Below are 115,343 nucleotides of genomic sequence, written 5' to 3'. Positions count from 1 at the left end.
CCGTCGCGTGGTCGCGATGACCTTCTCGTTCGAGGCGGCTCCGCAGCGCGGGGAGCTCACGGTCCAGAGCCGTCGATGCGGCCTTCCGGTCGGCCGGTGACAGCGCATCGATGGCGGCGACCAGTCCTTCGAGGTCCCGGGGTGCCCGCAGGAAGGAGTCGAATCGTTCTCGGCCCCACGAGATGTCCGTCATTGCTGCTCCTGATCGTTTCGGGTGCTCGATGCCACAACATCTCCATGTTTGCTCGTGATTCCAGTGGTGTGCATCGGGGCGGCGCCGAGGGGAGTCGATCGGATCCGGGGATCCCGCAGAGATCGGGGGGGCGTGAAATTCGTGGGCACAGGGGACGGGGGTTCATCCGGTACCGGATGAACCCCCGACTTATGCATGGTTGACCTGAGCAGAACACGAGCCAGGAAGCTGAGGATGGCAGATGTCCTACCACCTGTCAGTGTAGTGGGCCGGCGATGCCGGGCAACATCGCTCGGCGTTTCGCCCCCCGACCGGGAACGACCGCGGCGGGAATGGGCTGCGCCCGATCGTTGTGGTATCCGTTGAATCCTGCTGAACCATCCGGGAGGTCCGATGAGAATCTGGTCGTTGCATCCGGAATACCTCGACAGGCAGGGGCTTGTCGCCTGCTGGCGGGAGTCGTTGCTGGCGCAGAAGGTCCTCGCCGGGAAGACCGTCGGTTACACCCGGCACCCGCAGCTCGCCAGGTTCCGGGCCCTCGACGACCCGCTGGCCGGGATCGGCTGCTACCTGCGGGGACTCGCGGACGAGGCCGCGCGGCGGGGATACCGATTCGACGTCACCCGGATCACGGAACCCGACCGTGCGCTCACGCTCACCGTCACCCGAGGACAGCTCGACGTCGAGGCCTCCCACCTGCTTGCCAAGCTGAAGGGGCGCTCACCCGACCGGGTCCCGGGATTCCCCGCGTTCGCGGACCTGCGTGCGCACCCGCTGTTCACCGTCGTCCCGGGACCGATGGCCGATTGGGAGCGTGCCCGGCCGTGACTTCCTCCGGGTCACAGGGCCTGCACGATCAGTTGCGCGATCTTCACGGCCTTGAGTGAAACCGTCCGGGTTGCCAGGGCGGTGGCGTTCGGCAGGTCGACGGTGACTCCAGCGGCCTGCACCTCGGGTAGGTGGTGCAGCACCGCTTCCAGGACCGTCGAGTCCGGCGCCGGGATCACGTCCTGGCCCGCGATCTCCTCCGCGATGCCGGTCAGCAGCGGCCACACGAGCGCCAGGCCACCCGCGTCGGCGATGCGTCCCAGCGTCGTGGTGATCCGCGGGACCGAGATCTTCCAGGACCTCCGCCACGGGCTGTTCCAGGCCGCGACGAGGTCGTCGGGGGTGAGGCGTTCCTCGTCCCAGGCGGTCAGTATCAGGGCGGCGGTGCGGTCGCGTTCCTTCTCCGTCGCGTCAGAGGCCAGGATCAGGGAGACGAAGGATGCGACCGGCCCGAACCGGGGGGCCGTGGCCACGAGGTGCTCGAAGATGTTGAGGGCGAACGTTCCCGAGGCCTGGAGCGCCAGTCCGGCGGGTCGGGTCGGATGCTCGGGCAGCGTCACCAACACCCACGGATCCTCCTGACACGGGTGAACCGGCCGGTAGGGGAGCGCCCAGTGGCTGCGGATACCCAGCAACTCGTGGACGGTGGGCTCGTCGCCGTCGACCTCCACGCGCATGGCGGACGCGACCCCGTTCTTTTTCTCGGGGGCGGGCAGGAACCGCAGTTCACCGGGTCGTGCCGGGTTGTTGCGCCAGTGGTCGATCACCGTCGCGAGGTCGGCCGTCACGCCGTGGATGGGTTGCTCGAAAGCGGACAGGTCCTCGGGTGTTGTGGAGCGGTCGAGTCGCGCGAGGGCCACCGCGATGTCCGTGGGAAGCACCTTCACCCCGGTGTGCCGGTAGTGCCGCGCTCGCCCGGCGAACACGTTCCAGGCGATGTGGAAGTCGGTGTGGGTGGGGGTGGACAGCAGGCAGGGCAGCTCACCGAGCCGGCTGAGGACGTCGATGGCCCGCTGCACGGGCAGGAAGGTCAGGGGTTTCGACTCCGACGTCACCGGTCGTCTCGGCTCTCCCTCGGCGCGTCTGCCCAGCCTCTGCAGAAGCCGGGCCAGGAGCGATCTGTGGGAATTGATGTACCTGATGCTCGTGCGGATCGCGTGTCTGACCCGGTTCGGGCCGCGAACGTGTGCCGTGGCCACGAGAGCGGCCAGGGCGTGTTCCTGAAGGCCGGGATTGCCGCGTCGATCGGCGTCGAGTTTCACGATCAGCGTCTCCAGGTCGGGGTCGTTGAGGACCAGGGTGGTGCCGGAGAGGCTGCGCAGCGGCTGCGGGCAGCGACCTGCGGGTGTACGCCACAGGCCGGGTTTCCTCGTTCTCGTTTCCGAGTGGTCGGCGATGGAGGAGGTGGAGCCGGGGGGTGGTTCCTCCGGGGTCCCGTCGGCACTGCGGTCCCAGTGTTCCAGGAGCTGTTTCGCCAGCGCGGCGCTGGTGGTGTCCTGCTGCGTCGCGATCAGCCGGACCGCGTCGAGAAGATCCTGCGATGGAGTGATGAGTCGGGAGACGGCCTTCATCATGGCGCGTCTGAGGGCTTTCTGCGGGTGCGGCAGGACGGTGAGTGCCAGATCGGTGAGCTCGGTGTCGGTGAGGTCGGTGGAGAGCAGCTGTTTGACGGCCAGCCTCACGAAGGAGCCCCCGGCCCTGGGCATGGCCTTGAACACGTGGTTTCGCTCGGTCGGGAGCAGGGGGATCAGGCCGAGTCCTTTCAGCCACAGCATTGCGACTCGTTGGGCGTTGTCCCGGTCGCCGCGGGCGAAGATCTGGAGCAGGGCACGCAGCAGGGCCGGATCGTCGGTGGGTTCGATGGCGCGCAGGTCGTGGATGTCGCGGGTGATCCGGTTCAGGTAGGTGGTTCTGTCGCCGCGACGCACCACGAAGGCGTTGGGCGCGGAGCATGCGGCGATGAACCTTTTCTCCCAGCGGCAGTGAGGGGTGGGTGCCGAATGGTTTCGCATCCAGCCCGACCAGTAGCGGGAATCCGTGGGCAGGGGCAGGTCGAAGGTGTTGATGAGCGGATCCAGCAGTGGGGGGAGGTGCTCGGCCAGACTGGTTTTCTTGAGGGTGGCCGCGACGAACCTGCGTGCCCACTTCTCGTCGTGGGCGGCGACTCGTTCCACCACGTAGTCGTGCGCAGGCCTGTCGTTTGCCAGCTGCCGGATGGACCACTCGGTCAAGGTGGCGACCATCTGTGTGGGCGTGGTGTTCAGGAAAGCGGCCAACACGACGCAGCGGTACTCCAAACCGAAGGGTGCCCTGCTGCGCAGCACCGGTAGTGATTTCTTGGCCAGGGCGCGTTGCTCCGGTGAGAGCCGGCCCAGTTCGTCGAGCAGGTCCCCGGTTGTCCTGCTCCGGTTGACGATGCGCTCAAGCGCCAGTTCCTCCGGGGTGAGTGACCTCTCTGCCATGTTCCTGGTTCCCGATCAATCAGCGGTGTTCGGTGGGCACCCTGCTCAGTTCGGCGGCCAGGAGATGTTTGCACACCCCCCGTGATCCCGCATTGCCCTGCCACCATGGGCAGGTGCAGCTCGGTGGTGCGGTGCGGACCACGTAATCGCCGTGGTCACCCCGCACCCGGAAGGTCCCGGGGTGTCCCTCGAAGGGCCGCACCGCGCCGGTGGCGACGAGGCGTTTCGCGTGCCTCAGCCGCGGGTTGTCCCTGACGACCCGGTCGGTGTCGCTGGGCAGTTCCCGGTGGAAGTAGGCCTGTTCGTACAGGTCGAAACCCACCCTGCCGTCGCCGGCCAGCACCGCCAGGCCCTGCCCCACACGTTCCCCGCTCAACCCGGTCTCCGCGGTCAGCGAGGTGGCCTCGATGCGGGGTTCGAACGCCAGGCAAGCCGAGATCAGCGCGGAATCGTCGACGGCGGTGGGAGCGGCCAGTTTCGTCAGCAACGCGCCCTCGCCCGAGAAACCCCGGTAGTGCTCGGCGGTGAGGGTGAACGTCAGCCGCCCGTGGGGCAGCGAGAACTCCCACACCGACGCCGCCATGGGGGCCTGCGGCAGACCGTAGACCCGCATCCCGGTGATCTGGGGACTGAGGCGGCGAGCCGCCCGCAACCGGTTGAGGCCCTCCGCGTACACGGTGTCTCTCCCGGGGCGCAGCGCCGGTTTCACCCCCACCCGCGAGACGCTCCAGTGCCCCCGGCGGCCCGTCCCCGAGGGCAGCGCCGCCAGGAACTGCCGGGCCTGCACGGTCGGCGCCTCGCCGATCAGCTCCAGATCCCGCGTCAGCTCCTGCGACGACCCGAGCGCCTTCACCCAGCGATCCGGTAACTCCACCTTCTGCTCCACGTGCGTGGCATCGAGGATGGAGACCCGCAGCTCCTCGTTGCCGACGGCCAGGTGCATCAGTTCCGACGGCGAAACCTGCCCGAGGGCCTCCCGCAGCGGCTGGTTGATGTCGACGTTGGTGGTGCCGTGACGGATCTCGCCCCCGTCGAAGGCGGCCGCCAGGAGATCCAACCGCACCCCGACGGTGTTGCAGGCCGAGAACGCCTCGAACCGCATGCGGTCCCCGTTGGCGGTGCAGATCGGGTCCCGCATGCCCGAGGGCGCCGGCTGGAAGTACCGGGTGCGGGCCACGTCGGCCAGCACGAGCAGGCCACGGGCCAGCACGAGCGGCTGGGCGGCGAATCCCGAGAAGAACTCGGGCGCCTCGGTGAGGCCTCTGGGTGTGAGGGCAGGAGCCAGTTCCAGGGTCAGGCCGGTGTCATCGAGAACCGATGCCGAGGGGAACGATCTCATGTTGGAACCGTACCGGGGAACACCGGCAAATACTGAGGAAAAGCCAAACAAGTGGAGGGCGCGGATGTTGTTCATGCTCCGGGTGCACGTCCCGCGGTGGTGACGTTCATGCCGCCCCGGATGCCGGGAAGGTCCTGGTCTCCCGTGTGTTTGACATGCGTTGCGCGCATGTCAAACACACGGCTGGTCTCTGTGGTGGTCCACACGGGCGGTAACCTCACCGAGGATGCGGCGTACGCGATGCGACCCCTCGGATGGGTGCCCGTGGAAGTGGAGGAAAGTTCGTCGAGCGAAGCCTGATTCCCGAGATCGGGTTGACGATCTGCGTCCTTGCCGTTCAGGTGGTCGGTGTGCTCGTGCTGGGATGGCCGGCCGGCAACATACTTCTGCTGCTGTGGCTCGAGAACCTGCTGCTGACGCTCATGGCCATTCCCCGGATGGTGGTCTTCCGCCGTTTACCGGAAGGTGGCTGGGGTCAGTTCATCGGAACGGCTTTCGGGATGCTGTTCTTCTGCGCGGGCCACTTGGTGTTCTCCGCCCTCCTCGCCTTCATGTGGCGGGTCGAGATCACATGGGTGGCGCTCGGGGTGCCTGCCGTTCTGCTCGTGATCCGTTGACCAGACCACCATCCGCGGGACGAGCGTGGTGGTGTTCCTGGTCCTCAAGGCCGGTGCGGAGATCTACACAACCCTGCGGCCCTCGGGAAGAAACCCTGGTTGAGGGATCTGCGGGTGCCGGCGGGGTCGAAACCGGGTGGTGGGTTTCCCGGCGCGTGCGCTGGGGCTTGTTTGTCGGTGGAAGTCGCGGGTGTCAAAATGAGCCGTCACGTTCGGGCGCGGAGAGGAAGACCCATGGATCATGAGACCGCGCGGCGCGGAGTGCTGGACGCAATCCCGCTGCTGGCCTCGAAACGATCCGAGAAGAAGGTGATCACCGCGCTGTGGGAGAGGGGATACGACCGCGCGGCAGCCGAGCAACTGACCCTCCTGGTGCCCTCCGCGCTGGCCTGGCCGCTGTGCCGGCAGGCCGGGCTCAGGAACTTTCCCGACCATTTCGTCGTCGCCGACGACCGCGGCCGCGAGATCCGGGTTCCCGTTGCCGACCTGCACTACTTCACCGCCGCGCTGCGGCTGGGGGTCGACACCTTCGAGAACGGGTGGCTGGAGGAGGTGCCCCGCCGGGTCTACGAACGGGTGGTCAGGAGGAGCGCGGAACTGGACGCGGTCGGCAAAACCCTCGAACAGGGGGGCGATCTGTCGGGGAGCACGATGCAGGCGCTGATGATCTACGTCAAGGACGCCGAGGCCTTCGTCAGGGCCGACTCAGTCGGCTGAACCCCGTTCCATCAGGTCGGGAAGCCAGCGGCCGCATCTGTGTACTGTATGCGGGAGAACGGATCGGGGTCACCCGCGACGGGAAACTGGCTGCCGTGGCGGTCGGTGTCGAAGACCTCGAAGCCCTGGAGGCGTATGAGACGGATCAAGACATCGCTGCGTATCGCAGGTCCAAGGAGGAAGACGACGGTACGAGGATCTCTCTCGCCGAGTTTCGGGCTGAATTGCCATCGTGACCTATGAAATCGTGTGACCACCGGGCGCCGGGGATGTGGTCTCGGCCAGTTCGTCGCGGACCGTCATGAGGGCGAACCCCAGCAGGTTGAGGCCGTGCCACGAGTGCGGATCGGCGATGCGGTCGTCGTCGGCGGCCAGGCCGACCCCCCAGATGCGGTCCACGGGGCTCGCCTCCACCAGCACCCGTTCCCCCGTGCCGAGCAGGAACTCCCGCAGGTCGGGATGCTGGGAGAACTTGGCCCGGTTGCCCTCCACCACGAGATCGAAGCGGCGCTCGTCCCAGCGGTCCTGGTCGAAGCCGCGGACCTCGCGACCCAGCCTTTTCGCGCAGTCCGGGTGGGAGGCGGCGACGATGCGCTCCACGGCCCCGTCGTCACCGAAGAGCCGCGCCTTTCCCGCCATCATCCAGTGCTCGGCGGTGGCGTAGCGCACCCCGTCGACCTCGAAGGGTGAGGCCCACCACTGGCTGAGGCAGCTTCCCGAGAGGCTACCGTTCGCCGTGGGCCGGTGTCCCCAGAAGTACAGGTATGTCGTCTTCTGTTTCCTGGCCGTGCGGGCCAGCAACCAGTCCAGGTCGTACATGACCCCTCCAGTGACTGCTCTTTGCGGGATGACAAGCCCTGATCCTAGTGCTCGCGGAGCGATTCCCGGTTTTTGTCGGCGGCGTGTGGAAAGCTTGTTCCGTGACGATCCTGGAGCTCCCCTTCCCGAACATGGACCCCGTGGCGATCGCCATCGGGCCCGTGAGGATCCACTGGTACGCCATCATGTACCTGCTGGCGTTCGCCATGGCCTACGGGCTGATGCGGCTGAGGCTTCGCCACCAGCCCTTCGTGTCGATCACGAAACCGTCCCCATGGGTTCCCGCCGACATCGAGGACCTGCTGCTCTACGGCATCGCGGGCGTGATCCTGGGAGGGCGGCTCGGCTACGTGCTGTTCTACCAGCTCGGCTACTACGTGGGCCATCCGCTCGACGTCCTCAAGGTCTGGGACGGGGGCATGAGCTTCCACGGCGGTGCCATCGGCGTGATCCTGGGGATGGTGTTCTTCGCCCGGCGGCGCTCCCGCCCGTTCCTGCAGGTCGCCGACTTCCTCGTCCCTTCCGTTCCCATCGGGCTCGCGGCCGGGCGGATCGGGAACTTCATCAACGGGGAACTGTGGGGTCGCGCGGCCCCCGCGGACCTTCCCTGGGCGATGCGATTCCCCACCGGCGGCAACGTGCTGCGCCACCCGTCGCAGCTCTACCAGGCCCTCCTCGAAGGGGTGCTGCTGTTCGTGTTGCTGTGGTTCTACGCCCGCAAACCGCGGTTCCGCGGCCAGGTGGCCGCCGCCTTCCTGGTCGGCTACGGCTTCTTCCGGTTCATCGCGGAGTACTGGCGCGAACCCGACTCCCAGCTCGGGTTCCTGTCGCTCGGGTTGTCGATGGGACAGTGGCTGTCGGTGCCGATGATCCTCGCCGGCGCGGCCTTGTGGCTGTGGGCCCGGCGCGGTGGCGTCTCCGACGTGCAGGAATCCACCGACGAATCCGGGGAGGAAACCGCCGACGAGGATCCTGAGGAGAAGACGGGCGGGGACGCCGGCGAGAAATCCACCGGGGCTGTGGAAGAATCCCCGGAAACTGTGGACGAGGCGGGGGAAACTCCCGCCGAGGGGGACGAAACCCCAAGCCAGAGCTGAGATCCCCAACCACAGGTGGGTTTTCCACAGGGTTGTGAACACTGTGGAAACCATCGTTGAGGCTCGTTCACAGGATGCTCGCTGGCGCTCGCGGGTCGGCTCAACCGGCTTTGATGGGGGTGCTCGCGGGTCGGCTCAATCGGCCTTGGTCTCGATCACCAGGGCGCCCGGGCCGGTTACGGTGTGGCCCCCCGGGACGGGGCCGTATTCGCCCCACGCCACCAGGACCTCACCCTCGACGGGGATCTCCACCAGCCGGTCCCGGGCCCGGGTGGCGGCCACCGTGGTGGCGCCCCGTCGCATCAGGACCGTGTCCTCGTCCAGCACCTCCACCGACACCTCCGCCAGCGACCCCGAGGCCAGCTCCGGGCGGTCGCGTCGCAGCCGCAGCAGCTCCTGGTACCAGGCCAGCATCCTGGCGTGGTCGGGTTCGGTGATCTCGTCCCACTGCAGCGCCGCCGACCCGCGGGTCGCGGGCGACTGCGGGTCCGGGATCTCCGCGTCCCAGCCCATGCGCTCGAACTCGCGGGCGCGACCCTCGGTCACCAGCGGACCCAGTTCCGGGCCGAGGTGGCTGAAGAACGGGAACGGCGTGGAGGCGGCCCACTCCTCGCCCATGAAGATCAGCGGCGTGAACGGCGACAGCAGGTACAGCGCGGCCGCAGCGGCCTGGCAGCCGAGTGGGGTCGAGTGCGAGATCCGGTCGCCGACGGCCCGGTTGCCCACCTGGTCGTGGTTCTGCAGCGAGACCACGAACGAGTGCCCGTCGTACAGCCCCGAGGCGGGATCGACGGGAGCACCCCAGTCCTGGCCGCGGAACGTCGAGAACCCGCCCTCGTGGATGAACACCCGCGTGAGGGCCTGTTGCAGCACCTCGGCGGTGCCGAAGTCGATGTAGTAGCCGTCGCGTTCCCCCGTGAAGAAGGAGTGCAGCGCGTGGTGGACGTCATCGGCCCACTGCCCGTCCATGCCCAGCGCCCCCGGCACCGAGCCGACCGGTGAGACCGTGACGGGCTGGTTGCGATCCGACTCCGCGAACAGCGTGAACTCCCGGCCGGTCTCCCGCTCCCAGGCGTGCACCTCGCCGCTCAGCTCGGCCAGGTAGTGGCGCGGGGAGTCGTCCTGGAACTCGTGGACGGCGTCCAGCCGCAGCCCGTCCACCTGGTATTTCACCAGCCACTGCCGGCACGCACCCAGCAGGAAGTCGCGCACCTCGCTGCTGCCCGGCTGGTCCAGGTTGATGGCGTCCCCCCACGGGGTGTGGTGGGCACTGGTGAAGTACGGCCCGAACTGCGCCAGGTAGTTGCCCTCCGGGCCCTGGTGGTTGTGGACGACGTCCAGGATCACGCCGAGCCCGCGCGCATGGCAGGCGTCGATGAAGGCGACGAAACCCTCCGGCCCCCCGTAGGCCGCGTGCACCGCGTACTGGCCGACGCCGTCGTAACCCCAACCCTGCTCGCCGGGAAAATCCGCGACGGGCATCACCTCGACGGCCCGCACCCCGAGATCCACCAGGTGATCCAGGTGCGTGATGGCCGCCTCGAAGGTGCCCTCCGGGGTGAAGGTGCCGATGTGCAGCTCGTAGCCGACCGCGCCCCGCAGGTCCGCGCTGAACGTGGCGGGACGGTCGAACAGTGCCGGATCGACGATGCGGCTCGGCCCGTGCGGGCCGTCGGGTTGGCTGAGGCTCCGGGGGTCGGGGAGCAGCATCCCGCCGTCGATCCGGAACTGGTACAGCGTGCCGGGCGGCAGCGGTTCCGACCACCACCAGCCGCCGTCGCCGCGAGCCATGATCGTCTCGGTGCCATCGACGACGACCTCCACCGTGTCGGCGTCGGGGGCCCACACCTCGGGACGGGTGATGTCTCGCATGAATGCTCCTCGGATCAGGATTCGGGGTGTCTGCTGGCGCTCACACGCTGGTCGTGTCGAAATCATGGTGAGGGTGGTCGGGGACCTGGGGGCGGGTTCTGGCCACCGGGTGCCAGTGGTGGTTTCGACTCAGCCGTTCGCTGGCGCTCACGTGCTGGCTCAACCGGCTGCCTCTGCTGGCTTCGCATCAGTCGACCTGGTGGACGAGCAGGGCGACCGGCAGGCGGTCGAGGATGTCGGCCAGTGATGTGGAGCCTCCCGGGTACTCGCGCCCGGTCAGGACGTCGCGGAACCGCAGGCTGGGCAGCACCAGTTCGGCATCGCCCCAGCCCTCCTCGTTCAGTCCCGACTGCACCCGCGTGGCCACCGTGATGGCCACCGGGGTCTCCGAGTCCCGGTATCCGCGTTCGAACACCACCGCGTGGCCGGTGTTCAGCGACACCGACCGGTAGTCGGCGTCCGGGCCGCGGAACGCCTCCGGGTGGTCGCGGCGCAGCAGCAGCGCCCGCGACGTCACGAGGAGTTTCTCCGCGTCCAGGTCGGCGGGCGGGTTCATGCCCAGCGCCGTCAGCACCCCGGAGCGGCGGTAGTAGTCGACGGGGCGGCGGTTGTCCGGATCCACCAGCGACAGGTCCACCACCTCGCAGCCCTGGTACAGGTCCGGGACCCCGGGCATGGTGAGCTGGATCAGTTTCTGCCCCAGGATGTTGGCGCGCACCGACGGGAAGGTCAGCTCCGTGAACGCATCCAGTGCGGCCCCCACCTCCGGGGTGGTGAGGCATGCGGTCGCGAACTCGATGACGGCCGACTCGTAGTCCTCGTCGGGGGAGGTCCAGCTGGTGTGGAGTTTCGATTCCCGCATGGCCTTGGTCAGGTACCTCGTGAGGCGGTCGGCGGAGATCGCCTCGGCGCCCGCCGCCGTGCTGGGCAGTGTCCAGGTGGCCGCGAGGGTCTGCCACAGGAACAGTTCCGTGCCGCCGTCGAGCAGGGCGGGACGCAACTCGGAGGTGGCGGCCCGCAACTCACTGACGCAGTGCTCCCACTCGCGTGGGTACTCGGTGAGGACCGCCAGCCGGGCACGCACGTCCTCGCTGCGTTTCGTGTCGTGGGTGGACAGGGTTGTCATGCTGGTGGACCAGTCGGCGGCCAGGGTGCGGCAGAAACCGTGGAAGTCGTCCTGGTTGATGCCGATGATGTTCGGGTCGGAACCGACCTCGTTGACGCCGATGAACCGGTTCCACCGGTAGAAAGCCGTGTCCTCTTTCGACTTGGCCATCACCGGTCCGCAAGTCTGGGCGAAACGGACCATGAACTCGGCCCGCAGGTCCGACGGGTTGTGGGCGCGGCCCGGCAGCTGGTTGAGGATCTTCGACGGCGCGGGCAGCGTCACCGCGCCACCCATGTCGGTCTCCCCGGTTTCACCGAGGGCCAGCGCCACGACGAAGTCGAGGGCGTCCAGTTCGTCGATCGTTAGGTACTCCCTGGCCTTCGTCGCGGCCTCGACGATGATCTCCCGCTCCGATTCCGGGGTAGCCCTGCCCGGTTCGACGTAGGCGCGGTAGCGGCTGAACTGGTACAGCAGCTCGCGGATGGCGTGGTTGAGCTGGCGGCGGGTGTGGTCGCGCAGCCGGATGTCGCCGTCGCAGATGGCCATCGCGATGTTGACCAGGCGGTTCAACTCCGTGAACAACGACTCCTTGACGACGGTGCGCTTGGCGTTGAGCACGGTGGATGCGAACCCCTCGCCGGACCCGGACATGCGCTCCCACAGGTCGGTGAGCCTCGGAACGCTGCCGGGGACGTGGAACAGGCCCGCGACCCGCAGCAGCGAGTCGTAGCCGGTGGTTCCCGCGCACTCGAAATCGGCGGGGAGGACCTCGTCGTATTCGAGGATCTTCTCCGCCACCACCCAGCAGCCGCCCGTGGCGCGCTGCAGATCCGCGAGGTACTGGCGGGGATTGGCCAGGCCGTCGATGTGGTCGATGCGGAAACCGTCGATTAGCCCCTCGGCGTGGAGTTGGATCAGTTTGCGGTGGGTGGCCTCGAAGATGGCCGGGTCCTCGACGCGGATGGCCGCCAGGGTGTCGACGTCGAAGAAGCGGCGGTAATTCAACTCCTCGCTGCCGATCCGCCAGTAGGCCAGGCGGTACCACTGCCTTTCCAGCAGCTCGTCGAGGGGAAGGTCCTCGGTGCCGGGGCGGATGGGGAAGACCTGGTCGTAGTAGGCGACCACGGGCTGCTCCTCGCCGTTGATGACGTCCGTGGTGAAGCTGATGTGTTCCAACTCCCGGCCGATCCGGTTGCCGAGCACCGGCATCAGGATGGCCTGGGAGTCGGTCATGTCGAGATCGAACCATTCCGCGTATGCCGATTCGGGGCCGCGCCGCAGCACGTCCCACAGCGCGTGGTTGTGCCAGATCGGGGTGGGGACCGCCATGTGGTTGGGCACCACGTCGACGACGACGCCGATGCCCTGCTCGTGCGCGGCCTGCGACAGCCGCCGGAAGGCCTCCTCCCCACCGCACTCCTCGGAGATGCGGGAGTGATCCACGACGTCGTAGCCGTGGGTGGAGCCGGGGGAGGCCTGCAGAATCGGGGAGCAGAACAGGTGCGTGACGCCTAGGGAATGCAGGTAGGGCATCCACGCCGCGGCGTCGTCGAAGGTGAAACCGCCGTGCAGCTGCATCCGGTAGGTCGAGTTCGGTACGGTCCTGTTGGTCTCCACCCCTTCACTCTACGCAAGGCCTACGACACGGTACCGGCCCGCCGGGCTCTTCGGGTCCGGTCCGTGCCCGCGAGGAGGCGTGCAGGGCATCGTCGGCTGCCTTCAAGCGGTTGTCGTCCGGTCCGTGCCCGCGAGGAGGCGTGACCGTGGAGCCGGTTGAGCCGGGAGGCGGCGAATGGGCGGTCAGGTCCAGGCGGCCTATGAGGTCTTCCCCGGCTGACCTTTTGGCCCGTTGGTCGTCTACAGGTCGGCACGGTGCACCTGGCCCTGGTCAGGTTATTGGCGTCCAGCGTAGCGCCAGCTACCACCGGCGGAGATCTTGTCAAGTTTCTTGATGTTCATGTGGAGCAGCTCGCGGAGGCGTGCAGCGCTCCAGTTAGTTGATAGCGATGCTGAGGGTTAAGATCAAGTTTGTTTCTGGGTGGTTTTCGCATCGCTCGTCTGCTGCTGAGATGTATAGTTTTATTCTTTCTTTGCGTGCCCATCTGGTGGTTGCTGGCTTGGGGGTTGGTTTGGTTTCTGTCCAGTTTTCTTGCTCGGCGGTTGTCATGATTCTTTGTACTGCTTCTTCTGGGGGGAGTGTTGTTGTGAAGCAGCGGGTGATGGATGGTGGGGGTGGTTTCCAGGTTCCGTCCGCGGATTCTTCGGTGCCCAGGAATTCGATACCGTCCCAGGTTGCTGTGTAGAGGGGGTCTTGCCGGAGTCTGTTCTTTTGCAAGGCCTCGGCTGAGCATCCGGTGAGGAGGAGGCATGCGATCAGGATGAGGGTGACGGCGGTGGTTTTGGTTCGGTGGTGCATGGGTGTCCCCGAGGATTCGCGGGATTGAGGAACGGGGTCATTGTGTGGTGCCCGACCCGCGGTCGGGCACCACACAATGAGGATTTCAGCTACCGGTCTTGGGCAGTCCGGGGCGTAGCGGTGGGGTGGTGCTCCGGCTGGGTGGCTGGGTGGGTGTTGGTTGTTTGGTCGGGTTGGGAGGTGTCGGTGCCGTGGTCGGAGCCGGTGGAGGTTCCTGCGTCGGATGTTGAGTTGGTTCTCCGGTTGGGCTCTGTGTCCCCAGCGGTGGGTATGGTGCGGCCAGGTCGATTCTAGTGGGAGCCAGGGAGGGATTCCAGTCAGGGCCAGTGTCGGCCACCGATGAGGTTGGGATTACTGAACCGTGCGGAGTTGGAGGGATCACCATCAGGTTTGCCGTCAGTTATTGCGGGGTGGGTGGTGGCCTCGAAGACGCCGGGTTGGCGTTCTGTTGGGATTCGGGGTGTCGTCGCAGGCGTCGCCGATGCCGTCGCCGTCGTAGTCGGTTTGGCCGTAGTTGTAGACGGTGGGGCAGTTGTCGGTGTCGTCGGGGACACCGTCGCCGTCGATGCTGACATCGAGTTTGATGGTGGCCATGGAGGTGGCGCCGGTTGAATCAGTTATCCGTAGTCCTACCAGGCCGGAATATGCTTCATGCCAGGTGTATTCAAAGGTTGGGGAGCTGGATGAAACCTCGAAATCACCGTCTCCGTTGAGGTCCCACTCGTAGCCGGTGATGTCGCCGTTCTTCGAGTAGGAACCACGGGCGTCCAAGCTCAGAGGCGCGCCGATGGCGCGGTTGTAGGGGCCGTCGAGCCAGGCGAAGGGTTTGTTGTTGGCCTTCTCCACGGCGGCGGCGATCGCCTCGGGGGCTGTTTGGGGGTTGTTGACCTTCACGATCTGCCCGCCGGTGCGTTTGGCGAGGTCGGCGAGTTCCGGGGTTTCGAGCCAGCCGTTGGTGTCGAACGCGTAGACCTCCACCGGATCCAGCTCGTAGGACTTCTTCTCCACATCGGCTTTCGTGTAGCCGGTGCGTTGTTCAGGATCGACGGGAGGGGCGTCTGCTATCAGGACTGTTCTCTTCTGGGCTCCCGGTCGCCAGTCAAGTCTCGTGAATGCTTCCATCATGGCGGAGTACACTCCTTCCTCATTGTCGCCCCCTGGAGTGGGTATGATTTCGCCGAGGGTGGTCTGGATGGCAGAAGGGTCGGAAGTGAATTTCGATCTTACGACCGGCATGTCGCCTCCGTACCAGACCTGAAAACCGGAAACCGGGAAGCCTGAATAGGTGACCAGTGCAAAACGTGTGTTGCTGTTGTATTTGGTGAAGGAATCCATGGCGTCCTTCACTTTTTGTCGGGTGGCCTGTGGGTTGTCGAGCATCTCTCCTGAGGTATCAAGAATTATGGCCACGTCCACTGGGGCTTGTGACGTGTTTGCCTCGCGTGTGAAACTGGCCGGGTCCACGGTGTTGTTCAGGGCCTCGCTCATTTTCTGATGGCCGATCTTGTTCGGGTGATACCATTCCATGACGTCGGATGAGAAGGTGGCTTCGGTTTTCCCAGACTCTCCGAGGTGGCCCTCGGTTTCCCAGAACTCATTGAGCCACCGGTAATCATTCTTGAGCATGGTGCTGGGATGTGTTTCGTGCCCCTCGAAGTCGGAGCGGAGAGAAGAAACGTAGTGCACCGTGTGGCGGCTGCCGTTATTGTTCGCGTTCCAGTCATGAACCAACTGCTCCTGAACTGCGGTCAGTTTATTCACAAGTTCGCGAACCCTATTGGCCGTGGGGTAACTGTAGAATTCGTTGCACCTCCCTGATGCTGAAGAATCCCATTCGATGCATTCAGACAGCAGGAAATTCTGGTGCTCGATACTGAGATGTGGGTATCCCATGAGGACAATCTGAGCATGCTTGTCCGGCAGGCGGGCCTCTAGTCGGTTCAGGACGCTCTCGGTGTTTGCTCTCAGCTCCCCACTCTGAACAAAAGCCTCGGCAGCCTCCACACTCTCTTTGCATTTCTCCGGGCTCTGGGTGAAGAGCACGAAGCAATTTATTGCAATATTCCCGAAGGAATTCTTGTCATTTCCGCCCATGCTGAGCATGACCAGATCGCTGTCGATAGGAATGTTGTCTATTTGACCTGATTTGATCGCATCGGTTGTTGCTCCGGAGAAGGCCAGATTGTGGAAGACCGTGGCGATGCCTCTGTCCCGCAGCGAGTTGACGTAGTGATGAGCCCAGTTGTTCCGGCTCCGGTAAGTTTTTTCGGGGCCTTTGTCGTAGTAGTCGCCTGCGCCATTCCCTGCCGAGAAGGAATCCCCCAGCAGGGTCACCACAGCAACCTTTCCATCGTTGGCTGGTGGATCCGCGCTGACCGGGTGCGCACTCATGAAGTTGACACACAAAGCGAGTGCCATGGCCAGCAGTAAGATTTTCTTCTTGGTGGTTGTTTTCTTCACGATTTTCTCCTGACTTACCCGAATGTGAGGGTTAGGGTGAAGTTTGCGGTCGGGTATTGTTCGCATCTGGCAAGTGCTGTTGACAGAATAATCTTCATCCCTCCCTCTGAGGTGTCTTTGCTTGTGATCCGGACTTTAGGGCCATTGGCGTATCCCCTTCTCCAGCCATTGCGTTTGGCAGTTGTGAGTATGCGGTCGAATGCTTCTTCAAGGGGAAGGTCTGTTGCGAAGCAACGGGTCATCGATGTGGGGGGTGGTTTGGGGCCGTCGTCCTCGCTTTCCTTGAAGCCCAGGAATTCGATGCCATCCCAGGTGGCAGAGGCCATGGGGTCCCTGCGTATGAGGTCGCGCTGCCTGGCGCGTGCTGAGCAGCCGCTCAGGAGCAGGCAGGCACACAGGATCAAGGTAGTGGCCGTCGCCGTGGCTCGGTGGTGCATCATTGCCTCCCGGGTGTGGTGATGCTGACACTACCTGGGAGGACCCTCCGGGTGGAGGAGTTCGGGAAAAATTTCTCCCGAGAGCGGGGATGGGGTTTCGACTCGGGTCGCTCGTTCCTCGTGCTCCGGCTCAACCGGTTTCGGGAAGGGGTGCGATCGGCTTTCAGCCCTGTGACTGCTGGTCCTTCCACCAGTTCAGCAGCAGGTCGCGGGCCTCGTCCTCGGGGAGGGGGCCGTGGTCCATGCGGTGGTTCAGGAGGAACTTGTACGCCTTCCCGACATCCGGGCCCGGTTTGATGCCCAGGATCTCCATGATCTGCGCTCCGTCGAGGTCCGGGCGGATGGCCTTGATCTCCTCCTGCGCGGCCAGCTCGTCGATGCGCCACTCCAGTTCCTCGTAGTTGCGGCGCAGCCGGGTGGCCTTGTTGCGGTTGCGGGTGGTGCAGTCGGCACGGGTGAGGATGTGGAGGCGTTCCAGTTCGTCGCCGGCGTCACGCACGTAACGGCGCACCGCCGAGTCGCTCCAGGAGGCATCACCGTAGCCGTGGAACCGCAGGTGCAACTCCACGAGCTTCGCCACCGACTTCACCGTCGCCGTCGGGTACTTCAATGCTTTGAGGCGCTTGGTCACCAACTTCGCGCCCACCACATCGTGGTGGTGGAAGGTCACCTTCGAACCCTCGAAACGACGGGTGGCGGGTTTGCCGATGTCGTGCAGCAGGGCGGCCAGCCGGTTGACGATGTCGGGTTGGTGGCCGCGGGCCTTCTCCAGGTCGATGGCCTGCTCCAGCACGGTCAGCGAGTGCGCGTAGACGTCCTTGTGGCGCATGTGTTCATCGCGTTCCAGGCGCAGCGCCGGCAGCTCCGGCAGGAAATGCCCGGCCAGGCCGGTGCGCACCAGGAGATCCAGGCCTTCGCGGGGGGAATCGGTGAGCAACAGCCCCGTCAACTCGGCCTGAACACGTTCCGCGGAGACGATGGTGATGCGCTCGGCCATCTCCCTCATCGCCTCCTGGACCTCCGGCGCCACCCGGAAACCCAGCCTTGACGCGAACCGCGCGGCCCGCATCATGCGCAACGGATCGTCGCCAAAGGACACCTCCGCCGGGGCGGGGGTGCGCAGCACGCCGTCGGCGAGGTCACGCAACCCACCCCACGGGTCGACGAACTCACCCGCCACGACGTCCACGGCCATGGCGTTGACGGTGAAGTCACGGCGGACGAGGTCCTCCTCGATCCGTTCCCCGAAGGCGACCACCGGTTTGCGGGAACCGGGCTCGTAGGCGTCGGCGCGGAAAGTGGTGACCTCGAGCTGCCACTCCTTGCCGCCCTCCTTCTTCATGGCGCCGATGGTCCCGAAGTCACGGCCGATGTCCCAGGTGGCGGGGGTGAAGTCGCGGAGGATGGCGTGGGTCTCGTCGGGGCGCGCCGAGGTGGTGAAATCCAGGTCGTGCCCGAGCCTGCCCAGCATCGCGTCGCGCACCGAACCGCCGACGAGGTACAGCTGGTGCCCCGTCGCGTCGAAACGGGAACCGAGGTCGCCTATCACCTGCGAGATGCGGAGCAGCTCAGAGACGGCGTTGCGCTGGGCTTGGGTGAGGTCTGGCACGGGCGAAAAGTCTACGCGGAACCCCCGGGGTCGTGTGCGCGATGGGGCAGCGGCGATCCCGGTGGGGGCGAGGCGGCGCTTCCCCGACGACATGTCCGGGAAACCCCTTGCCACAGGCCGTGCAGGATCCATGGTCGACCCTGTTCTGTTGACCCGGCGGGACGGTAGGGTGACGACGAAAGTTAACTATTGCATTAGCAAATAGCTGGTGTGGTGACCGAGGAACGTGGAGAACCGCATGGATGGTATGAACATCGTTGCAGGCGACCTCGAGAGTCTGGCGCAGTCGTCGGCCAGTGTGGCCGAGGACATCGTTGCGAAGAAGGTGGAAGCCGCTTTTGGGGATGCCTCTTCTGCGATGCCTGGATCCGAGTCGTCAAAGCTGATTTCCGAGACGGGCGACACAGTTGACAAGCGGATCAGGGATCTCTCTGAGAGGTATACGGACTTCACTGAGAAGGTCAAGGCGAGTCTGCATGAATATCAGCAGAACGAGGGGTCCATCCAGGGTGCCATGAACTCCGTGGGGAGTTCGTCCGCCGGCATGGGCGGAGTTGGTGCGGCTGCCTCTGCCGGTGCTGCCGCCGCCGGTGCCGCCGCTGGAAAGATCGCGAACAGAATGGGCGGCGGTGCTGACAAAGCTGGCGATGGTGTGGTGGAACCTGAGGCCAGCCTTGGCGGTCATTCCTACGGGAAGATCACCGGGGGATCGTCCCTGGGCGGTCATTCCTACGGCACCGTGGGAGAGGGGTCGGCCGAGGGGTTCCTCGGGTACGGGTCGCCCGGGACCGAGCGGCAGGACGCGCATTCCTATGGGAGTGCGGGGGAAACTTCCGCCGATGGGGACCTCGGGTACGGGTCGCCCGGGACCGAGCGGCAGGACGCGCATTCCTATGGGAGTGCGGGGGAAACTCCCGCCGATGGGTACCTCGGGTACGGGTCACCCGGGAGTGGCGATTCCGGGCTCCTCGGTGGTTCGGACGGTCCGGTCGTCGAACCGATTCCCACGAGCCCGGGGGACTACTCCATCGATCCGATTCCCAAGGCTGATACTTCGGGGCCGACCATTGAGAACCTCAGCGCAACGAGTGAAGGGATGGCGTGAGCATGGCAATCACCTGGGGTGACATCCAGAACTGGAAGCACGGTAATTTGAGCACGGCCATGCAGGATCTCGCGACCCTGCGCAAAGGACTGGCGGAGGGCAAGTCCGCTGCCTCGAAGGCCAAGGGGCAGATCCAGTCGACGGGGGCCTCTGCCGACGCGGCGAAGGCATCCTTGCAGAAGCTGGTCGAAGAGCTCGGTGAACGTGTGGATGATGCCTCCGAGCTGGGGTTGGCCACCTCCGAGGCCTCGGATGGCGTCTGGGACGTGGAGACGAAGGTTCACGAGTGCACCTCGTTCGTGGCGCAGTACCCCTACCTGAGCATCGACGACGACGGGGGCGTTCACTGGGACATGGATCTCGTCCCCAGCAGTCCGGGCGAATTTCTGAACACCGTCTCGCCCGTGAATTTCTCCGAAGCCGCGAAGTCAACGAGTACTACCGAACGAGTGATCAACTCGCTCAACCCGCTGGCAATTGCCAGTCCCGGATTGGCCATGGGGAAAGCGCTGTTCGATGCCAGCCCTGCCGGCCTCGTCATGGACAACGTTGAGCGGAAGCAGAAGGCGGAGGAGCTGAAGAAGCTCATCGATGCGGCGGTCAACCGGGCCGCTGAGGTCGACGAGGCCTACGTCAACCGGCTGGTCGGTGTGCGCGACGGTACCTACGACCACTCGAAGCTGAAAGGAAAAGCGCCCCGGTTGAACGTGCCGGGGCTGGGGAGCCTGCCGATTCCCGGCCAGGAGGACAAGCCTTGGCCGCCTGAGGGCGTGGACAGCCCCACAGAGGTCAGCAACTGGTGGAACTCCCTGACCGAGGAGGAGCGTCGGGAGTTCATGGATAAGAACCCTGACGCCATCAGGAACCTCGACGGCATGCCTGGGAAGGTTCGCGATGAGTTGAACAGAAAGGCTCTTCCGGGGGAAATCGAAAAGGCCGAGCAAGAGATGAAAAATGCTCCCGCTGACAGTGAAGAGGCCAAGGAAGCCAAGCGCAGGTACGATGATTTGACAAAGATCAAAGAAATCACGGATAAGCCGGACCCCACGGGAAAGCCCTACCAGCTGCTGGGCCTCGACGCATCCGGCGATGGGGACGTCCGGGCGATCGTCGCAAGTGGGGACGTCGACACGGCCAAGAACGTCGGCACCGTGGTTCCCGGGATCAGCACCACGGCGCGCGACAGCATGGGCGGCCTGGTGAATGAGGCCAACACGCTCCGCAAGGCCTCCGGTACCGATCACACCGCGACCGTGGCGTATCTCGGCTACGACGCGCCGCCCGCCGCCGAGCCTTTCAAGGAGCAGAACGGCAGCCTCACCGACATCGTCAGCTCGGAGACCGCCAACAAGGCGGCACCTGACCTCAACAGGTTCAACGAGGGCATCCAGACCTGGCAGGAAACCCAGGGAAGGGATCCGCGGATCACCAACCACGGCCACTCCTACGGTTCCCTCTTGACGGGCACCGCCGCGCGTGACGCGAAGATCGGCCTTCTCGACGCCGTCGAGCTGCATGGCTCCCCGGGCGGTGGAGTCAATGATGTGCACGAGTACAACGTTCCTGACGGTCAGGTGTACGCCTCGGCCAACAAAGAGGACAAGGTTTCTGGTCTCGGTCTTGACGGGTCTTTCGGGAAGGATCCGAACACGCTCGACGGCGTCAATCAGATCGCGTCCAACGACGGCGGGCACAGCGACTACTGGAACAATCCGGAGTTCGCCGAGGACAACGCCCAGATCCTCAACGGCGAAGATCCGTCCGTCGACCGTGCCGACAACAAGGCGGAAGCCGCGTCGAAGGGGCACTGACAGCCCGTCGGTGACGCGCCGCGTAACAGCTGGTGCGGGGTGATCCGCGGTACGACCATCGGTTGTGCCGCGGATCCCTCGCGTTCGCAACAATAACAGCACACCCCCCTTTCGGAAATGGGTGGGTGTGGGTTACGCTCATCGCTCGTGCCCGAGGCGTCTGAGAGGTGAGCATGAGCACGGAATCGACACAGGCGGGGGTCAAGGGCGAACGCTCCGGTCCGGAGGCCGGACGGATGCAGGGCCACTGGCTCCTGGCGAAGCTCGGCAAACGCATCCTCAGACCCGGCGGGCGCGCCCTCACCGCGAAGCTGCTGGAACAGGCGAAACCCACCGGCGACGACGACATCGTGGAACTCGGCCCCGGCGTCGGCGCCACCGCCGAGGTGTTGCTGCGCGCCAACCCGAGGTCCTATCGGGGCGTCGACCCCAACCCGGAGGGACGCGACGCCGTCAAGAACATCCTCGGGAAACACCCCCGGGCCGACTACGTCGTCGCCGATGCCCGCGAGACGGGACTCGACGACGGCTGCGCCGACCTCGTCGTCGGCGAGGCGATGCTCACCATCCAGGACGACGCGGGCAAGAACGCGATCGTCGCGGAGGCCGCGCGCCTGCTGCGCCCCGGGGGTCGCTACGCCATCCACGAGATGGCCTGGCTGCCCGACCACACCGACGAGGAACGCGAAACCGCCCGCCGGGAACTCTCCCGCGTCATCAAGGTCGGTGCCCGCCCCCTGACCCTGGAGGGCTGGACGGAACTGCTCGCATCCCACGGGCTGATCGCCGAATGGCACGACCGCGCACCCCTCCACCTCCTCGAACCCCGGCGCATCGTCTCCGACGAGGGCCTGTGGGGTGCGCTGCGGTTCTGGAACAACGCCCGCCGGCTCCCCGGCGCCCGCGACCGGCTCAAGGCGATGCGGCAGGGATTCCAGCTCCAGGGACGGCTGATGGGCGGAATCGCCGTCCTCGCCCGCAAACCCGGCGCGGCGGGCACCCGATGACCACCGACCTCATCCTCGACGACGTCACCCTCGTGCGCGGCGGCAACACCCTCGTCGACGGCCTCGACGTGGTGGTCGCGCCCGGGCAGACCCTCGCCGTCACGGGGGCCTCCGGGGCGGGCAAGACCACGCTGCTGAAGGCCATCTCGGGTCTCAGCCCCTGCGACCGCGGGTCGGTGACGCGCCCCGAGGGGCGGCTTGCGCAGGTGTTCCAGGAACCCCGGCTGCTGCCCTGGTACAACGCCCACCGCAACGTCGCCCTGGTCGTCGGCGGCGAAACCCCCGACCTGATCGCCCAGCAGTGGCTGGCCCGCGTCGACCTCCAGCAGGCCACCCACCTGTACCCCCGGCAGCTGTCGGGCGGCATGCGGCAGCGGGTCGCGATCGCGCGGGCCCTGGCCACCAGCCCCACCCTGCTGCTCGTCGACGAACCCTTCTCCGCGCTCGACAAACCCCTCGCCACGGCCCTGCGCGCCGACCTCGTGCAGCTGCTCGCGGAACAGGAGGTCGTGACGGTGTGGGTCACCCACGACCCAAAGGAGGCCGACGACGTCTCCCACCTGCACCTGCACCTCGACGGGCCGCCCGGAACCTGGCGGCTCACCACCGATCCCGACGAAACCGAAGAACCCACCCCTGACGAGGAGACATCATGAAGCGTCGATCCCTGTTCACCCTCACCGGACTCGGCCTGCTCGGCACCGCGGGCCTGGCCGCCTGCTCCGGCGGCCAGCCGGCGGGGGAGGGCTCAACGTCCGCCTCGAAACTGGAAACCCTGCGCGTCCACGTCCCCACCACCCTCGCGTTCATGGCCCCCATGGCCTCCTTCGGGACGCTCGGCAAACTCGACGGCCTCGTCGGGAGGACCGACGTGCAGAACTGGGCCACCGTCGACGTGATGAGGTCGCTGATCGTCGGCGGCGAGACCGACCTGGTGGCCACCCCGTCCTACGCCTCGGCGAACCTGTTCAACAAGGGCCTGCCCGTCCGGCTGGTCGCGATCACCGTGTGGGGGATGCTCTACATCCTCGGCCCGGAGGGGTCCTCGGCGCAGGGCATCGAGGGGTTGAAGGGCAAGAAAGTGGGCGTCCCGCTGCCCAACAACATGCCCGACCTGGTCTTCCGCTACCTGATGACCCAGAAGGGCATCCCCCTCGAAGGCGGGGCCGACGGCATCGAGATCGCCCCCTACGACCAGGCCCCGGAGCTCGTGAAGGCCCTGATGGCCGGGCAGGTGGAGTACGCGGTGCTGCCCGAACACGTCGCCACCGTGGCCCAGAACCAGGCCAAACAGGCCGGGAAGAACCTGGACCGCACCGTCAACCTGCAGGAGGCGTGGGCCGAGGTCACCGGCGGCCAGGGGCGCTTCCCGATGGCCGGTGTGGTGATGCCCCAGAAACTCGCCGACTCCAACCAGGCGCTCGTCGCCGGTGTGCTCAACGAACTGGAGGAGGCGGTCACCAAGGTCAACGCCCTCGACGAGACGGCCGTGGCGGCGATCACCGCGAAGACCGAGGTGCCGGAGGCCGTCGTCAAGAACGTGATCCCGCGGCTCCAGCTGGAGATGGTCCCGGCGCAGAAGGCCAAGGCCGAGCTGGAGGACTTCTACACGCGCCTGACCACCCTCAGCCCCGACATCGTCGGGGGCAAGATGCCCGCCGACGACTTCTACCTGGCCGATCCCAGGTGAACCCAGCCGAGAACGAGGCGCCGCGCTGGCGGGTCGTGCTGCTGTGGTGGGTGGGGCTCGCCCTGGTGCTGCTGGCCTGGGAGGTCGCCTCGCGGAGCCAGCCCAGCTACGTCCTCCCCGGGCCCGGCGCCACCTGGGAGGCACTGCTGGGGCTGATCCGCGACGAGGAACTCGGCACCGGCGTGCTGCTCACCCTCCAGCGGGCGTTGGGCGGGTTGGGGATCGCCTGCCTGATCGGGCTGCCCTGGGGCTGGGCGGCCGGCACCTGGCGGCCCGTCGAGGAACTGACCGCGTCCTGGACGCAGCTGCTGATGGCCATCCCACCGATCGTGATCGTCGTGGTCGGGATGCTGTGGCTGGGACCCAGCCCGTCGGTGGTGCTGCTGGTGGTCGCGCTGGTGACGATGCCGCTGCTCGTCACCAGCCTGCGTGACGCCGTCACCAACGTCGACCCCGACCTGCTGGAGATGGCCAGGCTGTTCCGCTTCGGCCTGTGGGGCACGGTGCGGCGGGTGATCATCCCGGCCGTGGTGCCGCCGGTGCTGTCGGCCGTGACCGTCGCGGTGGGGCAGTCGATCCGGTTGACGGTGATGGCCGAGCTGCTCAGCACCACCACCGGCATGGGCGCGGAGGTGCAGCAGGCCCGCACCAACCTGGAGACCGCCGACGTGTTCGCCCTGTCGGCGGTGATGGCGGTCCTCACCCTGGGGCTGGAGCTGCTGTTCCTGCGTCCCCTGAGGAAACGCCTGAACCGGTACCGGTGACCCGGTACCGGTTCACAGGAAGTTGCACGACCCCGTCGAACCCAGCCGCGACTCGGTGCCGTCGATGTAACGCAGCCTCGGGACGGGAACCAGCGGCACCTGCTGCCCGTCCCGGGGCACCAGCACCCCCGCTACCCGGGAGAAGATGATCAGGTCCGCGGCCAGGGCGGCGTCGGTTTCGCTGGCCAGCTCGATGGCCCTCGCGACCGCCGGATGCTCCCGGCGGGTCAGCCAGCCGTCGCGGTAGCTGCGGTCGAGCATCTGGAAGCGTTGCTCGTCGAGACCCTGGATGCCCCGCACCAGCAGGTCGAGGGCCTGCTCGCGTTCGGAGTCGGGAAGCAGCTGGCCCAGCGTGACGCGCGCCTGCGCCAGCCACTGCTCGGTGCCCTCCAGGAACTTCAGGCGCGCCAGGGCGCGGCGCAGCAGCCGCTCGGCGGCCTCGCGGTGGCCGGGCCCGCTCTCGGCCAGGAGGGATCCCGCCTCCAGGAGCAGCAGCGCCTCGTCGCGTTCGAGGCCCGGGCGGCCCGCCAGCGAGTCCAGGAGCCGGGAAACCACTGCCGCGTGTTCCGCTTCCCGCCGTGGGAGCGTGGCCAGGTCCCGCAGCAGCGCCGCCACCGCCTGCGGGTCGGTACCCGGTGCCGTCCCGGGGCGTGGTTGGTCGCCCAGCCAGCGGGTCGCGTCCCGCGCATCCCGATCCCGGGCGGTGCGCGGCGTGGTCGCCGCGATGTCCAGGTGGGCGGGGAGGGGCAGTGTCCCGGCCTTGGTGCGGAGCCGGTCCGCCTCATCGGGCTGGCACCAGTCGGCGAGGCAGCCGGCGCGGAGGGTGAGGAGTTGGCGACGCAGCACGCCGAGCCCGGAGGTTCCCCCGAGCCTGGTCTCCGCGACCTCCAGGCTCCTCAGGGCCTCGCCGATGCGACCCGCCCGGTGCTCATGCTCCGCCCGGGCCAGCAGGAAACGGACCCCCGGCAGCCCCGTCGGCGCATCCGCGGGTGTGCCGTGGCGGAGCGCGAGCCGGTCGGCGTCCTCCAGGTGACCGGCCCGGCTGAAGGCCAGCAGCAGGAGGACGCGGGTGCCCGCCTCGTGGTGGTGGTCCTTGCCGCGTTGGTTCTCGGCGACGGCGTTCAGCAGGGCGGCCACCGCCTCGAAGGGGCGTTCGGCCAGCAGGGCGGCCTCCCCGAGCAGCCGCCACGCCCAGCCCGCGATCCCGGCGTCGGGATGGTCCCTGAACCCGGCGATGGTCTCCGCGCCCGCCGGGTCGCCGCGTCCGATCAGGCAGGCCGCCAGTTCCAGGCGTGCTGGGATCGCGACTTCCCGCGACGCGGCGGGCAGCCGGCTCAGCAGCACGGCCTGCCCCGCCGCGTCGCAGGCCCGGGCCAGGGAGACGGCGTCGCCGCGGTGCCGCTGGATGCGCGCCTCGGCGCGGAACGCCTCGACGATCTCGTCCAGCGACCCGCCGCGGTCCAGCAGGCCGCTCTGGTGGTGCCGGACGGCCTCGACGGCCTCGTCGTTCCTGCCCGCGCGGTCGAGGTCGAGTGCTGTGGAGATGGTCATCACTGCCCCTGTCCTTCCCACCCGGAGCCTATCGGGAGAGGGACCGGGTGGGCGGCGGGGCCGGGAAATCCGCTCCGGAAGCCCTCAGGACAGCTTGTCGCGTCCCGGCAGGTCCGCGGGCATTTCGAGGTGCGTCGACACGTCGGAGGCCGGGGCCAGGCCGTGCTTCTCGAAGGCCTTGCGCAGGTACTCGGCGGCGTCGATGTTGATGGGGCTCTCGGTCCACATGGCGTAGGGCAGGTTGACGAAACGCTCCTCCTTCACCGCGGTGAGGTCCTTGGTGGCCGGGTGCGACTTCAGCGCGTCGATCTTCTCCTGGTACGACTGGCCGGGGTACTCCACCAGCGCGATGACGTCGGGGTTGGCGGTGGCCAGGCGTTCCCAGTTCACGTTGGTCCAGGTGTCCTCGATGTCGGCGGTTGCGTTCACCCCGCCCGCGGCCTCGATGATCGCCTGCGGGGCGCCGTATTTGCCGCTGGTGAACACGTTGTCCTTGGCGGAGTCGAAGAGGAACACCACGGGCTTCTTCTCGGGCTGCGCCGCCCCCTGGACGGTCTTCAGACGGGCGTCCATGTCGTCGACGGCAGCCTTGGCGACGTCGCTGTGCCCGGTGATGGTGCCGAGGTTGGTGATGTCGGTGCGGACCGCCTCCCACGGGTCGACGACGCCGCGTTTGGTGGTGCCCTCCTGGCGGCACGACTCGGTCAGCAGGTAGGAGGGGATGCCCTTCTCGGACAGGATGTCGGGGGTCAGGTTCTTGCCCTCGGAGAAACCGTAGTCCCAGCCCGCGACCACCAGGTCGGGGGTGTTGGCGAGGATCGACTCGAGGGTGGGGTACTCCTTGGAGACGTCGTTGAGGCCGTCGACGGTCTCGGCCCCGTACTTGGCCTTCAGGATCGGGACGTCGCGGCCCATGCTGCTGACCGCGGTGATCTCCTTCGCGCCCCCGGCAGCCAGCGCCAGGGCGATGATGTTGCCGTCGTTGACGTACATCTTCTTGGCCTGGGAGGGGAGGGTCAGTTCCTTGCCACAGTTGGTGACGGTGACCTGCCCGGAACCCCCGGATGCCTCGGTGGAAGCGGCCGGCTGGGTGGGGGAGGAGCATGCGCCGAGGGCGAGGACGGGCAGGGTCAGCCAGGCGACGGTCCGGGTGCGGCGAATGGTCATGGGGTCTCCTCGGTTTCTATTCCTGGGTTGATTGGTTCAAGCGGCACGAGGCCGTCGACGACGAGGTGCTGCACCCCGTCGTTGACCGCCGGGACCTGCCGGGCCCGCACCTTGAAGGCGGACTCCAGGTTCACGGCGGTCATGACTTCTCCGGGCGTCCCGGCGGCGTGGATCCGCCCGTCGGCGAGCATCACGATCCGGTCGAACCAGCCCATGGCCAGGTCGAGGTCGTGGATCGAGGCGACGATGGTGCGGCCGGTGGCGCGCATGGTCTGCAGCAGGTGCAGCTGGTGGTGCACGTCGAGATGGTTGGTGGGTTCGTCGAGCAGCAGCAGGTCGGTGCCCTGCGCCAATCCCTTGGCGAGCATGGCGCGGCGCCGTTCACCTCCGGAGAGGTGCCCGCAGCGCCGGTCGGCCAGGTGCGTCAAACCCACCATCTCCAGGCACTCGGCGACGATGCGTTTCTCGTCGGAGCCGCCGACCTGCCAGGGCATCAGGTGCGGCAGCCGCCCGAGGGCGACCATCTCTGCGAGGGAGAGGTCCTCGGGGGCGGCCTCCTCCTGGGCGACGAAGGCCATCAGCCGCGCCCGTTCCCTCGGGCGGAGCCGGGAGAGGTCCCTGCCGTCGATTTCCACGCGACCCGACGTCGCGGGTCTGATGCCCGCGAGCACCCGCATCAGGGTGGACTTGCCGACACCGTTGACCCCGACCAGGGCCGTCATGGTGCCGGGCTGCACGTCGAGATCGATGCCGGAGACGATCACCCGCCGCCCGATCGAGCAGGTGAGGTTGTCGGCCTTGAGCGCGGTCACGAGCCACCCCCGAATCCGTAGTTGCGTCGACCCATGACGATCAGGAAGACCGGTGCACCGATCAGGCCGGTGACCACCCCGAGTGGCACCTCGGCGGGGGCGACGATGACCCGGGAGAGCACGTCGACCCACAGCAGGAACAACCCGCCGACGGCTGCGGCGACGGGTAGCAGCCGCCGGTGCAGGGAACCCACCACCATGCGGCACAGGTGCGGGATGACCAGACCGACGAAACCGATGCCGCCGGAAACCGCCACCAGCACCCCGACCAGCACCGCCAGCAGCAGGAAGAGCCCCTGCCGCAGCAGGCCGACGGGGATGCCGAGGGCCGCGGCGGCGTCGGGTCCCCAGGCCAGCGCGTCGAGCCAGCCGCTGCCGAGCAGGAGCAGCACCAGGCAGATCACGACGACGCCGGTCGCGAGCGGGAGCCGGTCCCACTGGGCGCCGGAGACGCTGCCGAGCAGCCAGTACAGCACCGACTGCGCGGCGCGCGGGTCGGGGCCCTTGAACACCAGGAAACTGGCGATGGCCGAGAAGGCGGAGGAGAGCACCACCCCGGACAGGACCAGCCGGATCGGGGTGAGGCCACCCTGTGCCATGGCCACCAGGTAGACGGCCAGCGCCGCCCCCAGGGCCCCGAGCAGCGCCCCGATCGACGTCGACCACAGCCCGAAACCGGACAGGATGCCGAAGGTGATCACGGCGGTGGCGCCGACGGAGGCGCCTGAGGAGACGCCGAGCAGGTAGGGGTCGGCGAGGGGGTTGCGCACCAGCGTCTGCATCGCGCAGCCCGCGATCCCGAGCCCCGCGCCGACGACCACCGCCAGCAGCGCCCGGGGGAGCCGCAGGTCCCAGATGATGGTTTCGACGGCCTTGTTCCCGCTGTTGACGCCCTGCAACCTGCTGACGATCACCTGCCAGATGGCCTCCTGGTCGAGGGGTTCGGAGCCGATGTTGACGGAGTGGACGACGCTCAGGGCGGTCAGTGCCAGCACCACGACGACGATGGGCAGGGTGAGGTGTTTGAGCACCCTGCGGGCTGCTTTCAGGCTTGCCAACGAAGCTCCAGTGTCCACGAGCCCGTTCGCGAGGCTCTCAGCCGATAGAACGAAGCTGCGGTCTTCGGACTCCGGATCCTCCTCGCCTGCTGCCTTCCCGGGTTTCCCCAGTGGCCTGCATCGCAGGTTTGTCACCGTCACCGCTGCGCGTCAGTCCCGGATTCTCACCGGGTTCCCATGTCCTCGGCGGACCAGCTTCACGGCGGAGATTAGCAGTTGAAGAACAAATTTGTCTCATCGCCGAACAAACCCCGCGCCACCGGTTCAATCCGGTGGCGCGGGGTGATGGGGAGCGGGGATCTCTCAGACGTCGAGGCCTGCGAACAGGTCGTCGGCGGGGCCGTCACCGGGGAAGGGAACCCCCGCCGCCAGCCGGTAGGCCTCGCCCGCCCCCTCGACGGTGCGCATGAAACGGAACATTCTCCACAGCGGGTGCTCCGGGTCCACCTGGCTGCGGTGGGCCTCCAGGGCGGCCTGGCACAGGTCGGCGCGACCCTCGTAGGGGATCACCGCCGCGATGTGACGCGGGTCGATGTTGAAGCGGCGGCGCATGGCCTCCTCGTCCACGCCCTCGGGCAGGGGCATGCCCAGCTCGCGGGCCTTCTCCGCGGCCTTGATCCACGCCTGCGGGTTGTGGCTGATCCACAGCACCCGGCTCACCTGCCACGGCTCACCCAGGTCCGGCCGGTACGACGACACCCCCGCCAGCAGCGTGGCGTACATGGTGACGCGGTGCGCCTGGATGTGGTCGGGGTGGCCGTAGTTGCCGTTCTGGTCGTAGGTGGCGATCACCTGGGGCCGGCGGTCGCGGATCAGGGCGACGAGATGGTCGGAGGCCTCCAGCAGGTCGGCGGCCCAGAAAGCGCCGTCGGGCAGCTCGTCGCGGGGGATCGCGCGGCCCTCGTCGTCGGTGGCCATGCCGGAGTCGTGGTACCTGCCCTTGCCGCCCAGCCACACGTGGTCGGTGATACCGACGATCTCGAGTGCCCTCGCCAGTTCGTCGATGCGGTGCGCGCCCAGCTCCTCCGGGGTGTAGTGCTCCCACTCGGGCACCAGGATCTCGCCCAGCTCCCCCAGGGTACAGGTGACCAGCGTCACCTGGGCGCCCTCGTCGACGTAACGCGACATGGTGGCGGGCGACTGCGACGACTCGTCGTCGGGGTGGGCGTGGACGAACATCAAACGGCGATCAGACACGGGGGCAAGGATAGCCCCGGGGGGATGCAGGAAAAGCGCATCCGGAAAGTGGCTTCCCGGGACGCGGAGCAGGAGGGACGGGTGAGGGCGCCGGCCAGACCCACCGGATGGAGGTTGTGCGGTCAGGTGAATGGGTACTGGTGAGGCTGCCCCATGGTTGTCGGCATGGTTTGGGAGGAGCGGGGGGGCTGTTTTTCCCGCTGCCACATGAACAAGTGGGCAATAATGCAGAAGGAGAGCGCGAGTCCAAATGATCCAAAGGGCTCAGTGAAAACCCTGTAAAACAGGTCATAGGGATCGACTATGAATCCTGTTCCTGCGCGATCAAATGCCGTGGTAAATGCTATTGCAATGTTGCACAGCGCGGAAATGAGCTGGCGGATGGCCGTTGTCAGCAGTATCTTGTATCCTCGTCCTCGCAGGAAGAAAATCCCCCCGGTGAGGAGGCCGGCGGTAATGAGGGAGCCCAGCGCGATGGAGAGCAATGAGGTGATGCTTGGTGTTATCCGCATCGTCGTCATGTTGAAGCTGGTCAGCGCTATGGTGAAACCTGTGCCGTGGAGTGCCACTCCCCCATTGATGATCCCGGTGATGGCGGCATTTCTGGCGATTCTTGACTGCATCGTGGGGCCGTGCGAGGACTGGTTTCCTGCAAGTGAAAATGGCATCTGCCCGTGGGGCGTCGGGCACTGGAACATGCTGGGATGTTGGTTGTGAGGGGCCGATGGGGGTGCGGGGTTTCCGTATTGGCGAAGGGGATCGGCCTGTGGGTATGGCGGGTATCCTGTCAAAGAAGGATCCGGCTGCCTTGGATCGGGAGACCCCAAGGTCATGTCAATGTACCTTTCATGGGCGAATCCATTGCCATAATTGTACAGCTCTTCAGGGTCATCCATGCCCGTGGGCTGCTGTGAGTCTCGCGAGCGGTGTCAGGAAACCTGCTTCGCCCATTGCCGGGTTGCGGGCTTGCGCAACAGGACGAGGCTGCTTACGGTCAGCCCCAGATCTGTCAGCGTGTAGATCGTGGCAAATATGAAGAACCCGCCCAGAATGGAGACTGTTCTGATGAAGTTCAACAAGACCAGGAGCCACAGCAATGCATAGACTGTTGTCAGTATGATCTGCCAGACGGCGGAGGACAGCAGCGCCGCGTAGCCCCTTCCTTTGAGAAAAGTGATTCCAGCGATGAGCAGAGCGATGGGGACGGGAAGGGTGATCAGAATAAGAACCCACCCGAGCAATGCCCCTGAGTCGCCGTAGAAGTGTGCCGAAGATATGCAGTTGAGATAGGCGGCCCCCAAGGTGGGTGGCAATGCCAGCGAGGCGCTGACGATTCCGAGAATGGCCGCGGTTGTGGCGGTTCTGGGTCGTTCTTGACTGTTTGGGCGAGGAGGAGTCCCGTGTGGGGATGGCGGCTGTGACCGGGGTGCTTGGTCACGGCTTGCCGGAGTGCGGTGAGCGAGATGATGCTCAAGCTGTTGAACAGATGAATTGGTTGGGGAATCCGGGTCCGGAGTTACGGCGTGGTCGTGACAGTCCACTGGGCTCATTCAATGAGCCCCTCGAAATAAGTCCGTGTCCATGCGTCAACTATAACAATTCGTGGGGTCAACCGTCATCGAGGCTTATTCATGGCCTCTCCGAAGTTGGTTGAGCCGGTGCGCGACGAAGGAGCAGTCCGAGTCGAAACCACCCCGCGGGTATCTGAGGAATCGGGGTCCGAGTGTATTTCTCGGCCGCCCGCTGGTTTCGACGCAGCCGTTCGCTGGCGCTCACGAGCTGGCTCAACCAGCATCCTGTACGTCCTTGCCTCGTCCGTCATCGCTCGTGGGGCGCAGGGCCAACCCGTCGACAACCCACGGGTTCCCTGAAAAATCTGGTGGCCGCCCCGGAGCAGGTCCGGGACGGCCACCGTGGGAAAGCGGTGCCGACGTCAGGACACGGAGTCCTTCCACCGCTTCGTCTCCGATTTGGACAGGTTTGTGAGGGTGGCGATCGCCAGGCCCAACCCGGCCGCCACACGTAGGAACGTTCCGGCATTGGGTGGGGTGTTGAGCAATCCCGAAGCGCTCAGCGCGAGGAGCAGGTCCGCCACCACGATCACGATCTGCGCGATGGCGCCGGCGGTCAGGAGCGTGTATCCCTTGCTGCTGCGGAACTGGATGCCGCTCACCAGGAGGAGGGCCCCGACGACGATCATGGCCACGGCCAGGACGTAGGTCATGTTCACGAGATTCATCGCCTGGGCGAGCAGATCCGCCCTGGCCCTGTCCTGCAGCTTGTCGAGTTCGCTCTGGAAGGCCCTGTTCAAGGCAATGGTCAACACCGCGGATGCTATGCCCAGCGACCCGCTGACGATGCCCAGCGTGGCCGCGGCCTTCGCCCCCTTCGGGCGCTGTTGGAAGCCGCCGGGCGGGCCGTATCCCTGGGGCGGGGGTGTTCCGTTTGGTGATCCGTAGGGTGCTCCGGGTTGGCTCATTCGTGGGCCTTTCTGTGCGGGTCCATTACTGGTACGAGACTGTACTTAATTCAGGGGATGTGTCCTCAATCCGACGTACGTCCCCATGCCCGGCGCCAAGGTGTCCTGCCCCTTTGATGTGATGTGGGCCGGGCCGGGGTCAGGAAACCTGCTTCACCCACAGTCTCGTCGCGGGTCTGAGCAGCAGGATGACGTTGCTGATGGACAATCCCAGGCCAACCAGTCCGTAGAAGACGGCGAGCACCACCAATCCGGCCGCCGCCGATCTGTTGGAACTGGTGGAATTCATGTCGGCGATGAACTGTGCGCCGTACAGCATCATCGCGGTCAAGAATGTCGTCATCACGGCCTGCGCGACAACCGAGGACAGCAAGAGCTTGTATCCCTTGCCGCCCAGGAAGCGGATCCCGCAGACGAGGAGACCGGTGACGATGGCGATGGTCGTCAGGGACAGGAACAGCGACGTGGCGCTGGCCACGGGATCCGACGAACTTCTTGACCAGTTGCTGATGGCAACGTTCAAGGCCCCCGCCACGATGAAGATCCCCAGCGAGCCGCTGATGATTCCGAGGATGGCCGCGGCGGTCGCGGTGACGGGTCGTCTCGGACCGCCCATCGGTGGAACCACCCCATACGGTGGCGGCACCTGCCCGTAGGGTGTCTGGTACCCGTACAGGGGCGGTGTCTGTTCGTGGGGCGCGGAATGGCCGGGCTGTTGCGCGTAGGGATTCTGCGGCGATCCGGCGTATGGCTGCGGTGGCGGACCGGGAGGCCGGAATGATGGCATGGCGGTGGCGCCGGGATCCGAGGGGGCGGGGTTGGGAGAGTCCGGATGATTCATCGTGGGCCTTTCCGAGTTGCCCATCAATTCTAGCCGTACCGGCCTCGTGGCGGCCTGAAAGTGTGGAATCCCCGCGGTGCAGTCTTCGTGGTCCCGGATCCGGGCAAGGCCGGTTCGATCCGCGAGAGGCCCGGCTCGACCACGTGATTCCGCCGGTGCCCGTGTCATGATGTCCCACATGGACGTTTCCTGTATGGCTCCCGTGCAGCCCGAGAACTGGGGGCACGCCGAGTGGCCGCTCGGTGCGCACCTCACCGACGATGGTGCGACCTTCGCGGTCTACGCCCCTGACGCCAGCCGGGTTCAGCTTGATTTCTTCCCCCGGGCCCTGGGGGTCGACGCCGCGGCCTCCTTCGTGATGTCGGAGGGCCCCGACGGGGTGTGGCGGGCCCACGTGCGTGGCGTCTCCGAATACGATCTCTACGGGTTCCGCGTCTGGGGTGCGAACTGGCCCTGGGATCCCGCATGGAAGCCCGGCAGCTCCGTTGGTTTCGTCGCTGACATCGACGAGCACGGCAACCGTTTCAACCCCAACAAGGTGATGTTCGACCCCTACGCCCGGGAGATCACCCACACCGTCTATTCCGATGCGATCCTGGAGACCGGCCTCGACGGCGGCGCCTTCGGCACCGGTCCCGACGACTACCGGGGCGCGCCCCGCCGCGAGGCCGACACCGCCCACATCGCCCCCAAGGGGGTGATCCTGCGACCCACCAGCCCGGTGTTCACCAAACCGAGGCTGCCGGGCGAGAAGGCCGCCATCTACGAGGCGTCGGTCTCACAGATCGTCGGGCACCCCTCGATCGTCAGACTCGGCACGCTGCTCAGCAGGGAGCCGGGTTTCGAGGACGTGGTGAACATCCCCGGGGAGTACCTGGGAACCTACCGGGGGGTTGGGATGATGGCGCCCTACCTGAAGGCCCTCGGTATCACCACCCTGGAGCTGCTGCCCATCCACGAGACCAACCAGTCCGAGTCCTCGCGTGAGGGCCACACGAACTCGTGGGGCTACATGACGCTGGCTTTCTTCGCCCCCAACCGCAAGTACGCCCACGACAAGTCCTTGGGTGGGCCGACGCGCGAGTTCCAGCAGATGGTGGCCGCCTTCCACGAGGCCGGGCTGGAGGTCTACCTCGACGTCGTCTACAACCACACCGCGGAGGGTGGCAACTGGGGCGGCGACCCGAACACCGTCGGATTCACCTCCCTCGGAGGATTCGCAGCCGCCGAGTACTACGTGATGACGGCGTCGCACGCGCTGGTCGACGGCGCCACGGGCACATCCAACCAGCTCAACTACTCCTCCCCCGTCGCACAGCAGCTGGTGCTCGACTCGCTCGAACACTGGACCGTCGAGATGGGGGTGGACGGATTCCGTTTCGACCTGGCGACGGTGCTCGGTCGCAAACCCAACGACGCCGCCCGGGAGGACTGGGACAACCAGAAGCGCTTCTACACCGACCACCCGCTGCTGACCGCCATCGCCGAGTTCGCCGAGGAGCAGCACATCGAGGTCATCGCGGAGGCGTGGGACCTGTGGGGGTACGAGGTCGGCAACTTCCCGCGCGGCTGGGCCGAGTGGAACGGCCGCTACCGTGACGCGGTGCGTCGTTTCGCGAAGGGTGACGGCAACACCGCCGAGTTCCTGGACGTCGTCAACGGTGACCACGAACACTTCGCCGACAACGGTGGGCCCCAGAAGACCATCAACTTCATCGACGCCCACGACGGCTTCAACATGGCCGACCTGGTCAGCTACCAGGAGAAGAACAACGCTCAGCCCTACCCGTTCGGTCCTTCCGACGGCGGCTCGGACAACAACCTGTCGTGGGACTCCGGGGGGTCGCGGGAGCTGCGGCGGCAGCGAATCCGCAACTTCCTGACCATCCTGTACTTCTCACGCGGGGTGCCGATGTTCGTCGCGGGCGACGAGTTCGGCCGCACCCAGAACGGCAACAACAACCCGTGGGAGATCGACTCGGTGGCGATGTGGAACAACTACGCCATGATCCCCACCAACGCCCCGCAGCAGGTTGCGGTCGCCCCCGGTGTGACGGATGCGACATACCATGACAACCTCGGCACCTTCGAGACGGAATCGGACGTCAACGGGCTGTTCCGGTTCACCAGGTTCCTGGCGAACCTGCGGCAGCGCCACGAATCGTTGCAACAACCCCATTACGGGGACATGGTTCCCGATGACAGGGATGTCTCCTACCTGTTCCACACCCCGTCGCTGGAAGGGCATCCGCAGGACGGGGACAGGGCGCTCAGCGTCTACATCAACTCTCCCGGCGACAACTTCCTCATGATGATCAACATGGCCGACGCCCAGGTCAAGTTCAATGCGCCGATACCTGCCGAGGGCAGGGTGTGGCGTCGGTTGATCGACACGGGAGTCTGGGCAGAGCCCGCCGACAACTCCTGGCCGGAGGGTGAGGGCATGATCCTCGACGGTGTGGCCCAGGTGCAGCCGTGGTCCGTGGTGGTCTGGCACGACTCCCCTGCCCCCGTCGGCTGATCCGATTCGTGCGGAACCGGGTCGGGTGAGCCCTTCGGGCACCCGACCCGGCCGTGTTCCACGGATTGCGATCACGGCCGTGGGGCATCCCGCGCGCTAAACTAACAAATGTTAGTCAAAGGTTGTGAGGGAGAGCCCTCCCGGGCCCGGCTCGAAACCGCTTCCGGAGGTCAGGAGCTGATTCCATGCGTCGTGACACACGATCCGCCCTGCTGGACGTCGCGCAGCAGCGATTCGCCGTCGACGGGTTCGCGGGTACCTCCGTTCGTGATCTCGCTGCTGCGGTGGGAATCAAGGAGAGCTCCGTCTACAACCATTTCGCCAGCAAGCAGGCCGTGCTCGACGCACTGCTGGCCCGCATCGACGAACGCCTGGTCGCGGTGGCGAGGCGTTTCGGTGTTCCGCTCGGGCATCCGAAGGATGCCGCGCCCGTCTACGAGACCATCACCCTCGACCACCTGGGAGATGCCGCCGGCGGATTCCTGGACGCCTGGCTGCACGACCCGGAGATCGTCGCGGCGCGTCGCGTGCTGACCCTCGAGCAGTACCGCACCCCGGAGGCCGCCCGGCTGCTGCGCGAACTGACCGCGGAACGCCCCCTGGCCTTCCAGGCGGCCGTCTTCGCCGAACTCGTCCGCAAGGGGAGATTCCGTCCCGCCGACCCGGAGGCCCTCGCCCTGGCCTTCTGGGGGCCGATCCTGGCGATCCTGGCAGCGGCGGAGGAGCCCGGCCGCGAACCCGAGGCGCAACGCCTGCTCGACCTGCACCTGAAACACTTCCGGGACACCTACGCGGTGAAATCCGGTCGGTCGGAGGGGGAGTCGTGAGGGTGGCGCGAGGCTGCTTGCTGGGTATCGCCGTCTTCCAGATCCTCTCGACGCTGGTCGGGGCGGTTGAACTGGTGGTCGTTCCGCGGTGGTTCGCCCCGATGCTCGAGACCACGGTGTTCGCGGGCCAGTACGTCCTGGCCGCCCTGCTCCTCGGGGTGGTCGTCGGCGGATTCCAGTGGGCAGCCGTCGTCGTCCATCTGCGGGTGAGGCGATGGCTTCCGCTGGGACACGCGCTCGCCGGGGCGGTGATGATCGGGTGGATCGCGGGCGAATGCCTGGTGCTGAACAGCTTCCTCTGGCCCCACGCGCTGTGGGGCGGCCTGGGGATCGTGCAGCTGCTGCTGGTCCTGGTGCTGCTCGGTGTCCTGCGGCCGTTGCCCGGCTGAACCGGTTCCGGGGCGCTATCCCTCGTCTTCGCCCCGCGACCGCTGGGTCACGCCGTCGGGGCCGTACGGCCACGGGCCGGTTCGTGGGATGGAGATGGCCGTCAGATCCGCCAGCTGCCCCGGGGCCAGGGTGAGTGACGCCGCGGACAGGTTCGCCCGCAGCTGTTCGACGGTGCGGGCTCCCAGGATCGCGGTGGTGACGCCGGGTTGTGCGACCACCCAGGCCAGTGCGACGTTGGCCGGGGTGGTGTCGTTGTCGGCCGCGACCTGCCGGAGGGCGTCGAGGATCTCCCACGTGCGCTCGTCGCGGGCGATCCGGTCGTAGGCCTCGATGCCGCGATGCGGGTTCTCGCCGAGCCGGGTGGTGCCCGTCGGGGTGTCGTCGCGGGAGTACTTGCCGGTTAGCCAGCCGCCCGCCAGCGGCGACCACGCCATCACACCCAGCCCCGCGTCGGCGGCCGAGGGCAGCATCTCCCACTCGGCCTCGCGGCGCAGCAGCGAGTACGCGGGCTGCAGCATGACGGGGCGGCGCAGCCCCCGTGCGTCGCAGGCCCGCACGGCCCGCTGGATCTGCCAGCCCAGATAGTTGGAGATGCCGCCGTAGCCGATCAGGCCGTCGCTGACCGCCCGGTCCAGGAAGTCCATGGTCTCCTCGACCGGGGTGACGGGATCCCAGGAGTGCACGATGTAGAGGTCGACGTGATCGACCCGCAGGCGCCGCAGGCTCTCGGTGAGCGCGCGACGCAGGTGCCGTCGCGACGCCCCCAGCGACCCGCCGAGCGCCGAGGTGGGGAAACGCCCTTTCGTCGCCAGCACCACCTCCTGGGTGACCTCCCGCGGCCGGGAGCGGAGCCACTCGCCGACGATCTCCTCGGAGGTGCCGTCGGCGTAGACGTCGGCGGTGTCGATGAAATTGCCTCCCGCCTCCACGTAGACATCCAGCATCGCCAAGGACTCCCCGACCGGGGATTCCGCCCCGAAGGTCATCGTTCCCAGCGCCAGCGTCGAGACCGAAACCCCGCTGCTGCCCATCCGCCTGCGTTCCATCTCGCCTCTCCTCTCCGGATTCCGATCCTACGTGGATGGATTCCTCCACAACCATGAAACGGGGCCAGTGGTCCAGAAACCGGTGGTGGTTTCGACTCGGGTCGCTCGTTCCTCGCGACCCGGCTCAACCGGCTTCGGAAGGGGTGCTCGCGACCCGGCTCAACCGGCTGTGGGATCACTCAGCCGGATTCCGATTTCGGGGGGCGACCCGGGCGGCGCATGGGGGCGGCGTCGCCCGGCAGGCGGCCGGCCCGTTTCAGGGCGTCGCGGAGCAGGTACTCGATCTGCGCGTTCACCGACCGCAGGTCGTCGGCGGCCCAGCGCGCCAGGGCCGTGTGCACGGATGGATCGAGCCGGAGCAGCACCTGTTTGCGCTCCGGCCGATCCGCGGATCTCGGGGTCACTGATACAGTGACCCTGCGTTGACTATGGGTGTCGCCCGCGAGTCGCCGCACAGCACCACCAGGAGGTTGGAGACCATCGCGGCGCGGCGCTCGTCGTCGAGGACCACGACGTCGGCGGCCTCGAGCTGGTTGAGGGCGTCCTGGACCATGGAGACCGCGCCCTCGACGATCTTCTCGCGGGCCGCGATGATGGCGGCGGCCTGCTGTCGCTGCAGCATCGCCTGCGCGATCTCGGAGGCGTAGGCCAGCGACGAGATCCGGGTCTCGACGACACGCAGCCCGGCCAGCGCGATCCGCGCCGCCACCTCGTCGGCCATCTCCCTGGCGATCACCTCGGTGTCGCCGCGCAGCGTGATCGTGGTGTCCTGGTTGTCGTAGGGGTGGCTCATCGCGATGTGCCGCAGCGCCGCCTCGGACTGGACGCGCACGAAGTCGATGTGGTCCTCGACGGCGTACTTGGCCTGGGCGGTGTCGGCCACCTGCCACACGACGATGGCGGCGATGTTGATCGGGTTGCCGTCGGCGTCGTTGACCTTCAGCTCGTGGGTCTCGAAGTTGTGGACCTTCACCGAGATCTTCTTCTGGACGACGAACGGGACCACGAACCACAGGCCGGGCTTGCGGACGGTGCCGATGTAGGAACCGAAGAACTCCAGCACCTTCGCCTCACCGGGGCTGAGCATGCACACGCCGGAGGCCAGGACGGCCAGCAGCAGCGCCCCGACCCCGACGAGGATCGGCCCCAGGGGCAGGTTGTCGATGCTGATCTGCTGGGCCCCCAGGGCGATCACCCCGACTGCCACGACGATCCCCAGAATGCCGATGCCTCCGGGCAGGGCCCAGGCTCGGCGCTCCTGCACGTCGACATCCGGGGTGGAGGGAAGTGGAACGTTGGTGGTCATGTCGACTCCTTCTTCGTGATGTCAAAATGATATCAGATTTTGGGGTCCGCGTGGTGGCGGCGACGAGACGTGGGTGTGAAGACGCCTGCTCCGGGAGATTTCAGGGGAAACCTCGATGCCCGCAGTGGAGCGCTCTCGTAGTGTTCTGAACGGTTGGTTACGGGGTGTGTGGCACAGGGACGTCGCTGGTTTCCACCGCACAACTGCGATCTCCAAGGAGAAGCTCATGAGAAAACTCGACCTGTTGCGCCCCCTGGTGGGGGCGACCGCCATTGTGACGGTGGCGTCGCTGGCCGCCTGTGGCATCACCCGGAACGGTGGCGGGGCCCGTCCCTCCGGCAGCGGTTCGGCGGTTTCGTCGCCTGCGTCCACATCCCCGCCCCCGCTGTCCCCGTCGCCGACCTCCTCGGTGGCCGTTCCCTCTCCCTCTCCCTCTCCCTCCTCCTCCGCTTCCCCCTCGCCCGAGGTGCGGGAGCAACCCGGGGTGCCGACGACTCCTGTGTCGGAACACGAGACCTGGCCCGCGGTGGAGGGGCGGAACCGGGATCGCCAACTCGACTACGAGGGCGCCGGCGACCCCGTGGTGCGACTGCCCGCCGCGCTCGGCGACGACCTCGCGACGTATGCCCGGCAGGAGATCACGTGGCAGACCTGTGGCGAGGGCGTTGAGTGCGCGACGATGAAGGTGCCGCTGGACTGGGAGAACCCGGGCAGGGCGTCGCTGGACATCGCGTTGACGCGGAAACCGTCGGCCGCCCCGAGCCGGGGCCCGCTGTTCTTCAACCCCGGCGGGCCGGGCGAGTCGGCGCGCCCCACCATTCGGGCACTACCCGCCGACGTGGTTCCCGGGTACGACCTCGTCGGCTGGGATCCGCGAGGTGTGGGGGAATCCACCCATGTCGAGTGCGGCACCACGGAGCAGACGGACGCCGCCTTCCTGGCCGACAACACCCCCGACGACGAAGCCGAGGCGGCGGCGCGACGGGAGGCGTGGAAGGGCTTCGCCAGGCAGTGCCGCGACGCCTCCGGTGAACTGCTGGATCACGTGAGCACCATCGAGAACGTCCGTGACCTCGACCTGCTCCGGCATCTGCTCGGCGCGGAGAGGCTGGACTATCTCGGCTGGTCCTACGGCACCTTCGTCGGCGCGACCTATGCCGAGCTCTTCCCGGAACGCTCCGGGCATCTGGTCCTCGACTCCGCCGTCGACATCTCCGTTCCCTCCCCGCCCCTGCTGGGCGTCGACGGTTTCGAGAAGGCGTTGCAGCATTTCGCCGACTGGTGTGCGGGGAAGGCGTCCTGTTCCCTCGGTGAGGATCGCGAGGCCGTGCTCAGCCGCATCGACACCTTCCTCAAGGGTCTCGACGCAACCCCCGTGGCCGCGGGGGAACGGAAGCTCACGCAGTCGGCGGCGGCCCTCGGGATCGGGGCCGCGCTCTACGGCACCGCGGCCACCTACCCGAGGCTGGCGGCGGCCGTCCAGCAGGCCGTCGACGGTGACGGGAGGGCGCTCCTCGCGTCCTTCGACGCCATCACCGGGCACCAGGGCAACGGGTGGACGACGTTCACCTACGCCTTCCCGTCCATCTCCTGCACGGACCGTCCCGACCGGGGCATCGAGGCCGCGGCCAAGGACCTGTCCAATCACGCCGCCGAGGCCCCGGTGTTCGCGGCCAACCTCGGGATGCTCCCGATGTGCGAGTACTGGACCGCGGACTCCGCGCCCAACCTCACATTGACCGCCAAGGGGGCCGGTCCCATCCTGGTGATCGGATCCAAGGTCGACCCCGTGACCCCACACGACAACTCCGCCGCCATGGCGAAGCAGCTCGAGTCCGCCACACTGCTCACGTGGGAGGGGGAGGGGCACGCGGTCGCCTTCTCGAGGAAGAGCACATGCGTCGACGAGGCGGTGGTGACATTCTTCACCACCGGCGAGGCTCCCGCCGACGGCACCTCCTGCCCGGCCCGCTGAGACCCTGGCGGTGCCATGTGCGCGGGCATCCTCACGCGGTGCGTGCGGATGTGACCGTTCTGCGCTGGATGAGGGTGTTCAGCACCGTCGCCGCGGTCTCGGCGTCCCCGAGGGTGATCACCAGGGGTTTTCCCTCCGTTCGGGCGATGCGGAGCGCCGGGCCCTCGGCGGTGACGAAACCATCCATCGTGCCGTCGAGGGAGATGCGGCGCCCCCAACCGCCGAAATCACCCAGAGGGTACGCCGTGGTCGATGTCGCGCTCTCCAGAGTGCTCAACGGAAGACTGACCCAGCGGACGATCCCGAGGCCGAGCACCCTGATCCCGCGGAAGTCGATGATCACCCGTGAACAGGTGGCCAGTTGCGAGACCGCGCCAAGAACGGCAAGCGCCAGCACGAAGAGAGCGGCGCTCCAGTGCCCCTGCGCCATGAGGAAGACGGCCATCGATACGGTGGGTACCAGCAGGATGGGAAGAACGATCCAGATCATCCTGCTCGTGGTGGTGCGACCGGTCCAGGCGATCCGATCGCCTGCCGTGGGCTGGCTCGCCCCGTCGTGCAGAGGGGCGGTCATCACCACGGCCTCTCGTCGCGGGGCGCGGGTGACGAGCCAGGTGAGTGTCCCGACGCCGAAGCCCACCCCTCGGTGAAGCCGTCCGCCCTGCCATCGGCTCCCCAGTGCACGGCGATCCGCGCGGGCAGGTCGTCACGGATCATCCAGACGGCCAGGGCGGAACCGGCGGAGAAACAGACGGCGACGACCAGGGGAACGAGGACCGCGCGGCGCCGGAGCGACGACGGGCGTCGCGGGGGGAGCGTGGATCCGGTGTTGCGTGTGGTCATCGTGATTCAGTCCTTTCCCGGAACATGCGGATGAGGTCGTCCAGCGGAATCCCGAGCCGGTTGCTCTCCGCCATCGTCTGGGCGATCAGATCGCTGAGCCGGGAGAATCCCGGCGCCGTCGCGAGCACGACCGCACCGCGGCCCTTGCGCAGCTCGATGAGTCCCTCGTCCCGCAGCAGCTGATAGGCGCGCAGCACGGTGTGCATGTTGATATCGAGGGCGGCCGCCACCTCTTTCGCGGAAGGCAGGCGTTCCTTGGGCTGGAGGGTTCCGTCCGCGATGGCCCGCCGCACGGAAGCCGCCACCTGCTCGAAGAGCGGAGTGGACGACGAAGGATTGACCCGCCACAACATATTTCTATTGTAACTAGAAATATGCGGCTGGGCAACAGGCTGTGGATCGGGTCATCCGGCCTGGAAATGGTGAAGCTGGTTGAGCCGGACCGCTCCTTCGTGGCGACCCGGCTCAACCAGCTGGGAAAGGGTGTGGAGGCGTTCAGCCCGCCAGGGATTTCAGCGCCTCGAAGGACCTGCGGGCGTCGTGGATGGGACCCTCGCCGGGGGCGGGATCCTCGTCGAGCATGATGTCCTGCTCCAGCACCCAGTAGCCGTCGAAGCCCACCCCGTTCAGCAGGGAGACGATGGTGGCGAAGTCCACGTCGCCGTCGCCGATGGAGGCGAACATCTCGGCCCTGATGCCCTCGCTCCAGGTGAGCTCCCCGGTCAGGAGCTTGTCGGTGAGCTCCTTGTGGACGTCCTTCGCGTGCACGATCGCGACCCGCTCCGGGTGGCGGCGCACGATGTCCACCGGGTCCGCGCCGCCCGCCATCAGGTGGCCGGTGTCGAGGCACAGCCCGACGCCGGTCTCGTCGAGGATCCGCTCCACCTCGTCGGCGTTCTGGATCATGGTGCCCCAGTGCGGGTGCACGCACGCCGTCACGCCGGCCTCGGCGCACACCTCGGCGATTCGGTCCAGGTTGCGGTACAGCGTCGCCCAGCCCTGCTCGTCGAGGACGGGACGGTTGTCGTAGCCCTCGCGACCCGAGTCGCAGGCCAGCACCAGCACCGACCCGCCGGCGACGCGGAACGCCTCCAGCTCCGCCCTGACGGCCGGAATCGGGTCGTGGTCGGGGTCGTGCATCACGGCCAGGAAGAACGCGCCGACGGGGGTCAGGCCGTGCGCCTTCACCGCGGCCGCGCGGGCCTCGGGTTCGACGGGCAGCCAGCCCTGCGGACCGAACTCCGTGGCCGTCAAACCCAGTTCCACCATCTCGGAGAGCACCCGGTCGGGGCTCATCTGGAACCCCCAGCCCGGCACCTCGCACACGCCCCACGAGATCGGGGCCCCCGCGATCCTCACCTCGCCACCTCCACGCTCTGCCCGCTGCGGGCGGAACGCTCCGCGGCCTCGGCCAGCACCAGCGCGGCCACGCCGTCCTCGACGGTCGGGGTCACGGGGGAGCCGTTGTTGACGGCGTCGATGAAGGCCGTGAGCTCGTCGCGGTAGGCGTCGGCGTAGCGCTCCAGGAAGAAGTCGAGGTAGACCTCCTGGGTGGCCGACCCGGTGGCGTCGTTGATGACCAGCGACGTGGAGCGCAGGTTCTCGGCCACCAGTTCGCCCTCGGACCCGAAGACCTCCACCTTCTGGTCGTAGCCGCTGACGCAGTGACGGGTGTTCCTGATGATCGCGACCGCGCCGCTGGCGGCCCGCAGGGTCGTGACGGCGCCGTCGAAGTCGTCGATGTCGGCCAGCGCCGGGTCGAGCTTCTGCCCGATGGCGTTGACGGAGACGATCTCGCCCAGGAAGAACCGGGCCTCGTCGAAGTCGTGGATGGTCATGTCCTTGAACACGCCACCCGACTGCGCCAGGTACTCCGCCGACGGCGGGGCGGGGTCGCGGGAGACGATGGTGAGCTGCTCGACGCGCCCGATCCGGCCCTCGGCGGCGAGCCGCTGGGCCTTCGCGATGGAGGGGTCGTAGCGGCGCTGGAACCCGACCATCACCGGCGGGTGCTCGAAGGTCGCGAGCTCGGCGGCCAGTTCACGGGCCGCCTCGACGGAGGACGCGACGGGTTTCTCGCACAGCGCGGCCTTGCCCGCGCGGGCGGCCGCCAGGACGTGCTCGGCGTGCAGGGGGGTGGGGGAGCCGATGACCACCGCGTCCACGTCGTCGGCGGAGAAGGCCTCGGCGGCGTCGGCGGAGGCGCGCGCCCCGAGGGGCTCGGCGAGGGCCTTCGCGGCCTCGATGACGGGGTCGCAGACCAGCACGAGCCGGGCCTGGGGATGAGCGGCGACGGTGGCGGCATGGACCTTGCCGATGCGACCCGCGCCTATCACTGCGATGCGCAGCATGGGGTTTCCTTCCTGGGAGTGAGATGCCCGCTGGCCTTGATGCCGGTTTGCTGGGCCGGGGAGTGGGTCAGGGTGCGGGGACGATGATGTCGCGCACCAGGGCGTCGAGGTCCGCGTCGGCGGCCAGGAACTGGCGCAGCGTCTTGCGGGTGGGTCCGAACTCCTCGAACTCCTCGACGGTCATGCCGTCGGGTTCGTAGGCGCGGACGAAGTCCGGGATGCGCTCCAGCTCGGCGATGTAGCGGGGATCGACGGGGTCGGCGATGCGCTCGCGGGCGGTGTAGCCGGAGTTTGCGATGATCTGCTGCCACTTGAACGGCGGGGAGACCACCACGTCGCCGCCGACGAACTCGGCCCACTGGTTGACGTTGCGGAAGGCGGCCGCGAGCACGCGGGCGCGGTAGCCGCGCTCCTGGAAGATCTGGTAGGCGCGCTTCATGGCGGCGATGCCCGCCCATTCGAGGGCCGACGGGTCGATGAAGATGCCGTCGCGGGCGACGACGTGCTTCAGCCAGTCGTCGAGACGACCCACCATGATCGTGACGACCGGACCCATCTCGGAGGTGTCGTGCCCGGCGGCCTCGCGGGCCTTCAGGCCGCGTTCGATGGCCTCGGCAGCCTGCACGGCCTGCGGCACGGAGAAGGACACGGTGACGTTGATCGAGACGCCGCGGGAGGTGGCGTCCTCGATGGCCTCCAGGCCGGTCCTGGTGGCGGGGATCTTCACCACGATGTTGCGGGCCAGGTTGTGGAACTCCTCGGCCTGGTCGGCGAGCTTCTTGGCGTCGCGGTGGAAACGCGGGTCGGTCTGTACCGACAGGCGGCCGTTGCGTCCCTTGTGCTCGTCGAAGATGGGCTCCAGGAGTTTCGCGGCCTCCTGCGACATGTCCTTGACGGCCTGCCAGCCGATCTCGGACTCGCCCCAGGTGGGGTTCGCGTCGGCGATGGCCTGGATGCGCGGCGCCCACACGTCGAGGTGCTTCTTGATGGTGGTGTAGGCGATGACCGGGTTGCAGGTGGCGCCGACGCCGCCGTAGGAGATGGACTGGCGCAGCTCGTCCAGGTCGGAGGAATCGTTCCAGAGCGCCGTCGGGGTGTTGCGGGCGGCGTCCAGGAGAGGTCCTGGTGTGTATTCGATGTCAGTCATGGACTTCAGGCTCCTTCTCGGGGGTCGCGGCAGCGTCATCGCCGTCGTCGAACCAAGTCAACCCCAATGGCAACACCAAGTCAAGCGCTTGTAATGACAAACTGGTCGGTGGCTTGGGTGTCGCGGGTCCTGTGGTGCGGGAGCCGTGTCCGCTGGTTCCCGTCGGTCACTCACCGAGCGACAGGCGAGGGCTGACGATGCCCAGCTCGAATCCCCGGATCACCGCCTGGAGGCGGTCCCGCACCCCGAGCTTGGTACAGGCGTTGGCCAGGTAGGCCTTGACCGACCCTTCCGAGATGTACATCTTCTTGGCTATCTCGCGGTTGCTCAGCCCGTTTCCCAGGAACTGGAGCACCGAGATCTCGCGGGGTGCGAGCCCCACCTCCGTCGCCGTCGCCGCGGCGACGGCCTGGGTGTCGTGGGCTCCTCCGATCACCTGCCGCGCCATGAGGCGCACCACGGACGGGGACAGGGGGAGGTTGTCGTCCATCGCGTTCCTGATGGCCGCGAGGATCTCGTCGGGGTGGGCGTCCTTCACCAGGTAACCGGCTGCTCCGGCCCGGAGGGCGGGAACGACATAATCCAGCGTGGAGAACGTGGTCAGCGCGAGAACCCGGGTTCCCGGCACCTCCGAGACGATCCTCCGGGTGGCCTCGATCCCGTTGAGCCGAGGCATCTTGATGTCCATGAGAACGAGATCCGGGCAAAGGGTTTTCGCCGCCTCGACTGCGGCCTCTCCGTCCTCGGCAGTTCCAGCGACGGACACCCCGTCCTCGTTCTCGATGAACGTCCGTAGGGCATGCAGCATCAACGGTTGGTCGTCGACAGCAAGGACCGTGATGTCTTCCATGTGAGTAGCTTAGAGGTTCTGTGGGCTAGTGGTGTGTCCCGTAAATAGTTGTTTGGTTGTGGGGTGGTTTGGGGGGTATGCGTGATGCTGCCCCTGCTTTGGAGTTGTTGCTTGGTCAGCATGAGTCATTGGAGGTGATCGCCCGGAGTACGTCGGCGGCGTATCGGCAGGTTCAACGGGCTCGTGCGTTGTTGTTGGCTGCGGACGGGGTGGCGAACACGAGGATCGCGGTCGAGGTGAGGGTGACTCCGAAGACGGTACGGGCGTGGCGGGAACGGTTCGCTGAAGAGGGGTTGGCCCGGTTGGGTGAGGTTCGTGTGGGGCGGGGCCATAAACCCTCGATCCCGCAGGCCACGATCGAGCAGGTCGTTGACTTGACCTTGCATACCAAGCCTGCGGGCCAGACGCATTGGTCGTGTCGGAGTATGGCCGAGCGGGTGGGGATCTCGTCGTCGCAGGTGCAGCGGATCTGGGCGGCGCGTGGGCTGAAACTGCACATGGTGGACACGTTCAAGCTGTCGAATGATCCCCAGTTCGAGGCGAAACTTACCGATGTGGTGGGTTTGTATCTGAACCCGCCGGAGCAGGCGATCGTGCTGTGTGTGGACGAGAAGTCGCAGATCCAGGCCCTGGACCGTACCCAACCCTCGTTACCGATCAAGAAGGGGCGGGCAGCGACGATGACCCACGACTACAAACGTAACGGCACCACTACCTTGTTCGCGGCCCTGGAGGTCGTGACCGGTCGTGTCATCGGTGAGTGTTTGCCCCGGCACAGGGCCAGCGAGTTCGTGAAGTTCCTCAACACTGTTGATGCCGCGGTGCCGACCGGTCTGGAAGTGCACGTGATTCTGGATAACTACGCCACCCACAAACACGCCACCGTGACCCGCTGGCTGGCGCGTCACCCGCGGGTCTGCTTCCACTTCACCCCGACCAGCTCGTCATGGTTGAACCTGGTCGAACGCTGGTTCCGGGAACTCACGGACAAGGCCCTACGTCGTGGCGTGTGTGGTTCGGTACCCGACCTCATCACCGCGATCGAGTCCTACCTCGCCGCCCACAGCAACAATCCCCGTCCCCTCGTCTGGACCGCCACCGCCGAATCCATCCTCACCAAAGTTGCCCGCGGACGCGTCACCCTGAACAGGGAAACCAAATCAGGGACACACCACTAGGAGCCCACGCCGTTGCGGTCGTCCTGATGATGCGTTGGCATGGATGGTCCGGAGCTCTGTCCCCGCAACGGCATCACCCGGTGACGACCTTCGTCGGATCGCGCGCACTCCGCTCTCCGGATTCAGAAGGTTCTTACGACCATGGAAGCCAGAGGCTTGGGCCAGAAAGAGGTGGCTTTTTCAGGAAGAAGCTGCCCGGTCGCTGCATATTTCAACACCAGCGGTAGAGACGGTGGGTGAAGCAGGAAAGCCACCCCTTGTTTCCTTTTTGCGATGCATATTGCCTCCGGTATCGCGTGGCTATACGACCATTGACGAGATGTTTCCTCGGAAATCGGTGCAATGGCGAAATGAAGGGCGGAGATGTCCAATGAGCATCCGCGGTTGAGAGAAGCGATTCTCCAGCTGGTTCCATCGGTGACCAGAAGTTGATGGGGATTACAGTTTTCCAACACCCCTTCGGCATCACCATATGGAGGATCTATTTCCCTGAAAGTGACGCCCGCCGTCCTGGATTCCACCTCCCGTAGAGATGTGTTGTGAATAATTCGGTGAATGGCGCCGAGCCGAAGTGAATTTCTGTTGATATCTGTAATCATGGCGAGCACGTGTCCGATTGAGGAATGCGATACCAGTCTGTGATGCCCGTCGGCAACGAGAGTTTGACATTTCCCGAGTTCGATGTGTAGCTTGGAGGCTAAGTCGGGGTCCGTAACTCGCCAAATTCGGCACATGAAGTCGGGGGGGCGTGTGACAATCGACGTCGCAGCTGTCATCTTGATCGTGTCGATCAGGGTGCGTGCAATCGACGTCATGTGTTGCACGAGCAAAATTGGTTCAATGTCAACGCGCGCCATGCTGAAGTGTTCTCTCATGCCCATGGTTCTGGTGCTATCGGTATGCTCATGGGGTACTATTCTTGACCCTGCCCCCTTTGATAGATCGACTTCAACCAGAATTCCACACACCGTGACGCCATTTACGGAATACTCCATGACATAAATCGATTCTGGATCGCGGTGCATCACCCCCTCCGTTTCCCACTGGGACAGTCGTGCTGCTGAACCAGTAGGATCTTCCGGCCACCCCAGAAGCCGCACATTTGTCTTGTCGTTGGAGCAGAAGAAGGAGAGCGGGTTCTGTGAGGAGGATGTGTGCCCATTCGAAACTCCAAGGAGCACTTGACTTATGCTTGGCTTGATGTAGCGATAACCGGCAAACCCTCGTGTCAATGGTCCGAGGCCTTCCTGTGGATTTTTGAATTGTTGGACGGTCGTAGCCGTTGAGCTTCTGAGGCCTAAAGTTCTGTGCATAAAAGTGATTTCTCCTTCGATAATGCTTGAAATCTATGTAGCGAGACTTGTTCGCAGGTGGGCGCCCGTCGGCGTACTCTTCTGGTCAGGGGTGCAGGTGAGGGGGTCGTGGTCAGGGTCTCGAGGGGTGGAAGTCGGGTGGTTTCGACACGAGTTGCTTCTTCGTCGCAGTCCTGCTCAACCAGCTTTGGGGAGACTGTGAATAAGCCTCAGCGTGACGAATAGTGAGGGAGGGGAGCCAGTTCATGGTTCTCTCCCCTTGTCCTAGCTAGCCAAGGACTTGTTCACGGGCGTCCTCAAGTACGCCTTGGCCACAGATTTTGCCGGCGAATGCGTCGCCTGTGAGTAACTCCTCAGGGAGGATGGTCTGTAGGCGGATTCCTGTTTCTCGTTATTCTCCTTTTTCCTCTGTTTCTCCGGGGTTTTCAGTATCGGAGGAAATAAATTGGGTATTATGTTGTCTTCTTGGGGGTAGTGGTCTGTTGCGCCCGCGATCAGGCACTGGAATGTGCGCCTCCACTGTCCACTTGTCGCCGTGCAATTCTGCGGTGTATCGGCCTCCCGCTGCGGAGACTCTCTCCCTCAAACTGGTGAGGCCATATCCGGTTGACAAGTTTTGATCATGATCTGGCGCGTGCTTTCTGGTCTTAGCTTTGACCCTGTCGTTGATTATCGTGATGGTCACCTCGGTTGGACCGACCAGTAGTTCCAAAGAGCATGTTGCGCCGGGATGAGCGTGTTTGATTATGTTGGTTATCGATTCCTGGGTGACCCGAATGCAGGTGATCTGGACTGAAAAGGGTAACGATTCAACGCGCGGGTCCACCGATATCTTGTGCATTTTGAACCCGAGTCTGGCGAGCGATTTAGTTTCTTGTTCGACCTGTTTGTTCACGCTTTGACTTGTGACGATTTGATTGGAAAGCAACTGAGGCTTGCCATCCTCGCCCGTGCGCAGGACCTCGAGGAGGGCTCGAAGTTCCATCAACGCTTCGCGTGCCGAATCATCGATGACCCTCAAGGTTTCGCGGAGTTGATCCGAGTCATGTGAGTGGCGTTGGGCCATAACCTGCATCGTGATGACCGTGATATGGTGGGCCACTACATCGTGCAGCTCGCGTGCGAGATTCTGACGCTCTTCTTGGCGGATCTGTTCTTGACGCTCTTCGACTTCTTTGACTCGTGCATGGGCCTTTGCGGTACGTATGACAAGGTGCCTGAGGACTAGGCCTATGAGAGCGAGGAGCAGGATCAGCCAGAATGCGATCCACCAAAAATTCTCGGGATCATATATTGATGAGATATCTCTGTGCCAGGCCACGACGGTCACCCATGTGATGCTTACGAGGCAGTGAATGACGACCAAGCGGATTCGGCACAGAGCTGATGTGATCAAGGTTATCACGCATGCTGCTACGAGAGGAAATCCGGGAAGCTGGGTCATGAATGTTGCAATCATGGCCAGAGTGCAAAGGATAACCGAAAGACGTGCTGAAAGAAGGGCGATCCCGACTGCCGCATGGGCTAGTATCATTTCGGTCAGGAGCCAGGCCGCTCTTGAGTCCAGCGGGCCTTGTCGTATGTAGTTGAGGTCGCTCAGAAAGGACATGAATACCACGCATGGCACCCCAAGTCGAAGCCATTGGGGTGCGGGAGTGGAATACTCTGCTTTTCCCCAAGAACTCCAATTTGGTCTGAGCATATTGTTTCCTCTCGGGTAGTACTCGTTCGGATTTCGGTAATATCTTTCACCGGCAGAACAAATATAGGAAGTATCCGCACAAATCGCTGGGGGTGGCGGCCTGGGTGATTTTGGAATGGTCGGGCGTGTAGGCGTTGGCTGGGGTTGTTGATGGGCTCAGAAGAGCCAATATTGTTGCGGTAGTGACAAGAAATTTGCGTGCGAACATTCGATTCTCCTTTGAAATTTTGTTTCGCTTGGTTTGACGTTGCTCTTGGAGCGTTATATCGATCATAGGAGGATTTTCGACGGGGAACAGTGCACCATTGGCTAGATTCATGGCATCTTTTGCTCCTTGCTTGGTTGTGGCTGAGTGCTGAATCTGGACCATGGTGTGGAAGTTTGCGTGTCCAAGAAGTGAGCATAGCTGGTGGTGGACACTGCGGGGCAAGTGTGGAGCCGGTGATCCCACGAAGAGAGCCAGGTGTCTCACCATCGCCGAGTGTTGCCGAAGAAGGAGGGTATACGGGTCCCGCTTCCAGACCGGCGGCATCCTTGGTGGACCAGGGAACCGACAGCGAGGTCAAGCACTCCCAGCCCGAAGGGGGAGAAAACAGTGGGCAGATCGGGGTCCAGGGCTACCCGGTTTCGCAGTACCCCACCTAAGGTGCCGGTCACGAAATCACGTTTGCCCACGAGCTGTTCCAGCAGATGGGGGCTGGTGTCCGCCTTGAGGCAGTGCTCGACGTCATCGAGCACGTTGTTGCAGCCCATGAGCGTCTGCGGCGCCAAATCTCTGAGGGAAATGTTGAGGACGAGCTGCCGTGGTTCCAGCCGGAAGTCTTCTGGCACGTACGGGGTGGGTGCGGTGGTGGCCAACACCACGAGGTCGCAGGCAAGCGCTTCCTCCAGAGTGGAGACCGTGGCGCCATCGCCGAGGTGGAGCGCCAATTTGGCTGCTGATTGCGGATCCAGGTCGCAACATCGTATCCTCGGTGCGAGTCTGCCCACGGCGGCGAGGTGCTCAGAGACGGCCCGGGCTATCAGGCCTCCGCCGACGACACCGACCGTTCTTGGGGATTCCCTGAGAACTGATGCTGCCAATGCGGCGGAGGCGGCGGTTCTGGCGGCACTGATCCTGCTCGATTCGAGTACTGCGTACGGGAAACCTGTGCTGCAGTCATTGAGGACCAGCACTGCGGAAGCACGTTGCAGGTTCCCGGCGATGTTCTGAGGGAAACTGGCGATCCACTTGATGCCGGCCACCGAAGCTTCTGGGGCCTCGGATCCCAAGTAGGCGGGAAGGGCGATGATACGGGCGCTTGACTCACCGGGGAATCGGAGGAAGCAGCTATTGGGGTTGACGTTGTGTCCCGCGTCATGGTTGACATAGGCAGCAGCGACGACATCTATCACGTCCTTGATACGGCCGGACAGCTCTCGCTCCACCTCGGCGGCACTGACGATCAGGAGATCGGCGGGATGTTCGTGCAGGTCGATGGACATTTCTTCCTTTCCTATTTCACCGGACTCAGTGGGCGACAAGTGCATCAGGGACCACGAAGGCTTTCGGCGGCGTATCAAGGTCCAGGGCTTTCACGCCGAATCGTTCGACAACCCAGCCATCGTCGTAGATGGTCTCCAGGTAACGCTCTCCCAAGTCCGGGCTGATGGCCACCACGGTGCTTCGTGGAGCGAACTTCGGGGCCATCGCGGCTACGGCTGCAAGCACCGTTCCCGTCGAACCGCCGACTAGGATCCCACTGTCTCGCGCGAGTCGACGGCACATGTGGATCGCGTGGATTTCCTCAACGTGAACTTTCTCCAGCACCGGGGAATCTTGGAATATTGGGGGGCGTGTGCTGGTCCCGAGCCCGGGGATGTGGCGTGGCCCGGGAGGCATCCCGAAGGTGACTGAGCCCGTGGTGTCCACGGCCACGAGTCTTGTGCTCGCGCCTCGCGCGACCAGCCCTTGCATACAGCCCATCAACGTGCCGGTGGTCCCGGCGCCGACGAACAACCAATCAGGATCGCCGCAGGCGTCGATAATTTCTTGGTATGTGTACAGGCGATGGGCCTCCGGATTGGCTGGGTTTTCGTACTGGTTGAGCCATACGATTCCGGGATCCGAATCGAGCATTCGTCGAAGCAGCTTCAGGCGGGTCTGAAGGAAACCGCCATTGGTGTCCCGCTGCGATACCACCAGAACTTCAGCCCCCAAGGCGCGCATGTGCGAGATGGAGCGGGGACTTGCATTCGGGTCGGTCACAACGATCATGTGATATCCCCGAGCTGCTGCCAACGATGCCAGTGCGATGCCGAGGCTCCCGGAGGAGGACTCGATTATGTGGGATCCCGGGCCTATGCGGCCCGAAGCCTCGGCCGCTCGAATGAGCTGGCGAGCGGTCTTGAGTTTGATGGATCCGGATGGGTTGAGACCTTCTAGTTTCAACAGTGTTCGGACTCCGGGCACAAAGTCGTGGAGGGCCAGGAGACGATCCGAATCTGCCAGATCCCACAGCTGTTCAGCGATCACGATTGGTTCCTTCTTTTCTGACTTGCTGGCGTTCCGCACGCAGGAGAAATGCTGCGGGCGCGAGGGTGATGACTGTGGCGACGAGCATCCACAGACTTGCGGTCCCGAAGACTTGAGCTGTGAGCCCGTGATGTTCCGCAGCCCCTTGCCGGATGGCCATGAGAGTCACGGCAGCAGCTAGAGTTCCCCCGAGCCGTTGCAACAGGTTGAGCTGTGATGAGGCATCAGCGATGGATCCTCCGGGGATGGCTTCGAAGGCCCGGGTCATGGCGGCGAAGACGGTCAGGCTGGTGCCGACCCCTCGGAGAACAAGAGCCGCGCACAGCACCTCGTAGGAGGTGGATTTGTCCACCAGGACGAGTGGAACTGAACCGATGAGAGTGATCATGATCCCAGCGATCATCGTGTGGCCGCCGTGGAATCTTCGAAGTATGGACGGGCAGGTAAATCCCGCAGCCATCACGCCGATTCCTCCCGCGGACAAGATGAGCCCAGTTTCTATCGGGTCGTTACCCCTTGCGGCCTGGAGATATAGGGGAATAATCACCATGGGTGCGTAGAGGTGGAACCCCAGCAGGGCGATATTGATGCTCGACCAACCATAGATGGCGTTCGAATAAAGCCTTAGATTCAGTAATGGTTTTTGGGTTCTCAGTTCTCGAAGAATGAATAGTGCTCCGGTGGTTACTGCTGCTAGGCCGATTCCGAGCATCAAGGGATGAAGCAAGGGTAGAGTTCCCAGCATTCCGCACAGGACGATGCAGGAAAGGATTGCCAAGACCCCGGTCGCTAGCCCGGGCAGATCCAAGCGATGTACCCCACCTTCAGGTATTTCGGATGGCACGTAACGCATCACCAACAACAATACGATGCATGCAGGAACGTTGATCCAGTAGACGGCGGGCCAACCCGCTGCTGAAACCAGCAGACCACCTATGGTTGGGCCCACCAGGGGGCCGATCATGGACACGCTACCCTGGAGGGACTGGACATGACCGATCCGTTCTCTTGGTACGCCGCGGGTCAGCAGCACCGTGGAGACGGGGGTGAGTACACCTGCTGCCATTCCGGTCAATGCCCGTGCTGTGATCAAGAACCAGAGAGTGGGGGACAGGGCGCAGGCGAGAGATCCAGCGAGGAAGCCGACCAATGATGCAGCGAAGACCCGTTTCGACCCGAAACGCTCTACGAGCCAGGCGCATCCAGTCATGGTGGTGCAGAGAGCCAGCATGTAGGCGGTCAAGATCCAATGACTACCTGCAATATCTCCGAATTGCTGAGCTGTGGCGTGCAAAGAGACATTGACGACGGTCGTGTCGAGCATCGCGAGAAAAGAGCCCGTCACGGCCACAAACATGCTGCTATATCCCCCCGCCCCAGATGAGGTGGAACGATGAATAGGTGGGGATGTCTGTCGCGTAAAAACGTCGATGTGGTCAGTGGTCATGATTTTCTCTCATGTGGCGAGTTCTTTCCCGTGATCTTCTCTATATCGTCGAGGAGTCCGGCGATCGAATTCGGATCATCTCCTTCCCGATGGGCGACGGTGAGGTGAGTCATCCCATTGTTGGTGAAGGAACTTATAAAAGTTCCTACATATGGCACCAATAGGGGAAAGGAGCTGAGTCTTGTCGGCGCGAACCCAGGGCTGACGAAGGGCTTCAGATCCATCACCCCGTGGTCGGAGATGATTGCGGCATAGGGTGGACATGTATCGCTCTTTATGGCCTGCGCCTGTTCCAAAGTGTTGGCGTAGGGATTAGAATCCTGGAATCTCATACGGAGTGTGTCTGTCTCGCGGCCTTGGGCCAGGAGCTTGAGGAGCCGTCCATAGATTCGTTGCCAAGACTCTTCAGGACTCACTTGCAGTGGGAGTTGGGCGCTGAGGTTGGCGGTTGAATTCACTGTGGGGTCGTGCCGGCGAAGGTCGACGGGAATGATCACGGTTACTGCCGCGCCGACATACCGTGCGACCGCTGCGGCGATCCTGGCGCTCATGGCTGAGGCGCTGGTGGCGATGGTACGCCGGGTCCATCGGATGCACCCGCCAGCCTCGGTGGCGCCGAACAGGGGAGCGGACAGCCGGGCGTGCGGTGCGGAAGAACTCGATTCCGTGTTCGGTTTTCGACAGGCCTTGACTGTTCGAACGAAATGCTGGTCGGTTGCTGTGTCAGGAGCTCCGAGCGGTGTTTCGCCTCGCAACACCCTGAAGACGTCGCGCAACCAATGCTGCAGACCACGCCCATCGGAGACTGCATGGGTAGCCCGCAGTACCAAGGTGGTGCTCTCGTGACCGAATAGATGTACTTCGGCGACGGGGCCGCCAACCACATCAAGGCCCTGTCGAAACAGGTCCACGTCATTCGCGTTTGTTAGTGGTGCCGCATGGGAAATTACAGCCGGGAGAGGGCCCCCGCCGACCCAACGGGTGCCTCGTCGCACCACGGCGATTCCGGGATTCGCATCACAGGCGGAGGCCACGGCGGCTTCCAGCGCTCGCGGTTCGAGCGAGCCTTTTCCTTCGAGAACCAGGTGGATCATCGGATGATCGTGTTGGGCGGCCACGTTGAGATAGCCGCGTTCGATTCCTGAGATTGGTCGGCTGTAGGTCACTGCGGACATGATGACCGTTCCTCATCCAACCACGGCACCTCGACTGGTTCCCCGAGCGTCCCGATCTTCTTGCTGATGGCTTGCCACCAGCGGATCGGTCTGGGTTCGGGAGATGCGATGCATAGTGCACCAGCCCCAGGAACCAGCAGACTCAGGATCCAGTGACCGGCTGCTGGACGCCATCCTGGATTCCACTCGGGCAGGCGCACGGACCCGAAGGTTTCCTTGGTCAGTTCTGAAACTTTGACCAGAGACTCACACTCTGCATACTCAAGGATCGACAGCGGGCTTTCGCGTCCGACCAAGTTGGCCAGGAAGGACAACGCTCCGGGGCGATCGCGGGGATCCTGCAGGTCGATCCCGACATGGATGCCGCTTGTGAGTGCTGTCGCACTCCAAGCCCCGATGTGGGAGACGGAGCCGAACAGGCGCAGCGCAGGCCATTCCCAGCGATGGTGGTGATCAGTGACCAACTGATTGCTGACGTCGACGCATCGAAGTGCAGCAGCAGCCTGTCGTAGAAGTAGCCTCCCGGCTGGGGAATGGACCTCACCGAACCGCCCTCGGGGCAGATTGGCGTGGCGTATCACCATCACGTCGATGATGTCGGTGTGTGCCGATGGGAAACTGGGTTCAGGGCTGAGAATGACTGTGGTCATGCTGCTTCCACCACCATCGAGGCGAAATTTCCGCCGTGTGCGAATGAACTCACCAACACGAGATCTCCTGGTTTGGTTATTGGATCGGTGAGGAGGGTGGCAAGCCCTAGACCTGCGGCGCAACCCCAGGTTTCCCCGACGGTGTACTTCGGTTTGAATTGAGTTGCTCCAGCCAGTCCGCAGCGTTTGATGGCTCGGCTTTCAGCGAGATCGACGACGGGATGGCCGCTGGTGGCCCGTACTACGTGCGCGATGTCTGCTGCATCTACTTGGGCTTGGCCCAAGGCCGTCAGCATGCTGTGGGACCAGGCGATTCCGTCGCTGCTGAGCCTGGCCACACCGACGGGTTCACCACTTCCTCCGAACCCTCGAGGAATTCCCAATATCTTGGCGCCTCGTTTTTCAGCCCTGCTCCGGGCCTCAAGCAGGATGGCAACGGCCCCCTCCGAGAGAAATGCTCCTCGCGAAATTTTCCCTGGGGGTCCTCCGCGATATCCAGGCAGCCGAGTGGTGACCCGCACGGCGAGCTTGGGCAGCTCGTCGGCGATCACGACGACGATTCGGTCGGCCCCGCCGCGTGAGATCACCCGGGAAGCGAGTTGAATGGCCAGCACCGAACTGGTGCCGCCGCAGGCCAGCGTTGCGGTGTATCCCCGGAAACGGTTCAGCAAAGCCAGGTGGCCAGCGGCTGCATTTATCACAGTGTTCGGGAATACCAAGGCGTTGCCGCCGGTGATTCCTTGGCGGACGATCCCTTCATTGAAGGAGCTGACAGCGGAAAGCGGGCCGTAGCCGGTTGCGAAAATGATGCCGGTTTCTTCCGCCAATGCCCGAGGCTGTTTTCCCAGACCTTTCATCAGGTCAGCAACCACTGCTCCGGCAAGAATCCCCATGGGGTCCATGCGCCGGACCTTGGATGGGTTGAGTCGTCGTGACAAGGTCTTCAGATCGGCTTTGCCGAAGGGGACCTGAATGTCATCGTCGAACGTTTCGATCCTAGTGCACTGTGTCCCGGAGGCAAGCATCTGGTGTATCTCCTCAATCGAGGATGCCCTACCCACCGTCCCGGAAAGGCCGGTAATTGCCACGTCTCGATGATAAGCAACGGGGTCCCTGTCGGGTCGATACCCTGGCTTGTTCACTACAACGGAAGCGTTGTTTCCTCCGAAGGCGAAGGAGTTCGACAACACCACGCTCAGTTCAGCAGGACGGCTTTTCTCAGGGACGATGTCCAACCCCGAGCGTGACTCGAGACCGCGAGTGCCCAGAGTCGGTGGCAGGACCTGATTGACGATCGCGAGCACACAGCAGATGGTCTCCACCACTCCGGCAGCCCCCAACGTGTGGCCCAGGGCGGACTTGACGGAGCTTGCGGGTGGGATGCGGGAATCCTTGAAGAGCAACCGGATCGCCTTTGGCTCGACCGAGTCGTTGGCGGGGGTTCCAGTCCCGTGGAGGTTGATGTAGTCGATCTCTCCGGGGGCGAACCGTGCGACTTCCAAGGCAGATGCCATGGAGCGGCAGGCACCCTCGCCTCCCGGATCAGGGGCAGTTTGGTGGTGGCCGTCGCAGGACGTCCCATATCCCGAAATCTCGGCGAGTATGGTGGCCCCACGACGTTTCGCATGCTCTTCCTTCTCAAGAATCAGGAAGCCGGCTCCCTCCCCGAGGGTCAGGCCGTTGGAAGCGGAAAGTGGGCTGCAAGGCTCGGTATCGAGCGCCCCGAGACAGGTGAATCCGTAGGAAGAGAGTTCTGTCAGAGGATCGACACCGCCGCAGATCACCACATCCGCATCGCCGAACCAAAGCTGTTCGACGGCGTACCCCACTGCTATCGCTCCGGCCGCGCAGGCATTGGACATCAAGGCCCGTGGGCCTCGAAGTCCGAGTTTTTCAGCCAAATGATCTGCAACGCAGTGAATCAGGGATTCAGCCATCATGTTCGCATCCAAAATGCCCTTCTCGAGGAACTTTCGATGAGCATGTTCCAACGAGGGCATCGCTCCAAGACTGGAACCGATCACGAGTCCTATGCGGTCTGAATTGGTTCGATCAATTATCAACTTGCTATCTGCTAGCGCTTCAGAGATGGCCGTGTCCGCCAAGGCGTAGCAGCGATCTACTCGCGAATCCTGTTCAACTGGTGCCAAGCCAGCCCAGTCACTGAGAAGTTCCTGAGTGTCGAAGAGGATGTTTTTGCGGATGCCGCGGCGACCGGTACAGACCCCCTCCCAACACTCTTTGGCATCATTCCCGGTGGCGGCGGTCAGGCCGACTCCAGTAACCACTGCGTGACTTCTCATCGCTCAGCCCATCTTCTCAACAGCCGAGCGGGCGAGCACGCGGGGCAAGGAGACGGTTCGCACGGGAGCGGAGGCGGACAATTCAAGTGTCGGTACCCCGTAGGGCGCATCGAGGATTGCGAAGTACAGCTCTTCCTCGGGATTCACCGAAGGAGCTCGGTAGAAGATGGTGCCGATCTCCTCGAGACCTACTCGGATGGTTTCCCCGTTCTTGAAGACGGTACCTGCTGAGGCCACGACCGGCGCCAGCTTACGTTGGTCCCGAGTAGGAGCGATGAGGGAGTCTGAACCGTGAAACTCACCTACGCGATTCCAGTCCAAAAGCCACGACAGGTCGGCAGTGTTGACGTCGAGATCGCGAACGCCCATGGCGTAGTAGGGCATACCTGCTTCCGCCTGGACGCGTGCCAAGCTTTCTTCGGAGACCTTGGAGCCCCCCAACCTCTCAGCATGTGAGAATACAACCTCGTGAGCTGAGGCAGCGTCGTCGGAGACGAGGAGGTAACCGTACTCGCCGGTCGTGCCGACACGTGCCAGGAAGGGAGTTCCTGTCCCGGTGTGGCCCGGGACCTCGATATCGGTGATGGAATGGAGCACCAAGCCGGCGATGTCGAAGTCCACCAATTCGGCGGCGACCTTCCACGCAGCCGGCCCTTCGAAGGCGATAGCGGTCCATCCATCGGGCGCAACCTCGACCTTCACATCACCTGTCACGAAAGGAGTCAGGTAGCTCGTCATCTCTTTCGAGGTTGCGACGGTTCGTGGCAGCAGCCAAGTCTCATCCTCCCGCTCCATGTGGAGGAAGATCGCGAATGGGATGCCGTCCCTGCGCAGCGCCAGGCATTCCCGGGTGGTTTCGATGTCGACATATTCTGAGCTGCGCGACAAGAAGGCGTCGAGGAAATCGAAGCGGTCCTCGCCGGTGATGCGGATGAGAGGGCCGGTAGGAGTGTGGACGCCTACGGACTCGCGGAGGGTGCGGTAATCAGCGATGGTATTCATGGTTTTTCCTTTCTGTGGTGTTTTGGTTCGAGCGTGCGTCGTCAAGTAGACACACTCAGCTAACCCGTGGATCAGCAGGGGGTGCGTCTGTCGGGTGATTGGGAAGTGTGAGATTTGGCTAGAAGGATGCCAAGTAGGAATGTCTACCGACCAGTCCAGATGTATTTTCCAGGAGAGCGAGACGCCACCGAGCCGTTCGAGCGGATGCTCTGATCACGCACCCGACCAAGAGATCGTTCCCGGTAGATCGAACGATTATTTCAGGGAAGCCCTGCTGGCCCAGTGTTGGTTCCAGGCAAAGCCATTCACCGCTGGCGAGTTCGACCCCTAGCCGACTCGTCCAGCGTTGCCAGATGGCACCAACGGTGGCGGTCTCTACCTCGCCTCGGTTGGATAGTCGAACTCTGGAACCCGCCGCAACGGCTGGGGTGAGCCAGAGGGCTATCTCTCCAGTGGGATTAGTGGTGGAGATGTTGATGTTCCAATTGCAGTGTTCCTGATTCGGATCGAGAACCCAAGTAATGTCCTGAGTTGGGGAAGACAGGCTGTTTTCCTCTCCGAGAAGCCAGTCTGGGTGGGGCAGGCCCCAACCCATGCCGATTTCGCGATTGTGGCGGTCTCCTTCGCGAGTGACCCACATGCCAGCCGACCAAGATGGGTTGCAGCTGAGCCTCCGTACACGTGGATAAGGGCAGTGAAGAACAGCTGCTCCATCATGACGCCACCGGACGATGCCGCCTGCCCCGGGGTCGAAGCGGATCTCTACCCCTTCTGGGGAGCCGCTGCGGGATGCGTCAGCATTGCGTTGGGGGCTGGGAGTGCCGTAGTTGGATATCCGCGTGGTTAGTGTGGCGGCTCCCTCTTCGTTCAAGGTGACATGACGTTCCACGAGGGAGCTGGTTACGAGTGACATGTCTCCGTTCCCAGAGAGCTCGATGACCGTTGATTCGTCGGTCCAGCGAATCGGTGTGCCAGGCCAGAGGGGCAGTCCGGCAGCCGGGATTTGGGTGGAGTCACGGACCGTGAGTCCGAGGGCGACGGAGGCTTGACGAATGGGTGCTTCCCCCATGGGGTCGGCATCCAGTTTTGCCAGGCGTAGACCCAGTTCCTGGAACATTTTCATGGTCTGTCCCGGCTCTCCCGAGAATTTGGTGACCATGAGGTCGCCGGATAGCGCAATCCGGCATGACAACCCGCTGCTTTCATCCGTCAGGGTCAGAACGTCGGCTCTCTCTGTGATGGACAGAGGGTGACGTGGGCCACCTCGCCAGCCAGCAGCACGATGCGGTGCTGCGTCGGGCCATGTGAGGGAAATGAGCGGCCCCAAGTGGTCGTCTGCGTAGACTGCGATGGCGCCATCCGTGAGCACGTTGATGACCCTCTCGCCCCATCTTCTGCTGGTCTGAAGTTTGGTCTCCTCCGGACGCGGCGTGCTACTCGGGCGGACGGGGAGGTTTCTGACGCCGTCAGGAGTCATGACCGTTGCGCTGAGGAGCTCGGCTCGGTCCACATCGATACAGGCCTCGACGATCATGGAACCGAAGCTCATTTGATATCGCACCACCGAACGGTCGCCCTGGGTCATGACGTCTCCTGTGAGGTCATCACCGAGCTGTTTCAACACGGACCCCACGGCTATCAGTTCTGGCAGATGCCGTCGTTCATCCTCCGTGATGTGGTTACGAATATGTTTCAGGACCAAGGGAAGGTAGCAATACAGTTCAACACTTCCGTCGACTCCGGGACGGCCTCGGCCTCGGCTGATGCAACCGACGCGGCGGTAGAGTCGGAATGCGTCTCGATTGGCCGGATTGACTGTGAGTCTCAGCACCTCTAGATCATGGTCGAGCATCCATATCACGGCTGCGGTGAAGAGCTGACCGGTGAGGGTGCCTTTCCGATGGCCGGGGGCCACGAAAAACATGTCCGCAAACATCTCATTCTCGTTTGCGGTCAGTCGGCCGATGCTCGAGAAGATCCCGAAGGTGGCGATAATCTGTCCATTCTCCTCTGCTATGAGGAATCCCTTGGTTCCTCGTTCCTCGAATTCGCGGCGGAGCTGTTCCCCTGTGATTCCTCCTGCGACCGGATTTGGGTTCTCGGGATGGGAATTGTACAGTTCGGCAATGAGGTCGGCGTCGCTGTTCATATAGCTGCGAATCTGCATGGTATTACCTACCTGGTGGATGTTACGATCAGTGTGCCGTTGGCAACGACGTTCCTGCCAACGCGAGCGGTCACGGCTGCTTCCCGGAGGCCACCGAATCTGGGTCCGAGGACTGCTTCGAGATCCAACTGATCACCAGGTCTCACGAGTCTGGAGAACTTCATCTTGGAGATGGAGCCGAGGTATCCCACGCTTGCCTGAACGTCTTGGACCGATACTTCCGGAGCCACCTCAAGACGCTCCGCCACGTAGATTACGGCGACTAGCTGGGCGAGGGACTCGATGATCAGGACCCCAGGCATGATGGAGTGATTCGGGTAGTGGCCTGCGAAGAAGGGTTCGTTGATGGAAACGTTCTTCACGCCGCGGCCACGTTCTCCCGGAATGACATCATGGGCCCGGTCGATCATGAGCATCGGCCAGCGGTGAGGCAACATCTGCTTGATTGCATCGCTGTCGAAGTCGCGAGTGATTCCCTCAGAACTCACGGCTGGAGCCGTTCTGGTGGGTACGGGGGTCATCACTTCTCCTCGTGCGCCTCGATGAAGTCGACCAAGGCGTTGATTGAACCGAACGCGCCCGCGTCATCGTCGCTGATGGATACGCCAAAAAGATTCTGTATCATGACGACAATCTCCAAGCTGTCGAGGGAATCCATTTCCAGCCCTCGTCCGAACAGTGGCTGATTGTCTGACACTCTCTCGGGGCGAGTCTCAAGGCCGAGTTTGCCAATGATTTCAGACTTGATCATCCAAGCTTTGTCGAAGCGCTTTTTGGCGCGCGCATGAACGTCTTCAGTTGTGAGGGTGGCGGTGGACATTAGTATTTGTTCCTTTCGGGATCGGTTGGTTTGTGGCTGGGTTGTCAGCCATTGATCATTCCGCCGTCGACCGTCAGCACCTTCCCGGTGATGTAGGACGAAACAGGGGAGGCCAAGAAGCAGATGGTTTGGGCCACCTCGTCAGGACGGCCCAGGCGGCCGAGGCTGATTGCGGAAATAGCTTGGGCAAGTACGGACCGGGAGACCCGCCGAACCATGTCGGTTTCGATGAAACCCGGTGCCACGGCATTCACGCGGATGCTGCGGCTTCCAACTTCCTGCGCCAAAGACTTGGCGAGGGCGATGATACCTCCTTTGCTGGCGGCGTAATTTCCTTGTCCGGGACGTCCAGCTACTCCGCTGGTGGAACTTACCAAGACGATTGATCCCCCAGTGCCGAGCATCGCCTTGGTGGCTTCCCGAGCGCACAGGAAATTGCCTGTTAGATTGGTAGAAATGACGTCGTTCCACTTGACTTGCCCCATGGTTGCGAGTAAGCCATCGGATGTGACTCCTGAGTTTAGCACCGCAGCATCAAGTCTCCCAAAATGTTCGCGGATAGTTTTGAACAGCGACAACACTTGGGACTCTTCTCTGATGTCAACGTTCACGACTTCTGCTCGGCGTCCCATATCGCGAATCTCCTCTGCGACCAGAGTCGCCTGTTCCTCCTTGCTGCGGTAGGTGAGGACTACATGCGCTCCCCAAGCTGCCAAGCATCTTGCCGTCTCTGCGCCGATGCCGCGGGACCCTCCTGTTACCAGCGCCACAGAATCGGATGGGAACAGCGTCGGTGGGTTGGGTCGCCCAGCGAGGTTGGTTGCCATGCCTGTTGCTCCTGTTTTGTTGTTATGTGTAGCTTGGGGGGTCATTCTTTGATCTCCTCGGGATGTGATTCCTTGATCATTTGGAGTCTGACTTCGCTGACGTAGCGATTTCCCTGTTGATCCATGAGCCAGCTTTCCTGGGGGCGTGGTAGGCACTCAGAGATCACTATGCGGTGATCTTCGTCGGATCGTGCGCGCTGTTGGCGCACACTGCTGATGAAGGAGGCCACGAGAGGCACACTACCGAAATGCAGGTAGGTAGGTTTCACCTCATCTGCAAATTTAACAAACACCTCGTCCGGAAGTCCGTGTTTCTTCTGCCAAGAACGAACGGCTAGATAGTCAGCTTCCCTCCTTCTGCGGGTATGGATCTCAATGTCATCCGTGGATGGCCGCCACGTTTCCCGGAACAGCACGAGCCGATCGATAGAGAGTCGGGGAGTGTGTGCTCCTCCAAGACCCACCTTGAAGGCGTCGGCGGCAACCATGCTGATCGGGACTATCCATGCCTGAGCCAGTGGCACGTGACGTTCGTCGGGACAGAACAGCTCAAAGCCCTCGGAACCCTCCACTACTTCCAGGGAGGCCATCGGCCATACCTGGGAACGATCACGGCTAACAGCCCGTGTGAATCCGAGGAGCCGATCCTGTGATCCTGATGTGGCGGTCACCACGCGGCCGGTATTCCAGCGCCAGCTCTCAGGAAAAAGGGGAACCAGTCGCTCAAGACCGAGCGCGTCGTTGATTCTCTCCCGTATGGAGCCACCTGGGACGCTCCATTCAACGGCTGGGATGTCAAGGGAAGCGAAACAGGCGTGGAGCTCGCCGAGCACGGCGATGAACTCTCCTTGGCTGAGTGCTTCGGGATTGTCTGCAATGAATTGAAGATCGGGGCTGTGGATGCCGAGACCAGCTGGAGCCTGAACTTTCGGGAATGCAGCTGCAACAGCAGCAGCGAGTTCCTCGCTGCGTAGCTCTCTTCGATTGCTGTCGTCCGCTGCGAACTGATCAAGTATGCTCGCCCAACGTCTTGATAGGTCGGTGACCGCATCCTGGAGGGGGGCCGTTTTATCTCCCCAGAACAGGGAAAGCGAGGGTTTCCACATGTCAGACAAACGAAGTGGACGATTTGGGGAGGAGAGATGAAGAGCCAGATCAGAGAGTGCCTTGGAGTAGCTATCGTACAGCCGCGTGGCGAACCAATCTGCAGAACGGAGGAGCAAGGAAAGAGCGTCATCAAGCGAGTCCAGTATCCCAGAGCCGAGTTCCCATTCCACGTCGCGGCATGCGTCGAAGTAACAAAGGGTGCGACCAGCGTACATGTTCCCGGCCTCGCGTGTGGGTTGCCTGCCGGTGGATTCTAGGAACTGGGTGTCCAGCCGCGAGAGAGCCTCCATCAGTTCATCCTCGTCCTTGGCGGCCCCCACTTCAGCGAGTAGAAGCTCGAACCGGTCCAAGATTTCATTTAATTCCTCACGCAACGGTTCATCTCTGATTCCTGCGACGCGATCCCGAAGAACCTGCCAGGCGTCAACAGATATCGGGATAGCCGGACCGCGAGTGAGTATCCGTTTCCGAGAGAATTTTTCAAGAATTTTTCGAACGGCGTTTTCAGGAATTTCTCTTGCAGCCTCAATCGCGATCGCGTGAGTAGATCGGGAACCATCCACGAGACGCAGCACGGCTACTTCTTCTGAACGCAACTTTAGCGGGGGCTTTCCCGGGATGATGATGACGGACCGGAACTCGTCCAGGTGGAGCATCGGTTCCAAGGCTACGGGAAGCCACTCGGTCACGCCTTCGCGGGCGGCGATCCACGTGCCCAGTTCCGTTACCATCCAGGCCTCGAAACTCGGGTGAGAGACGGTTGTCAACTCAGGGCCGTGATGGAATTTCCCGGATCCTTGGTTTCCGCTGATGCGTACCCATGCGAATGGACCGAAGGAGCCAATGGTGTCGGCTTTTCCACAGTAACGTTGCCAGTACATGGCCAATCGGCGTTCCATGGAGCGGCGGCTGGAGTTCAACCGATCTGCTGGGAGGCGAAGTTTTTTCGCCATCCGTAGAAGCGGGGGATTCTGCCACCCGAGGGCAAGCGCCAAGTGTGGATCTTCGGCGATTCTGCTGATTTCGGCGGAGGTTGTTGCACTGGCTTGTTCATAAGCTTTTGCAAAAGTTTTTTCGTCGATTTTCTTGGACAGTGCCTCATCCGCTGCTTGGAGAAGATCAGGGGTTGCCAGATGGTCCAAACCTTCAGCAGGAAAACCTGTACTACGCAGGAGTCCTGACTCCCAAACCATCCAGCCGTGCTTCCCGTACGGTTGAAGTTTTCTCAAGTCAAAGGTATTTGTGGTGGCGGGTGCAGCGATGGTCATCGCATTGCTCCTTCGAGGTCAGCAGCATGATTGAGGACGGGGATCAGTCTTCTCAGGCCCTTCTCCAGCCGATCTGGGGTGGCGTTGGAGAAACAGATCCGCAGGCTGGGTGAGGGAAGCCCATCCGGACGGAAATGCGTTCCCGGTATTACCCGCACCCCTTCTTTGGCAGCGGCCTCCGAGACTTGGGTGGTATCGATTGACTCGAGACTGGTGAGCCACAGGTAAAATCCCCCTCTGGGATCCTCCCAAGCCCATCGCTCTACGGCCTCTGACGATTCTTTCAAGATCTGACAAGCGAACCGTGCTTTCTCTGCATAGCGAGCCCGGTAACTCGAAATCAAGGTTTCCCAGCCAAGTCTGCGATGGGTCTCCGCGATAATCGCCATCGAGAGTGGGGACGGGCTCAGCGCCTGTATCTCGATGCATGTGCGCAATCTTTGGGTGAATGCGTGGGGAGGATCGATCCAGCCGACCCTGAGGCCGGGAGCAAATACTTTGGAGAAGGTGCCCAGGTGGATAACTTTCTCCGGGAGTAATGATTTGAGGGACGGGAAAACTTCGCTGTTGAAGCCGAGCATTCCATAGGGGTTGTCCTCGATGATTGTAAGACCCAGCCGTGCGCAGGTTTCGACGAGGACGGAGCGGCGAGAAGGATCTTGGGAGGCTCCAGTGGGATTAGAGAAGGTGGGGACCACATAGACGGCTGAGACGGTATGACCTTTTGCTCGTAGGTTGACAACCTGTCGCTCGACGTCTTCCACAATGATGCCCCCGCGATCAGTGGCGACTGGTGCGATGTCCAGTTCGGCTGCGGCGAACGCGGCCAAGGCGCCTGGATATGTTGGGACCTCACAAAGAATCACGTCTCCTGGTAGGGCGGCAGCCACAGCGACGAGCCCTTGTTGTGAACCGGCGGTCGGGATCAGGTTCTCTTGTTGAGGCGACATGCCTTCGAAGGCGGTTAGATCACGAATGGCCGCTGCTAGGTTTCGAGGAACCGTGGGGGTCGTGTATTGGAGCAGTGTTCGGGCACCCAATCTCATGAGTCGCCCGGTGATCTCCGCGACTTCAGCACTAGGAAATACTGATAGATCCGGGAGACCTCCCGCCAGTGAGATCACGTCGGGTTTCGTGGAGAACAGATCAGGGAGTTCCACTCCATTCCCGGCGTCGGTCATGACCTTACCGCCGTGGCTTGTTCAATGTACTCGTGCAGTGCGGACGGGGTCGAGAGCCGACCATCGGCCAAGGCCTCCGGGTCCAGTTCCACCCCTAGTTCGTCCTCGATGGCCACCAGCAGCCCCAGCAAGGCCAAAGAATCAATTCCTTGATCGATCAAGCTGACCTCGGGGTCTGTGATTGCCGCCGAGCATTTCTGCTGGATGAACTGATTAAATTCATGCTGTTGCATGGGCTGTTTCCTTTGTGTTTGTAGAATTGTTTCGGATAAGTTCTGCAATGGCCTTGCGGTCTGGTTTCCCATTGCGATTCGCCGGGAAAGTTGGTAGCAAGCGAACTGATGAGGGACGTCGTGCTTGGTCCAGATGAGACCAGAGATACTGCAAGACCTTTCCCTCTTCCGTGTCGCCCACGTATGCGAGAATAAGGGGGTCCGTTTCAGTTTCGGGCCGAAGGGCCACTGCCGCTTGGACGCCGGGGCAGCGGTCTGCAGCATCCTCAATTTCATGGAGGGATATCCTCATCCCATGCCGTTTGATGATGTCGTCGCTACGGCCAGAGAAGTACAGGAGGCCATCCTCGTCCAAGTAGCCTTGATCCCCGGTGTGTAGGGCCACTTGGGAGCCGTCTGGGCGGAACCGGCCATTATCGGTCAGGGGGATTCCCCAGTAGCCTGACATCACGGTGTCACCGCGAACAACGATTTCTCCCTCGAAGCCGGGAGGTAGGGCGTTTCCTTTTGAGTCTTCAATGGTGATCCTGAGTCCAGGGATGGCCCGGCCAACGCTGCGGGGATGCGCTGCGTATTCCTGTGGGGGGAGGATCGAGATCCGTTTGCACTCGGTCATGCCATACATCGAGGCGTAGCTGGCTCCCGGGAAAAGCGTCAGGAGCTGCTCCATGGTCCTCTGATTCATACGGGCCCCGGTGTTGGTGAACAACCGTACATGGGTGTTTTCCGGGCGATGAAGCTGCAAAAGAACGAGCATCTGGGCGAGTGTCGGAACCAGCGGCACCACGGTCACCCGGTTGTGTGTGAGGACGTCGATGAGATTGAAATCGGAAGTTCGTTGTGCCAATACGATGGTGCAGCCGACTCGGGCTGCCAGGAGTAGCTGGTAGAGGCCGTAGTCGAAGGCCAGCGGCAGCCGGCAGAGGATCACGTCATCGGGGTGGTAGCGGAGTTGACTGTTGATGGAGCGGGTGGCGGTGCTGACCTGCCGGTGAGGGCACACGACGCCTCGGGGGTTGCCCGTGGTACCAGATGTATAGATGAGCAGCGCGAGCTCGTCAGGGGTAGGAAGTCTCGGAGCGGACCACTGATCCGGGTTGCATGCAAGAGCGCTGAGCCATGCGGCGTCGGAGGTGAGTACCCGGGGTCCGGATGTCAGCTCCAAGGTTCCTGCACGAGGATCGGTCACTACTGCACGGGCCCGGCAGTTCGTCACGGTGTAGGAGATCTGTTCTGCGGTGAGCTCGTCGTGCAAGGGTACGAAGACCACTCCTTGTCGCAGGGCAGCCCAGAACCACACCACCATCCGGTGATCCGGGGCGCCCGCGTAAACGAGCCGATCACCTCGTGCAAAGCCCTCGGCTGCCAACCAGGCGCCGACCTGTCGGACGAGACTGAAGAGCTCGGACCAGGTTAGGGTCACTTCGCCGTCTATGACTGCGACACCACCGGGGCGATGTGTGACGTTTGCGATGAGGTCCAATACCACGGACATGTCACACTCCTGTTCTGGAAAGGGTCAGCAGATCCTTGGGGGTCTGGACGCAGAGGGTTCTCAGGTCTGGAAACCGGCGGGTCATGAGACCGGTCATCACCCGTCCGGGCGGGGCTGCCACGACCAGCTCGGGTGAGAAAGTTCCCAAGGTGGTGAGGCAGAGGTCCCAGCGCACGGGTACGGTCAACTGGGCGATGAGCCGTTCCCGGATCTCGACACCGTTCGTGACGAGCCGCCCGTCGAGGTTCGACAACAACGGATGAGTCACGTCGTGGAATCGGATGCGGTCGGCGGCCCTCTCGAATTCGGCTCGCGCTGGTTTCATGTAACTGGTGTGGAACGCCCCCGCTACCGATAGTTGGTGGACCTTGGTGCCTTTCGGGGGATCTTGTTTGAGGCGGTTAACGTTCTCGATGAGACCAGCGGCGACCACTTGGCCGGCGCCGTTGTAGTTGGCCGCGGTCAGGCCGATCTCGTGAAGACGGGAGACGATGGACTCCGGGGTTCCGCCGATGACGGCAGCCATCGTGGTTGGCGCGAGTGAACAAGCCTGAGCCATGGCCATACCTCGAGCACGGGCCAGGGATACTGCATCCTCGGGTGCGAGGGCACCTGCGAAGGCCGCCGCCGCGAGCTCGCCAACGGAATGACCGGCCATGATCCACCGAGTCGTCGTCAGAGGTAGCAGGTCTCGGAGAAGCAGGGCCTGCGCCACCAGAAGGGGCTGGGCGTTCTCGGTTCGGGCGATCTCTTCCGTGCCGGCCTTGGTGCCGAGATGGACGAGGTCGACATCGGCGGTCCGGGACCAGGACCTCAGAAGATCAACGGCGTGGGGATCTCGTAGCCATGGACGAAGCATTCGGGGGAACTGGGCTCCCTGGCCAGGAGTGAGCAGGGCGTACATGACCGACCTCACTTTCTCCCTGTGCTGCGGGCGAAGCGACGGGATGCCCAGAAAATGAATCCGATCATCCAGGCCAAGGCGTTGAAGATCGCCCAGCCGAGGGAAGTGTGTTCACCGGAGAAGGTGTATCCATCGGTGAGGGCATGTCTGGCGATCGCCGCGACGCCGAACATGGGTGTCACTTGGCCGATGCTCAGCATCGTTCCGCTCAATGGTATGAACAGGTTCCCGATGAAGGCGAAGGCCGTTATGGTCAGGCCGGGGATGTGCATCACGACCTCGGGGCGAAGGGCCAGGCCGAGGGCGATGCCCAGAGCGGCAAAGATTCCGGAACCCAGCCAAGCCGTCAGCAACCCTGAGAGCCAGACCTCAGCAGTGCCACGGGCGCCGGTGATGAATCCCAGGACACCGACAACGGTCACCGGAATCGTTGCAGCCATTACGGCCGCGAGCACCTTCGTCAGCACGTACTTGATCCCGCCCAAAGGAGTCATGCGGATGGTGCGCATCCATCCGGAGGCCTGTTCCACGGAGATACTGACCGCGGTCGCAGTGGCGGCTGCGGTGCCACCGTAGATGGCGATACCGATGGTCATCCACATGGCGAAGTTCCCGTGGGGTAGATCCGCCCCGGACGGCCCGGTGCGGAACAGAGCAATGTAGAGCACCATCGGCAATGCCAGGGTGAAGATCAGGGAAGAGCGGCGGAACGGCCGTTTCAGCTCGTACTTGAGATACCCGAGAGGGATTCCCCTGGACACCCTGTGGGCACGTGGAGCGTCTTTGCGATCGACTCGGGTGGTGCTGGAAACAGTGGGGGCTTGGGCCGTCATCCTCATGCCGCCTTCGATGTGAGCGCGAGGAAGGCATCGTCCAAGCTGCGGGGAACCACCTCGAGGTCGATGCCGTCAAGAGCGAGGACCAATCGGGCAAGCTGGTCGGAATCCTTATGATGAAGGCTGACGCGGCCCCCGCGCCGCTGGGTGAGCACCACGCCCGCTCTGGACAGGAGATCGGCCTCGGCCCGTGGACTGAGACGCGCCGAGACGATTCGCCCACTGGCTGCGGCGCGAATTGCATCAGCGGTGTCATCGGCAACAACCCGACCACGATTCATCAGGATGATCCGGTCGGCGAAATCATCCGCCTCCTCAAGGTAGTGAGTGGCGAACACTATGGTGCGGCCCTGTTCTGCGTCACGTCGGACCTCGGCCCAGAACTCATGGCGGGCCTCTACATCCATGCCCGCGGTGGGTTCATCAAGGATCAATAGATCGGGATCGGGCAGCAAGGCCATCCCGAAACGCACCCGCTGCTGCTCGCCACCCGAACAGCGCGACACCTTCCGGTCGGCGATCGGGAAAAGCCCTGCCCGCTGCATACAATCCTCGACCCGTGACGGATCGAACAGGGATCCAATCATCGACAAGGTTTCAACGACCGTCAGCTCCGGCAACAAACCACCGGTCTGCAACACCGCTGCCGCCCGGCCCGATTGCACCGCATGCAAGGGGGGCTGACCAAATATCCGAATCAAACCCCGATCAGGTCGCACAAGCCCCAGAATCATGTCAATGGTCGTGGTCTTGCCTGCGCCATTCGGTCCAAGAAGAGCAACCACTTCGCCTGCGTTGATCGTGACACTGATGCCGTCGACGGCTTGAACCGGATTCCCGGAATCATCTCGGAATTCCTTGAAAATGTTGGTGATCTTTAGGGCTGGCTCTGTTCCGCTGCTGCGGGATGATGTTGGCAGTTGGCTCATGACGTCAATTAGTCCTTCTCTGCTCGGTTTGGGCGGTTGCACTGCCCTTGTCAATTTGATCATGTGTTGTTTCCGGAAGTTGATAATCCAAGAAGACCCAAACGCTTTTCGAATGCAATGCGCGCAGAGACTCTCTTCTCGGTCACCCTCCAAGGGAATCCGATTCTGTTGCCGCTTTTCATGAAGCCCTTCGGTGGCTGCTCGTGAGCGCGGTCTGAATGAATGAATTCTCCGGTGGTTGGGCGTTGCCCGTGCTTGGGTTTTCTGTGGTTTCTCTTGTTCGTTCAAGATTGTTTCTATTGTCTTCTGTATTTGCTCCGTGTGTTGCGGATGGTCTCACTTTAAACCCGCGAATCGCGTATCACAATGGCCCTAACCGTGCTTTGGGTTGAAGGGAACTGGGCGTCTAGCCAAAAGTGGATCCCTGGCGGGCCACGTGTGCAGGGAAAGGTTGGGGTCCGTGGCCCGGCTCAGCCAGCAGCCGTGGCCCGGAAGTCCGCGGCGGATGGCTGTCCGCCGCAGTGATTCGTGCGAGGCTCTTCAGGACGTGAACAGCGAGAAGTGGAAGGAGTACAGGCTCGGGCGGTAGACGTGCTGCCCGAACTCGACCACCCGCCCGTCGGCGGCGTAGCCGGTGCGTTCCATCGTGAGCAGCGGCGCGCCCTCCTCCTCGCCCAGGTCCTCGGCCTCCTTCACGTTCGCCCCGCGGGCGCCGATCACCTGCCGGGCGGAGGCCACCTCGATGCCACGCGCCGCAAGGCAGCGGTAGAGGCCGCTCTCGCCGAGTTCCTGCCAGGCCGGCGCGATGTCGAGGGGGATGAGGTTCGTCATCAGCGCCAGGGGGTGGTCGTCGGCGTAGCGGAGGCGACGCACCGTCAGCAGTCCCTCGCCCCGGGCGATGTCGAGTTTCTCGGCCTCCTCCCGGGAGGCCTCGCGCACCTCGTAGGAGAGCACCCGCGTGGAGGGGGTGAACCCGGCCTCGGCGAGGTCGTCGTTCAGCGAGGACAGTTTCATGGGCCGGTGCACGTGGGGCGGGGTGACGCGGGTGCCCACCCCCCTGCGGCGCGTCAACAACCCCCGCGAGGCCAGCTCCTGCAACGCCCGGCGGGCCGTGGGGCGGGCCACGTCCAGGCGGGTAGCCATCGACACCTCGTCCTCGATCATCGCACCCGCCGGCAGCGCCCCGGACAGGATCGCGGTCTCGATCGGTTTCGCGATCTGCTGGTACAGCGGGACCTGGGAGTCGCGGTCCAGCGTGATCTCCGGTTCGTAGGTCGGTTCCATGATGCGATCCTCGGGGCCGGAACAGGCTTTGTCCCGACGTGACGGGTAGGTGACAGTTCTGAATGATCATACAAGCCAGAGGCATGTTCGCGGTGCAAGGAGGTGCGAAGAACGGAAAGTAATGTCCTGACATAGGTTGACTGGGGTCCTTCGCGTGGGCAGACTGGAGCAATCCCCAGCGACCGTGAGGAGCCATCCCCGACACCAAGGAGTCATCACCGTGGATGAGCCGGTACTTGACGTCTGCACCATCGGCAGGTGCGGGGTCGACCTGTACCCGCTGGAGATGAACACCCACCTGGAGGACGTCACCCGGTTCGGCAAGTTCCTCGGCGGCTCGTCCGCGAACGTCGCCGTCGCCGCCGCCCGCATGGGGCATTCCGTCGCCTGCGTCACCGGGGTGGGCGACGACCCCTTCGGCCGGTTCGTCCGCTCCGAACTGACCCGGCTCGGCGTGGACGCCCGGCACGTCGTCGTGAATCCGGAGTTCAACACCCCCGTCACCTTCTGCGAGGTCTTCCCGCCCGACAACTTCCCGTTGTTCTTCTACCGCCAACCCACCACCCCCGACCTGGAGATCGGCGTCGACGACCTGCCCGACGAGGCCGCCACGGCCCGCATCCTGTGGCTGACCGTCAGCGGGTTGTCGGTGGAGCCGTCGCGGTCGGCCAACCACGAGGCGCTGCGACGCCACCACGGCAACGGCATGAGCATCCTCGACCTCGACTACCGGGCGCGTTTCTGGCCCAGCGAACAGGAGGCGACGGCACAGATCCAGCAGGCCCTCGACCACGTCGACGTGGCGATCGGGAACCTGGAGGAGTGCCGGATCGCGGTCGGCGAGACCGACCCGGACGCCGCAGCCCTCGCGCTGCTGGAACGCGGGGTGGAAGTGGCCGTCGTGAAACAGGGAATGATGGGCACCCTGGTGCGCACCGCGACGGAGCGGGTCTACGTGCCCGTCACGAACGTCCGGGTCCGCAACGGGCTCGGCGCGGGTGACGGCTTCGGCGGGGCCGTGTGCCACGGCCTGTTGCAGGGCTGGGACCTGGCCAGGACGTTCGCCTTCGCGTCGGCGGCGGGCGCCATCGTCGCGTCACGGCTGGAGTGCTCCACCGCCATGCCGCGTATCGACGAGGTGGAGCGCCTGATGGCGGCCAACCCGCAGGTCGTCCCGGTCGTCAGCAGAATCCGGCACTGAGGAGGAAAACATGGACAACGACACCCACGTGATCAAGGCGGGAAGCACCGCCCACGGCCAGTTCGAGACCGACGTCAGCATCGAACGCGCCGGTTGGGAGTGGAGCTCCATCCGCGTGCTGGCGCTGCCCGCGGGCGGATCGGAGACGGTGACCTCCGGGGTCTCCGAACTGCTGGTGCTGCCGCTGTCCGGGGGTTGTGCCGTCGAGGTGAACGGCGAAACCCACGTGCTGAACGGACGCGAGGAGGTGTGGAGCGCCATCACCGACTACCTCTACATCCCGCGCGGAACCACGTTCACGGTCCGCAGCGAATCCGGGGGGCGGTTCGCGCTGCCCGCGGCGAAGGCCACCCGCGACCTGCCGGTGCGGTACTGCCCCGTCACCGAGGTGGTCACCACCCTGCGCGGCGCGGGCTCGTGTTCCCGCCAGGTCAACAACTACGCTCTCGGCAACGACCTGGAGACCTCCCACCTGCTGGCCTGCGAGGTGCTGACCCCGGGCGGCAACTGGTCCAGCTATCCGCCCCACAAGCACGACGAACACAACGAGGTGGAACGCGTCCTCGAGGAGATCTACTACTACGAGGTGCGACCGGGGCTGAACGGGTCGCCGGGGATGGCGTTGCAGCGCATCTACCCCTCGGGTCACGACATCGACGTGTGCGCCGAGGTGCACTCCCGCGACGTGGTGACGATGCCGCACGGCTACCACGGCCCGTCGGTGGCCGCTCCCGGATACGACCTCTACTACCTCAACGTCATGGCCGGGCCCGCCGAGGACTCCACCTGGCTGATGACCGACGACCCCGCATACACCTGGATCCGCGACACCTGGGCCTCCCAGGACGTTGATCCCCGGCTCCCCATGACCCCTCTCAACTAAGGAAACCCAGTGTCAACAGTGCGTCTCACCGTCGGGCAGGCGGTCGTCCGCTTCCTCGTCAACCAGTACACCGAACGCGACGGTATCGAGCGGCGTCTCATCGCCGGCGCCTTCGGCATCTTCGGGCACGGCAACGTCGCCGGGGTCGGCCAGGCCCTGCTGCAGAACGACCTCGACCCCACCCCCGAGGGCGGGCGGATGCGCTACATCATGCCCCGCAACGAGCAGGGCATGGTGCACGCCGCCGCGGCCTACGCCAAGACCACGAACCGGTTGAGCACCTGGATGTGCACCTCCTCGATCGGCCCCGGGTCGCTGAACATGGTCACGGGCGCGGCCCTGGCCACGACGAACCGGCTGCCGGTGCTGCTGTTCCCCTCCGACCAGTTCGCCACCCGCTTCCCCGACCCGGTGCTGCAGCAGGTCGAGGACCCGGTCTCGCCGATGACCGCCGCCACCGACTGCTTCCGTCCCGTCTCGCGGTTCTTCGACCGCATAGAACGGCCCGAGCAGCTCATCCCGTCGCTGCTCGCCGGGCTGCGGGTGCTGACCGATCCGGTTGACACGGGCGCGGTGACCATCGCCCTGCCGCAGGACGTGCAGGCCGAGTCCTACGACTTCCCCGTCGAGTTCTTCGCGCGACGGGTCTGGCACGTGCGCCGCCCACCGGCCGAGGCAGCCGCCATCGAACGGGCCGCCGCGATCATCCGGGAGGCGCGCAAGCCCCTCGTCGTCGCGGGCGGTGGCGTGATCTACGCGGAGGCGTCGAAACAGCTGCGGGCCTTCGCGGACGCCACCGGGATTCCCGTCTCCGACACCCAGGCCGGCAAGGGCGCGATCAACCACGACCACCCGGCCGCGGTCGGCGGGGTCGGGTCGACGGGCGCCGCCTCGGCCAACGCCCTGGCCGAGACGGCCGACGTCGTGATCGGCATCGGGACGCGCTACTCGGATTTCACCACCGCCTCGCACACCCAGTTCAAGAACCCGGATGTGAAGTTCGTCAACATCAACGTCGCCGCCTTCGACGCCGCCAAGCACAGCGCCGAGATGGTGGTCGGCGACGCGCGCGAGTCCCTGGAGGCGCTGACCGCGGCCCTCGACGGGTACCGGGTCGGCGACGACTACACCGAACGCATCGCCGGCCTGAAGGCGGAATGGGCGAAGGCCACGCACGAGTGCTACCACCGCGATCAGACCCCGCTGCCCGCGCAGACCGAGGTGTTCGGGGCGCTCAACGAGCTGATGGGCGACGGGGACGTCGTCATCAATGCCGCCGGTTCGATGCCCGGTGACCTCCAGTGCCTGTGGCAGGCCCCCACCCCGGAGCAGTACCACGTGGAGTATGCCTTCTCCTGCATGGGCTACGAGATCCCCGCGGCGATGGGTGTGAAACTGGCCAGGCCCGAGGCCGAGGTGGTTTCCATCGTCGGCGACGGCACCTACCAGATGCTGCCGATGGAGCTCGCGACCATCGTCCAGGAGAGGATCAAGGTCATCTTCGTGCTGCTGCAGAACTACGGCTTCGCCTCCATTGGGGCGCTGTCGGAGAGTCATGGGTCGCAGCGGTTCGGCACCCGCTACCGCACCGGCGATACCCCCCACAACGCCGACGGCGACCTGCTGCCCGTTGACATCGCCGTCAACGCGGAGTCGTGGGGCCTGAAGGTGCTGCGGGTCCACGGCATGGACGAGTTCCGCAAGGCCTATGCCGAGGCGGTGGCCTGTGAGGGGCCGGTGATGATCCACATCGAAACCGACCTGTACGGCCCCAACCCGCCTGGCTCCAGCTGGTGGGATGTGCCGATCTCGGAGGTTTCGCGTCTTGAGTCGACGCAACAGGCCCGCACCTGGTACGAGGGCAAGAAGACCGACCAGCGCCACTACCTGCGCTGAATCTCTCACCGGGGCTGCCCTGAAGGAAGGGCGGCCCCGGTGCCGTATTGTTTTGTTCTGGTGGTGTGCGACCCGTTCGAACGGTAGGGTGGTGACATCAGACATCTTCGATGTCAAATGTTGTAGCAGGTGAGAGGGGCACCACATGGGCACCCATATGTAGTTGGAGCTTGGGGCTCAGCAGCGTGCGGCTGCTGTTGTTGTGCGGGCTGGTGAAGAAGCCGAGGATGGCCTGTCGTTGTTGACAGATGTTGTGTCCGAGCATGCGCCCTTGATAGCTGGTCCCGCGGCCGAGGGTTTGGTTGATGTGATATCTGGGTGGGCGGATTCGTTGAGGGCGTTCACTGGTGGCCTGCGGGGATACGCGGATGCGTTGGTGGCTGTTGATCGTGATGTGGTGCAGACCGAAACAGAACAGCGGGAGAGTTTTGTGGCGTCCAGTTCCCGGATTGCTGGTCGGATGGGGGGCTGAGGCGTGGCAGAGGGCAGGTTGATTTTCAGGGAGGCCAGCGCCCAGGCGTTGGAGGACGCCTTCGCCAAGCGGGCGGCTGGGTTGCGTGAGGGGATCGGTGGCATGGATGAAGGGGTTCGTTCTGAGGTTGCTGCGTGGGATTCTGGTACGGAGTCGCGTCAGGCGCAGGAGTAGAAGGCCGGGCAGGTGCAGAAACGTGCCGAGTCGTTGGTGCAGGCGATGGAGCGGGCTGCGGCGGTGATGAAGGAGATTCATTCGCTGGCTTCTCGGGTGGAAGCGGACAACGTTGCCATTGTGGATTGATTCAGGGGTTTAGCGGTATGGCTGGTCAGGATTTTGAGGTTGATCACGAAACGTTGAAAACCACTGCGCAACAGATCGCAGAAACAACTCAGGGTGCGAAGGGAACCAGCATGAGCAGTTGTGTTCCTGGGGTTCAGGATCTGGCGAATGACGGCCTGGCCAAAGCGGTCGACGAGTTCCGGGATCGGTGGGAACGTGCCACCACGCCAATGATCGAGGATGTGGATGAGATGGCGAGGCGTGTTGAGAGGATCGCCGCTAATTACGCCACGTATGAGGCTGTGGTGGAGAAGAAGGTGAACGCTCTGAAAGGGGCGATGGGGTCGTTGATGGGAGGGTTGTGATGGGTGTGCAGTATCGGGGGGAGCCGGAGTTCGTGATCGAGGGGAATCCGTGGACGCGTCGCGGCCATGAAGACGTGCTCCGAGAGTTTCGACCAGGTGGATGAGTCGCTGAGTGGGGTTGAGACCGAGCATTGGGTGGGTAAGGCTGCGGATCGTTTCCGTTCCCGTCTTGAGGAGGAACCGCGGCGTTGGAGTCGTGCTGCGGATGGGTTCCGCAGCGCCGCCGCCCTGGAGGGATACGCGGCTGCTTTGGAGGCTGCGCAGCAAGCGGCGCGGGTGTGTAAGGAAAACTATGAGGAGGGTAAGCGGGTCAGTGCAACCGCGAGGGCGGATTACGATTGCGATGTTGCTGAGGGGTTTCAGAAGAAGGCGGCGTGGGAGGCGCAGAACGGTCCGGGTAGCTACACGCTTACTATTACGCCGTTCACGGATCCGGGGCAGGCGTTGCGTGATCGTGCGATTGCTGATTTCCAGGCTGTGATCGAGGATTTGGAGAAAACTGGTAGCGATACCGAGCAGGCTGTTGCGCAGGCTCATGCTGATGCTGACCCGACCCGCCAATGGCCCAACAAAGCAGGAGTCGCCTCCCCAGCTGGAAACAACGCAAGCGCCGCAGCTCCAGCGAAGAAGATGACTCCAGAAGAGGAGGACCAGGAGTTCGGTGTGCTGGATTCTCAAATTGAGCTTGACTGGCGTGCAATGACCAAAGAGCAACGAAAGAAAATACTGCAGGCGATCGTCGATGAGGAGTTCGCCAAGGAGGGCATGAAGGCGCCAAAAATCACATTCGAGGACATAAAGCCAGACAGCACACGGGGCGATTGGAATGAAAATGATAAGGTGCTTAGAATCGACCAAAGTCTTCTCAATGATCCTTGGGAATATGATAGTAATGCAGAGATAGGTTGTGATCCTAGGTCTGCGATCAATTATGCAGTACATGAGGCTAGGCACGCGAGACAGTGTGAGATTATCCGAGACACCGATGTTGGCTTTTCTGATTGGCTTTGGGGAAACGAGAAAGAAGAAGAGCTGAAAAAGCATGGCGTTACCCGTGAAGAGGTGGAAGCGTGGAAAGCTGAATATCATCGTCCTTTCTGGGCTGATTGGGGCAAAAGCAAGGAGGAAAAAGAAAAAGAATATTGGGATCAGTAAATCGAAAAGGATGCGCGAAAAGCTGGGCGTGATTTCGTCAATTCAATGACTCCGGAGGAGTTTGAGAAATACAAACGCAAGGCCGGCGTCAAATGAGCGAGAGGTCAGGGAGAAAGTGACGTGCGTCGACGTAGCGTGCTTGGTGTGAGCCTCTGCGCGTTGCTGGCCGGGTGCGGTTCTGGCCGGACGAGTGGCGAGCAGGGGGCGAGCGGTGAGTGCGTCCCAGCGAGCGAGGCGATGTCGAGCCCGAGCGTGAGCCCCTCCCGGAAGAGCGACGGCTCCACGGTGGACATTGCGTACTTTCCCGAGGACTACATTGCAGCTGAGGGGCTGGCAGTCTCCCCGGACGGCGCACTGGTGGCGGTCAATCAGTTGCGCGCCCGGTTCGTGTTGGGGCTTGACTCGACGTTCGGGACCGTGATCTGGGACGCATCCACGGGGAAGGTCGTGCGGCGGTTGGACAATCGTCGAGACGGAGTGCTGGCCTGGCACCCTGGAGGTGAATGGCTGGCAGTGGGTGATGCCTTCAATGCCGCGATTCAGGTGACTGATCGTGAGGGAAACCTGCTCTGGGAGCTTCGAGGACATGAGAAGATCGACGAGCTCGGTTCACCCATCGCCGGCCTGGCGTTCAGCAAGGACGGGGAACTCTTGGCATCGGCGAGCCGGGACGGGACAGTCCGACTCTGGGGAATGCGCAAGGACCAGTGCCGGCCCGTGCGGGTGCTCACGATCAGTGAACCGCGAAGACTCAGCTTCAGCCCGGACTCTGATCGATTGGCGGTCATAGCAGGGGACGGGTGCTCGATCTGGAACGTTCACAGCGGTGAATGCGAGAAACTGCTGCACGAAGTACCGCATCCGGTCAAAGGGGTGGCCTATGGCCCCGACGGTGTCCTGGTAGCCATCACCTCCGACCCCGGGGCGTCGTATCTGATCAGGGGCGAACAAGTCGAGGCCGGCCCGGAACCACCGACGAGTAGCCCAAGCCATGTCGCGGTCAGCAAGGACGGCAGGATCGCAATCTCCGCGTCAAGCGATCCCCAGGTCATGTTGTGGGACCCGGCAACCCAGGTCAGCTCACTCGCCCCGGAGCCACCGGAAACGGTGGGGCGCATGGAGTGGTCGCCGGACGGACAGAAACTGTACGCGGCATCGCAAAAACACGGCGTGCTGTGCTGGTCGGCGGACGGCCTGCGTCACTTCGATCTCCCATGAACGCGCGATACCGACGATTCAGGACTCCTCGGATGCGCGGCATGCTCCGAGGTCGGCAGCAAACCTGAATCTCACGACGACAACACGTGTAGGCGATGAGGGCGACCCGAGACCAAGGAGAAGCAATGGATTTCGTAGAAGTAATGAAAAGTTTTGTCCTGAACCCGAGCGAGGAAACGCTGGCTCCGCTGCAGGCCGAGATCATGGCCGCCGCCAACTACGACCCCCTCGTGTTGTTCGAGTCCGTGGTCTCTCCGCTGATGGACAGCGGCAACTATCAAGGAGCCGTCGACGCGGTGTGGCGCATGCTGCCCGGGGCGTTCCTGAGCCCCACGGCACATGCGATGCTGGCCTACAGCTACGACCAGCTGGGTGACGAGAAAGCGGCGCAGCGCGAGACGAAATTTGCCCGGCTGGCCCTGGACACCCTGACGAGCAGCGGCGACGGAACCCAGGATGCCCCGTACCGGGTGCTGCGGGTGAGCGACGAGTACGACGTGCTGCGCTACCAGCAGCGCACATCCGTGACACAGCGTGCGGTCGTCATCGACGAGCAGGGATACGACGTGCACCAGTGTTCCGACGGCAGCGAAGTGTGGTTCAAGCTGCTGTGGCAGACCGGCTGAGCGAAGGGACCACACCGTCACCTTCCGCGGTGTGGATGCCGGTCCCGGGACGGGGATCGGCTTCAGTGTCCGCAACGACACGATGCGCAGGCATGCGTATTCATGCCGGATTCGATGCGTAACTTTCCTTGAAGCGGGCATCGCGTATCCGGAGGGCTTCCCTGGCAGCTTGGAACCGGACTAGCCTGACTCCCGAGGAGGGTTCGGTGAACAAGGAGGCTTATTCATGGCTTCTCTGAAGCTGGTTGAGCCGGACCGGGACGAAGGAGCAGTCCGAGTCGACACCACCCCATAGATGTCTGAGGGCTCCGGGGTCCGAGTGTGTTTCTCGGTCGCCTGGTGGTTTTGACACAGCCGTTCGCTGGCGCTCACGAGCTGGCTCAACCAGCATCCTGCGAATAAGCCTCCTTGCGCTCAGCGTCACCAGCGACCGGGATGAGGGCATCATCCGTCGACTGGTCGCGTCCTGGCGGTCTTCGCCTTCCGCTGGCGCGGTCAACGGTGAAGCAAGGGCCGCAGCAGTCTGCCGGCCACACAGGCTGAATGCCCGGGTGGGGGCTCGTTGCGTGGTCGTTCCGCGTGGAGGCCGGGAAGGGCTTCCCGCGGACCGGGGCGCATTACCCCTTGTCAGAGCCGTGACGGCTGGTGCCCGGGGCATGAACCGTGTCGTGTGTGGCTTGCTACACTCCTCCCGCTGATCACCGCTGACGATCAGTTTGGTCACAAGGAGTTTGAACGTGGCACTGCCCTGGATCGAAATTGTTGAATGTCTCGACCCGGACCCGCAGCTTGTACTGTGGCGCTACCCGGATCCCGACGGGCGGATCAAATCCGGGGCGAAATTGATCGTCCGGGAGAACCAGAACGCCCTGCTGCTGGCAAAGGGTCAGGCCGCCGGTGTCTACCTGCCCGGCACCTACAGCCTCCCGACCGGCAACATCCCGATCCTGTCCAACCTCGCGGGGTGGAAGTACGGGTTCGCGTCGCCGCACATCTACGACATCTTCTACATCGCCACCCGCCAGTTCATCGATCTCAAGTGGGGAACCCCGGCGCCGGTGATGATGGCCGACGAGAAGTTCGGGCAGGTTCGGGTGCGTGCGTTCGGGTCCTACTCCGCGCGCGTCACCGACATTCCCCGGTTCTTCCGTGAATACGCTGGCGCCTATCCGGTGCTGACGATCCGCGACCTCGAAGTCCAGCTTCGTGACTACATCGCCGCGAAGTTCGGTGAGGTGCTGGCCACCCAGCAGATCTCCGTCCTCGACGTCGCCGCAAACCTGTCGGCGGTCAACGCACGCCTGCAACCCGCCATCGCTCCCTATTTCCTGGACCTGGGGGTGACGCTCACCCAGTTCACCGTGACCTCGGTGACGCTGCCCGACGAGGTCAACGAGTACTACGACAAGGTCACCAGCATGAACATGATCGGTGACATGTCGCGGTTCCAGGCCTTCAACACCGCCATCGCAACCGCCAACCCCAACACCGCAGCCGGGCAGGGCGTCCAGGGAGGAATGGCCATGGGCATCGCGATGGGGCAGGTGCAGCAGCAGCTCGGCGCACCGGCCCAGCAGGGTTTCCCCGCCCAGCCGATGCAGCCGGCACAACCGGCAGCGCCCGCGCCGTCCGCACCGTCCGCGGGGACGGATGATCCCGTCGAGCGACTCGCGAAGCTGAAGAAGATGTTCGAGGCCGGGCTCATCACCGCGGACGAGTTCAACGCCAAGAAAACTCAAATCATCGAGGCCCTGTGATGGCCGAGTCGTTCGTCGAGAGGATGCGTCGCCAGGCCGTTTCCGCGCCCAGATCATCGATCCGCTTCGAGGAGGAGAAGACACGCGCCGAGACCCGCACCTGCCCCGACTGCGGTGCGCCGCGGTCCGAGGCCGACGGGGTCGGGGAGTGCAGCTACTGCGGGCACGTCTTCGTCGCCGCCCTCGCCACCGAATACGCCCGAGACCCGCAGGAGCGCCCGTGAGTCACTCCAGCGACCAGCTCAACGCCCTCGTCCCGCGCCTCGAAACGTTCCTGGGAAAACTGACGTTCCGTGCCCGCGAGGTGGCTGCCGAGGCGGCTACCACCTTCGCGGAGATGCAGGCCTCCGGCGACGAGGACACCCGCGTCGCGGCCCACACCCTCCAAGCCGGGGTGACCTCTCAGATCACAGGACTGGCGAACAAGGGTCGCGAGGTCTTCGAGCAACAGTTCAAGGTGTTCGCGACGATCGACGACCCCGCGACCGAGGCCGCCTACGAACGCATCGAGGAGCGGTTCGAGGCGTGGGAGGACAGCCTCGAGGCCATCGCCGAGGAGGCCTTCGCCGCCCCCGAGACCGACCACGACCAGGCCATCTGGGAGCAAGCCGTCACCGATTGGCGCGCGATCCGGCTCACATGCTCCCAGTGCGGGGCACCCGTGCCGGTTCCGTACCTGTACCCCGTCTCGGTCTACCTGGCGTGCCAGGGATGTGGTTCCCGCGCCACCTTCACGCCGTCCTCGACCATGGTCGCGGCGACACGCGTCACCGCCAGGAGACGCCCTGATGACCCGTGGGTGGCTGGTCCCGCCCATATCGGAAACTGATCGGTTCCACGACACTCAAGAGAGCAGGAAACATGCTGGGAAAATTCTTCAAGAAAGCCAAGGAGACCGTCTCCGGGATCAGCGATGCCGTGCGCGGTGTGGAGCACGTCGACTGGATCACCCATGCCTTCCCGTACAGCCTTGAGATGCTGATGGACGTCGACGAGGCCCGCGACCTCTCGCGTCCCCGCCCCCCGGCCGGCCTCGACCCGGCCGCCGTCCAGTACGCCGACGCCTGGTACGGGATCTGGGCGCGGGTGCGTGACGGGCACGTCGCTCCGGTGCAGGCCGTCGAGGCCGGTGACGTCGCGGGGGCACAGCAGGCGCTGGCCCAGTGGGAGGCGCAGCTGGCGCAGGCCGACGTGGAACAGGCGCGGCTCGGTGATTTCCGGGGCAACCGTCATCTGGTGCTGGCCAACTCGGACATCCACACCACGCTGGAGGCCATGGTCGAGGAGGTGCGCGAGTACATCGGGCTGCGCATCTCCGGTCAGGACCCCATGGAACACGCCACCGGGGCGATCAGCCGGGTGGTGTCGATCCACACCTCGATGAACAATGCGCTGCTCGGGTTCTACCACGACCCCTCCGGCGCCGCTGCCCGTGCCGCCGAGAACGCCGCCTTCGCGCCCATCGAGGCGATGCGACAGGTCAACCCGGCTGCCCCAGAACTCCAGCCGGTGCTCGGGGTTTCCCTGCACGACTGGGTCGCAGCGTCGGCGAAGATGCACGCCGGGATTTCGGGTGACGAGATCGCGCGTATCCTCGGCGTTGAACGCCCCCAGTGGGATCAGGCGTCGGCGGAATGGACCCAGCGCGTCCAGATGTTCCCGATGACAGTCGGTATGGAGTACGCGAACCTCATGTCCCGTCCCCACCCGAAGTTCGACGCGGCAGGCTCCGCCGGTGGGGCGCCGTCGAACGCGGCCCGGCTGTCCACCGACCGTGACTTCTACATCGAGTGCGCAGCCGCCGCAGCTGCCGCCACCGAGGCGGGTCTCGACGCGGGCGGCTACCTTGAGTCCAACTATGGGGTCACCGTTGCCCAGGTCGGCAGTGCCGGGGTGAACTGGATGATGGACCTGCGCAACGCGGATTCCCTCATCACCTTGCAGCAGGCAAAGCAGCGGGAGATCGCCGCCCGTATCGCGTCTCAGACTGGTCCCGGGATCGCCGACGACATCCAGTTTTGAGAACACTGGACCGTTTGATGCGGGCCGTGGGTGCAGCGCCCACGGCCCGCATCAACTTTGGGTGCATTCCCGCCGCTCTCTCGTCTCCGTCGACTTACGATGAATCACAACACACCTGCTGGTGCGAGAGCGGAAACGTTCTGGACGCCTGTGCAACGACGTTTCGGGGTGGTGCGGTGACGCGGCCCCAGAGATATGGGGAGATGATGATGAAGAAGAACTTCACGAAGGTTGCCGAGAACCCGCAGGCCACCCGGAATCTTCGCGCTTTTCAACTGATATGGCTGACGCAGCTCATCGCCCGGGTCGGCAACGGCATGACCGCCTTCGGGCTCGGGGTGTTCGTGTACCAGGAGACGGGGCAGACGACACCCGGCGCGCTCATCATGCTCGCCGCGTTCCTGCCCGGGCTGCTGCTGGCGCCGCTGGCCGGGGTCCTGGTGGACCGGTTCGATCGACGTCTGATGATGATCCTCAGCGACACGTTGTCGGCGATCGGGCTGATCGCCCTGCTGGCCGCCTTCCACCTCGGCTTCCGCGAGGTCTGGGTGATCTGCGCCTGCGTGGCCTTCAGCTCGGTCTTCGAGGCGCTGCTCGACCCGGCCTACCGCGCCACCGTCACCGACCTGCTGACGCCCGAACAGTACGCCAGGGCCTCCGGCATGACCCAGCTGGCGGCCGCCGCGCAGTACCTCATCTCTCCTGCGGTCGCGGGCCTGGTGATGGTGCAGTTCGGCATCAACGCGGTCCTGATGATCGACGTCGCGACAATGGTGACGACCGTGTCGTTCACGGTGATCGTGTGGCGCACGATCAAAGCGGAGCCGAAACCGGTCGAACAGGGCTTCTGGGAGGATTTCCGCAGCGGGCTGGCATACTTCGCCCGCAACCGCGGCATCGTGGTGCTGATGCTGCTGGTGACCCTGATGACCTTCTGCATGGGATTCCTGCAGACCCTCCTGACCCCGATGATGCTCGACCTCGCCGACGAACAGACCCTCGGGCTGGTGCGCTCGGTGGCCGCCATCGGCATGGTCGTGGCCAGCCTGGCCATCGGGGTGTTCAATATGGGAAACAACCACATCCGATACCTGGCGATCGCGCTGGCGTTCGGCGGGGTCGTCGTGATCGGCCTGGGAATGACCACCGACGTGGTGCTGATCGGGGCCGCCACATTCCTGTTCTTCATGATCCTGCCGCCGTTGAACACGAGCGTCGAGGTGCTCACGAGGTCGTGGATTCCCAACGAGACCCAGGGCAAGATCTGGGGACTGATGGGCCTGGTGTCCCAGCTCGGTTTCCTCGCCGCCTACTGCATCGCAGGGCCGCTCGCCGACAACGTGTTCAACCCGCTGCTGCGACCCGGAGGGGCGCTGGCCGACAGTGTCGGTGGCATCGTCGGCGTCGGGGCGTCACGGGGCATCGGGCTGATGTTCGGGCTCGTCGGGATCCTGCTGATCCTCATCGCGGTGATCACACCCCGGGTCAGGGCCATCCGGGTTCTCGAGGACAATCTCAAGGAGCAGCTGGTCGTTTCGAGGAAGACCGAGGTCCGCGTGGGTGAGGTCGTCGGGGGCGTCAACGCGGAGGCGTGAGGTCGCGACCCGTTTCCTGTCGGCCTTTCGGATGACCCGGGGCACGTTCCGGGGCTCTTCGCCCATCGGCTGGTTACTGTGGTTGCGGGGAACTGAGCCATGGTGCGCGGACGGGGAACACGGGGCGCGTGCAGACGGAGGTGACGATGGGATTTCTCGACTGGCTGGGCAGGAGACGGGCGAGGGCGTTCGATTTCGCGACGGTCGACTCCGTTCCGATGGCCGAGGCCCTGGCCGCCGAGGGACAACTGGTGCCGCTGCACCTCGTCCCGCTGCGTTTCGGCGGGCAGGACATGCCCATGAACCGCGTCTTCGTCCCCGCGTCCGTCGTTGAACGCAAGGAGCATCACGACGAGACGATCGAGGGCCTCGTCAGGGATCACAGAGCGGACGGCTACTCCTGCACCCCCGAGTACCGCGACAAGAGCGTCATACCTTTTCGGTTGGATGGCATGGCGACCGAGGAGGGAATCCCGGTCTACTCGTGGTCCATCGACGTGTGGTGAGACCGGACCCCATCGCCTGAATCATCCGCGGGGCCGGCGGGGAGGTGCCTCCCGGGCGGTCCCGGGGTGAACCTCCGCCATCTCCAGGGAGAGACTGGGGACATGGAGAAAGTCGAACTCACCGGGGTGCCGGAAACCATGTTGCAGACCCTGCACGCCAGGGCCCAGTATGCGCTGTCCCACCCGCAGCTGCTGTCCGACCCGCAGGCGGTCGAGCTGGTCTCTCGCATCGACTACGACTTCACGGCCGCTCGAACCGATCGGTTCATGTCCTTCGGGACCGCGGCCCGCACCCTGCTGTTCGACGACCTCGTCCACGACTTCATCACCCGGCATCCCGGCTGCACCGTCGTCAACATCGCGTGCGGGCTGGACACCCGATTCCACCGTGTCGACGACGGAAAGGTGCATTGGTACGACCTCGACCTACCGCAGGTGATCGACATCCGTCGGCAACTCATCGCCCCGGTGGACCGGGTCCGGATGATCTCCGCCTCGGCCATGGACCCGCGGTGGCCCGAGGAAGTGGAGGTGGCGGGTGAGGTTCTGGTCATCGTCGAGGGCCTGACCATGTACCTGAGCGCCGACGACCTGCGGGTCCTGATGGGGATCATCCACGACTTCTTCCCCGGCGCGACGGCCCTGGTCGAGGTCATGGCGCCTCTGTTCCGGCGTTTCGGGCGGGAGAAGTCCGTCGTCAAGTCCGGGGCGCGGTTCACCTACGGGTGCCGCAACGGCAAGAAGTTCTGCCGCACCGTCGCTCCCGGTTTCCGGGCCGAACGCGACGTCAGGTTGTCCGAGGGGATGAAACGGATCCAACCTCGGAGTTGGCTGATCACCTGGACCCCGATGTTCCGGATGATCGAGGAGAGAATCCTCGTGTTGACGGCTCGGCCCGCCGCGAACGGGTGACGTCACGCGATCCCGGTAGCGCAGCACCCAACCGACGAGAACCCCGCGCGTGGGGACGAAATCGGATCGAGTGCTGCGCAGCCGGGTGGATCTAGTCGGAATCCTCCGGTTTCTCCGCGGCGCCGCTCAGGTGGGCGCTCAGCCGGCTGTAGGCCACGGACAGGGCGAAGCAGATCACGCCCGCCACCAGCAGCGACAGGATGCGGGTGATGGAGTTCTGCCCGGACATGTCGATCACCGCGAGCTTGAGCACCATCAGCATCACCAGCACCAGCCCGTACAGGCGCATGGCCGTGGCGTGGGCGCGGAAACCCGCGACGATGCTGAGGGCGCCGGCGATGATGAGGGTGGCGCTGCTCGTCGCGGAGTCCACGTTCGTCGCGGTCAGGAGGGTGTTCATCCCGAGCAGCGAGAGGGTGAAGGTGATGCCGGTGGCCACGCCGTGCCACGGGTGCCGCACCAGCGGCCACATCATCCACACCACCGCGCAGCCCAGCGCGAGTACGAAGGGGATCAGCACCAGCTCGTGGGTCAGGAAGGCCCACGCCTGATGGGTCACGGGCAGCCACGGCACCAGCGACCAGCCGGTGGCGGCGTGGACCACGTACTGCATCAAACCGGCCGCGCCGAGGGTCAGGATCATGGGCACCGACGACGACGGGGCCAAGGGCACCGGGGCGGCATCGGGGTCGTCGACCAGGTGCGCCCGTTGCCCGAACAGGCGGCCGGCGAGCAGGGGCAGGGTCGTCGCGTGCCCGCTGCCGAGCCCCAGCGCGATCAACGCCACCACGACACCCAACACGAGGATTCCCCAGACCGTGACGCCCCAGGCCCGTTCGATGCCCAGCCGCCACAGCAGCTCCTGGACGACCGCGGGCAGCCGGATGGCCAGCAGGAACACCACCAGCCAGACGGACACGAGGTGCTCCGGCCTGTCCGGGAGGCCTTTCTCGACCACCAGCGCGACCGCCACGGCCACCGCCAGGACGCCCAGCCGCACCAGGATCAGGTCGATGCCCGGGTCGTGCCCGAACCAGGTCAGGACCACGACCGCGACCGGCACGGTGATGACGTGGGTCGCGTTGCCCGCGAACACCGTGGGCAGCGCGGTCCAGGCCAGGACGATGACGAGCGCGCCCAGGACCAGGGATTCGTTCCTCAGCTGGGGCAGCAGGATGCCCACCACCACGAAGGCGCTGGCGAACAGGCAGTGGCCCGCCCACTGCCCGGCCTTCGCGGCGACCCCCTTGAAGATCGGCGGCACCACTGCCGCGGCGAGGACGATCAGGTGGGCGACGGCCAGCAGGGTGAAGTCCTGATCCTGGAACCAGTCCAGTGTGGCCCGCGGTGGCGGCACCGGCCTGAGGCGCAGCGTCGAGATGGCCACCAGCAGCGGGGCGGCCAGCCAGGCCGGCGCCCAGGGGTTCGCCGGGGTCCCGGGGGACGGCTCCGGCGCGGTCGCAGGGATCCCGCCCGCCCTCACGACCAGGATGAGCTGGGCGAACAGGAGCGACACGAGGGCCAGCATGGCCACGAGGGTGCCGGTCTCGGTGATCTCCCTGGCCCTCTCGACGGGTGCCAGGAACAGCGCGGGAAGCCCGATCGCCGTCGCGGACAGCAGGTAGAGCGGCCTGAACCTGGGCCGCGCGACCGCTTTGCGGGCGGTCATGGCGGTGGGCAGGGGGATGGCCGCGACATAACCCACCACCATCGTCAGGCCCAGGAAGGACTGCTCGGGGTGGACGTGCGACTGCGCCGCGGCCAGCCCGATGGTCGACAACCCGCCCAGCGCGGTGATGATCGTGATGTAGGGCAGGTGGGTGCGCGCGGCGACCAGGATCAGGATGATCGTCCAGCCGGTGAGCGTGAGGAAGGCGGGCAGCGGGGTCAACAGCCCCAGCAGGACCGCGCCCACCAGGCAGACGAACCCCAGCCCACCACCGATGCCGGTGAGCGTGGCGGCCGGCAGCCGGTTCGTCGTGGCCCTGGAGACCATGCCCATCCCGACGACGGTCAGCGTGACGCCCGTCACGCCGACGGCCCCGACCTTGACGATGTCCGGTATCGAGTTCCACAGCAGCGCGATGAGACTGGCCGCGGCCAGGAAGACCAGCACCGCCGCGGCGGCCGACAACAGGTACTTGCCCAGGGCGGCCTCACCCGCGCGGTTCCTGATCGAGGTCAGAGGTGAGGACTTGGGCTTCGGGGATTCGAGCATCTCGCTGAGAGGCACATCGTCCGGGCTCCCGGGTGATGACGCCCTGACGTCCGCGTCCCGCGTGAGCGGTTGAGGCTTCTTCGCCACCTGTGGAGAAGGAACGGGGACCGGGATCGTCCCGGGCAGCCGGGGAGGCGGGGGCGCCGGCTTCGGGGGGAAGGCGCCGGTGCAGGTGCCGATGGCGATGGCGGGGATGCGACCGGTTCCTGCTGCTCCCGGGAGGCGCTGATGCGTTGCTGCGAGGCCTCGGGGAGGGTGTCCAGCTTGTCCAGGTAGGAGATGATCACGTCCATCCTGAGGGTCAGGCCGTCGATGGCCCTGACCACGTCGCGCAGGCTCGGTTCCTCGGGTTTCGGGCCGGTGCCCTCCGGTTGTTCGTCTTGTTCGTTCGTCTCCATCGTGGAGCCCTTCCAGCCGTTGTCCAACGGAGATTCCAGATTAGGGGAAGCCGGGTGCGGCAGGGAGGGATTGGGAAAATCCCGGGCGATGGGCTGCGGGGTCCAGGGATGGCGGCGTTGACATTTCACTCTGGAAAAGTCGTGACAAACTCTCGATCTTCCCCTAACATCTGGGATGTTAACGCTAACTTCGGGCACTCGGACGCGACGCAGCAGCCCTGCCGTTCCGGAGACCGACCGATTACGACAAGGGAGTTCGTATGAAGTACCGTCGTGCAGCAGCCGCGCTGCTGTGTGCCACCCTGGCCCTCGGGCTCGGGGCCTGTTCAGGAGGCTCCAAGGACAAGAGCGCGCAGGCGAGCAAGATGTACACCTGGGTGTCCAACGAATCCGACCGCGCCCAGTGGGACACCTTCGTCAAGGGCGTCCAGGAAACCGATTCCAACTTCAAGCTCGACATCGAGGGCCCCAGCTTCCAGGACTACTGGACCAAGATCAAGACCCGCATGTCGTCGGCTGACGCGCCCTGCATCGTCACCACGCAGGCCGCCCGCGCCCAGGAGCTCGGTGAACTCCTCACCCCGCTCGACGATCTCGCCAAGGAAGCCGGCCTCGACCTGACCCGGTACAACCAGGCCATGATGCAGGGCATGACGGTCGACGGGAAGGTCCGCGCCATCCCCTACGACGCCGAACCGATGGTGCTGTTCTACAACAAGACCATGTTTGCCCAGGCCGGGTTGAAGGAACCGGGCGTTGACTACACCTACGAGCAGTTCCTCTCCGACGCTAAGGCGCTGACCAAGGATGGTGTGCAGGGCTTCGCCGTCGCCCCTGACATCAGCTACCCCTACCTGCCGTTCGCCTTCGCCAACGGCAACGTGCCCGTCAAGGACGGCAAGCTGAACATCACCGACCCGGGCTTCGTCGCCGACATCCAGCAGACCTTCGACCTGGTCGGCAAGGAGAACGTCGCCGCCGCCCCTAACCCCGCCGACACCACCGACGTGCCCATGCAGGGCTTCCAGGCCAAGAAGGTGGCCATGGTGATCGAGGGCCCGTGGTTCTACTCGACGATCCGCCAGGGCATGGAGAACGGGGTCGGGGTGGCCGTCGTCCCCTCAAAGAGCGGCAAACCCGTCGGCATGATCCAGGGCTCCGGTTTCGGCATCTCCGCGAAATGTCCCGACAAGAAGGCCGCCTTCCAGAACATCATGAAGATGACCACCCCCGAGGTCGTGGCCTACGTCGGAAAGAACCGCGGCACAGTCCCCTCCATCGACTCCGCGCTGTCGGGTTGGGCCGAGGGCAAGCCCGCCCAGGACGCCGAGGTCATGAAGACGCTCCTCGCGGACGGGCAGCCGCTGGTGACCACTTCCACCTGGAACCAGGTGGTGACCCAGTTCACCCAGTACTCCCCGGAGGGTGCCCGCGGCACCCGCACCGCCGAGGACATCCTGGGAACCATCGAAAAGTCGGTGAACTGACCCCATGACGACGACGGCCACGCCGTCGCCCCGAAGCACGGTGAGGAAGGCCCGCAAACCCGGCGTCAACCAGCGGTTGCTGGCCTTCTTCCACCTCGCTCCGGGCATGAGCGGCTTCCTGATCTTCATTGTGGTACCGCTGATCGCCTCCATCGCGATCAGCCTCCACAACTGGCCCCTCTACGGGGACCCCGAGTTCGTCGGTGTGGAAAACTACGCGCGGTTGCTCTCCGGTGAGGACCCGGCGTTCTACACGGTCCTGGGCAACACCCTGGTGTTCGCGATCGGCTACACAGCCGTGAACCTCGTGGTCTCGACGGGCATCGCGGTCTGGTTGCATTCGCTGCCCGACTGGGCGCCGTTCTTCCGGGTGCTGTTTTTCATCCCCGTCGTCACCCCCATGGTGGCCAATGCCCTTATCTGGCGGGTCATGCTCGACGACCAGGGCGTGATCAACGGGATGCTGGCGGCCATCGGCATCACGGGACCCTCCTGGCTGGGGCACCCGACCTGGGCGATGGTCTCGCTGATCATGATGTCGCTGTGGCAGGCGGTCGGCTACAACATCGTCGTGCTAGCCGCGGGTCTGAACAACATCAACCCCGCGATCATGGAGGCCTCCAAGATCGACGGCACCACCGCGTGGAGCCGGTTCTGGCGGGTCACCTTCCCGATGCTCTCGCCGTCGCTGTTCTTCGCCTCCGTGATGACGGTGATCGGGGCCTTCAAGGTGTTCACCCAGCCGTTCATGCTCACCAGGGGCGGGCCGGGCGAATCCACCAACACCCTGGTGCTGTACCTGTACCGCAGCGCCTTCTCCTACGACAAACTCGGCCTGGCGTCCTCGCTGGCGTGGGTGCTGTTCGTGCTGGTGATGCTGGTCACGGCGCTGCAGTTCGTCGGCCAGAAGAGGTGGGTGAACTATGACTCCTGATAAGAACCGCCCCCGCCGCTGGGGGAAGATCGTCTCGAAGACGCTGCTGGTGGTCGTGGCCGTTGGGTTCGTCTCGCCCTTCGTGTGGATGCTTTTCTCCGCACTGAAACCGAGCAACCAGGTGCTGTCCACCGGGGCCGCCCTGCTCGGCGACGCGGTGCGCTGGGACAACTTCGCGGAGGCCTTCAGCTCCATCCCGTTCGGACAGATCCTGGTCAACACCTTCGCCTACGCGCTCGTCGGGACCCTCATCACCGTGGTGGTCTCCGTGCTGAACGCCTACGCCTTCGCGCGCCTGGAGTTTCCCGGACGCTCTGCCCTGTTCTCGGTGTTCATCGCCACCCTGGTGCTGCCCATCGAGGTGCTCGTCATTCCCCTGTTCCTGGGGGCCGACGCCTTCGGGCTCGTCGACTCCTACCCGGCGATCGTCCTGCCCTTCGCCTTTGGGGCCTTCGGCACCTTCATGCTGCGGCAGTTCTTGCTGTCGCTTCCCGGCGACTACGAGGAGGCAGCCCGGATCGACGGCGCGGGCCAGGTGAAGATCCTGTTCCACGTGATCATCCCGCTGCTGCGCGGCCCCATCGCGGTGGTGGCGGCGTTCGCCTTCATCGACTACTGGAACGCCTTCCTGTGGCCGCTGATCATCATCAACAGCACGGACAAGGCCCCGCTGCAGCTCGGCCTGTCCATGTTCACCGGTGAACGCGGCACGGACTGGGGGCCGCTGATGGCGGCGTCCACGATCGCGGTGCTGGCCAGCCTCGTGATCGTGGTGGCGATGCAGAAACAGCTGGCGAAGGGACTCAACATAGGAGGATTCGGTGGTCGCTGACCTGGAGGAACAATTCGAACGCGACGCCGAGCGCTGGAAGGCGTTGGCGCGTCCCACCCCGGAGTGGTTCCGGCGCGCCAAGCTCGGTTTCTTCATCCACTGGGGGCCGTACTCGGTGCCCGCGTGGGGGGAGCCCGTCGCGGAGCTCGGCGAGATCCCGCCGACGCAGTGGTTCCGTCACAACCCCTACGCCGAGTGGTATCACAACACCATCCGGCTGGACGGCAGCCCCGCGCAGCGGCACCACGCGGAGGTGCACGGCGGCTGTGACTACGACGACTTCCTCGACGCCTGGCGGGCCGAGAGGTTCGACGCCGACGCGGCCGTCGCCGAACTGGTGGCGGCCGGGGGGTCGTACGTGATGGTCACCACGAAACACCACGACGGCGTGTGCCTGTGGGATGCGCCCGGCACCGGGGACCGCAACACCGTGCGTCGCGGACCGAGGCGTGACCTCGTGGGGGAGTGGGCCGACGCCGCGCGGCGCGCCGGGATGCGGTTCGGCGCCTACTACTCGGGTGGCCTGGACTGGCACGCCGCGCCGACGGTTCCGATCGGGCTGCGCGACGACTGGGACCTGACCGAACGACCCCTCGACCAGGGCTACGCCTCCTACGCAGCCGGGCACGTGCGGGACCTCATCGCCCGCTACAACCCCGACGTGCTGTGGAACGACATCAACTGGCCGGACGCCGGCAAGGACTTCGGGCCCGATGGGATCGGCACCGTGTTCGAGGAGTACTACGCCGCCAACCCGGAGGGCCTCGTCAACGACCGCTGGCAGGTGCCCCACCAGGACTACGCCACCAGCGAGTACCAGCACCTCCAGCAGTGCGAGAACGCGGCGGTGTGGGAGCACTGCCGCGGGGTGGGGCTGTCCTTCGGGTACAACTCCGTCGAGGGCCCCGAACACGCCATGACCCCGCTGGAGCTGATGAAACACCTCGTCGACATCGTGTGGCGGGGCGGCCGGATGCTGCTGGGGGTGGGTCCGAAGGCCGACGGGACGCTACCCGGATGGCAGTCGGAGATCCTCCGTGGCATCGGGCGCTGGATGCGGGTCGCGGGTAGGTGGCTGCCCGACCTCGTCGCCGACGGCGAACTGGAGGTCGAGGGCGCCTGGACGCGGCTGGGTCGCGTCGGGGATTCCCGCCTGCTGTTCATCGACGCCGATGTCCCCGTCGCCATCGCGGCAGGGAGACTGCTGACCCCGGAGTGGGCTTCCCTGGAGGACGGGACCCTGACCGGCGCCGAGGACCGCCCGGGCCCGGCGGTCGTGGAACTGACCTGAGCGTCGGGGCGTGCTCAGCCGCTGAAATGACGAGCGATCTCGGGTATTCGCCGATCCAGCCAGTCGCGGTGCCGGGGAAGCGGTGCCAGCAGCTGCGAGGTCTGGGCCCACGCCCCTTCCAGATTCCTCGCCACCCGGGTGACCGCATCCATGGTCTCCCCGACCGGTGCGCCGACTCTGCGGGCGAGCAGCTCGAAGGACTCCGGGGAAACCTCCTCGAAACGCCGGGACCGGCCGAGCTTGAGGCCGAGATCCTCCGGGTCGTTCAGGTAGGGGGCCGTCGAAACCAGGTCGTAGGCGGGGGAAATGACCGGGCGACGGGGATCGCGGTAGATCAGTGAGATGTTCTTCAGGTGCATGTCGCCATTGCCGATGGCGAAACTGAAGAACAGCCTGCGAACGAATTCGAGATATGACTTCTTGTCCCACCTGCGGTGAATCAGGGCGGCGGCGGTCTCGAACGAGCCGCGGTACTTGTCTTCCGGGTAGAAGTTCCGGACCTGGGCCAGGTCCTCGATGTGTATGCGCCGGTTGCCGTCGCGATCGAAGCGCCGCACAGCGTAGGCCCATTCCTGTCCTTCCGGCCACGCTGCGTCGGGCAACTTCGGAAGGTCGTCGCGGTGCCACAACCGGATCTCGGGAACATCGATTCCGCAGAGCCCGGCCAGCGTCATCATCGCGAACTCGTTGGCGGGCACTTCCGGGTACACCGCGTCGGGCATCTTGACTATCCAGTCCCCATCCCGATTGCCGGCGGGCAGGGTCAGGCGGTCACCCTCCTGGAGCAGCGAGAACTTGAGTGCCACCCCGGCTAGGCTGAAGTGCAGGAGACCATCACCCGGGGAAGGCGGCGGTGGAGGGAGCGTTTCCTCCGGGCGCCACAAGGGATCGGCCTGCCCATCGACCGGTGTGATGACCACCGCTCCTGGAAGCCCGTTGCCGAGGCGCACCAGCAGGCGCATCTCGCGCTGTTCGTTGACGTCGGCGTCCCGCGCCACCCACTGCCTGAGCCTGCCCTCCGGCAGGAGGTTGGAGAACCAGGGCGGCAACCGCAGCGCGGAGGCCACGCGTCTGCTGGGCTGATCCTCGAAGAACAATCCCAGGACGGGCCTGTCCGGGTCATCCCAGTAACCCTGCTGCCATTCCAGCCAGGTGTGGTCACCCCGAGCGTAGAGGTGGGCGACGGTGTGTCCGGTTAGCTGAACCTGGAAACCCTCGATCACCACAGGGCGTCCTGGGGGTCGGGGTCCTCCTCGGGTTCAGAATCCAAGTCCAGTGATGCGAGGGGCGGGGAGTCATCGATGTCCCAAGATGCATGCGACCTCAAGAAATCGTCGATGTGGCGTTGCAGCATTTCTTGGCGATCGCGGACCGTTTGCTGGGGGTCGGATGAATTCCTGAAGAAATGTGAATCGCGTACTTGGTCCTCTGAAGTCGGGATCTCGCGTACTGCCTCCAAAGGTATTCCTGGTGCTATGACACGATTCCCCAAAGAGTTGCGCAACTCCTCGGGGAGAGCGGTTCGCGGGAACACTTCCGGACACGCCGGCCTAGGGCTTGAACTTTGCTCGATCTCCAGGGCCAGGTCCTCGTCTGTGAAGGGCGAGCCCGTGTCTGGTGACAGTGGACCTTTGGCCCACAGTGCGCACAACATGATGTGTCCGGAGGCGCGGTTCGATCCGAAGGTCGCTGCCTTCGGAGAATATCTCGGTTTGTCGGTCACGGTTTTCAAGAGCCGCTGAACCGACTCGCTCTCTTCTTCGGGAAGAATGCAAGAAGTCAGGGAACGCACAATTCCAGTGGTTCCTCCGCTGCCCAAGGTCGGGCCGGTCATGGTGGTTCTCCAATACCAGCGTTTCAAGAGTTCGAGATTGCGCTGGCTGGGGGCGGGAAAATGTGTGAAGAAACGAGTTGCCACCACAAGAAGAAAGCGATAGGCCAAGAAGGTGAAATGAGGAACCCCTGTTTTATTTCTCAGAAAATCAATTGCGCTCTCCAAGGCTTGCAGGGCCCTTTGGTGTGCTTCCTCATTGTTTTCATCCGGGAACTCGGCCTTTCGCTTTCGCTCATCGCTGAACTCGAGGTGAATATCCCGGTACACGTCAGGTCCCCGGGTGGCCAGGAAGGCGTGCAGAATGGTATCCAGATCGATGTTTCCCCAGCGTAGGCGTTCGCGGATCTCCTCCTGAATGGTTTCGAAGGTTGTGGCCTTCATCGCGTTCTCCTCGGGCGCGAAGAGCCCGCGGAAGGTTTCGGCCCGGGTGAGGCGTTTACCCGCGTTGTTCATGCGGTCGTAGATCTCGCGCAGCACCCTGTCGTCCTGGGAACGCACCTCGTAGGCGGGGACGTGGAACTCCCGCAGTCGCTGCGTAGCGGAATTGATCTCGTCAATCTGATCCAGGTACTGGGGACGGTCCCGGGTCCAGGTCAATAGCTTTCCCAGATCAAACAGCACCGGCAGTGGGATGACGTGGGCGTCCGACTCGTTCCCGGTACGCGCTCGTACCTTGAACGGTCGGGTTCTGAGGTCGTAGACGAGTGCGAACTCGCCATCCAGGCCATGCACTGGGTCGAACACGTTCAGGAAAGTGGTGAGCCGCTGCTGCCCGTCCACCACGTACAGGGCATCGCTCTGCTCAGGGGCGTTGATCTCCACGTTTCCGAGCCTGATCGTCTCCGCCGGCGCTGGGCGTCGCCACAGCAGGAGGCTGCCGATAGGGAAGCCGCGCAGCACGCTGTCGATGAGCGCCACCGCATCCGGTGTTCCCCACCGCAGACCACGTTGGAAGTGCGGTATCCGCACCTTCCCCTCGCGTATCAGGGAGACGAGCTGTGCCAGCGGGAACGTCCGGGCGCTGGGTTCGGCGAGCAGATCGGGGTGCGGGTCCGTGGCCGAGGTCATGTTCTTCCCTTCGTGAGGTGTCCTCACGATTCTGGCACGTCCCACCTCCTCGGATGCTGCCTGCTGGATTGACAGCCAAGGCACAGCGTCGGCTGGGCCGCGACTCAGGGCCAACAGGCTTCATGGAATCCCCAGACAGGAGCAGGAGGATTCATGAAAAGGATTTCTCGTCGCGGTGTGTTCGCGGCGATGGGACTGGGTGCGGTCGGGGCGGTGATCCTGACCGGGTGCGGCTCGTCCGGGGGGACGTCATCGGGCGCCTCCAGCGGGAAGGTCGCCGACGGTTACCTCGACCCGGACTCGCTCCATTCCGTGGAGATCACCGTCGACCAGAACGCCTATCAGGAAATGATCACCGCCTACACCTCGAACCAGACCAAGAACTGGATCGAGGCGACGGTCACCGTCGACGGGGTCGCGCACGAGAAGGCCGGCCTGAAACTGAAGGGGAACTCGTCCTTGCAGGGGATCTCCGCCGACAGTGAACCGCAGAAACTCCCGTGGCTCGTGCGATTCGACAAGTTCGTCGACGGCGCGAACCACGACGGCATGACCCGCATGGTGATCCGCGCCAGCTCGTCGACCTCCGCCCTGAACGAGGCGGTGGCCCTCGACCTGCTCGCCAAAACCGGGCTGGCCAGCGAGAAGGCCGCCCACATCAGCCTCAGTGTCAACGGCTCCGACCCGGTGCTGCGGCTGACCTGCCAGGACCTCGACGAATCCTGGGTGGGGCAGAACTTCGACGTCGCGGGGCTGCTGTACAAGGCGGAATCCACCGGCGACTACAGCTACCGCGGCACCGACGAGTCGGCGTACAAGGATGTCTTCGACCAGGAAACCGGGGAGGCGAACCTCACCCCGCTGATCGAGTTCCTGCAGTTCATCAACGAATCCAGCGACGCCGATTTCCAGTCGGGGCTGGCGCAGCGGGTCGACGTCGACAAACTGGTCACCTACCTGGCCTTCGAGGACGTCATCGACAACTTCGACGACATCACCGGCCCCGGCAACAACTCCTTCCTGTGGTGGGCGGAGCAGGCCAACCAGATGACCGTGGTCGCCTGGGACCACAACTGCGCCTTCGGCCTCAAACCGGGGGCCGGGCAGCAGGGGCAGGGCGGTGGTGGGCAGCCTCCTGGTGGGGGTGGCCAGGATCAGGGACAGCCTCCGAGCGGCGGCCAGCAGCCCGGGGGCGGTCAGCCACCGGGTGACGGGGGTGCGCCGTCGAACGGCCAGGCGCCAACCGGACAGCCGCCGGGTGGTGCCGGGGGCCAGCAGCCTCCGGCGGCGGGGCAGAACCCCGGCGGTGGCGGGAGTCAGACGAAGGCGAACGCCCTGGTGGACCGGTTCAATTCGCTCATGGACGGCGAGACCAGGGTGTCGGCGGAACGCGACCGTCTCAAGCAGGAGCTCTACACCTCCGGGGTGGCCCAGACCGTTCTCGACGCCCGCGCCAAGGTTCTCACCGACCAGGCCGGTTCCCTGATCGAGCAGTCCGCCGTGGAGGCCGACAAGCAAACGATCGCGGCCTACTTCACCACGTAGAAGCCGCCTCCCGCCGACGTCTTCCCGGGGTTCGCCTGCCTTGTGGTCGTGTGCTTGCGCTGTAGCGCTGGCGTTTGCCTGTAGGACAGGCGTTTCCGCTGGTAAGACAGGCGTTCGACGGGAAGGCCAGCGAACCGCGGGGGCGACGGGAGATGACGGTCCAGGCGTGCGACACTTGGACTTCAACTCGTGCCCTACCGGGGTGGAGCCATCCGACGTGAAGGGAGGCGACCGTGCCCACGGGAACCGTGATCCGGGAGATGCGGGAGGCGGAGTATCCGCTGCTCGAGGACTTCCTGTACGAGGCGATCTTCATCCCCGAGGACTTCGACGGCGAGATTCCGCGTTCGATCATCCGTGAACCCGAGCTCGCCGCGTTCATCGAGGGTTTCGGTACCCGCCCCGATGATCACTGCCTGGTGGCGGAGGTCGACGGGACGGTGGTCGGGGCGGCGTGGGCGCGCATCGCCAGGACGTACGGCCACATCGACGACACCACCCCGCTGCTGTCGATCTCGCTGCTGCCCGAACATCGCGGCCGGGGAATCGGTACGGCCCTGATGGATCGGCTGCTCGACCACCTGCGAACCCTCGGCCATCGACGGGTGTCCCTGTCCGTGCAGAAGGCGAATCCCGCGCTGCGCCTGTACCGGCGTGCCGGTTTCACCGACCACCACGAGCAGGGCGACGAACTCGTCATGACCAGGGACCTGACCGGCTGAGGATGCACGCCGTCGTGCTCGTGCGACGGTTTCGCTGGCATCGACGCGGGCTGCCTTGAAGACGGAAAATCGCCAGACAAGCCCTCAAGGAAGTCCTAATTTGGGAAAAATATTCCGAGAATGGCTCAAATCTGTGATCTGCTGGTAGTGTGGCAGTCATGCTGCTCGACTTCACCGTCTCCAACTACAGGTGCTTCGCGGAGTCGGCCCAGCTGTCCTTCGTGCGGCCGAGCCTGCGCACCCAGACACCGAAGGCGCCGCAGACCTGGGAGGACGTCACCTACCGTGTGGCGGCACTCTACGGGGCGAACGCATCGGGCAAGTCGACCCTCTTGACAGCCCTGGCCCATCTGGGTGCCGCCGTGGCTGAACCGGGAACGCCCCTCTATCAGCCTCACGCCGCGGTTGCTCCGGAACGGCCCACCGTGTACGAGACCAACTTCGTGACCGATGGCGTGCGTTACCACTACGTTGTCGAGGCCGCCCCCTGGGGTGTGCGCTCGGAATCCCTCGCCGCCTACCCCAAGGGCGTTCGGCGCCTTCTGTTCGTCCGGGAGCAACGCGGCCCTGACGCCGAGACGGATGTGCGGGTGGGTGCATCGGTCAAGGGCCCCACCGCCGAGGTGAGGCGCATACTCACACCCGGCGATCTCATGCTCGCGGTTGCCGCGCGCTATCGCCACACCACTCTTCAACCCATAGCCAGAGGTCTGCGAAGAGGCGCGGCTCTTTTCCCCATTCGCCGGGAGAACGACAACGAACAACAGCGGCTGCAGTGGGTCATGTCACGGATGGTGGAGGCGCCGGCCAGATGGAAAGAAATCATTGATGCGCTCGCGGCCGTCGCCGATCTGGGCATTGCCGGAGTCGAGGTCCAGGAACAACAGGTTCCCCCGAACGTGCTGGCGCGAATCCGCGCCATGCTTTCCGCGGCGGTGGACGAACCGGGAGAAATTCCCGGAGATGCCGTCGATCCGATCGTGAGATCACTCGTGTTCACTCACGTCGGCATCGATGGCGAGAAATTCGAGCTCGGCCTCGGCGCCCAGAGCGATGGCACGATCACGTGGCTCGCCGCCGCGGCCCCCGCCGTCGACGTCCTGGCGCGGGACGCGCTTCTCATCATCGACGAACTCGACGCCAGCCTGCATCCAGTTCTGGCGGCAGCCCTGGTGACCATGTTCAAGGACCCCGACATCAACCGGACCGGAGCCCAGATCCTCTTCTCCACCCATGACACATCACTCATGGGAAACCATCCAGAACGCTGCCTGGAATCCGGCGAGATCTGGTTCACGGAAAAAGGACAAGACGGCGCCAGCGAGCTCTACTCGCTCGCAGATTTCGATTCGCGTCCCGGAAACAACGAACAAAAACGCTATCTGGCTGGTCGCTTTGGCGCTCTGCCCACTATTGACCTGTCGAAACTGTTCGATCTGCCGGGAGCCCTCACGACATCCACCGGCGTTGCGGAATGACCCGGATGGGTGGGAAACCTCGGCGCCGAGCCGCGCCCCGTGTGACCCGGACGACGATCCTGCTCATAACCAACGGGGAGAAGACCGAGAAGAGCTATCTGGAGGGAATCCGCCGCATCGTGCCTCGCGACGCCAACCTCTCCATAACGGTCAAAGGCGAAAACGGCAAGGAACCAGAGACCATCGTCAGGAATCTCACGAGGAGCCAAGGAGGACTGGATGAATACGACGAGGTCTGGATCGTCGTCGACCACGACGGGAAGGATCGGCGGGGTTTCCTCGACGCCTGCCGGAAGGTGCGTGGGACGCGGATGTTCGGCATCGTCTCCACGCCGTGTTTCGAGGTGTGGTTGAACGCGCACTACGAAAGGGTGCGGAAATACCGGGACCAAGAGGACGCCAAGAGGCATTACGTGCGACTGACCGGACTCACCGGGGCGGCGGCCAAGAACCTTCCGAAGGACTTTCCTTACGACGCGGCCCCGGATGCGGCGCGACGGTGCTGCCTGACGGGTGCGACCATCCCCGGGGCGAATGAGCAGGGGCCGAGTCCGTCGACCGCGGTTCCGCGTCTCCTCGAACGGCTCGGACTGCTCATGGGCGATCCCGGGGTATGACCGGAAGGCCGGGCTGTAGCCTGACGGTCGGAGGACGAACCGAGGGAGAGGCGACGATGAGCAGCACCCGGGACATCGAACGTTTCCGGGCCCGCATGGCCACCAGGGAGCCGGTGCGGGCCGGCGACGAGATCTTCGCGTTGATCCACGCATTTGCTCAGGACGCCCTGCGGTTGTGCGCGGAGATCAACGGGAGCTACCACGAACCCGCCGAGCTGCGCAGGCTGTTCTCCCGGCTGATCGGGGCCGACGTGCCCGACGACTTCACGCTGTTCCCACCCTTCACCGCCGACTGCGGCAAGAACATCCACGTCGGCAGGGGAGTGTTCATCAACTCGGGATGCCGGTTCCAGGACCAGGGAGGAATCCGCATCGGCGACGGCAGCCTGATCGGCCACAACGTCGTCATCGCCACCCTCAACCACGACCTCTCCCCGCAGCGGCGAGCCGACCTCCACCCCGCCCCCGTGACCCTGGGGGAGAAGGTGTGGATCGGATCGAACGCCACCATCCTGGCGGGTGTGACCATCGGCGACGCGGCGGTGGTGGCCGCGGGGGCCGTGGTCACGCGCGACGTGCCGCCCCGCACCGTCGTCGGCGGCGTCCCCGCCAAGGTCATCCGGACCATCGACACCTGAGAACGTGCCGCGGGAAACCGCTCGGACTTGGGCTGTTGTCCGGACCGCACAAAGGGGTGAGGATGGTCCCCATGGATCTCTTCTCCCCCTGTGACCTCGGCCCCTACCGGCTGCGCAACCGGCTCGTCATGGCGCCCATGACCCGGCTCCGCTGCGGCCGGGACGGCGTTCCCGGCGACATGGTCGCCGAGTACTACGCGCAACGCGCATCGATGGGGCTGATCGTGACGGAGGGGGCGTTCCCCGACCTGGCGGCGCGCACCTGGGTGGGGCAGCCCGGCATCGAGACAGCCGGGCAGGCTGCGGGGTGGCGGAAGGTTGCCGACGCGGTGCACGCGCGCGGCGGCACCGTCGTCATGCAGATCATGCACGCCGGGCGGCTCAGCCACCCGACGATCAACGGAACCGGGCGGGTGGTCTCGGCCAGTGCGACGACGGCACCCGGGTACACGCACAATGCCTCGGGGCGCGTCGACTACGTCCCGGCCGAACCCCTCACGGGACCCGAGATCGAACGGATCATCGAGTCCTGGGCCCGGGCGGCACGCAACGCCGTCGACGCCGGGTGCGACGGCGTCCAGATCCACGGCGCCAACGGCTACCTGATCCACCAGTTCCTCGCCTTCAACACCAACATGCGCGACGACGAATGGGGCGGCGACCCGCACCGGCGGGCGCGCCTGGCCGCCGAGGTGACGCGGGCCGTCGCCGCCGAGATCGGCGGGGAGCGCACCTCCATCCGGTTGTCGCCGGAACACAATATCCAGGGCATCGAGGAAACCGCCCCCGCCGACGTCGAGGCCACCTACCAGCACCTCGCCCGGGAAATCGCCCCGCTGGGCCTGGGTTTCGTCGACATCCTCCACATCGATCCCTCCTGCGAGCTGGTGCAGGGGATACGTCGCACCATCGGCGCCCCGCTGGTGGTGAACCGGGGCTTCGGGACCGTGACGGACCGGGACGGCGCGGCCACCCTCGTCGCCGATGGGGTGGCCGAGGCCGTGGGAGTCGGCAGGCCCGTGCTGGCCAACCCGGACCTGGTGGAGCGCTGGCGCACCGGAGCCCCGGAGAACGTCCCGGTCCAGGAGACGATCTACGGCGGCGGGGCCAGCGGATACACCGACTACCCGGTACTCCAGGGCTGAGATTCCACTCTGACGTTGGTGGAGCCGGAGCCGGCGTGCGCACCGTGCTCTGACCGTCATGTCCGGCGCCGTGGTGCGCTTGCGCAACCAGCTAGAAGGTTCTAGAGTAGGAGTTACTAGAACCTTCTAGAACATGGCTGTTCGGAGGAGACATGACAGGAAACCCATATCGCACCGCACTGCTGGGGACCGGCCGGATCGGTTCCCACCACGCCCGGACCATCCACCGTGAGGTCCACGGCCTAGATCTCGTGCTGCTCGCCGACCCCGTGGCCGGCATCGCCCGGACGCTGGCCGACGAACTCGGGGTGGAGCGGGCCGGGACCGATCCGGTGGCCGCCGCCACCGACGAAGATGTCGACGCCGTGGTCATCACCACCCCGGCGCGCACCCACGTCGACCTGGCCGCCGCGGCGATCGAGGCGGGCAAACACGTGTTCGTCGAGAAACCCATGGCCCTCACCGTCGCCGACAACGACCTGCTGACGGCGGCGGCCGAGACCGCGGGGGTCGTCCTGCAGGTGGGGTTCAATCGCCGCTACGACCCGGGTTTCGCGGCCGCCCACACGGCCATCGCCGCGGGCCGCATCGGGCAGGTCCAGCAGCTGCGCTCCCTCACCCGCGACCCCGGTCCCTTCACCGCCGACCCCACGAAGGTCCCCCGGTGGACCATCTTCTACGAGACCCTGATCCACGACTTCGACCTGCTGAACTTCTTCAACCCCGGGGCGAGGGCCACCTCCGTCTTCGCCCGCGCGGACGCGCTGGTGGTCCCCGAGCACCGCGACACCGGTTTCCTGGACACGGCCTCGACATCCATCCGCTACGACAACGGCTCCATGGCGGTGGCCGAGGCCAGCTTCTCGGCCCTCTACGGATATGACGTGCGCGGTGAGGCGTTCGGCAGCGCGGGAATGGTCACCGCCGGGGACGTCCGCCTGACCTCCATGACCGCCTTCCTGGCGGACGGCGTCTCCGCCGGCACCGGCCGCGCCGACACCGAGCTCATGCACTCCTCCTACCGGGACGAGTTCCATGCCTTCGCCCGCGCCATCGCCGACCCCGCCGAACCCGTCCCGACGGGGGAGGACAACCGCCGCGCGCTGGAGATCGCCCTGGCCTGCATCAGGTCCGTCGAGGAGAACCGTCCCGTCGAGATCTCGGAGGTGGACCGATGAGCATCCGGCTGGCCGTCAGCGCCGAGACCGTCCACGTCGGCCTGCCCTTCCTGGAGCGGGTGCGCCGGATCGCGGACCGCGGTCTCCAGGTGGAGATCTGGGACTGGAGCAACCACCTGGACGACCTCGACGAGCTGGCCGCCATGGACGCCGAGGTGGTGTCCATGACCGGCTACCTGCGTGGCAACCTCACCGACGACGACGCCATCCCGGAGCTGCTGGCGACGGCGGAGGAGTCGCTGCGGGTGGCGGAGAGGCTCCGCTGCCCCCGCCTGAACCTCCACGGCACCGGGCTGGACGGCCGGGGGCTGCCCGTGCGGCCCGTCGACACCGTCACGGGCGCCATGTGGGCGAGGGCCACCCTCACCCTCCAGCGGCTCGCCGCGCTGGGTGAACGCGAGGGCCGGGTCTTCACGCTGGAGAACCTCAACCTGGCCGTGGACCACCCCGGCACTCCGTTCGCGCGGGCGGAGGACACCCTGGCGCTGGTGTCCGCCGTCGACTCCCCCGGGCTGCGCATGAACCTCGACCTGTACCACGCCCAGATCGGGGAGGGAAACCTGATCGAGCTCTGCCGCAGGGCGCTGCCCTGGGTGGGGGAGATCCAGGTGGCCGACGTGCCCGGCCGGTGCGAACCCGGCACCGGGGAGATCAACTACCCGGCCGTCGCGGCCGCCCTGCGGGAGATGGGCTACGACGGCACCGTCGCCCTGGAGGCCTTCGCCAAGGACGACCCGGACGCGGCCATCGACGCCTTCGTCCGGGCCTTCACCCCGGAGGCCGAGTGAAACGACGGCCCCGGGCCGTCCCCGGCCGGGCGTTCGCCCTCCCTGCGACAACGCCCGGCCCACCCAACCGATCACCGCGACCACGCCGGTCCGTGTGAAGTCTGTGGAGGAGTCATGAGTGACGATTGCATCGTCGAGATGCGTGACATCAAGGTGCAGTTCCCCGGTGTTCTCGCCCTGAAGGGCGTCAACTTCGACCTGAGACCGGGTGAGGTGCACGCGCTGATGGGGGAGAACGGGGCCGGGAAGTCCACCCTCATGAAGGTGCTGGCCGGCGTCTACACCAACTACGAGGGCACCATCACCTACAAGGGGGAGCGGGTGGTCTCCCGCAGCATCCAGGAGCAGCGGGAACGCGGGGTGAGCATCATCTTCCAGGAGATGGAGCTGCTGCCGAACCTGACGGTGGCCGAGAACATCTTCCTGGGTCGGCAGCCCACGAACCGGGCGGGAAGCATCGACTGGGCCGCCATGAACCGGCGGGCGCGCGAGCTCCTGGACAGCGTCAACACCCTCATTTCGGAACGCGAACTCGTCTCGTCGCTGAGCGTCGGGCAGATGCAGATGGTGGAGATCGCCAAGGCGCTGTCCTTCTCGGCCGATGTGATCATCATGGACGAACCGACGGCGGCGCTCACCGGCAAGGAGGTGGATGCGCTGTTCGACAACATCCGGGACCTCAGGGCCAGGGGCGTGGCCATCTGCTACATCTCCCACCGTCTCGAGGAGATCAAACGGATCGCCGACCGGGTGACGGTCTTCCGCGACGGCGCCAACGTCGGTACCCGGCCCACCGCCGAGCTCTCCATCGACGAGATGGTGACCATGATGGTGGGCCGCGAGATGGACGACTACTACCCGAGGGTGGAGACCGCCGCGGGGGAGGTGCTCCTGGAGCTGCGCGACATCCGGCGCGGGGAGGTGCTCAAGGGCGTCTCCTTCGCCGCGCGCGCCGGGGAGATAACCGGGCTCTACGGGCTGATGGGGGCGGGCCGCACCGAGCTGATGCGGGTGGCCTTCGGGGCCGACCGCTGCGACTCCGGCGAGATCCTGGTGGCGGGCGAACCGGTGCGCATCCGCAACCCGATGGACGCGAAACGCAAGGGAATCGCACTGCTGACGGAGGACCGCAAACAGCAGGGGCTCATCCTGGACTTCGACATCAACGCCAACATCACCCTCGCGAACTTCGCCAGCGCCATGGGCAGGTTCGGGTTCGACTTCCGCAAGGAGAACGAACACAACCGGGAGCTGGCGGAGTCGGTCCGGGTGAAGACCCCGTCGCTGAAGCAGCTCGCCCGGAATCTGTCCGGCGGCAACCAGCAGAAGGTCGTGCTCGCGAAGTGGCTCAACACCGACTCCGAGGTGTTCATCTTCGACGAACCGACCCGCGGGATCGACGTCGGGGCGAAGGTCGAGATCTACAGGATCATGAACCGGCTCAAGCAGGACGGGAAGGCCGTGGTGGTCGTCTCGTCGGAGCTGACCGAGTGCATGGGGATCAGCGACCGCATCTACGTCATGCACGAGGGGAACATGACGGCACTGATAGAGGGCGACGAGATGCGCGACCTCAGCGAAGAGGTCGTCGTCGCCTACGCCACCGGGGCGCGTACCGGAAGGACGACGGGCGAGGAGGCCTGATGAACACCAAGGAAACCGCGGCGAAACTGCCCCGGATCAACAGCACCAATCTCACCTCGGCGGCGGTGCTGATCGCACTCGCCGTCCTGCTCTCGGCGATCTCCCCGGCATTCCGGGACCCGCAGAACCTGATCAACATCCTCCAGCAGGTCACCGTCAACGCCATCCTGGCGCTCGGGATGACGATGGTGATCTTCACCGGCGGCATCGACCTGTCCGTCGGCTCCGTCGTCGCCTTCAGCGGCATCGTGATGGGCATCCTGGTGGTCGACATGGGGGTCAATCCGTGGCTGGCGGCGCTCCTCGGCATCGCGCTCGGGTCGGTGTGCGGCACGATCAACGGCCTGCTGATCTCCCGTTTCAAGCTGCAACCCATGATCGCGACCCTCGGCATGATGAGCATCGCGCGCGGCGCGGCCCTGACCCTGGCCGGGGGCCGCACCATCAGCGGCTACCCGCCCGGTTTCACCTGGCTGGGCAACGGCACCATCCCCGGCACCACCATCCCGGTGCAGATCGTGTTCATGCTGCTGCTCTACGTGGTCGCCTACTACTTCATGAAATACCGCCGCTTCGGGCGGGCCCTGTACTCCGTCGGCGGGAACGAGGAGGCCACCCGGCTCTCCGGCATCAACGTGTTCAAGTACAAGACCCTGGCCTACACCGTCTCCGGTGCCCTCGCGGGCATCGCCTCGGTGGTGCTGGTGGCGAAGCTGAACTCGGCGCAGTCCATCGCCGGGCAGGACTACGAACTCGACGCCATCGCGTCGGCCGTCATCGGTGGGGCCAGCCTGCTGGGCGGCAAGGGATCGATCTGGGGCACCCTGATGGGCGCCCTGATCATCGGCGTCATCCGCAACGGGCTGAACCTGCTGAACGTCTCGTCCTACCTGCAGAAGCTCATCATCGGTTTCATCATCCTGATCGCCGTCCTGGTGGACGCCTTCCGCAACCGCGAACGTTCCTGACGGCCCCGTCCCACGAACCGGAAGAGGAGAAGAAAGATGAGAAAATTCGTGACCTTCCTCCTGGCGGTCGCGGTGCTCGCCGCCGTGGGTTGCGCGGGCAGTTCCAGGTCCGAGGACGGTGTGACCAGGATCGCCTACATCGTCAAGGCCATGACCGACGAGTTCTGGATCAACATGAAGAAGGGCGCCGAGGAGTACGCGGCGGCCAACGGCATCGAGCTGAGCTTCCAGTCGCCCGAGAAGGAGACCGACGTGGAACGGCAGATCCAGATGGTGGAGAACGCGCTCGTGTCGAAGGCGGACGCCATCATCCTGTCCGCCGCCGACTCGCAGGCCCTCATACCGGCCATCGTCAGGGCCAACGAGGCGGGGGTTCCCGTGATCCTCGTCAACGACACCATCGAGCCGGAGGCCCTGGAAACCTACGGCGGCCACGTCGCCACCTACGTCGGGATCGACCAGTACGCGGCGGCCAAACTGGCCGGTGAGGACGCGGTCGCCAGGCATCCCGAGGGCGGCAACGTCGTGCTGCTGGAGGGAATCGCGGGCGTGAGCGCCCTGCAGCAACGGCTCGACGGGTTCAAGGACCAGGTGGCGGCGGACCCGAAGTTCAGGATCGTTGCCTCCCAGACCGCCAACAACGACCGCCACCAGGCGTTCAACGTGATGCAGAACATCCTGCAGTCGAACCCGGACGTGGACGTCGTGTGGGCGATCAACGCGGAGATGGGACAGGGGGCCGTCCAGGCGATCCAGCAGAGCGGCATCACCCGCAGGATCGCGGTCTACGACTTCGACGCGTCCAGCGACGACATCGCCGCCATCAGGGCGGGTACCCTCGTCGGTTCCGTCGCCCAGTACCCGAAGCTCCAGGCCGAGGGGGCCATCAACGCGGCCCTCGAAGCGATGGCGGGCAAGAACCTTCCGACGCACACCGTCACCAGGGCGGAACTGATCACCGCCGGAAACGTCGATACTCTGGACTAGCAACTCGTCGAGAGGCCCCGCGGGGTCTCCACAGAACCAGCGCCGGTGGCCGGGGACCCTCCCGGCCACCGGCGCGTCGGGGGAGGGAACCGATGGCAGCGAAACGCCCCACACTGGTCGACCTGGCGGAGGCCAGCGGGTTCTCCGTCGCGCTGGTGTCGATCGTGATGCGCGACGCCCCGGGGGCGTCGGCGGAGACCCGGCAGCGGGTGAAGGAGGTGGCGAACCGGATCGGGTACCAGCCGAACTGGCTGGCGCGGGGGCTGCGGCGCAGCAACTCGGGCCTGCTGGGGGTGAGTTTCGCGATCTCGCACCCGTTCCACGCCGACCTGGTGCGGCACCTGTACCAGGCCTCCTTCGGCAAGGACATCGACCTGGTGCTGAGCGCGCACCTGCCGGGGCGCTCGGAGGAACGGGCGGCGGCGACGCTGCTGGACAAGCGCTGCGAGGCGGTGATCCTGCTGGGACCGACGATGCCCGCGCAGGAGGTCGCCGCCCTGGCCAGGGACGTCCCGGTGGTGGCGGTGGCGCGCCGCCTGGAGGGGGTCTCCGGCGTCGACGTGGTGCGTTCCGACGACCACGCGGGCGAGGCGATGGCCGTCGATCACCTGGTCTCGCTGGGGCATCGGCGGATCGCGCACGTCGACGGCGGCACGCAGGCGGGGGCCCCGGAACGGCGCGCCGGGTACCGCGAGGCCATGACCGGGCACGGGCTGGAATCCGGCATCCGGGTGGTGGCCGGGGGCATCGAGGAGTCGGACGGTTACGCCGCCACGATGGCGCTGTTCGACTCGGGACCGGCCCCGACCGGCATCCTGGCGTTCAACGACGAGTGCGCGGCGGGGGTGCTGTCGGCGGCGGCGGTGCTGGGGCGCCGCGTCCCGGAGGACCTGTCGGTGGTGGGCTACGACGACTCCCGCCGGGCGGTGACGACGCGGGTGCCCCTGACCTCCCTGGCGCAGACCTACGAGGCGTTGGCGACGGCCACCGTCGACCGGGCGATAACCCAGGCCGGGGAGCGGTCGGAGGCGCTGGAGATCGTCACCCAGCCGGAACTGGTGATCCGCGAGTCGACGGGCCGGGCGATGGATTCCCCCGAGGACCGATGATCCGGCCCCTCAGCGGTGGCGCATGAAGGTGTTGAACAGCCGGGTGGCGAGGTCGGTTCCCTCCAGGTCCCGCAGGAGATCGGCGTGCGGGAAGTCGATGTCCTTGGGCTGGCCCCGATAGTGGGTGATGGTGTCCTCCGAGTCGAAGTAGGAGCGTTCGCGGATGATTCCCTCGTAGAGGAACGACAACCAGTCCTGCTGGATCGTGGTGATGCCGAAGTTGTTCTCGCTGTTGATCGGCACGTTCATCCTGTCGAGGTTGTCGAAGAACATCGCGACCTCCGCGCCGTGGAAGGCGCCGCGCAACCCACGGTAGAGCTGCGGGATGTACTCGAAGCGGTACCCGTAGATGTCGGTGAAACGCGAGAACCGGTCCATCAGGTTGAGGGCGGGGCCGTGGAACATCACCAGCTCCATCATCTTGATCTGGAGGTCGGCGACGTCGTCCGCCTCCGGACGCAGGGCCTCCGCGATCTCTCCCGCCCGGGGGCCGAACATTTTCTCGACGGCGGCCGGGAACTTGGATTTGCTGGTCGCGATTCCCAAGCGTTTGTACAGCATGGGAATTTCGAGCATGGACAGTTCGTCGGACGTCGTTCCGATGATGACGGGGATGCGTGGGAAATATCCCTCCTCCAGTGACTCGAGGGGATCTCCCAGAAAGAACGATTTCTCCAGGGTTGTGGAGAGAAAAGTGTGTGGTGCCTTGAGCTTGAGAATCTTCTCCGGGGGTAAGGAGGCCAGTTCGGAATAGCCGGCGAGGCGATTGGTGGAGAGGAACTCCTGAAATGCCTCGCGTTCCTTCTCCGGGACCAGGGGAAGGGGGGTGACGCATTGTCCACTGCACAGGATCAGGCGATGGAAGAGGTCCCGGTTGTAGGGGTTGAGGATCTGGTGCAGGGCGTAGAAGGCTCCGCCGCAGTGCCCCATCAGGGTGATGTTGTCCGGGTCGCCGCCGAGTTCCGAGATGTGGGTTCGGATCCAGCGCAGGGCCATCTGCTGGTCGAGGAGGGCGCGGTCGCAGCTGATTCGGTCCCCGTCGACCACGTGGAGGTGGCCGAACAGCCCGATCCGGTAGGTGATCGTGACCACGACGATGTCCTGCTCGGCGAGGTGGGCGCCGTCGTAGACGGGGGTCGTGCCGGATCCGCAGTCACCGCCGTGGAGGAAGACGAGCACCGGTTTCTGGCTCTCCAGTTCGGAGGTCCAGACGTTGACGCGCAGGGAGTCCTCGCCCTGGACATCCTCCCGGGGCTGCCATTCCCGTCGGAGCTGGAAATTCTTCAGGAAATGGTTCATGAACGTGGATGGCATGCGCTGGGGGAAGCAGTGTCCTTTTCCTGAATTGACGACCTGCCCCTTGACGGGGGAGATGGGTTCGGGATCCTGGAATCGCTCCGCCCGTGCATAGGGAATTCCCAGGAAGCGTTGGATGGGTTTCCCGCTTCTGGACACCCCGACCCCCTCCGAGGTCACCCTGCCGAACGTCGTCTCGAATATCATTGTGCCCTCCGGGGCGTTGTGTTGTTGCTCGTGGTCTTTTTCAGGCGGCTGCCAGGCCCAGCCAGCCGTTCAGGCGGAATTCCCTGGTTCTGTTCACGTATTTCCGGGCCTCCTCGCGGGAGAGGTCGTGTTCGACCGCTCTGCGCAACGCATCGACGCCCGAGGCCGCGACGGTGCGGAGGAAGAGCTCGTCCGCGGGGGATTTGTCGAATCCGGGGAGGAGGCGATACGTCGCCTCCTCGACGGCGATCAACCGCTCGGGATAGTCCTCGTACTTCGTGCCTGCCGCGTGCCGGAAAACCAACCGGAACGCGTCGATGTGGTCGTAGACGAACGCGAGAACGGTGTCGGTGTCGTCGGTCGAGCGGCGGTGGGATTCGAGGGTGCTGGTTCCCGCTGCATCGTGGAGGCTGACCCACAGCTCGAACAGCTGTTCGGTGGGTTCGTGCACGAGCGCGTCGAAGAGCAGCTCCTTGCTGGGGAAGTGGTGGTAGATCGCACCCGTGGTGGCTTTCGCGACCTGCGCGATGCGCCGCATGCTGGCCTCCTGGAAACCGTGGGCCCGGAACTCCTCCGAGGCGGCCTGCAGGATGCGTTGTCTCGTCAGTTCCGAGCTGCGACTCACGACCCCTCCACGCGCTGATGACGACATGTTCAGTAACGACGTTATCTCCTGTGGGTCGCGGGGTCAATCGGCGGGGGATGTCCGGGCCCGGTGTTCCTCACGCAACCGGACCAGCTCCTTCTGGTCGTTCTCGGAGAGCTGCTTGAACCAGCCCATGAGATGACGGTCGTTGCGGGGAACCCCCGCCTTGGCGGCTCTCCGGTACCAGGCGGGCAGCAGGAAACGCGGGAACCAGATGAGCGTGCCCAGCAGCGCGAGGGCCGCGGTGGGAAGGAAAACCAGGCCGATCAGCCCCTTCACCCACGAGGGAAACGAGTTCCCGACACCGGCGATGCCCAGGCAGAGCAGGCAGATCCCCGTGAACGGCAGGGAAAGGGCACCGGAGGCCCGGCCGGTGTAGGTCGTGACGAAATCCGGGATCCTCGCGTTCCGGATGCGCACCCCTCCCCAGACCGCCAGGAGACCGAGGAATCCCAGGAGGAGACCCGTGACCTCGGGGGAAGCGGCGCCGTGCCGTGCGGAATCAAGCAGGATCATGAGCCGGAACCCTCCCGGGTGAGTCGCGTCGAGGCCTCCAGGAGAAGCTTCCAGAAGGGGCGTCGTGGGTTGCTGGTCACGGTGATCTCGTTCGTTTCCGTCCGGTTCCGCAGGATCGCCGCCCCGCGGTGCGGGGTCATCACCCAGGTGAGCGCCGGCTCCCCGTCCGGGCCGAGCAGGGACATGGGAACCCAGCGCTGCGCGGAGAATGCGACGGCGTCCCCCCGGGTCGCGGCGCCGGGCGGGATGTCGGCGAGCAGCTTTGCCAGCAGTTCGTGTCGCGTCACGGTGTAGCGGAAACGCATGTCCCAGGCGGGATGGAAACCGATCAGCTCCAGCAGGACCCGGGGAATCCGCTCCGTGGGGCAGAAACCGAGGGCGCTTCTGTCGGAATTGGTGCGTGGGCAGATGAAGGACAGGACGGCCAGGGCGCTCGGGCCGTCGATCCAGAAGGTCAGCAGCCTCGGTGGGGAGCTCTTCACCTGCAAAGCCATGTGCCGCCCGTGTCGCAGGTGCCGGGCCACCCGTGCCCCCAGCTCCGTGGCCACGCCGTTCCATTCCACCAACCCCGCTCGCGCCAGCTTCCAGCCGGTGTAGGACAGCATTGCGTTCTTCGCGGAGCGGTCGGGCGACGCCAGGTCGTCGAAGGCCCTGAAGGCCTTCTCCGGGAGTTCGACGACCTTGGTGGAGAGGCAGGGGATGGCCGGTGCGGCATCGACGGGTTCGGTCCGCCAAGGGGAATGGGGCATGGCAGGCCGGAGTTCGGGTGGTTCGAGGATCGCCAGGTTTTCCCGGGGCGCGTCGTCGCGCCGCTCCGCCCATTCGTCGCAGAGGAGCGCATCGGCGGTCAGCACCTCGCGGGGAAGCCCACGTTCTTTGCGTGGCAGGGGCCGGAGGCTGCCCAGGATCGTCTCGTGGACACCGCCGCGACGCCAGGTGTGCCAGGGCACGGTCACGGTCAGCTCCGCCAGCGCCTTCCCGGCCACCAGCAGGTCGCGGATCATCAACAAGCCGGGCGATTCGGCGTCACCCCCGGCAACGTCCGGCGCGGAGAACGCCCACAACCGGCGGCGCTCGCGGATGTCCGCGTTGGCCCTCCGGTCGGGAATCGCCTCCACGTGGAGGACGGTTCGCTCCCGGGAGATCCCCCGGAGATTCGCCCACGACGCCCGCGCCAAGGAAGATCGGACGGGGCGTTTCACCCGCCATTCCCGCTGCACGACGTTCGGGGTGAAACCCGCGAACGACTCATCCGAGACGGCGGTTACCAGCCCGTCGTTCATCTCTACCCTCCAGGTGGCGGGTACGTCGAAGGCGAAGCAGGTGCCGCTCAGGGTGGGATTCACGACGTCCCGGGTCCTGAGGTTTTGTTCAGTGTGGCCTCGTGCTCCCGTCGAAGCAGGACCAGCTGTTTCTGGGTTTCCTTGGGGAGTGCCTTGAATTTTCCCATGAGATGGGGGTCGTGTCGCGGGACCCTGGCTTTCAGGGCCCGCCGGTACCAGGCTGGGGTGAGGAACCTGGGGAACCTGATCAAGAAACTCGAGAGCCAGACTAGTATGCACAGGACTCCTGTTCCCCCAATGAAACCCACGAGCAGGGGATGGAGGTATTTGAAATAGTCTCCCAAGAACAGGGCGAGCATGCCAAATCCTGCGAAAGGTAGCCCTAGGGCCTTTGATGTTCCTCCTTGATAGTTGACGACGAATTGAGGTGTTGATTCATTTCTTATTGACCTGACTTGGCTCATGTTTGGTGTTTTTGGGGTTGGAGGGGGTGTTGGCTAGGGGTTTTGGTTGGTGTGGTGTGCACTAATCGGGGGTGTTCTAGCCTGTTGGGGTGAGTCCGTATGTGAGGACGGT

The 115,343-nt window shown here is 64.8% G+C and carries 104 protein-coding genes and 1 riboswitch (1 of these 105 cut by a window edge); of the genes, 45 read left to right on the top strand and 59 right to left on the bottom strand.

Features of this window, described 5'->3' with window-relative positions:
• Positions 1-193: the 5' end (the start) of a hypothetical protein gene (locus tag E0E39_RS14570; RefSeq protein WP_130875404.1), read on the bottom strand. 905 nt of this gene lie to the left of the window's left edge; only the first 193 of its 1,098 coding nucleotides appear in the window; its start codon is at positions 191-193; its stop codon lies beyond the left edge, outside the window.
• 393 nt (positions 194-586) lie between these two features.
• Here E0E39_RS14570 and E0E39_RS14565 point away from each other — a divergent pair, with 393 nt between their 5' ends.
• A complete protein-coding gene (locus E0E39_RS14565) occupies positions 587-1,021 on the top strand; it encodes a pyrimidine dimer DNA glycosylase/endonuclease V (protein WP_130875403.1) in 435 nt (144 codons plus the stop codon).
• Positions 1,022-1,032: 11 nt separating this feature from the next.
• Here E0E39_RS14565 and E0E39_RS14560 read toward each other — a convergent pair whose 3' ends face one another.
• Positions 1,033-3,483, bottom strand: a complete 2,451-nt coding sequence (locus E0E39_RS14560) for a DUF7824 domain-containing protein (RefSeq protein WP_130875402.1) — start codon at positions 3,481-3,483, stop codon at positions 1,033-1,035.
• Positions 3,484-3,502: 19 nt separating this feature from the next.
• Positions 3,503-4,822 (bottom strand): SWIM zinc finger family protein, encoded by a 1,320-nt coding sequence (locus E0E39_RS14555; RefSeq protein WP_130875401.1) that lies wholly within the window; start codon positions 4,820-4,822, stop codon positions 3,503-3,505.
• Between the two features lie 254 nt (positions 4,823-5,076).
• Here E0E39_RS14555 and E0E39_RS14550 point away from each other — a divergent pair, with 254 nt between their 5' ends.
• On the top strand, positions 5,077-5,439 hold the full coding sequence (locus tag E0E39_RS14550; RefSeq protein ID WP_130875400.1) for a DUF6498-containing protein: 363 nt from the start codon (positions 5,077-5,079) through the stop codon (positions 5,437-5,439).
• Positions 5,440-5,673: 234 nt separating this feature from the next.
• The gene (locus E0E39_RS14545; protein WP_130875399.1) at positions 5,674-6,156 is read left to right on the top strand and encodes a hypothetical protein; all 483 of its coding nucleotides are present in this window, start codon (positions 5,674-5,676) and stop codon (positions 6,154-6,156) included.
• A gap of 11 nt (positions 6,157-6,167) precedes the next feature.
• Here E0E39_RS14545 and E0E39_RS15910 read toward each other — a convergent pair whose 3' ends face one another.
• Both E0E39_RS15910 and E0E39_RS14535 read right to left on the bottom strand, forming a co-directional pair.
• Positions 6,168-6,305, bottom strand: a complete 138-nt coding sequence (locus E0E39_RS15910) for a hypothetical protein (RefSeq protein ID WP_165444827.1) — start codon at positions 6,303-6,305, stop codon at positions 6,168-6,170.
• 88 nt (positions 6,306-6,393) lie between these two features.
• Positions 6,394-6,975: a riboflavin biosynthesis intermediates N-glycosidase gene (locus E0E39_RS14535; RefSeq protein ID WP_130875398.1), complete on the bottom strand. Its 582-nt coding sequence runs from the start codon at positions 6,973-6,975 to the stop codon at positions 6,394-6,396.
• A 101-nt stretch (positions 6,976-7,076) separates the two neighbouring features.
• On the opposite strand from E0E39_RS14535, the gene lgt reads away from it, so the two are divergent.
• The gene (gene lgt, locus E0E39_RS14530; protein ID WP_211198850.1) at positions 7,077-8,072 is read left to right on the top strand and encodes a prolipoprotein diacylglyceryl transferase; all 996 of its coding nucleotides are present in this window, start codon (positions 7,077-7,079) and stop codon (positions 8,070-8,072) included.
• 135 nt (positions 8,073-8,207) lie between these two features.
• Here lgt and treZ read toward each other — a convergent pair whose 3' ends face one another.
• The 4 genes from treZ to E0E39_RS14510 all read right to left on the bottom strand — a co-directional run bounded on the left by treZ (position 8,208) and on the right by E0E39_RS14510 (position 18,067).
• Positions 8,208-9,944, bottom strand: coding sequence for a malto-oligosyltrehalose trehalohydrolase (gene treZ / locus E0E39_RS14525; RefSeq protein ID WP_130875397.1), 1,737 nt, complete (start codon positions 9,942-9,944; stop codon positions 8,208-8,210).
• A 187-nt stretch (positions 9,945-10,131) separates the two neighbouring features.
• A complete protein-coding gene (treY, locus tag E0E39_RS14520) occupies positions 10,132-12,669 on the bottom strand; it encodes a malto-oligosyltrehalose synthase (RefSeq protein ID WP_130875396.1) in 2,538 nt (845 codons plus the stop codon).
• Positions 12,670-13,864: 1,195 nt separating this feature from the next.
• Complete coding sequence (locus tag E0E39_RS14515; protein ID WP_165444826.1) at positions 13,865-15,928, bottom strand: GDSL-type esterase/lipase family protein; 2,064 nt, start codon at positions 15,926-15,928, stop codon at positions 13,865-13,867.
• A 600-nt stretch (positions 15,929-16,528) separates the two neighbouring features.
• Entirely contained in the window at positions 16,529-18,067 is a 1,539-nt protein-coding gene (locus tag E0E39_RS14510) for a CCA tRNA nucleotidyltransferase (RefSeq protein ID WP_425470694.1), read from the bottom strand.
• A gap of 145 nt (positions 18,068-18,212) precedes the next feature.
• Between E0E39_RS14510 and E0E39_RS14505 the strand changes: the two genes are divergently transcribed.
• The 6 genes from E0E39_RS14505 to E0E39_RS14480 all read left to right on the top strand — a co-directional run bounded on the left by E0E39_RS14505 (position 18,213) and on the right by E0E39_RS14480 (position 24,351).
• Positions 18,213-19,079: a methyl-accepting chemotaxis domain-containing protein gene (locus tag E0E39_RS14505; protein ID WP_130875393.1), complete on the top strand. Its 867-nt coding sequence runs from the start codon at positions 18,213-18,215 to the stop codon at positions 19,077-19,079.
• Positions 19,080-19,081: 2 nt separating this feature from the next.
• Positions 19,082-20,890 (top strand): alpha/beta hydrolase, encoded by a 1,809-nt coding sequence (locus E0E39_RS14500; RefSeq protein ID WP_130875392.1) that lies wholly within the window; start codon positions 19,082-19,084, stop codon positions 20,888-20,890.
• 173 nt (positions 20,891-21,063) lie between these two features.
• A complete protein-coding gene (locus tag E0E39_RS14495; RefSeq protein ID WP_130875391.1) occupies positions 21,064-21,897 on the top strand; it encodes a class I SAM-dependent methyltransferase in 834 nt (277 codons plus the stop codon).
• Entirely contained in the window at positions 21,894-22,553 is a 660-nt protein-coding gene (locus E0E39_RS14490) for an ATP-binding cassette domain-containing protein (protein WP_130875390.1), read from the top strand. The genes E0E39_RS14495 and E0E39_RS14490 overlap by 4 nt, the downstream gene beginning before the upstream one ends.
• Positions 22,550-23,587, top strand: coding sequence for an ABC transporter substrate-binding protein (locus E0E39_RS14485; protein WP_130875389.1), 1,038 nt, complete (start codon positions 22,550-22,552; stop codon positions 23,585-23,587). The genes E0E39_RS14490 and E0E39_RS14485 overlap by 4 nt, the downstream gene beginning before the upstream one ends.
• On the top strand, positions 23,584-24,351 hold the full coding sequence (locus E0E39_RS14480; RefSeq protein WP_130875388.1) for an ABC transporter permease: 768 nt from the start codon (positions 23,584-23,586) through the stop codon (positions 24,349-24,351). Before E0E39_RS14485 ends, E0E39_RS14480 begins: the two co-directional genes overlap by 4 nt.
• A gap of 12 nt (positions 24,352-24,363) precedes the next feature.
• On the opposite strand, the gene E0E39_RS14475 is transcribed toward E0E39_RS14480, so the two are convergent.
• The 9 genes from E0E39_RS14475 to E0E39_RS14435 all read right to left on the bottom strand — a co-directional run bounded on the left by E0E39_RS14475 (position 24,364) and on the right by E0E39_RS14435 (position 33,456).
• Positions 24,364-25,902, bottom strand: a complete 1,539-nt coding sequence (locus E0E39_RS14475; RefSeq protein ID WP_130875387.1) for a hypothetical protein — start codon at positions 25,900-25,902, stop codon at positions 24,364-24,366.
• 84 nt (positions 25,903-25,986) lie between these two features.
• The gene (locus tag E0E39_RS14470) at positions 25,987-27,069 is read right to left on the bottom strand and encodes an ABC transporter substrate-binding protein (protein ID WP_130875386.1); all 1,083 of its coding nucleotides are present in this window, start codon (positions 27,067-27,069) and stop codon (positions 25,987-25,989) included.
• A complete protein-coding gene (locus E0E39_RS14465) occupies positions 27,066-27,881 on the bottom strand; it encodes an ABC transporter ATP-binding protein (protein ID WP_130875385.1) in 816 nt (271 codons plus the stop codon). The genes E0E39_RS14470 and E0E39_RS14465 overlap by 4 nt, the downstream gene beginning before the upstream one ends.
• Positions 27,878-28,939: a FecCD family ABC transporter permease gene (locus tag E0E39_RS14460; RefSeq protein WP_245988354.1), complete on the bottom strand. Its 1,062-nt coding sequence runs from the start codon at positions 28,937-28,939 to the stop codon at positions 27,878-27,880. The genes E0E39_RS14465 and E0E39_RS14460 overlap by 4 nt, the downstream gene beginning before the upstream one ends.
• A gap of 40 nt (positions 28,940-28,979) precedes the next feature.
• Positions 28,980-29,150, bottom strand: a riboswitch (cobalamin riboswitch).
• Between the two features lie 92 nt (positions 29,151-29,242).
• Entirely contained in the window at positions 29,243-30,136 is an 894-nt protein-coding gene (mshB, locus tag E0E39_RS14455) for an N-acetyl-1-D-myo-inositol-2-amino-2-deoxy-alpha-D-glucopyranoside deacetylase (protein WP_245988353.1), read from the bottom strand.
• 122 nt (positions 30,137-30,258) lie between these two features.
• Positions 30,259-30,834 (bottom strand): hypothetical protein, encoded by a 576-nt coding sequence (locus E0E39_RS14450; RefSeq protein ID WP_130875384.1) that lies wholly within the window; start codon positions 30,832-30,834, stop codon positions 30,259-30,261.
• A 231-nt stretch (positions 30,835-31,065) separates the two neighbouring features.
• Entirely contained in the window at positions 31,066-31,437 is a 372-nt protein-coding gene (locus E0E39_RS14445; protein ID WP_130875383.1) for a hypothetical protein, read from the bottom strand.
• 632 nt (positions 31,438-32,069) lie between these two features.
• Positions 32,070-32,615, bottom strand: a complete 546-nt coding sequence (locus tag E0E39_RS14440) for a hypothetical protein (protein ID WP_130875382.1) — start codon at positions 32,613-32,615, stop codon at positions 32,070-32,072.
• Between the two features lie 139 nt (positions 32,616-32,754).
• Positions 32,755-33,456 (bottom strand): hypothetical protein, encoded by a 702-nt coding sequence (locus tag E0E39_RS14435; protein WP_130875381.1) that lies wholly within the window; start codon positions 33,454-33,456, stop codon positions 32,755-32,757.
• A 178-nt stretch (positions 33,457-33,634) separates the two neighbouring features.
• On the opposite strand from E0E39_RS14435, the gene E0E39_RS14430 reads away from it, so the two are divergent.
• The 3 genes from E0E39_RS14430 (at position 33,635) to E0E39_RS14420 (ending at position 37,193) form a co-directional block, all read left to right on the top strand.
• On the top strand, positions 33,635-35,977 hold the full coding sequence (locus E0E39_RS14430; protein ID WP_130875380.1) for a glycogen debranching protein: 2,343 nt from the start codon (positions 33,635-33,637) through the stop codon (positions 35,975-35,977).
• Between the two features lie 185 nt (positions 35,978-36,162).
• On the top strand, positions 36,163-36,804 hold the full coding sequence (locus tag E0E39_RS14425; RefSeq protein ID WP_130875379.1) for a TetR/AcrR family transcriptional regulator: 642 nt from the start codon (positions 36,163-36,165) through the stop codon (positions 36,802-36,804).
• Positions 36,801-37,193, top strand: coding sequence for a hypothetical protein (locus E0E39_RS14420; protein ID WP_130875378.1), 393 nt, complete (start codon positions 36,801-36,803; stop codon positions 37,191-37,193). Before E0E39_RS14425 ends, E0E39_RS14420 begins: the two co-directional genes overlap by 4 nt.
• A gap of 15 nt (positions 37,194-37,208) precedes the next feature.
• Here E0E39_RS14420 and E0E39_RS14415 read toward each other — a convergent pair whose 3' ends face one another.
• From E0E39_RS14415 to E0E39_RS14405, 3 genes are all read right to left on the bottom strand, one after another.
• Positions 37,209-38,240: an aldo/keto reductase gene (locus E0E39_RS14415; protein ID WP_130875377.1), complete on the bottom strand. Its 1,032-nt coding sequence runs from the start codon at positions 38,238-38,240 to the stop codon at positions 37,209-37,211.
• Between the two features lie 179 nt (positions 38,241-38,419).
• A complete protein-coding gene (locus E0E39_RS14410) occupies positions 38,420-38,644 on the bottom strand; it encodes a type II toxin-antitoxin system antitoxin (protein ID WP_130875376.1) in 225 nt (74 codons plus the stop codon).
• Positions 38,641-39,546, bottom strand: coding sequence for an SPFH domain-containing protein (locus E0E39_RS14405; protein WP_130875375.1), 906 nt, complete (start codon positions 39,544-39,546; stop codon positions 38,641-38,643). Before E0E39_RS14405 ends, E0E39_RS14410 begins: the two co-directional genes overlap by 4 nt.
• Before the next feature lie 226 nt (positions 39,547-39,772).
• Between E0E39_RS14405 and E0E39_RS14400 the strand changes: the two genes are divergently transcribed.
• Positions 39,773-41,521: an alpha/beta hydrolase gene (locus E0E39_RS14400; protein ID WP_130875374.1), complete on the top strand. Its 1,749-nt coding sequence runs from the start codon at positions 39,773-39,775 to the stop codon at positions 41,519-41,521.
• A 31-nt stretch (positions 41,522-41,552) separates the two neighbouring features.
• Here E0E39_RS14400 and E0E39_RS14395 read toward each other — a convergent pair whose 3' ends face one another.
• The 7 genes from E0E39_RS14395 to E0E39_RS14365 form a co-directional block, all read right to left on the bottom strand.
• Entirely contained in the window at positions 41,553-42,095 is a 543-nt protein-coding gene (locus E0E39_RS14395; RefSeq protein WP_130875373.1) for a VIT1/CCC1 transporter family protein, read from the bottom strand.
• On the bottom strand, positions 42,095-42,364 hold the full coding sequence (locus E0E39_RS14390) for a DUF1648 domain-containing protein (RefSeq protein ID WP_130875372.1): 270 nt from the start codon (positions 42,362-42,364) through the stop codon (positions 42,095-42,097). The genes E0E39_RS14395 and E0E39_RS14390 overlap by 1 nt, the downstream gene beginning before the upstream one ends.
• Positions 42,361-42,717: a GntR family transcriptional regulator gene (locus E0E39_RS14385; protein ID WP_130875371.1), complete on the bottom strand. Its 357-nt coding sequence runs from the start codon at positions 42,715-42,717 to the stop codon at positions 42,361-42,363. The genes E0E39_RS14390 and E0E39_RS14385 overlap by 4 nt, the downstream gene beginning before the upstream one ends.
• A 142-nt stretch (positions 42,718-42,859) precedes the next feature.
• Entirely contained in the window at positions 42,860-43,723 is an 864-nt protein-coding gene (locus E0E39_RS14380; protein WP_130875370.1) for a sugar phosphate isomerase/epimerase family protein, read from the bottom strand.
• A complete protein-coding gene (gene iolG, locus E0E39_RS14375) occupies positions 43,720-44,715 on the bottom strand; it encodes an inositol 2-dehydrogenase (RefSeq protein ID WP_130875369.1) in 996 nt (331 codons plus the stop codon). Before iolG ends, E0E39_RS14380 begins: the two co-directional genes overlap by 4 nt.
• A gap of 67 nt (positions 44,716-44,782) precedes the next feature.
• Entirely contained in the window at positions 44,783-45,862 is a 1,080-nt protein-coding gene (locus E0E39_RS14370; protein ID WP_130875368.1) for a transaldolase family protein, read from the bottom strand.
• A 166-nt stretch (positions 45,863-46,028) separates the two neighbouring features.
• Positions 46,029-46,712: a response regulator transcription factor gene (locus E0E39_RS14365; RefSeq protein WP_130875367.1), complete on the bottom strand. Its 684-nt coding sequence runs from the start codon at positions 46,710-46,712 to the stop codon at positions 46,029-46,031.
• A 77-nt stretch (positions 46,713-46,789) separates the two neighbouring features.
• Between E0E39_RS14365 and E0E39_RS14360 the strand changes: the two genes are divergently transcribed.
• Entirely contained in the window at positions 46,790-47,890 is a 1,101-nt protein-coding gene (locus tag E0E39_RS14360) for an IS630 family transposase (protein WP_130875366.1), read from the top strand.
• Positions 47,891-48,012: 122 nt separating this feature from the next.
• Here E0E39_RS14360 and E0E39_RS14355 read toward each other — a convergent pair whose 3' ends face one another.
• From E0E39_RS14355 to E0E39_RS14250, 22 genes are all read right to left on the bottom strand, one after another.
• On the bottom strand, positions 48,013-49,203 hold the full coding sequence (locus tag E0E39_RS14355) for a DUF1015 family protein (protein ID WP_130875365.1): 1,191 nt from the start codon (positions 49,201-49,203) through the stop codon (positions 48,013-48,015).
• 391 nt (positions 49,204-49,594) lie between these two features.
• Positions 49,595-50,812 (bottom strand): sensor histidine kinase, encoded by a 1,218-nt coding sequence (locus E0E39_RS14350; protein WP_245988490.1) that lies wholly within the window; start codon positions 50,810-50,812, stop codon positions 49,595-49,597.
• A 139-nt stretch (positions 50,813-50,951) separates the two neighbouring features.
• Positions 50,952-51,275, bottom strand: a complete 324-nt coding sequence (locus E0E39_RS14345; protein ID WP_130875363.1) for a hypothetical protein — start codon at positions 51,273-51,275, stop codon at positions 50,952-50,954.
• A gap of 98 nt (positions 51,276-51,373) precedes the next feature.
• Positions 51,374-52,390 carry a 2,3-diaminopropionate biosynthesis protein SbnB gene (gene sbnB, locus E0E39_RS14340; RefSeq protein ID WP_130875362.1) on the bottom strand — a complete coding sequence of 339 codons (1,017 nt, stop codon included), beginning with the start codon at positions 52,388-52,390 and terminating at the stop codon, positions 51,374-51,376.
• A 25-nt stretch (positions 52,391-52,415) separates the two neighbouring features.
• Positions 52,416-53,420 (bottom strand): 2,3-diaminopropionate biosynthesis protein SbnA, encoded by a 1,005-nt coding sequence (sbnA, locus tag E0E39_RS14335; protein WP_207302516.1) that lies wholly within the window; start codon positions 53,418-53,420, stop codon positions 52,416-52,418.
• Positions 53,410-54,867, bottom strand: coding sequence for an MFS transporter (locus E0E39_RS14330; protein WP_130875361.1), 1,458 nt, complete (start codon positions 54,865-54,867; stop codon positions 53,410-53,412). Before E0E39_RS14330 ends, sbnA begins: the two co-directional genes overlap by 11 nt.
• Positions 54,864-56,042 (bottom strand): hypothetical protein, encoded by a 1,179-nt coding sequence (locus tag E0E39_RS14325; protein WP_130875360.1) that lies wholly within the window; start codon positions 56,040-56,042, stop codon positions 54,864-54,866. The genes E0E39_RS14330 and E0E39_RS14325 overlap by 4 nt, the downstream gene beginning before the upstream one ends.
• Entirely contained in the window at positions 56,030-56,692 is a 663-nt protein-coding gene (locus E0E39_RS14320) for a hypothetical protein (RefSeq protein WP_130875359.1), read from the bottom strand. The genes E0E39_RS14325 and E0E39_RS14320 overlap by 13 nt, the downstream gene beginning before the upstream one ends.
• Complete coding sequence (locus E0E39_RS14315; RefSeq protein WP_245988350.1) at positions 56,689-58,980, bottom strand: beta-ketoacyl-[acyl-carrier-protein] synthase family protein; 2,292 nt, start codon at positions 58,978-58,980, stop codon at positions 56,689-56,691. The genes E0E39_RS14320 and E0E39_RS14315 overlap by 4 nt, the downstream gene beginning before the upstream one ends.
• An 18-nt stretch (positions 58,981-58,998) precedes the next feature.
• Positions 58,999-59,997 carry an aminomethyl transferase family protein gene (locus E0E39_RS14310; RefSeq protein WP_130875357.1) on the bottom strand — a complete coding sequence of 333 codons (999 nt, stop codon included), beginning with the start codon at positions 59,995-59,997 and terminating at the stop codon, positions 58,999-59,001.
• Between the two features lie 118 nt (positions 59,998-60,115).
• The gene (locus E0E39_RS14305) at positions 60,116-62,164 is read right to left on the bottom strand and encodes a GNAT family N-acetyltransferase (RefSeq protein ID WP_130875356.1); all 2,049 of its coding nucleotides are present in this window, start codon (positions 62,162-62,164) and stop codon (positions 60,116-60,118) included.
• Positions 62,165-62,172: 8 nt separating this feature from the next.
• Positions 62,173-62,685 (bottom strand): 3-hydroxyacyl-ACP dehydratase FabZ, encoded by a 513-nt coding sequence (gene fabZ / locus E0E39_RS14300; RefSeq protein ID WP_130875355.1) that lies wholly within the window; start codon positions 62,683-62,685, stop codon positions 62,173-62,175.
• The gene (locus E0E39_RS14295; protein ID WP_130875354.1) at positions 62,685-62,984 is read right to left on the bottom strand and encodes an acyl carrier protein; all 300 of its coding nucleotides are present in this window, start codon (positions 62,982-62,984) and stop codon (positions 62,685-62,687) included. The genes fabZ and E0E39_RS14295 overlap by 1 nt, the downstream gene beginning before the upstream one ends.
• Before the next feature lie 44 nt (positions 62,985-63,028).
• Positions 63,029-63,811 (bottom strand): 3-oxoacyl-ACP reductase FabG, encoded by a 783-nt coding sequence (gene fabG / locus E0E39_RS14290; protein ID WP_130875353.1) that lies wholly within the window; start codon positions 63,809-63,811, stop codon positions 63,029-63,031.
• Between the two features lie 41 nt (positions 63,812-63,852).
• Positions 63,853-66,186 (bottom strand): lantibiotic dehydratase, encoded by a 2,334-nt coding sequence (locus E0E39_RS14285; RefSeq protein ID WP_130875352.1) that lies wholly within the window; start codon positions 66,184-66,186, stop codon positions 63,853-63,855.
• Positions 66,183-67,367: an aminotransferase-like domain-containing protein gene (locus E0E39_RS14280; RefSeq protein WP_130875351.1), complete on the bottom strand. Its 1,185-nt coding sequence runs from the start codon at positions 67,365-67,367 to the stop codon at positions 66,183-66,185. Before E0E39_RS14280 ends, E0E39_RS14285 begins: the two co-directional genes overlap by 4 nt.
• Entirely contained in the window at positions 67,364-67,600 is a 237-nt protein-coding gene (locus tag E0E39_RS14275; RefSeq protein WP_130875350.1) for an acyl carrier protein, read from the bottom strand. The genes E0E39_RS14280 and E0E39_RS14275 overlap by 4 nt, the downstream gene beginning before the upstream one ends.
• Complete coding sequence (locus E0E39_RS14270) at positions 67,587-69,095, bottom strand: class I adenylate-forming enzyme family protein (RefSeq protein WP_130875349.1); 1,509 nt, start codon at positions 69,093-69,095, stop codon at positions 67,587-67,589. Before E0E39_RS14270 ends, E0E39_RS14275 begins: the two co-directional genes overlap by 14 nt.
• 1 nt (position 69,096) lies before the next feature.
• Positions 69,097-70,011: an ACP S-malonyltransferase gene (locus tag E0E39_RS14265; protein WP_130875348.1), complete on the bottom strand. Its 915-nt coding sequence runs from the start codon at positions 70,009-70,011 to the stop codon at positions 69,097-69,099.
• Positions 70,008-70,760 (bottom strand): ABC transporter permease, encoded by a 753-nt coding sequence (locus E0E39_RS14260; RefSeq protein ID WP_245988349.1) that lies wholly within the window; start codon positions 70,758-70,760, stop codon positions 70,008-70,010. Before E0E39_RS14260 ends, E0E39_RS14265 begins: the two co-directional genes overlap by 4 nt.
• A gap of 74 nt (positions 70,761-70,834) precedes the next feature.
• Positions 70,835-71,764, bottom strand: a complete 930-nt coding sequence (locus E0E39_RS14255; RefSeq protein ID WP_130875346.1) for an ABC transporter ATP-binding protein — start codon at positions 71,762-71,764, stop codon at positions 70,835-70,837.
• Between the two features lie 540 nt (positions 71,765-72,304).
• A complete protein-coding gene (locus tag E0E39_RS14250; protein WP_130875345.1) occupies positions 72,305-73,048 on the bottom strand; it encodes a GntR family transcriptional regulator in 744 nt (247 codons plus the stop codon).
• Positions 73,049-73,268: 220 nt separating this feature from the next.
• Here E0E39_RS14250 and iolC point away from each other — a divergent pair, with 220 nt between their 5' ends.
• The 3 genes from iolC to iolD are packed head-to-tail and all read left to right on the top strand — an operon-like array spanning position 73,269 to position 77,028.
• Positions 73,269-74,249 (top strand): 5-dehydro-2-deoxygluconokinase, encoded by a 981-nt coding sequence (gene iolC, locus E0E39_RS14245; RefSeq protein WP_130875344.1) that lies wholly within the window; start codon positions 73,269-73,271, stop codon positions 74,247-74,249.
• Between the two features lie 10 nt (positions 74,250-74,259).
• Complete coding sequence (gene iolB, locus E0E39_RS14240; RefSeq protein WP_130875343.1) at positions 74,260-75,132, top strand: 5-deoxy-glucuronate isomerase; 873 nt, start codon at positions 74,260-74,262, stop codon at positions 75,130-75,132.
• Positions 75,133-75,141: 9 nt separating this feature from the next.
• Positions 75,142-77,028, top strand: coding sequence for a 3D-(3,5/4)-trihydroxycyclohexane-1,2-dione acylhydrolase (decyclizing) (iolD, locus tag E0E39_RS14235; RefSeq protein ID WP_130875342.1), 1,887 nt, complete (start codon positions 75,142-75,144; stop codon positions 77,026-77,028).
• 97 nt (positions 77,029-77,125) lie between these two features.
• Here iolD and E0E39_RS14230 read toward each other — a convergent pair whose 3' ends face one another.
• The gene (locus E0E39_RS14230; protein ID WP_130875341.1) at positions 77,126-77,755 is read right to left on the bottom strand and encodes a hypothetical protein; all 630 of its coding nucleotides are present in this window, start codon (positions 77,753-77,755) and stop codon (positions 77,126-77,128) included.
• A 65-nt stretch (positions 77,756-77,820) separates the two neighbouring features.
• Between E0E39_RS14230 and E0E39_RS14225 the strand changes: the two genes are divergently transcribed.
• The 11 genes from E0E39_RS14225 to E0E39_RS14175 all read left to right on the top strand — a co-directional run bounded on the left by E0E39_RS14225 (position 77,821) and on the right by E0E39_RS14175 (position 87,938).
• A complete protein-coding gene (locus E0E39_RS14225) occupies positions 77,821-78,147 on the top strand; it encodes a hypothetical protein (protein ID WP_130875340.1) in 327 nt (108 codons plus the stop codon).
• A 45-nt stretch (positions 78,148-78,192) separates the two neighbouring features.
• Positions 78,193-79,302 carry a putative T7SS-secreted protein gene (locus E0E39_RS14220; protein WP_342770217.1) on the top strand — a complete coding sequence of 370 codons (1,110 nt, stop codon included), beginning with the start codon at positions 78,193-78,195 and terminating at the stop codon, positions 79,300-79,302.
• 252 nt (positions 79,303-79,554) lie between these two features.
• A complete protein-coding gene (locus E0E39_RS14215) occupies positions 79,555-80,520 on the top strand; it encodes a WD40 repeat domain-containing protein (protein WP_165444823.1) in 966 nt (321 codons plus the stop codon).
• Positions 80,521-80,645: 125 nt separating this feature from the next.
• Positions 80,646-81,146, top strand: a complete 501-nt coding sequence (locus tag E0E39_RS14210; RefSeq protein WP_165444822.1) for a DUF4919 domain-containing protein — start codon at positions 80,646-80,648, stop codon at positions 81,144-81,146.
• Between the two features lie 737 nt (positions 81,147-81,883).
• Positions 81,884-82,903, top strand: coding sequence for an SPFH domain-containing protein (locus tag E0E39_RS14205; protein ID WP_130875336.1), 1,020 nt, complete (start codon positions 81,884-81,886; stop codon positions 82,901-82,903).
• A complete protein-coding gene (locus E0E39_RS14200; protein ID WP_130875335.1) occupies positions 82,903-83,127 on the top strand; it encodes a hypothetical protein in 225 nt (74 codons plus the stop codon). The genes E0E39_RS14205 and E0E39_RS14200 overlap by 1 nt, the downstream gene beginning before the upstream one ends.
• Entirely contained in the window at positions 83,124-83,732 is a 609-nt protein-coding gene (locus E0E39_RS14195; protein ID WP_130875334.1) for a hypothetical protein, read from the top strand. Before E0E39_RS14200 ends, E0E39_RS14195 begins: the two co-directional genes overlap by 4 nt.
• Before the next feature lie 32 nt (positions 83,733-83,764).
• Positions 83,765-84,925: a DUF6620 family protein gene (locus E0E39_RS14190; protein WP_130875333.1), complete on the top strand. Its 1,161-nt coding sequence runs from the start codon at positions 83,765-83,767 to the stop codon at positions 84,923-84,925.
• Between the two features lie 209 nt (positions 84,926-85,134).
• Positions 85,135-86,520 (top strand): MFS transporter, encoded by a 1,386-nt coding sequence (locus E0E39_RS14185; protein ID WP_245988347.1) that lies wholly within the window; start codon positions 85,135-85,137, stop codon positions 86,518-86,520.
• Positions 86,521-86,666: 146 nt separating this feature from the next.
• Positions 86,667-87,026 carry a hypothetical protein gene (locus tag E0E39_RS14180; protein WP_130875332.1) on the top strand — a complete coding sequence of 120 codons (360 nt, stop codon included), beginning with the start codon at positions 86,667-86,669 and terminating at the stop codon, positions 87,024-87,026.
• Between the two features lie 102 nt (positions 87,027-87,128).
• Positions 87,129-87,938: a class I SAM-dependent methyltransferase gene (locus E0E39_RS14175; protein ID WP_130875331.1), complete on the top strand. Its 810-nt coding sequence runs from the start codon at positions 87,129-87,131 to the stop codon at positions 87,936-87,938.
• 91 nt (positions 87,939-88,029) lie between these two features.
• Here the strand turns inward: E0E39_RS14175 and E0E39_RS14170 are convergent, their stop codons facing one another.
• Positions 88,030-90,171, bottom strand: a complete 2,142-nt coding sequence (locus tag E0E39_RS14170) for a DUF2339 domain-containing protein (RefSeq protein WP_130875330.1) — start codon at positions 90,169-90,171, stop codon at positions 88,030-88,032.
• A 643-nt stretch (positions 90,172-90,814) separates the two neighbouring features.
• Here E0E39_RS14170 and E0E39_RS14165 point away from each other — a divergent pair.
• The 4 genes from E0E39_RS14165 to E0E39_RS14150 are packed head-to-tail and all read left to right on the top strand — an operon-like array spanning position 90,815 to position 95,098.
• Complete coding sequence (locus tag E0E39_RS14165) at positions 90,815-92,041, top strand: ABC transporter substrate-binding protein (RefSeq protein ID WP_130875329.1); 1,227 nt, start codon at positions 90,815-90,817, stop codon at positions 92,039-92,041.
• 4 nt (positions 92,042-92,045) lie between these two features.
• On the top strand, positions 92,046-92,975 hold the full coding sequence (locus tag E0E39_RS14160; protein ID WP_207302515.1) for a carbohydrate ABC transporter permease: 930 nt from the start codon (positions 92,046-92,048) through the stop codon (positions 92,973-92,975).
• Positions 92,965-93,807, top strand: coding sequence for a carbohydrate ABC transporter permease (locus E0E39_RS14155; RefSeq protein ID WP_130875328.1), 843 nt, complete (start codon positions 92,965-92,967; stop codon positions 93,805-93,807). Before E0E39_RS14160 ends, E0E39_RS14155 begins: the two co-directional genes overlap by 11 nt.
• Complete coding sequence (locus tag E0E39_RS14150) at positions 93,797-95,098, top strand: alpha-L-fucosidase (protein WP_130875327.1); 1,302 nt, start codon at positions 93,797-93,799, stop codon at positions 95,096-95,098. Before E0E39_RS14155 ends, E0E39_RS14150 begins: the two co-directional genes overlap by 11 nt.
• 14 nt (positions 95,099-95,112) lie before the next feature.
• Here the strand turns inward: E0E39_RS14150 and E0E39_RS14145 are convergent, their stop codons facing one another.
• Positions 95,113-96,321: a type II toxin-antitoxin system HipA family toxin gene (locus E0E39_RS14145; RefSeq protein ID WP_165444821.1), complete on the bottom strand. Its 1,209-nt coding sequence runs from the start codon at positions 96,319-96,321 to the stop codon at positions 95,113-95,115.
• On the bottom strand, positions 96,318-98,000 hold the full coding sequence (locus tag E0E39_RS14140; RefSeq protein ID WP_130875325.1) for a DUF262 domain-containing protein: 1,683 nt from the start codon (positions 97,998-98,000) through the stop codon (positions 96,318-96,320). Before E0E39_RS14140 ends, E0E39_RS14145 begins: the two co-directional genes overlap by 4 nt.
• Positions 98,001-98,153: 153 nt before the next feature.
• On the opposite strand from E0E39_RS14140, the gene E0E39_RS14135 reads away from it, so the two are divergent.
• The 12 genes from E0E39_RS14135 to E0E39_RS14080 all read left to right on the top strand — a co-directional run bounded on the left by E0E39_RS14135 (position 98,154) and on the right by E0E39_RS14080 (position 110,819).
• On the top strand, positions 98,154-99,545 hold the full coding sequence (locus E0E39_RS14135) for a CotH kinase family protein (RefSeq protein ID WP_130875324.1): 1,392 nt from the start codon (positions 98,154-98,156) through the stop codon (positions 99,543-99,545).
• Between the two features lie 233 nt (positions 99,546-99,778).
• Positions 99,779-100,267, top strand: coding sequence for a GNAT family N-acetyltransferase (locus E0E39_RS14130; protein ID WP_245988346.1), 489 nt, complete (start codon positions 99,779-99,781; stop codon positions 100,265-100,267).
• Positions 100,268-100,425: 158 nt separating this feature from the next.
• A complete protein-coding gene (locus tag E0E39_RS14125) occupies positions 100,426-101,745 on the top strand; it encodes an AAA family ATPase (protein WP_130875323.1) in 1,320 nt (439 codons plus the stop codon).
• A 41-nt stretch (positions 101,746-101,786) separates the two neighbouring features.
• Complete coding sequence (locus E0E39_RS14120; protein WP_207302514.1) at positions 101,787-102,362, top strand: RloB family protein; 576 nt, start codon at positions 101,787-101,789, stop codon at positions 102,360-102,362.
• Positions 102,363-102,418: 56 nt separating this feature from the next.
• The gene (locus E0E39_RS16655; RefSeq protein WP_281275601.1) at positions 102,419-103,000 is read left to right on the top strand and encodes a DapH/DapD/GlmU-related protein; all 582 of its coding nucleotides are present in this window, start codon (positions 102,419-102,421) and stop codon (positions 102,998-103,000) included.
• A gap of 71 nt (positions 103,001-103,071) precedes the next feature.
• On the top strand, positions 103,072-104,145 hold the full coding sequence (locus E0E39_RS14110; protein WP_130875322.1) for an alkene reductase: 1,074 nt from the start codon (positions 103,072-103,074) through the stop codon (positions 104,143-104,145).
• A 152-nt stretch (positions 104,146-104,297) separates the two neighbouring features.
• Complete coding sequence (locus E0E39_RS14105; protein WP_130875321.1) at positions 104,298-105,323, top strand: Gfo/Idh/MocA family oxidoreductase; 1,026 nt, start codon at positions 104,298-104,300, stop codon at positions 105,321-105,323.
• Complete coding sequence (locus tag E0E39_RS14100; protein WP_130875320.1) at positions 105,320-106,111, top strand: TIM barrel protein; 792 nt, start codon at positions 105,320-105,322, stop codon at positions 106,109-106,111. Before E0E39_RS14105 ends, E0E39_RS14100 begins: the two co-directional genes overlap by 4 nt.
• A 114-nt stretch (positions 106,112-106,225) precedes the next feature.
• A complete protein-coding gene (locus E0E39_RS14095; RefSeq protein WP_130875319.1) occupies positions 106,226-107,755 on the top strand; it encodes a sugar ABC transporter ATP-binding protein in 1,530 nt (509 codons plus the stop codon).
• A complete protein-coding gene (locus E0E39_RS14090) occupies positions 107,755-108,723 on the top strand; it encodes an ABC transporter permease (RefSeq protein ID WP_130875318.1) in 969 nt (322 codons plus the stop codon). Before E0E39_RS14095 ends, E0E39_RS14090 begins: the two co-directional genes overlap by 1 nt.
• Positions 108,724-108,759: 36 nt before the next feature.
• Positions 108,760-109,710, top strand: coding sequence for a sugar ABC transporter substrate-binding protein (locus tag E0E39_RS14085; RefSeq protein WP_130875317.1), 951 nt, complete (start codon positions 108,760-108,762; stop codon positions 109,708-109,710).
• A gap of 92 nt (positions 109,711-109,802) precedes the next feature.
• On the top strand, positions 109,803-110,819 hold the full coding sequence (locus E0E39_RS14080) for a LacI family DNA-binding transcriptional regulator (protein ID WP_130875316.1): 1,017 nt from the start codon (positions 109,803-109,805) through the stop codon (positions 110,817-110,819).
• Between the two features lie 9 nt (positions 110,820-110,828).
• Here the strand turns inward: E0E39_RS14080 and E0E39_RS14075 are convergent, their stop codons facing one another.
• The 5 genes from E0E39_RS14075 to E0E39_RS14055 all read right to left on the bottom strand — a co-directional run bounded on the left by E0E39_RS14075 (position 110,829) and on the right by E0E39_RS14055 (position 115,126).
• Entirely contained in the window at positions 110,829-112,322 is a 1,494-nt protein-coding gene (locus E0E39_RS14075) for a carboxylesterase family protein (RefSeq protein ID WP_130875315.1), read from the bottom strand.
• Positions 112,323-112,362: 40 nt separating this feature from the next.
• On the bottom strand, positions 112,363-112,947 hold the full coding sequence (locus E0E39_RS14070) for a TetR/AcrR family transcriptional regulator (protein ID WP_165444819.1): 585 nt from the start codon (positions 112,945-112,947) through the stop codon (positions 112,363-112,365).
• 63 nt (positions 112,948-113,010) lie between these two features.
• Positions 113,011-113,484 carry a hypothetical protein gene (locus E0E39_RS14065; protein WP_130875313.1) on the bottom strand — a complete coding sequence of 158 codons (474 nt, stop codon included), beginning with the start codon at positions 113,482-113,484 and terminating at the stop codon, positions 113,011-113,013.
• Positions 113,481-114,830 (bottom strand): hypothetical protein, encoded by a 1,350-nt coding sequence (locus E0E39_RS14060; RefSeq protein ID WP_130875312.1) that lies wholly within the window; start codon positions 114,828-114,830, stop codon positions 113,481-113,483. Before E0E39_RS14060 ends, E0E39_RS14065 begins: the two co-directional genes overlap by 4 nt.
• On the bottom strand, positions 114,827-115,126 hold the full coding sequence (locus E0E39_RS14055) for a hypothetical protein (RefSeq protein ID WP_130875311.1): 300 nt from the start codon (positions 115,124-115,126) through the stop codon (positions 114,827-114,829). The genes E0E39_RS14060 and E0E39_RS14055 overlap by 4 nt, the downstream gene beginning before the upstream one ends.
• Between the last annotated feature and the right edge of the window lie 217 nt (positions 115,127-115,343).

Origin of the sequence: [Pseudopropionibacterium] massiliense (assembly GCF_900607225.1) — a bacterium.
Lineage (GTDB): Bacteria > Actinomycetota > Actinomycetes > Propionibacteriales > Propionibacteriaceae > Arachnia > Arachnia massiliensis.
This window is presented reverse-complemented; position numbering and strand designations above follow the sequence as displayed.

Excerpts from the sequence above, each read along its gene's own strand:
- E0E39_RS14565 (WP_130875403.1), top strand. The coding sequence starts at position 587 with ATGAGAATCTGGTCGTTGCATCCGGAATACCTCGACAGGCAGGGGCTT.
- E0E39_RS14560 (WP_130875402.1), bottom strand. The coding sequence starts at position 3,483 with ATGGCAGAGAGGTCACTCACCCCGGAGGAACTGGCGCTTGAGCGCATC.
- E0E39_RS14555 (WP_130875401.1), bottom strand. The coding sequence starts at position 4,822 with ATGAGATCGTTCCCCTCGGCATCGGTTCTCGATGACACCGGCCTGACC.
- E0E39_RS14550 (WP_130875400.1), top strand. The coding sequence starts at position 5,077 with ATGGGTGCCCGTGGAAGTGGAGGAAAGTTCGTCGAGCGAAGCCTGATT.
- E0E39_RS14545 (WP_130875399.1), top strand. The coding sequence starts at position 5,674 with ATGGATCATGAGACCGCGCGGCGCGGAGTGCTGGACGCAATCCCGCTG.
- E0E39_RS14535 (WP_130875398.1), bottom strand. The coding sequence starts at position 6,975 with ATGTACGACCTGGACTGGTTGCTGGCCCGCACGGCCAGGAAACAGAAG.
- treZ (WP_130875397.1), bottom strand. The coding sequence starts at position 9,944 with ATGCGAGACATCACCCGTCCCGAGGTGTGGGCCCCCGACGCCGACACG.
- E0E39_RS14510 (WP_425470694.1), bottom strand. The coding sequence starts at position 18,067 with ATGTCGTCGGGGAAGCGCCGCCTCGCCCCCACCGGGATCGCCGCTGCC.
- E0E39_RS14505 (WP_130875393.1), top strand. The coding sequence starts at position 18,213 with ATGGATGGTATGAACATCGTTGCAGGCGACCTCGAGAGTCTGGCGCAG.
- E0E39_RS14500 (WP_130875392.1), top strand. The coding sequence starts at position 19,082 with ATGGCAATCACCTGGGGTGACATCCAGAACTGGAAGCACGGTAATTTG.
- E0E39_RS14495 (WP_130875391.1), top strand. The coding sequence starts at position 21,064 with ATGAGCACGGAATCGACACAGGCGGGGGTCAAGGGCGAACGCTCCGGT.
- E0E39_RS14490 (WP_130875390.1), top strand. The coding sequence starts at position 21,894 with ATGACCACCGACCTCATCCTCGACGACGTCACCCTCGTGCGCGGCGGC.
- E0E39_RS14485 (WP_130875389.1), top strand. The coding sequence starts at position 22,550 with ATGAAGCGTCGATCCCTGTTCACCCTCACCGGACTCGGCCTGCTCGGC.
- E0E39_RS14475 (WP_130875387.1), bottom strand. The coding sequence starts at position 25,902 with ATGACCATCTCCACAGCACTCGACCTCGACCGCGCGGGCAGGAACGAC.
- E0E39_RS14470 (WP_130875386.1), bottom strand. The coding sequence starts at position 27,069 with ATGACCATTCGCCGCACCCGGACCGTCGCCTGGCTGACCCTGCCCGTC.
- E0E39_RS14450 (WP_130875384.1), bottom strand. The coding sequence starts at position 30,834 with ATGTTCCAGTGCCCGACGCCCCACGGGCAGATGCCATTTTCACTTGCA.
- E0E39_RS14440 (WP_130875382.1), bottom strand. The coding sequence starts at position 32,615 with ATGAGCCAACCCGGAGCACCCTACGGATCACCAAACGGAACACCCCCG.
- E0E39_RS14435 (WP_130875381.1), bottom strand. The coding sequence starts at position 33,456 with ATGAATCATCCGGACTCTCCCAACCCCGCCCCCTCGGATCCCGGCGCC.
- E0E39_RS14430 (WP_130875380.1), top strand. The coding sequence starts at position 33,635 with ATGGACGTTTCCTGTATGGCTCCCGTGCAGCCCGAGAACTGGGGGCAC.
- E0E39_RS14425 (WP_130875379.1), top strand. The coding sequence starts at position 36,163 with ATGCGTCGTGACACACGATCCGCCCTGCTGGACGTCGCGCAGCAGCGA.
- E0E39_RS14415 (WP_130875377.1), bottom strand. The coding sequence starts at position 38,240 with ATGGAACGCAGGCGGATGGGCAGCAGCGGGGTTTCGGTCTCGACGCTG.
- E0E39_RS14405 (WP_130875375.1), bottom strand. The coding sequence starts at position 39,546 with ATGACCACCAACGTTCCACTTCCCTCCACCCCGGATGTCGACGTGCAG.
- E0E39_RS14400 (WP_130875374.1), top strand. The coding sequence starts at position 39,773 with ATGAGAAAACTCGACCTGTTGCGCCCCCTGGTGGGGGCGACCGCCATT.
- E0E39_RS14395 (WP_130875373.1), bottom strand. The coding sequence starts at position 42,095 with ATGACCGCCCCTCTGCACGACGGGGCGAGCCAGCCCACGGCAGGCGAT.
- E0E39_RS14390 (WP_130875372.1), bottom strand. The coding sequence starts at position 42,364 with ATGACCACACGCAACACCGGATCCACGCTCCCCCCGCGACGCCCGTCG.
- E0E39_RS14385 (WP_130875371.1), bottom strand. The coding sequence starts at position 42,717 with ATGTTGTGGCGGGTCAATCCTTCGTCGTCCACTCCGCTCTTCGAGCAG.
- iolG (WP_130875369.1), bottom strand. The coding sequence starts at position 44,715 with ATGCTGCGCATCGCAGTGATAGGCGCGGGTCGCATCGGCAAGGTCCAT.
- E0E39_RS14370 (WP_130875368.1), bottom strand. The coding sequence starts at position 45,862 with ATGACTGACATCGAATACACACCAGGACCTCTCCTGGACGCCGCCCGC.
- E0E39_RS14365 (WP_130875367.1), bottom strand. The coding sequence starts at position 46,712 with ATGGAAGACATCACGGTCCTTGCTGTCGACGACCAACCGTTGATGCTG.
- E0E39_RS14360 (WP_130875366.1), top strand. The coding sequence starts at position 46,790 with ATGCGTGATGCTGCCCCTGCTTTGGAGTTGTTGCTTGGTCAGCATGAG.
- E0E39_RS14355 (WP_130875365.1), bottom strand. The coding sequence starts at position 49,203 with ATGCACAGAACTTTAGGCCTCAGAAGCTCAACGGCTACGACCGTCCAA.
- E0E39_RS14350 (WP_245988490.1), bottom strand. The coding sequence starts at position 50,812 with ATGTCCTTTCTGAGCGACCTCAACTACATACGACAAGGCCCGCTGGAC.
- E0E39_RS14345 (WP_130875363.1), bottom strand. The coding sequence starts at position 51,275 with ATGGTCCAGATTCAGCACTCAGCCACAACCAAGCAAGGAGCAAAAGAT.
- sbnB (WP_130875362.1), bottom strand. The coding sequence starts at position 52,390 with ATGTCCATCGACCTGCACGAACATCCCGCCGATCTCCTGATCGTCAGT.
- E0E39_RS14330 (WP_130875361.1), bottom strand. The coding sequence starts at position 54,867 with ATGACCACTGACCACATCGACGTTTTTACGCGACAGACATCCCCACCT.
- E0E39_RS14325 (WP_130875360.1), bottom strand. The coding sequence starts at position 56,042 with ATGTCCGCAGTGACCTACAGCCGACCAATCTCAGGAATCGAACGCGGC.
- E0E39_RS14320 (WP_130875359.1), bottom strand. The coding sequence starts at position 56,692 with ATGACCACAGTCATTCTCAGCCCTGAACCCAGTTTCCCATCGGCACAC.
- E0E39_RS14310 (WP_130875357.1), bottom strand. The coding sequence starts at position 59,997 with ATGAATACCATCGCTGATTACCGCACCCTCCGCGAGTCCGTAGGCGTC.
- E0E39_RS14305 (WP_130875356.1), bottom strand. The coding sequence starts at position 62,164 with ATGCAGATTCGCAGCTATATGAACAGCGACGCCGACCTCATTGCCGAA.
- fabZ (WP_130875355.1), bottom strand. The coding sequence starts at position 62,685 with ATGACCCCCGTACCCACCAGAACGGCTCCAGCCGTGAGTTCTGAGGGA.
- E0E39_RS14295 (WP_130875354.1), bottom strand. The coding sequence starts at position 62,984 with ATGTCCACCGCCACCCTCACAACTGAAGACGTTCATGCGCGCGCCAAA.
- fabG (WP_130875353.1), bottom strand. The coding sequence starts at position 63,811 with ATGGCAACCAACCTCGCTGGGCGACCCAACCCACCGACGCTGTTCCCA.
- E0E39_RS14285 (WP_130875352.1), bottom strand. The coding sequence starts at position 66,186 with ATGACCATCGCTGCACCCGCCACCACAAATACCTTTGACTTGAGAAAA.
- E0E39_RS14280 (WP_130875351.1), bottom strand. The coding sequence starts at position 67,367 with ATGACCGACGCCGGGAATGGAGTGGAACTCCCTGATCTGTTCTCCACG.
- E0E39_RS14275 (WP_130875350.1), bottom strand. The coding sequence starts at position 67,600 with ATGCAACAGCATGAATTTAATCAGTTCATCCAGCAGAAATGCTCGGCG.
- E0E39_RS14270 (WP_130875349.1), bottom strand. The coding sequence starts at position 69,095 with ATGTCCGTGGTATTGGACCTCATCGCAAACGTCACACATCGCCCCGGT.
- E0E39_RS14255 (WP_130875346.1), bottom strand. The coding sequence starts at position 71,764 with ATGAGCCAACTGCCAACATCATCCCGCAGCAGCGGAACAGAGCCAGCC.
- E0E39_RS14250 (WP_130875345.1), bottom strand. The coding sequence starts at position 73,048 with ATGGAACCGACCTACGAACCGGAGATCACGCTGGACCGCGACTCCCAG.
- iolB (WP_130875343.1), top strand. The coding sequence starts at position 74,260 with ATGGACAACGACACCCACGTGATCAAGGCGGGAAGCACCGCCCACGGC.
- E0E39_RS14230 (WP_130875341.1), bottom strand. The coding sequence starts at position 77,755 with ATGAATCTCCTTCATCACCGCCGCAGCCCGCTCCATCGCCTGCACCAA.
- E0E39_RS14225 (WP_130875340.1), top strand. The coding sequence starts at position 77,821 with ATGGCTGGTCAGGATTTTGAGGTTGATCACGAAACGTTGAAAACCACT.
- E0E39_RS14210 (WP_165444822.1), top strand. The coding sequence starts at position 80,646 with ATGGATTTCGTAGAAGTAATGAAAAGTTTTGTCCTGAACCCGAGCGAG.
- E0E39_RS14200 (WP_130875335.1), top strand. The coding sequence starts at position 82,903 with ATGGCCGAGTCGTTCGTCGAGAGGATGCGTCGCCAGGCCGTTTCCGCG.
- E0E39_RS14190 (WP_130875333.1), top strand. The coding sequence starts at position 83,765 with ATGCTGGGAAAATTCTTCAAGAAAGCCAAGGAGACCGTCTCCGGGATC.
- E0E39_RS14185 (WP_245988347.1), top strand. The coding sequence starts at position 85,135 with ATGAAGAAGAACTTCACGAAGGTTGCCGAGAACCCGCAGGCCACCCGG.
- E0E39_RS14180 (WP_130875332.1), top strand. The coding sequence starts at position 86,667 with ATGGGATTTCTCGACTGGCTGGGCAGGAGACGGGCGAGGGCGTTCGAT.
- E0E39_RS14175 (WP_130875331.1), top strand. The coding sequence starts at position 87,129 with ATGGAGAAAGTCGAACTCACCGGGGTGCCGGAAACCATGTTGCAGACC.
- E0E39_RS14165 (WP_130875329.1), top strand. The coding sequence starts at position 90,815 with ATGAAGTACCGTCGTGCAGCAGCCGCGCTGCTGTGTGCCACCCTGGCC.
- E0E39_RS14160 (WP_207302515.1), top strand. The coding sequence starts at position 92,046 with ATGACGACGACGGCCACGCCGTCGCCCCGAAGCACGGTGAGGAAGGCC.
- E0E39_RS14155 (WP_130875328.1), top strand. The coding sequence starts at position 92,965 with ATGACTCCTGATAAGAACCGCCCCCGCCGCTGGGGGAAGATCGTCTCG.
- E0E39_RS14140 (WP_130875325.1), bottom strand. The coding sequence starts at position 98,000 with ATGACCTCGGCCACGGACCCGCACCCCGATCTGCTCGCCGAACCCAGC.
- E0E39_RS14135 (WP_130875324.1), top strand. The coding sequence starts at position 98,154 with ATGAAAAGGATTTCTCGTCGCGGTGTGTTCGCGGCGATGGGACTGGGT.
- E0E39_RS14125 (WP_130875323.1), top strand. The coding sequence starts at position 100,426 with ATGCTGCTCGACTTCACCGTCTCCAACTACAGGTGCTTCGCGGAGTCG.
- E0E39_RS16655 (WP_281275601.1), top strand. The coding sequence starts at position 102,419 with ATGAGCAGCACCCGGGACATCGAACGTTTCCGGGCCCGCATGGCCACC.
- E0E39_RS14110 (WP_130875322.1), top strand. The coding sequence starts at position 103,072 with ATGGATCTCTTCTCCCCCTGTGACCTCGGCCCCTACCGGCTGCGCAAC.
- E0E39_RS14105 (WP_130875321.1), top strand. The coding sequence starts at position 104,298 with ATGACAGGAAACCCATATCGCACCGCACTGCTGGGGACCGGCCGGATC.
- E0E39_RS14100 (WP_130875320.1), top strand. The coding sequence starts at position 105,320 with ATGAGCATCCGGCTGGCCGTCAGCGCCGAGACCGTCCACGTCGGCCTG.
- E0E39_RS14095 (WP_130875319.1), top strand. The coding sequence starts at position 106,226 with ATGAGTGACGATTGCATCGTCGAGATGCGTGACATCAAGGTGCAGTTC.
- E0E39_RS14090 (WP_130875318.1), top strand. The coding sequence starts at position 107,755 with ATGAACACCAAGGAAACCGCGGCGAAACTGCCCCGGATCAACAGCACC.
- E0E39_RS14085 (WP_130875317.1), top strand. The coding sequence starts at position 108,760 with ATGAGAAAATTCGTGACCTTCCTCCTGGCGGTCGCGGTGCTCGCCGCC.
- E0E39_RS14080 (WP_130875316.1), top strand. The coding sequence starts at position 109,803 with ATGGCAGCGAAACGCCCCACACTGGTCGACCTGGCGGAGGCCAGCGGG.
- E0E39_RS14075 (WP_130875315.1), bottom strand. The coding sequence starts at position 112,322 with ATGATATTCGAGACGACGTTCGGCAGGGTGACCTCGGAGGGGGTCGGG.
- E0E39_RS14065 (WP_130875313.1), bottom strand. The coding sequence starts at position 113,484 with ATGATCCTGCTTGATTCCGCACGGCACGGCGCCGCTTCCCCCGAGGTC.
- E0E39_RS14055 (WP_130875311.1), bottom strand. The coding sequence starts at position 115,126 with ATGCTCGCCCTGTTCTTGGGAGACTATTTCAAATACCTCCATCCCCTG.